General features: G+C 65.9%; 110 protein-coding genes (2 of these 110 cut by a window edge). 48 read left to right on the forward strand and 62 right to left on the reverse strand.

Translation table 11 applies throughout. The annotated features are described in order from the left end of the window. The 3 genes from LQK81_RS19740 to queF all read left to right on the forward strand — a co-directional run. A protein-coding gene (locus LQK81_RS19740; protein ID WP_230808096.1) for an anthranilate synthase crosses the window boundary here: on the forward strand, positions 1-1860 show its 3' portion. It extends 330 nt beyond the left edge of the window; only the last 1860 of its 2190 coding nucleotides appear in the window; its start codon lies off the left edge, out of view; it ends in the stop codon at positions 1858-1860. Between the two features lie 142 nt (positions 1861-2002). Next, the gene (locus LQK81_RS19745; RefSeq protein WP_230808097.1) at positions 2003-2920 is read left to right on the forward strand and encodes a cation diffusion facilitator family transporter; all 918 of its coding nucleotides are present in this window, start codon (positions 2003-2005) and stop codon (positions 2918-2920) included. Next, positions 2917-3381, forward strand: coding sequence for a preQ(1) synthase (gene queF / locus LQK81_RS19750; RefSeq protein WP_230808098.1), 465 nt, complete (start codon positions 2917-2919; stop codon positions 3379-3381). Before LQK81_RS19745 ends, queF begins: the two co-directional genes overlap by 4 nt. Positions 3382-3504: 123 nt before the next feature. Here the strand turns inward: queF and LQK81_RS19755 are convergent, their stop codons facing one another. Both LQK81_RS19755 and LQK81_RS19760 read right to left on the reverse strand, forming a co-directional pair. Next, complete coding sequence (locus tag LQK81_RS19755) at positions 3505-3858, reverse strand: SPW repeat protein (RefSeq protein WP_230808099.1); 354 nt, start codon at positions 3856-3858, stop codon at positions 3505-3507. Positions 3859-4075: 217 nt separating this feature from the next. Continuing rightward, positions 4076-4654, reverse strand: coding sequence for a HupE/UreJ family protein (locus LQK81_RS19760; protein WP_230808100.1), 579 nt, complete (start codon positions 4652-4654; stop codon positions 4076-4078). Between the two features lie 291 nt (positions 4655-4945). Between LQK81_RS19760 and LQK81_RS19765 the strand changes: the two genes are divergently transcribed. Continuing rightward, positions 4946-5551 (forward strand): ATP-dependent Clp protease proteolytic subunit, encoded by a 606-nt coding sequence (locus LQK81_RS19765; RefSeq protein WP_269065060.1) that lies wholly within the window; start codon positions 4946-4948, stop codon positions 5549-5551. Between the two features lie 107 nt (positions 5552-5658). Here the strand turns inward: LQK81_RS19765 and LQK81_RS19770 are convergent, their stop codons facing one another. After that, positions 5659-5859 (reverse strand): hypothetical protein, encoded by a 201-nt coding sequence (locus tag LQK81_RS19770; RefSeq protein ID WP_230808102.1) that lies wholly within the window; start codon positions 5857-5859, stop codon positions 5659-5661. 416 nt (positions 5860-6275) lie between these two features. On the opposite strand from LQK81_RS19770, the gene leuA reads away from it, so the two are divergent. Further along, positions 6276-7985: a 2-isopropylmalate synthase gene (gene leuA / locus LQK81_RS19775; RefSeq protein ID WP_230808103.1), complete on the forward strand. Its 1710-nt coding sequence runs from the start codon at positions 6276-6278 to the stop codon at positions 7983-7985. A gap of 143 nt (positions 7986-8128) precedes the next feature. Here the strand turns inward: leuA and LQK81_RS19780 are convergent, their stop codons facing one another. The 3 genes from LQK81_RS19780 to LQK81_RS19790 all read right to left on the reverse strand — a co-directional run bounded on the left by LQK81_RS19780 (position 8129) and on the right by LQK81_RS19790 (position 10619). Next, the gene (locus LQK81_RS19780) at positions 8129-8971 is read right to left on the reverse strand and encodes an anti-sigma factor family protein (RefSeq protein ID WP_230808104.1); all 843 of its coding nucleotides are present in this window, start codon (positions 8969-8971) and stop codon (positions 8129-8131) included. 3 nt (positions 8972-8974) lie between these two features. Beyond that, entirely contained in the window at positions 8975-9493 is a 519-nt protein-coding gene (locus LQK81_RS19785; RefSeq protein ID WP_230808105.1) for an RNA polymerase sigma factor, read from the reverse strand. Between the two features lie 211 nt (positions 9494-9704). Further along, the gene (locus LQK81_RS19790; RefSeq protein ID WP_230808220.1) at positions 9705-10619 is read right to left on the reverse strand and encodes a metallophosphoesterase family protein; all 915 of its coding nucleotides are present in this window, start codon (positions 10617-10619) and stop codon (positions 9705-9707) included. Between the two features lie 177 nt (positions 10620-10796). On the opposite strand from LQK81_RS19790, the gene LQK81_RS19795 reads away from it, so the two are divergent. Beyond that, positions 10797-11288 carry an NUDIX domain-containing protein gene (locus LQK81_RS19795; protein WP_230808106.1) on the forward strand — a complete coding sequence of 164 codons (492 nt, stop codon included), beginning with the start codon at positions 10797-10799 and terminating at the stop codon, positions 11286-11288. Between the two features lie 24 nt (positions 11289-11312). On the opposite strand, the gene LQK81_RS19800 is transcribed toward LQK81_RS19795, so the two are convergent. Then, positions 11313-12311, reverse strand: a complete 999-nt coding sequence (locus tag LQK81_RS19800) for a glutathione S-transferase family protein (RefSeq protein WP_230808107.1) — start codon at positions 12309-12311, stop codon at positions 11313-11315. A 282-nt stretch (positions 12312-12593) separates the two neighbouring features. Between LQK81_RS19800 and LQK81_RS19805 the strand changes: the two genes are divergently transcribed. Further along, positions 12594-13139 (forward strand): GNAT family N-acetyltransferase, encoded by a 546-nt coding sequence (locus LQK81_RS19805; RefSeq protein ID WP_230808108.1) that lies wholly within the window; start codon positions 12594-12596, stop codon positions 13137-13139. Between the two features lie 117 nt (positions 13140-13256). On the opposite strand, the gene LQK81_RS19810 is transcribed toward LQK81_RS19805, so the two are convergent. The 4 genes from LQK81_RS19810 to LQK81_RS19825 are packed head-to-tail and all read right to left on the reverse strand — an operon-like array spanning position 13257 to position 20084. Continuing rightward, on the reverse strand, positions 13257-15326 hold the full coding sequence (locus LQK81_RS19810) for a hypothetical protein (RefSeq protein WP_230808109.1): 2070 nt from the start codon (positions 15324-15326) through the stop codon (positions 13257-13259). Then, a complete protein-coding gene (locus LQK81_RS19815) occupies positions 15327-18140 on the reverse strand; it encodes a DUF4159 domain-containing protein (RefSeq protein WP_230808110.1) in 2814 nt (937 codons plus the stop codon). After that, on the reverse strand, positions 18137-19057 hold the full coding sequence (locus tag LQK81_RS19820; RefSeq protein ID WP_230808111.1) for a DUF58 domain-containing protein: 921 nt from the start codon (positions 19055-19057) through the stop codon (positions 18137-18139). Before LQK81_RS19820 ends, LQK81_RS19815 begins: the two co-directional genes overlap by 4 nt. Positions 19058-19070: 13 nt before the next feature. Beyond that, a complete protein-coding gene (locus LQK81_RS19825; protein ID WP_230808112.1) occupies positions 19071-20084 on the reverse strand; it encodes an AAA family ATPase in 1014 nt (337 codons plus the stop codon). A gap of 162 nt (positions 20085-20246) precedes the next feature. Here LQK81_RS19825 and LQK81_RS19830 point away from each other — a divergent pair, with 162 nt between their 5' ends. From LQK81_RS19830 to LQK81_RS19840, 3 genes are read left to right on the forward strand one after another with little or no spacing between them, the layout of a single operon-like run. Beyond that, positions 20247-20870 carry a DUF1285 domain-containing protein gene (locus LQK81_RS19830; RefSeq protein WP_230808113.1) on the forward strand — a complete coding sequence of 208 codons (624 nt, stop codon included), beginning with the start codon at positions 20247-20249 and terminating at the stop codon, positions 20868-20870. Beyond that, positions 20867-21499 (forward strand): NUDIX hydrolase, encoded by a 633-nt coding sequence (locus LQK81_RS19835; RefSeq protein ID WP_230808114.1) that lies wholly within the window; start codon positions 20867-20869, stop codon positions 21497-21499. The genes LQK81_RS19830 and LQK81_RS19835 overlap by 4 nt, the downstream gene beginning before the upstream one ends. Next, positions 21496-22758 (forward strand): CCA tRNA nucleotidyltransferase, encoded by a 1263-nt coding sequence (locus tag LQK81_RS19840; RefSeq protein WP_230808115.1) that lies wholly within the window; start codon positions 21496-21498, stop codon positions 22756-22758. The genes LQK81_RS19835 and LQK81_RS19840 overlap by 4 nt, the downstream gene beginning before the upstream one ends. A gap of 131 nt (positions 22759-22889) precedes the next feature. Here LQK81_RS19840 and LQK81_RS19845 read toward each other — a convergent pair whose 3' ends face one another. From LQK81_RS19845 to hemF, 3 genes are all read right to left on the reverse strand, one after another. Further along, positions 22890-23075, reverse strand: a complete 186-nt coding sequence (locus LQK81_RS19845; RefSeq protein ID WP_230808116.1) for a DUF1059 domain-containing protein — start codon at positions 23073-23075, stop codon at positions 22890-22892. A 133-nt stretch (positions 23076-23208) separates the two neighbouring features. Next, positions 23209-23454 carry a hypothetical protein gene (locus LQK81_RS19850; RefSeq protein ID WP_230808117.1) on the reverse strand — a complete coding sequence of 82 codons (246 nt, stop codon included), beginning with the start codon at positions 23452-23454 and terminating at the stop codon, positions 23209-23211. Between the two features lie 169 nt (positions 23455-23623). Beyond that, complete coding sequence (gene hemF, locus LQK81_RS19855; protein ID WP_230808118.1) at positions 23624-24535, reverse strand: oxygen-dependent coproporphyrinogen oxidase; 912 nt, start codon at positions 24533-24535, stop codon at positions 23624-23626. Positions 24536-24713: 178 nt separating this feature from the next. Between hemF and LQK81_RS19860 the strand changes: the two genes are divergently transcribed. The 3 genes from LQK81_RS19860 (at position 24714) to LQK81_RS19870 (ending at position 27643) form a co-directional block, all read left to right on the forward strand. Further along, the gene (locus LQK81_RS19860) at positions 24714-24974 is read left to right on the forward strand and encodes a hypothetical protein (RefSeq protein ID WP_112611839.1); all 261 of its coding nucleotides are present in this window, start codon (positions 24714-24716) and stop codon (positions 24972-24974) included. 120 nt (positions 24975-25094) lie between these two features. Then, positions 25095-26297 (forward strand): MFS transporter, encoded by a 1203-nt coding sequence (locus LQK81_RS19865; protein WP_230808119.1) that lies wholly within the window; start codon positions 25095-25097, stop codon positions 26295-26297. A 62-nt stretch (positions 26298-26359) separates the two neighbouring features. Further along, positions 26360-27643 (forward strand): hemolysin family protein, encoded by a 1284-nt coding sequence (locus tag LQK81_RS19870; protein ID WP_230808120.1) that lies wholly within the window; start codon positions 26360-26362, stop codon positions 27641-27643. Positions 27644-27706: 63 nt separating this feature from the next. Here LQK81_RS19870 and soxR read toward each other — a convergent pair whose 3' ends face one another. Further along, a complete protein-coding gene (gene soxR / locus LQK81_RS19875) occupies positions 27707-28162 on the reverse strand; it encodes a redox-sensitive transcriptional activator SoxR (RefSeq protein WP_230808121.1) in 456 nt (151 codons plus the stop codon). 74 nt (positions 28163-28236) lie between these two features. Between soxR and LQK81_RS19880 the strand changes: the two genes are divergently transcribed. After that, positions 28237-28809: an NADPH-dependent FMN reductase gene (locus LQK81_RS19880; protein WP_230808122.1), complete on the forward strand. Its 573-nt coding sequence runs from the start codon at positions 28237-28239 to the stop codon at positions 28807-28809. A 40-nt stretch (positions 28810-28849) separates the two neighbouring features. Here LQK81_RS19880 and LQK81_RS19885 read toward each other — a convergent pair whose 3' ends face one another. Continuing rightward, positions 28850-29311, reverse strand: a complete 462-nt coding sequence (locus LQK81_RS19885; RefSeq protein ID WP_230808221.1) for a tRNA (cytidine(34)-2'-O)-methyltransferase — start codon at positions 29309-29311, stop codon at positions 28850-28852. A gap of 394 nt (positions 29312-29705) precedes the next feature. Here LQK81_RS19885 and LQK81_RS19890 point away from each other — a divergent pair, with 394 nt between their 5' ends. Both LQK81_RS19890 and LQK81_RS19895 read left to right on the forward strand, forming a co-directional pair. After that, complete coding sequence (locus LQK81_RS19890) at positions 29706-31559, forward strand: ABC transporter ATP-binding protein (RefSeq protein ID WP_230808123.1); 1854 nt, start codon at positions 29706-29708, stop codon at positions 31557-31559. 127 nt (positions 31560-31686) lie between these two features. Then, positions 31687-33555 (forward strand): ABC transporter ATP-binding protein, encoded by a 1869-nt coding sequence (locus tag LQK81_RS19895; protein ID WP_230808124.1) that lies wholly within the window; start codon positions 31687-31689, stop codon positions 33553-33555. A gap of 2 nt (positions 33556-33557) precedes the next feature. Here LQK81_RS19895 and LQK81_RS19900 read toward each other — a convergent pair whose 3' ends face one another. Both LQK81_RS19900 and LQK81_RS19905 read right to left on the reverse strand, forming a co-directional pair. After that, positions 33558-33902, reverse strand: coding sequence for a HepT-like ribonuclease domain-containing protein (locus LQK81_RS19900; protein WP_230808125.1), 345 nt, complete (start codon positions 33900-33902; stop codon positions 33558-33560). Continuing rightward, positions 33902-34198 carry a nucleotidyltransferase family protein gene (locus tag LQK81_RS19905; protein WP_230808126.1) on the reverse strand — a complete coding sequence of 99 codons (297 nt, stop codon included), beginning with the start codon at positions 34196-34198 and terminating at the stop codon, positions 33902-33904. Before LQK81_RS19905 ends, LQK81_RS19900 begins: the two co-directional genes overlap by 1 nt. Positions 34199-34493: 295 nt before the next feature. Between LQK81_RS19905 and petA the strand changes: the two genes are divergently transcribed. From petA to LQK81_RS19925, 4 genes are all read left to right on the forward strand, one after another. Continuing rightward, positions 34494-35072, forward strand: coding sequence for a ubiquinol-cytochrome c reductase iron-sulfur subunit (gene petA, locus LQK81_RS19910; RefSeq protein ID WP_230808127.1), 579 nt, complete (start codon positions 34494-34496; stop codon positions 35070-35072). Between the two features lie 14 nt (positions 35073-35086). Next, positions 35087-36361, forward strand: a complete 1275-nt coding sequence (locus tag LQK81_RS19915) for a cytochrome b (RefSeq protein WP_230808128.1) — start codon at positions 35087-35089, stop codon at positions 36359-36361. A 28-nt stretch (positions 36362-36389) separates the two neighbouring features. Beyond that, positions 36390-37265, forward strand: a complete 876-nt coding sequence (locus LQK81_RS19920; RefSeq protein WP_230808129.1) for a cytochrome c1 — start codon at positions 36390-36392, stop codon at positions 37263-37265. Positions 37266-37395: 130 nt separating this feature from the next. Continuing rightward, positions 37396-37938, forward strand: a complete 543-nt coding sequence (locus LQK81_RS19925) for an adenine phosphoribosyltransferase (RefSeq protein WP_230808130.1) — start codon at positions 37396-37398, stop codon at positions 37936-37938. 69 nt (positions 37939-38007) lie between these two features. On the opposite strand, the gene LQK81_RS19930 is transcribed toward LQK81_RS19925, so the two are convergent. The 3 genes from LQK81_RS19930 to LQK81_RS19940 are packed head-to-tail and all read right to left on the reverse strand — an operon-like array spanning position 38008 to position 39215. Next, positions 38008-38253, reverse strand: coding sequence for a hypothetical protein (locus LQK81_RS19930; protein ID WP_230808131.1), 246 nt, complete (start codon positions 38251-38253; stop codon positions 38008-38010). A 40-nt stretch (positions 38254-38293) separates the two neighbouring features. After that, entirely contained in the window at positions 38294-38761 is a 468-nt protein-coding gene (locus LQK81_RS19935) for a MaoC family dehydratase (RefSeq protein WP_230808132.1), read from the reverse strand. Continuing rightward, positions 38748-39215, reverse strand: coding sequence for a MaoC family dehydratase (locus LQK81_RS19940; RefSeq protein WP_442967161.1), 468 nt, complete (start codon positions 39213-39215; stop codon positions 38748-38750). Before LQK81_RS19940 ends, LQK81_RS19935 begins: the two co-directional genes overlap by 14 nt. A 110-nt stretch (positions 39216-39325) precedes the next feature. On the opposite strand from LQK81_RS19940, the gene LQK81_RS19945 reads away from it, so the two are divergent. Then, positions 39326-40429 carry a hypothetical protein gene (locus LQK81_RS19945; RefSeq protein ID WP_230808134.1) on the forward strand — a complete coding sequence of 368 codons (1104 nt, stop codon included), beginning with the start codon at positions 39326-39328 and terminating at the stop codon, positions 40427-40429. A 52-nt stretch (positions 40430-40481) separates the two neighbouring features. On the opposite strand, the gene ychF is transcribed toward LQK81_RS19945, so the two are convergent. After that, the gene (ychF, locus tag LQK81_RS19950; protein ID WP_230808135.1) at positions 40482-41585 is read right to left on the reverse strand and encodes a redox-regulated ATPase YchF; all 1104 of its coding nucleotides are present in this window, start codon (positions 41583-41585) and stop codon (positions 40482-40484) included. Positions 41586-41938: 353 nt separating this feature from the next. On the opposite strand from ychF, the gene LQK81_RS19955 reads away from it, so the two are divergent. Both LQK81_RS19955 and clpS read left to right on the forward strand, forming a co-directional pair. After that, entirely contained in the window at positions 41939-42325 is a 387-nt protein-coding gene (locus LQK81_RS19955) for a DUF983 domain-containing protein (RefSeq protein ID WP_230808136.1), read from the forward strand. Between the two features lie 170 nt (positions 42326-42495). Further along, entirely contained in the window at positions 42496-42807 is a 312-nt protein-coding gene (gene clpS / locus LQK81_RS19960) for an ATP-dependent Clp protease adapter ClpS (protein WP_230808137.1), read from the forward strand. A 39-nt stretch (positions 42808-42846) separates the two neighbouring features. Here clpS and pth read toward each other — a convergent pair whose 3' ends face one another. From pth to LQK81_RS19990, 6 genes are all read right to left on the reverse strand, one after another. Then, positions 42847-43572 carry an aminoacyl-tRNA hydrolase gene (gene pth, locus LQK81_RS19965; RefSeq protein ID WP_230808138.1) on the reverse strand — a complete coding sequence of 242 codons (726 nt, stop codon included), beginning with the start codon at positions 43570-43572 and terminating at the stop codon, positions 42847-42849. 95 nt (positions 43573-43667) lie between these two features. Continuing rightward, a complete protein-coding gene (locus tag LQK81_RS19970; RefSeq protein ID WP_230808139.1) occupies positions 43668-44423 on the reverse strand; it encodes a substrate-binding periplasmic protein in 756 nt (251 codons plus the stop codon). 19 nt (positions 44424-44442) lie between these two features. Further along, positions 44443-46845, reverse strand: coding sequence for a putative bifunctional diguanylate cyclase/phosphodiesterase (locus LQK81_RS19975; RefSeq protein ID WP_230808140.1), 2403 nt, complete (start codon positions 46843-46845; stop codon positions 44443-44445). Between the two features lie 184 nt (positions 46846-47029). After that, positions 47030-47641: a 50S ribosomal protein L25/general stress protein Ctc gene (locus tag LQK81_RS19980; protein WP_230808141.1), complete on the reverse strand. Its 612-nt coding sequence runs from the start codon at positions 47639-47641 to the stop codon at positions 47030-47032. A gap of 183 nt (positions 47642-47824) precedes the next feature. Further along, a complete protein-coding gene (locus tag LQK81_RS19985) occupies positions 47825-49045 on the reverse strand; it encodes a benzoate/H(+) symporter BenE family transporter (RefSeq protein WP_330166567.1) in 1221 nt (406 codons plus the stop codon). A 137-nt stretch (positions 49046-49182) separates the two neighbouring features. After that, entirely contained in the window at positions 49183-49773 is a 591-nt protein-coding gene (locus LQK81_RS19990) for a Kazal-type serine protease inhibitor domain-containing protein (protein ID WP_230808143.1), read from the reverse strand. Between the two features lie 102 nt (positions 49774-49875). Here LQK81_RS19990 and LQK81_RS19995 point away from each other — a divergent pair, with 102 nt between their 5' ends. Beyond that, on the forward strand, positions 49876-50625 hold the full coding sequence (locus LQK81_RS19995) for a sulfotransferase family protein (RefSeq protein ID WP_230808144.1): 750 nt from the start codon (positions 49876-49878) through the stop codon (positions 50623-50625). A gap of 49 nt (positions 50626-50674) precedes the next feature. Here the strand turns inward: LQK81_RS19995 and LQK81_RS20000 are convergent, their stop codons facing one another. Next, a complete protein-coding gene (locus LQK81_RS20000; protein WP_230808145.1) occupies positions 50675-53824 on the reverse strand; it encodes an Ig-like domain-containing protein in 3150 nt (1049 codons plus the stop codon). Positions 53825-54136: 312 nt separating this feature from the next. After that, positions 54137-55069: a ribose-phosphate pyrophosphokinase gene (locus tag LQK81_RS20005; protein WP_230808146.1), complete on the reverse strand. Its 933-nt coding sequence runs from the start codon at positions 55067-55069 to the stop codon at positions 54137-54139. Positions 55070-55608: 539 nt separating this feature from the next. Here LQK81_RS20005 and LQK81_RS20010 point away from each other — a divergent pair. Then, positions 55609-57162 (forward strand): calcium-binding protein, encoded by a 1554-nt coding sequence (locus tag LQK81_RS20010; protein WP_230808147.1) that lies wholly within the window; start codon positions 55609-55611, stop codon positions 57160-57162. Positions 57163-57213: 51 nt separating this feature from the next. Here LQK81_RS20010 and LQK81_RS20015 read toward each other — a convergent pair whose 3' ends face one another. The 5 genes from LQK81_RS20015 to lgt all read right to left on the reverse strand — a co-directional run bounded on the left by LQK81_RS20015 (position 57214) and on the right by lgt (position 62189). Next, on the reverse strand, positions 57214-58023 hold the full coding sequence (locus LQK81_RS20015) for a hypothetical protein (RefSeq protein WP_230808148.1): 810 nt from the start codon (positions 58021-58023) through the stop codon (positions 57214-57216). A gap of 117 nt (positions 58024-58140) precedes the next feature. Beyond that, on the reverse strand, positions 58141-59292 hold the full coding sequence (locus LQK81_RS20020) for a M24 family metallopeptidase (protein ID WP_230808149.1): 1152 nt from the start codon (positions 59290-59292) through the stop codon (positions 58141-58143). A gap of 48 nt (positions 59293-59340) precedes the next feature. After that, the gene (gene pgeF, locus LQK81_RS20025; protein WP_442967162.1) at positions 59341-60117 is read right to left on the reverse strand and encodes a peptidoglycan editing factor PgeF; all 777 of its coding nucleotides are present in this window, start codon (positions 60115-60117) and stop codon (positions 59341-59343) included. A gap of 119 nt (positions 60118-60236) precedes the next feature. After that, on the reverse strand, positions 60237-61337 hold the full coding sequence (locus tag LQK81_RS20030; protein ID WP_230808151.1) for a class I SAM-dependent methyltransferase: 1101 nt from the start codon (positions 61335-61337) through the stop codon (positions 60237-60239). Positions 61338-61352: 15 nt separating this feature from the next. Continuing rightward, on the reverse strand, positions 61353-62189 hold the full coding sequence (lgt, locus tag LQK81_RS20035) for a prolipoprotein diacylglyceryl transferase (protein ID WP_230808152.1): 837 nt from the start codon (positions 62187-62189) through the stop codon (positions 61353-61355). A gap of 205 nt (positions 62190-62394) precedes the next feature. Here lgt and LQK81_RS20040 point away from each other — a divergent pair, with 205 nt between their 5' ends. The 4 genes from LQK81_RS20040 (at position 62395) to LQK81_RS20055 (ending at position 64910) form a co-directional block, all read left to right on the forward strand. Then, positions 62395-62655 carry an accessory factor UbiK family protein gene (locus tag LQK81_RS20040; protein ID WP_230808153.1) on the forward strand — a complete coding sequence of 87 codons (261 nt, stop codon included), beginning with the start codon at positions 62395-62397 and terminating at the stop codon, positions 62653-62655. Positions 62656-63042: 387 nt separating this feature from the next. After that, positions 63043-63543 (forward strand): YbjN domain-containing protein, encoded by a 501-nt coding sequence (locus LQK81_RS20045; protein ID WP_230808154.1) that lies wholly within the window; start codon positions 63043-63045, stop codon positions 63541-63543. Between the two features lie 3 nt (positions 63544-63546). After that, positions 63547-64365 (forward strand): pyrroline-5-carboxylate reductase, encoded by an 819-nt coding sequence (proC, locus tag LQK81_RS20050; protein WP_230808155.1) that lies wholly within the window; start codon positions 63547-63549, stop codon positions 64363-64365. Positions 64366-64568: 203 nt separating this feature from the next. Further along, complete coding sequence (locus LQK81_RS20055; protein ID WP_230808156.1) at positions 64569-64910, forward strand: tRNA-binding protein; 342 nt, start codon at positions 64569-64571, stop codon at positions 64908-64910. Between the two features lie 10 nt (positions 64911-64920). On the opposite strand, the gene LQK81_RS20060 is transcribed toward LQK81_RS20055, so the two are convergent. From LQK81_RS20060 to LQK81_RS20075, 4 genes are all read right to left on the reverse strand, one after another. Continuing rightward, positions 64921-65262, reverse strand: coding sequence for an HVO_A0114 family putative DNA-binding protein (locus tag LQK81_RS20060; protein ID WP_230808157.1), 342 nt, complete (start codon positions 65260-65262; stop codon positions 64921-64923). A 66-nt stretch (positions 65263-65328) separates the two neighbouring features. Next, on the reverse strand, positions 65329-66714 hold the full coding sequence (locus LQK81_RS20065) for an ATP-binding protein (protein WP_230808158.1): 1386 nt from the start codon (positions 66712-66714) through the stop codon (positions 65329-65331). A 42-nt stretch (positions 66715-66756) separates the two neighbouring features. After that, on the reverse strand, positions 66757-67458 hold the full coding sequence (locus LQK81_RS20070) for a response regulator (RefSeq protein ID WP_230808159.1): 702 nt from the start codon (positions 67456-67458) through the stop codon (positions 66757-66759). Between the two features lie 15 nt (positions 67459-67473). Then, on the reverse strand, positions 67474-67953 hold the full coding sequence (locus LQK81_RS20075) for a MarR family winged helix-turn-helix transcriptional regulator (protein WP_230808222.1): 480 nt from the start codon (positions 67951-67953) through the stop codon (positions 67474-67476). A gap of 269 nt (positions 67954-68222) precedes the next feature. Here LQK81_RS20075 and LQK81_RS20080 point away from each other — a divergent pair, with 269 nt between their 5' ends. After that, the gene (locus LQK81_RS20080) at positions 68223-69113 is read left to right on the forward strand and encodes a branched-chain amino acid aminotransferase (protein WP_230808223.1); all 891 of its coding nucleotides are present in this window, start codon (positions 68223-68225) and stop codon (positions 69111-69113) included. 69 nt (positions 69114-69182) lie between these two features. Here the strand turns inward: LQK81_RS20080 and LQK81_RS20085 are convergent, their stop codons facing one another. Continuing rightward, on the reverse strand, positions 69183-69452 hold the full coding sequence (locus LQK81_RS20085; protein ID WP_230808160.1) for a hypothetical protein: 270 nt from the start codon (positions 69450-69452) through the stop codon (positions 69183-69185). Between the two features lie 278 nt (positions 69453-69730). Further along, positions 69731-70840, reverse strand: coding sequence for a 4-hydroxyphenylpyruvate dioxygenase (hppD, locus tag LQK81_RS20090; RefSeq protein ID WP_230808161.1), 1110 nt, complete (start codon positions 70838-70840; stop codon positions 69731-69733). A gap of 107 nt (positions 70841-70947) precedes the next feature. On the opposite strand from hppD, the gene LQK81_RS20095 reads away from it, so the two are divergent. From LQK81_RS20095 to LQK81_RS20105, 3 genes are all read left to right on the forward strand, one after another. Then, positions 70948-71433 (forward strand): Lrp/AsnC family transcriptional regulator, encoded by a 486-nt coding sequence (locus LQK81_RS20095; RefSeq protein WP_230808162.1) that lies wholly within the window; start codon positions 70948-70950, stop codon positions 71431-71433. A 131-nt stretch (positions 71434-71564) separates the two neighbouring features. Further along, on the forward strand, positions 71565-71732 hold the full coding sequence (locus tag LQK81_RS20100; protein WP_230808163.1) for a hypothetical protein: 168 nt from the start codon (positions 71565-71567) through the stop codon (positions 71730-71732). Between the two features lie 113 nt (positions 71733-71845). Then, a complete protein-coding gene (locus tag LQK81_RS20105) occupies positions 71846-72487 on the forward strand; it encodes an MBL fold metallo-hydrolase (protein WP_230808224.1) in 642 nt (213 codons plus the stop codon). A 76-nt stretch (positions 72488-72563) separates the two neighbouring features. Here the strand turns inward: LQK81_RS20105 and LQK81_RS20110 are convergent, their stop codons facing one another. The 5 genes from LQK81_RS20110 to LQK81_RS20130 form a co-directional block, all read right to left on the reverse strand. Continuing rightward, complete coding sequence (locus LQK81_RS20110; protein ID WP_230808164.1) at positions 72564-72986, reverse strand: BA14K family protein; 423 nt, start codon at positions 72984-72986, stop codon at positions 72564-72566. Positions 72987-73133: 147 nt separating this feature from the next. Next, the gene (locus LQK81_RS20115; protein WP_097142268.1) at positions 73134-73349 is read right to left on the reverse strand and encodes a cold-shock protein; all 216 of its coding nucleotides are present in this window, start codon (positions 73347-73349) and stop codon (positions 73134-73136) included. 670 nt (positions 73350-74019) lie between these two features. Further along, positions 74020-75150: a PQQ-dependent sugar dehydrogenase gene (locus LQK81_RS20120; RefSeq protein ID WP_442967165.1), complete on the reverse strand. Its 1131-nt coding sequence runs from the start codon at positions 75148-75150 to the stop codon at positions 74020-74022. 205 nt (positions 75151-75355) lie between these two features. After that, positions 75356-75808: a hypothetical protein gene (locus tag LQK81_RS20125; protein ID WP_230808166.1), complete on the reverse strand. Its 453-nt coding sequence runs from the start codon at positions 75806-75808 to the stop codon at positions 75356-75358. Positions 75809-76034: 226 nt separating this feature from the next. After that, on the reverse strand, positions 76035-76913 hold the full coding sequence (locus tag LQK81_RS20130) for an EAL domain-containing protein (protein WP_230808167.1): 879 nt from the start codon (positions 76911-76913) through the stop codon (positions 76035-76037). Between the two features lie 337 nt (positions 76914-77250). Here LQK81_RS20130 and LQK81_RS20135 point away from each other — a divergent pair, with 337 nt between their 5' ends. The 3 genes from LQK81_RS20135 (at position 77251) to LQK81_RS20145 (ending at position 79212) form a co-directional block, all read left to right on the forward strand. Then, positions 77251-78453 (forward strand): pyridoxal phosphate-dependent aminotransferase, encoded by a 1203-nt coding sequence (locus LQK81_RS20135; RefSeq protein WP_230808168.1) that lies wholly within the window; start codon positions 77251-77253, stop codon positions 78451-78453. Positions 78454-78562: 109 nt separating this feature from the next. Further along, on the forward strand, positions 78563-78823 hold the full coding sequence (locus LQK81_RS20140; RefSeq protein WP_230808169.1) for a type II toxin-antitoxin system Phd/YefM family antitoxin: 261 nt from the start codon (positions 78563-78565) through the stop codon (positions 78821-78823). Beyond that, positions 78820-79212, forward strand: a complete 393-nt coding sequence (locus tag LQK81_RS20145) for a type II toxin-antitoxin system VapC family toxin (RefSeq protein WP_230808170.1) — start codon at positions 78820-78822, stop codon at positions 79210-79212. Before LQK81_RS20140 ends, LQK81_RS20145 begins: the two co-directional genes overlap by 4 nt. 79 nt (positions 79213-79291) lie before the next feature. On the opposite strand, the gene LQK81_RS20150 is transcribed toward LQK81_RS20145, so the two are convergent. The 6 genes from LQK81_RS20150 to trxB all read right to left on the reverse strand — a co-directional run bounded on the left by LQK81_RS20150 (position 79292) and on the right by trxB (position 85827). Further along, on the reverse strand, positions 79292-80389 hold the full coding sequence (locus LQK81_RS20150) for a calcium:proton antiporter (protein WP_230808171.1): 1098 nt from the start codon (positions 80387-80389) through the stop codon (positions 79292-79294). Positions 80390-80524: 135 nt separating this feature from the next. After that, positions 80525-81478, reverse strand: coding sequence for a lytic transglycosylase domain-containing protein (locus LQK81_RS20155; protein WP_442967163.1), 954 nt, complete (start codon positions 81476-81478; stop codon positions 80525-80527). A 330-nt stretch (positions 81479-81808) separates the two neighbouring features. Continuing rightward, a complete protein-coding gene (locus LQK81_RS20160) occupies positions 81809-82927 on the reverse strand; it encodes an alkene reductase (protein WP_230808172.1) in 1119 nt (372 codons plus the stop codon). A gap of 64 nt (positions 82928-82991) precedes the next feature. Continuing rightward, positions 82992-83285 (reverse strand): ArsR/SmtB family transcription factor, encoded by a 294-nt coding sequence (locus tag LQK81_RS20165; protein ID WP_230808173.1) that lies wholly within the window; start codon positions 83283-83285, stop codon positions 82992-82994. Positions 83286-83840: 555 nt separating this feature from the next. Beyond that, complete coding sequence (locus LQK81_RS20170; protein WP_176951775.1) at positions 83841-84737, reverse strand: LysR family transcriptional regulator VtlR; 897 nt, start codon at positions 84735-84737, stop codon at positions 83841-83843. Positions 84738-84852: 115 nt separating this feature from the next. Beyond that, complete coding sequence (gene trxB / locus LQK81_RS20175) at positions 84853-85827, reverse strand: thioredoxin-disulfide reductase (protein WP_230808174.1); 975 nt, start codon at positions 85825-85827, stop codon at positions 84853-84855. 237 nt (positions 85828-86064) lie between these two features. Here trxB and LQK81_RS20180 point away from each other — a divergent pair, with 237 nt between their 5' ends. Both LQK81_RS20180 and LQK81_RS20185 read left to right on the forward strand, forming a co-directional pair. Further along, positions 86065-86532, forward strand: coding sequence for an Lrp/AsnC family transcriptional regulator (locus LQK81_RS20180; RefSeq protein ID WP_230808175.1), 468 nt, complete (start codon positions 86065-86067; stop codon positions 86530-86532). A 3-nt stretch (positions 86533-86535) separates the two neighbouring features. Next, positions 86536-87429, forward strand: coding sequence for a glycosyl transferase (locus LQK81_RS20185; protein WP_230808176.1), 894 nt, complete (start codon positions 86536-86538; stop codon positions 87427-87429). An 18-nt stretch (positions 87430-87447) separates the two neighbouring features. Here LQK81_RS20185 and LQK81_RS20190 read toward each other — a convergent pair whose 3' ends face one another. From LQK81_RS20190 to LQK81_RS20220, 7 genes are all read right to left on the reverse strand, one after another. Next, positions 87448-88527: a glycosyltransferase family 4 protein gene (locus LQK81_RS20190; protein ID WP_230808177.1), complete on the reverse strand. Its 1080-nt coding sequence runs from the start codon at positions 88525-88527 to the stop codon at positions 87448-87450. A gap of 10 nt (positions 88528-88537) precedes the next feature. Next, positions 88538-89014, reverse strand: coding sequence for a transcription elongation factor GreA (greA, locus tag LQK81_RS20195; protein WP_230808178.1), 477 nt, complete (start codon positions 89012-89014; stop codon positions 88538-88540). A gap of 390 nt (positions 89015-89404) precedes the next feature. Then, on the reverse strand, positions 89405-92890 hold the full coding sequence (carB, locus tag LQK81_RS20200) for a carbamoyl-phosphate synthase large subunit (protein WP_230808179.1): 3486 nt from the start codon (positions 92888-92890) through the stop codon (positions 89405-89407). A gap of 249 nt (positions 92891-93139) precedes the next feature. Further along, positions 93140-93655 carry a DoxX family protein gene (locus LQK81_RS20205; RefSeq protein WP_230808180.1) on the reverse strand — a complete coding sequence of 172 codons (516 nt, stop codon included), beginning with the start codon at positions 93653-93655 and terminating at the stop codon, positions 93140-93142. Next, a complete protein-coding gene (locus LQK81_RS20210) occupies positions 93645-94460 on the reverse strand; it encodes an HvfC/BufC N-terminal domain-containing protein (protein ID WP_442967164.1) in 816 nt (271 codons plus the stop codon). The genes LQK81_RS20205 and LQK81_RS20210 overlap by 11 nt, the downstream gene beginning before the upstream one ends. Beyond that, a complete protein-coding gene (gene bufB, locus LQK81_RS20215) occupies positions 94447-95364 on the reverse strand; it encodes an MNIO family bufferin maturase (protein WP_442967166.1) in 918 nt (305 codons plus the stop codon). Before bufB ends, LQK81_RS20210 begins: the two co-directional genes overlap by 14 nt. A 31-nt stretch (positions 95365-95395) precedes the next feature. Then, the gene (locus tag LQK81_RS20220; RefSeq protein ID WP_230808182.1) at positions 95396-95719 is read right to left on the reverse strand and encodes a BufA1 family periplasmic bufferin-type metallophore; all 324 of its coding nucleotides are present in this window, start codon (positions 95717-95719) and stop codon (positions 95396-95398) included. Between the two features lie 187 nt (positions 95720-95906). Between LQK81_RS20220 and LQK81_RS20225 the strand changes: the two genes are divergently transcribed. The 3 genes from LQK81_RS20225 (at position 95907) to ypfJ (ending at position 98169) form a co-directional block, all read left to right on the forward strand. After that, entirely contained in the window at positions 95907-96440 is a 534-nt protein-coding gene (locus tag LQK81_RS20225; protein WP_230808183.1) for a sigma-70 family RNA polymerase sigma factor, read from the forward strand. Positions 96441-96442: 2 nt separating this feature from the next. Next, positions 96443-97081: an NrsF family protein gene (locus LQK81_RS20230; protein ID WP_230808184.1), complete on the forward strand. Its 639-nt coding sequence runs from the start codon at positions 96443-96445 to the stop codon at positions 97079-97081. Positions 97082-97239: 158 nt separating this feature from the next. Then, a complete protein-coding gene (gene ypfJ / locus LQK81_RS20235) occupies positions 97240-98169 on the forward strand; it encodes a KPN_02809 family neutral zinc metallopeptidase (protein WP_230808185.1) in 930 nt (309 codons plus the stop codon). A 78-nt stretch (positions 98170-98247) separates the two neighbouring features. On the opposite strand, the gene LQK81_RS20240 is transcribed toward ypfJ, so the two are convergent. Further along, a complete protein-coding gene (locus LQK81_RS20240; protein ID WP_230808186.1) occupies positions 98248-98727 on the reverse strand; it encodes a DUF2938 domain-containing protein in 480 nt (159 codons plus the stop codon). A gap of 312 nt (positions 98728-99039) precedes the next feature. Between LQK81_RS20240 and LQK81_RS20245 the strand changes: the two genes are divergently transcribed. Further along, positions 99040-100290 (forward strand): TCR/Tet family MFS transporter, encoded by a 1251-nt coding sequence (locus LQK81_RS20245; protein WP_230808187.1) that lies wholly within the window; start codon positions 99040-99042, stop codon positions 100288-100290. Between the two features lie 208 nt (positions 100291-100498). Continuing rightward, a complete protein-coding gene (locus LQK81_RS20250) occupies positions 100499-101908 on the forward strand; it encodes an MATE family efflux transporter (RefSeq protein ID WP_230808188.1) in 1410 nt (469 codons plus the stop codon). Positions 101909-102025: 117 nt separating this feature from the next. On the opposite strand, the gene carA is transcribed toward LQK81_RS20250, so the two are convergent. Further along, a complete protein-coding gene (carA, locus tag LQK81_RS20255; RefSeq protein WP_330166566.1) occupies positions 102026-103246 on the reverse strand; it encodes a glutamine-hydrolyzing carbamoyl-phosphate synthase small subunit in 1221 nt (406 codons plus the stop codon). Between the two features lie 335 nt (positions 103247-103581). Here carA and LQK81_RS20260 point away from each other — a divergent pair, with 335 nt between their 5' ends. Then, entirely contained in the window at positions 103582-104031 is a 450-nt protein-coding gene (locus LQK81_RS20260) for a GatB/YqeY domain-containing protein (protein WP_230808190.1), read from the forward strand. Positions 104032-104133: 102 nt separating this feature from the next. On the opposite strand, the gene LQK81_RS20265 is transcribed toward LQK81_RS20260, so the two are convergent. Further along, positions 104134-105060 (reverse strand): hypothetical protein, encoded by a 927-nt coding sequence (locus tag LQK81_RS20265; RefSeq protein WP_230808191.1) that lies wholly within the window; start codon positions 105058-105060, stop codon positions 104134-104136. A 179-nt stretch (positions 105061-105239) separates the two neighbouring features. Between LQK81_RS20265 and dnaG the strand changes: the two genes are divergently transcribed. From dnaG to LQK81_RS20285, 4 genes are all read left to right on the forward strand, one after another. Next, complete coding sequence (gene dnaG, locus LQK81_RS20270) at positions 105240-107243, forward strand: DNA primase (protein ID WP_230808192.1); 2004 nt, start codon at positions 105240-105242, stop codon at positions 107241-107243. Between the two features lie 241 nt (positions 107244-107484). Then, complete coding sequence (gene recQ, locus LQK81_RS20275; protein ID WP_230808193.1) at positions 107485-109365, forward strand: DNA helicase RecQ; 1881 nt, start codon at positions 107485-107487, stop codon at positions 109363-109365. Positions 109366-109408: 43 nt separating this feature from the next. Next, positions 109409-109873, forward strand: coding sequence for a GFA family protein (locus LQK81_RS20280; RefSeq protein ID WP_230808194.1), 465 nt, complete (start codon positions 109409-109411; stop codon positions 109871-109873). Positions 109874-110032: 159 nt separating this feature from the next. Further along, positions 110033-110694, forward strand: partial view of a putative bifunctional diguanylate cyclase/phosphodiesterase gene (locus LQK81_RS20285; protein ID WP_230808195.1) — the 5' portion only. 628 nt of this gene lie beyond the right edge of the window; 662 of the gene's 1290 nt are visible here — the first part of the coding sequence; it begins with the start codon at positions 110033-110035; its stop codon lies off the right edge, out of view.

Consider the following 110694-nt stretch of genomic DNA (forward strand, 5'->3'; position numbering starts at 1 on the left):
TCCACGCCCCGCTGGCTCGACCTGAAGGTCAACGAGCCGGATCGGGTCTTCACCGAGGAAGAGCGCTCGAAGATGCCGACCGTGTTCACGGTCCTGCGCGCGGTCACCGACCTGTTCCATTCGGCCGAGGACGCCAATCTCGGCTTCTACGGCGCCTTCGGCTATGACCTCGCCTTCCAGTTCGACGCGATCGACCTGAAGCTGGAGCGTCCCGACGACCAGCGCGATATGGTGCTGTTCATTCCCGACGAGATCCTCGTGGTCGATCACTATGCCGCCAAGGCCTGGATCGACCGCTACGATTTCGCCAAGGGCGGGATCACCACGGAGGGCAGGGACCGGGCGATCGCGCCGGAACCGTTCAAGACCGCCGACATCATTCCCCCGCATGGCGACCACCGGCCCGGCGAATATGCCGAACTCGTCGTCAAGGCCAAGGAAAGTTTCCGCCGCGGCGACCTGTTCGAGGTGGTGCCCGGCCAGAAGTTCTTCGAGCGCTGCGACAGCAGGCCGTCGGAGATCTCGCAGCGGCTGAAGGCGATCAACCCGTCGCCCTATTCCTTCTTCATCAATCTCGGCAACCAGGAATATCTCGTCGGCGCCTCACCGGAGATGTTCGTGCGCGTGTCCGGCCGCCGCATCGAGACCTGCCCGATCTCGGGCACGATCAAGCGCGGCGACGACCCGATCGCCGACTCCGAACAGATCCTCAAGCTGCTCAACTCCAAGAAGGACGAGTCCGAGCTGACGATGTGCTCCGACGTCGACCGCAACGACAAGTCGCGCGTCTGCGAGCCGGGCTCGGTCAAGGTGATCGGCCGCCGGCAGATCGAGATGTATTCGCGGCTGATCCACACCGTGGACCATATCGAAGGCCGGCTGCGCGACGACATGGATGCCTTCGACGGTTTCCTGAGCCACGCCTGGGCCGTCACCGTCACCGGCGCACCAAAACTCTGGGCGATGCGCTTCATCGAGGCGCACGAGAAGAGCCCGCGGCTGTGGTATGGTGGAGCGATCGGCATGGTCGGCTTCAACGGCGACATGAACACCGGCCTGACGCTGCGCACCATCCGCATCAAGGACGGGATCGCCGAGGTGCGGGCGGGCGCGACGCTCTTGAACGATTCCAACCCACAGGAAGAAGAAGCCGAAACCGAACTGAAGGCATCCGCCATGATCGCAGCCATCCGTGACGCCAAGGCCGGCAATGCGGCGAAGTCCCAGCGCGACGTCGCCTCGGTGGGCGCCGGCGTCAACATCCTGCTGGTCGATCACGAGGACAGCTTCGTCCACACGCTGGCGAACTACTTCCGCCAGACCGGCGCCACGGTGACGACGGTGCGCACGCCGGTGGCCGACGAGCTCTTCGACCGGCTGAAGCCCGACCTCGTCGTGCTCTCGCCCGGTCCCGGCACGCCGAAGGACTTCGACTGCAAGGCGACGATCAAGAAGGCACGGGCGCGGGATCTGCCGATCTTCGGCGTCTGCCTCGGCCTGCAGGCACTGGCGGAAGCCTATGGCGGCGATCTCAGACAACTGGCCGTTCCGATGCACGGCAAGCCGTCGCGCATCCGCGTGCTCGAGCCCGGCATCGTCTTTTCCGGGTTGGGCAAGGAGGTGACGGTCGGCCGCTACCACTCGATCTTCGCCGATCCCTCGACGCTGCCGCGCGATTTCATCATCACCGCCGAAAGCGAGGACGGCACGATCATGGGCATCGAGCATGCCAAGGAGCCGGTGGCCGCCGTCCAGTTCCACCCGGAATCGATCATGACGCTCGGCGGCGACGCCGGCATGCGGATGATCGAGAACGTGGTGGCGCATCTGTCCAGAAAGGCGAAGACGAAGGCGGCGTGAGGCCATTCCGCCTTTGACTTTTCGGCCGAACTGGCCGATAGAGACGCCGAAGAGAAAGCCGCCTGCGCGAACCCCGCGCGGGCGGTTTTGCGTTGAAGGGCGCGGTTTCTGCAATTCGTTTGCATCCGCAGGGAAGGCGATCATGGGTACGAACGGGAACGCGACGGTCAACCGGCTGGCACTGATCGGCATTCCGATGGCGATCTTCGTGCTGGGGCTGAAGATGCTGGCCTGGTGGGTGACGGGATCGGTGGCGCTTTTGTCGGATGCGCTGGAATCGATCGTCAACGTGGTCGCCGCCGTCATCGCCTGGGGGGCGATCGGCTATGCCTCGCGGCCGGCCGATGCCGACCACCCCTTCGGCCACCACAAGGCGGAGTACCTGTCCGCGGTCGTCGAGGGCGTGCTGATCGTCGTGGCGGCCATCCTGATCGTGCAGGAGGCGGTGCCGAAGCTCTGGGCGCCGACGTTGATGGAGCAGCCGGCGCTCGGCCTTGGCATCAACTTCGTCGCAGGTTTGATCAACGTCGTCTGGGCGACGATCCTGATCCGGGCCGGCAGGCGGCACCGTTCGCCGGCGCTGCTCGCCGACGGCCACCACATCATGTCGGACGTGATCACCTCTGCCGGCGTGCTCGTCGGCCTGCTGCTCGTGCTGGCCACGGGCTATGCGATCCTCGACCCGGTGATCGCGATCCTCGTTGCCGTCAACATCCTGTTCCAGGGCTGGACGATCATCTCCAGTTCCGTCAGCGGGCTGATGGACCATGCGATCGAAGGAGCCGAGGAGGCGGCGATCAAGCAGGCGATCGCGGAAAACGCGCAGGGCTCGCTCGGCGTGCACGACCTGAAGACCCGCCGGGCCGGGCAGGCGATCTTCGTGGAGTTCCACCTCGTCGTGCCCGCGCGCATGGCCGTCGCCGATGCGCACGAGATCTGCGACAGGCTTGAAGCGGCGATCGAAACGGTCCATCACGGCGCCCAGATCGCGATCCATGTCGAGCCGGAGACGGAGAAGGCGCATGGGATCAGGGTGAAGGTGGAAAGGACCAGGGCATGAGCAAGACCGACGTATCGAGCCTCTCGCAACTCGGCCGCAACGTCGAGCTTCCGGCAAGCCCGGAAGAGGCGGTGCTGGAGAAGGTGCCGAACGGCAACCAGGGCACGGACTACGTGGTGCGCTTCACCGCGCCGGAATTCACCTCGCTCTGCCCGATGACCGGGCAGCCGGATTTTGCCCATATCGTCATCGACTACATTCCCGATGCGTCGCTGGTGGAGTCCAAGTCGCTGAAATTGTTCCTGCATTCGTTCCGCAACCACGGCGCCTTCCACGAGGATTGCTCGATCACCATCGCCAAGCGGCTGGTCGACCTGCTTTCGCCGAAATGGCTGAGGATCGGCGCCTACTGGTATCCGCGCGGCGGCATTCCGATCGACGTGTTCTGGCAGACCGGTGCCGTGCCCGAGGGGGTCTGGCTGCCCGACCAGGGTGTGTCGACCTATCGCGGGCGGGGCTGACGGCAGACGCCGCGGTTATTGGAAGATGCGGAGAGGATCGCGCCGCTCGTCCTTGCCGGGCGGGCGGCGCCGGCATTTCGGCTCAGGGGCGATGAACGGGCGGAGTTTCATCCGCCCGGGCCGTCAGGCATGCGAATGCGGGTGGCGATAGTCCCAGACTGCCCAGGCCGACAGCGCGGCGGTGCAGATACCGAGGATCACATGCGTCCACATCGCGTTCGTATTCGCCATGAAGCCGAGCAGCCAGGGCGAGGCGATCAGCCACAGGCCGACCGCCATGTTCACCCATTCCTCCCATTCCGCGAAGGCCGAGAGCGTCATGACCGCGAAGGCGCCGAGTACGATCGCGGCGATCCAGGCGTTCCAGCTTGGCGTGGTGTCGGCGATGAAACCGACGACCCAGGGGGAGACGAACAGGCAAAAGGCCAGGATCAGAGTGACCATATCCTGACCTCTCCGTCCAGACATGAAGTTCATTGCTGCAACCTCCGTATGTGAGGCATTTCGCGGCCGTGCACTCCTGCGCGGCCTGTGTTTTAGATTACTCTAAAACCAACTGTTTTTCAAAATGTTAGTAAGGTCATCGCGCGCTTGTGATGAGGGGTCCGCACCGTCACCGTGTAGAGCCGCCCGCAACGGAAAACGCGGCGGCCGGAGGGCCGCCGCGTCGTCGGTTCGATCTGTTTGCGACCAGTCAGCCGAAGGCGAGGGCGACGCCGGCAAGGGCGGTGGCGCCGCCGAGGATGCGGGTCAGCGTTGCGCCGCCGGCGATGCGGCCGATGCCGAGGCCAAGCGCGATGCCGACGACATGCAGCAGCGCGGTCGCGATCACGAAGCCCACCGCAAAGGGCAGGGCGCCGGCTGCGCCGAGTTCGCCGCCATGGGCGTGGCCGTGGAACAAGGCGAAGACGGCGACGATCGCAGCCGAGATCGCCGGATCGAGCCGGACGGCCATGGCAACCAGCAGGCCGAGCGCCACCACGGAAGCCAGGATCACCGGCTCGACGAAGGGCAGGGAGACGCCCGCGACCGCAAGGCCGAAGCCGATCGCCATCATCGTCACGAAGGCGGCCGGGACCGCCCAGAGCGCGCGGCCGCCGATCTGCGCCGCCCACAGGCCGACGGCGACCATCACCAGGATGTGGTCCATGCCGAAGAGCGGGTGGGAGAAGCCGGCCATGAAGGAGCCGTGCTCCTCCGGGTTGAGGTGGGCGAAGGCGGGTGCCGTGGATGCGACGGTCAGGCCGATCGCAAGCAGTAAGCGTCTGATCATGGTGTCCCCGATGATGATGGTCCGGCCTGGGAGGCGACCGGGCGTTTCGTCAATACGATCGGCATCCTAGGCATGCGCGATGACGAGTCCATACGCAATGTTACGCAGGTCGGAAGCGGCCTCGCTGTGTGCATCGGGGCGGGGGCTGGGACGGGTTCCCGGGCCGGTTCCGGCGCCTGCGCCCGGCATTTACCCTTTTTGCCGGTGCTGCTCCCGCCCTCTATCGCCGCATGAGCGTTTTGTTGCATTGTCTTGGCCATTGAGTCGCATTATCTGACTGCGGCAAGACCTATGAGACAACAGGCGGAGAGTTGCCCGATGAGCGACGAAGAAGAGAAAAAGACCGAGCTGCCGCTCGGCAAGGAAACCGAGGCGAATCTTTTCAAGTCGCGCTCGATCTTCATCTATGGCGGGATTACCCAGGAGCTGGCGCAGAAGGTCAACTCGCAGCTCGTGGCGCTCGCCGCCGCCAGCGACGAGGATATCCGCATCTTCGTCAACTCGCCGGGCGGCCACGTCGAATCCGGCGACAGCATCCATGACATGGTCAAGTTCATCAAGCCGAAGGTCTGGATGATCGGCACCGGCTGGGTCGCCTCCGCCGGCGCGCTGATCTTCGTCGCCGCGCCGAAGGAGCGCCGCATCTGCCTGCAGAACACGCGCTTCCTGTTGCACCAGCCGTCCGGCGGCACGCGCGGCATGGCCTCCGACATCGAGATCCAGGCCCGCGAGATCATCAAGATGAACGAGCGCCTGAACAAGATCTTCGCCGATGCCACCGGCCAGCCGATCGAGAAGATCGCCAAGGATACCGACCGCGACTACTGGCTCTCGGCCAAGGATGCGATCGAGTACGGCCTCGTCTCGCGCATCGTCACCTCGCAGGCCGATATCTGATCTTCGCATCGAGTGCGACCGTCATCGAAGCCCTCCCGTGGCGACACGGGAGGGCTTCCCCGTTTCGGGGCCTTGCGAGAACGCGAAACCACCGGGTCTCCAAGGCGCTACCAGCCCGGCGTCGCCGGTGTCACTTCCATGCCCATCTGGCGGGCATAGACGCAGGAATCGTAGTTCGTGTTGGCGGGGCCACCGAAACGGAGGGAGCAATAGCGGTTGGCCTCGAGCGTCTTCTGGCTCGGCGGGTTGGATTGGCAGCCGGCTGCCAGCACGGCAAGGGCTGCCAACAGGACGTAACGCAACTTCATCGTAGCATATCCTCAAGATGGCCGCCCGATCGGCGCCGGCGCAAAGACTAATGCCGGCGGGGCCTTTTCACAAATCATCTTGCCGCGACTTGCACGGTCCCTGCTTCGCCGTTATAAGCCGGTCCATGTCCAAGCGCGCAAGCATCATCGCCGATCGCATTTCGCACAGCCGCCAGGCTGTGTCCGATCGTGCGCGCAGCTTCACCTCGCTCCTTCTTCTCGGCCTTACGCGCGGTTGCCGGGTTCTTTGAGGAGCGCCCGGTGGCCGAAAAGCCCACCGGCACCAGTGCTCCTCGCCTCAACCCCTATCGTAAATCCGCCCCGAGGCTCCACGAGAGCAGCATTCGCCGTCGCCAAGCGCAGATCAATCCGCTATGAGGCTGCAGGCGAAAGCCGGGATGAGAAGAGACATTCAGATGAGCGTCAATAGCCAGACCCCCAATCACGGCATGCCGAACGCATCGGCAAAGTACCAGCCCTATCCGCAGGTGAACATTCCGGACCGCACCTGGCCCGGGAAGACTATCACGAAGGCCCCGGTCTGGTGTTCGGTCGACCTGCGCGACGGCAACCAGTCGCTGGTCAACCCGATGGGCCACGACCGCAAGGCCCGTATGTTCCAGCTGCTGCTGGACATGAACTTCAAGGAGATCGAGATCGGCTTTCCGTCCGCCTCGCAGACGGATTTCGATTTCGCCCGCTGGTGCGTCGAGGAGGGCAACGTGCCCGACGACGTCTCGCTGCAGGTGCTCGTCCAGTGCCGGCCGGAGCTGATCACCCGCACCTTTGAGGCGTTGGAGGGCGCAAACCGACCGATCATCCATTTCTACAATTCCACCAGCGAATTGCAGCGCCGCGTGGTGTTTGCGAAGGACGTGCACGGCATCAAGCAGATCGCCACCGACGCTGCCGAAATGATCATGGAAATGGCGGCGAAGGCCGGCGGCGACTACCGGTTCGAATATTCGCCGGAGAGCTTCACCGGCACGGAGCTGGAGGTCGCGCTGGAAATTTGCAACGCGGTGACCGAGATCGTCCGCCCGACGGCCGAGAACAAGCTGATCATCAACCTGCCATCCACCGTCGAAATGGCGACGCCGAACGTCTATGCCGACCAGATCGAATGGATGTGCCGCAACCTCGACAACCGCGAGAACCTGATCATCTCGCTGCATCCGCATAACGACCGCGGCACCGGCATCGCCGCCACAGAACTTGGCCTGATGGCGGGCGCCGACCGTGTCGAAGGCACCCTGTTCGGCAATGGCGAGCGCACCGGCAATGTCGACGTCGTCACGCTGGCGCTGAACATGTACACGCAAGGGGTCGATCCGGAACTCGACTGCTCGGACATCGAGCGCGTCAAGGCGGTCTACGAGTATTCGAACGAGATGGTGATCCCCGAGCGTCATCCCTATGTCGGCGAACTGGTCTACACGGCCTTCTCCGGCTCGCACCAGGATGCGATCAACAAGGGCATGAAGGCGATCAAAACGGCCAACAAGTCGCTCTGGGAGGTGCCCTACCTGCCGATCGACCCGCAGGACGTCGGCCGCAGCTACGAGGCGATCATCCGCATCAACTCGCAATCGGGCAAGGGCGGCATCGCCTATATCCTGCAGCAGGACCACGGCATCAACCTGCCGCGCAACCTGCAGGTGGAGTTCCGCGAGGATATCCAGCGGATCACCGACGAGGAGGGCGTGGAACTGCCCTCGAAGCGCATCTACGAGCGCTTCCTCGAGCGCTACGTGACCCAGCCTGACGCACGCCTGCGTTTCGTCGACCACCACACCTATCCCGATACCGCCCACAAGGGCGTGCGCATCGTCGCAGCCGAGATCACCGACCGCGGCGAGACCAAGCGCATCGAGGGACAGGGCACCGGGCCGATCGACGGCTTCATCCATGCGCTCTCGATCTATACCGGCGTCGAGATGTCGGTGGTGGACTATTCCGAGCATTCGCTGCAGCGCGGATCGAACGCGGCGGCCATCGCCTATGTCGAGATCGCCTATCCGGGCGGAAAGCTGTTCGGCGTCGGCATCAACACCAACATCGTCACCGCTTCGCTCGAAGCGATCGTGTCCGCCGCCAACCGGGTGCTGGAGGAAACGGCAGGCTGAGCCCTGCACGACCTGACGCTTCATCGGGCCGCTCCGCCACACGGGGCGGCCTTGTCGTTTCAGGAGAGGGAAAGAAGGCTGCGGCGCATCCGGTGCCGGCGTCCGGCAAGGATTGCCCGGCCGGGATTGCGGCAGGCAGCCGTTCAGATCGTCTGGGCGATGGTTGCGGCCAGCGCGTCTAGCTCGGGCTCCGAGGACGGGCCGACGAAGGCAAAGGCGGCGTTGCGGTCCTGCCAGGAGACGAGGCCGAGATCGTTGCGAATGGTGACTGCGGGCTCCGTGCGCGCCGCCACGGCATCGCCCCGCTGGAAGCAGACGGCGAAGACATGGCCATCCGCATCGCGGTAGATCAGCTGCCCCGTCGGCTGACCGCCGGCGACGAGAAGGCGGGCGCCCTCGAAGGTGAGGCCGTTGTCGCTGAGATCGGGAATGGTGAAATCGACGCCGACCGCGGTGGTCAGCCACTGGGTGATATGCTGGCTCTCGCGCGCCGGCACCTCGACGAGATGCAGGGACTGGCGGGCGTAGATACGGTGGTGGTCGGCGATATCGTCCAGCCAGTTGCGCGCCGCCGCTGTCTGTGCGGTAGGGGCGGCAGGCGGAGGTTTCCAGATCCCGAGCAGGTAGCCGGCGCCGGCGCCGGCCAGCAGGAGGACCAGTCCCGCTGCCGCCAGGCGGGCGCGGTTGTCGCGTACGGGAGGCTCCTTCGGCGGCAGGCTCCTCAGGGCCGGGCCGCGCTCGTGGCCGATGTCGATCGAGGCCTGCTTGATGCTGCGGACGAGATCGAGGGGGACCGGTTCGTGCAGCATGTCCTCGAATGCCTTGCGGCCGAGATCGCTGCCGAGCTTGAGGCGGTTGAAAAGCGTGCGCGCCTTTTCGTCGCGCGCGAGGATCCCGTCGATCTCCCGCACCTCCGACTGCGTCAACTGGCCGTCCAGGTAGGCGGACAGGCGGACTTCCAGCGGTAGACCCTGCGTGCCTTCCAAAGCTCAGGTCCTTCTTTCTGACTGTTCGGAGATCATGGCGGCGAGGCGTATGCGTGCGGTCGAAAGCCTGCTCATCACCGTGCCGATCGGAATTCCCAGGATATCCGCTGCCTCGCGGTAGCTGTGTCCTTCGACGTTGACGAGAAGGAACACGCTGGAGAGGCCTTCCGGCATGGTCATGATCATTCTGTGCAATTGCTTGGCGTAGACGGCCTTGTCTGCAGACGCCTCGATGTGCAGGTCGTCCTGCTCGGCAAAGTCGACAGTCCCCGATCCCGTGCGGACTTTCCGCTTCCTGACCTCGTCCACCCAGAGGTTGCGGGTCATGGCATAGACCCAGCTTTCGAGCCGTCCTTCCCCGTTCCAGAGATGGCTGCGGGTAATGGCGCGTTCACAGGCCTCCTGGACGAGATCGTCTGCATCGCTGGCGTTTCTTGTCAACGTCATGGCAAAGCGGCGCAATTTCGGCAGAATACCAACCAATTCACGCCGGAATTCATCTGATTCTGCCGACTGACGCATTGCCTTCCCAAGGGGACGTTCGAGATCCGATCAATATTCACGGTAAGCGGGGTGTGTCTTCTGGTATGAAGCATCCACCCTTTGCTGCGCAAGCTGAAACCGGCCCAGAATAGGGAGTTTCTATGCCGGCGTTCAAGCCTGTCCTTTTGGGGAAGGGGGCCGCCCGGGGCCGGCGGGCCGATCTGCAGGCCCTTTATTCCCCTTGTTCCCCTTATTCCCCGGGCTGGAAGCGGGTGGTCTCGGCCAGCAGCAGGTCGTCGCCGTACTGGTCCAGTTCGTAGCGCTCGCGCAGGAGGTTCCAGTGGCCGGGGCCGCCGGAGATGGAGAACATGTTGTAGCCCCCCGGCGGCTTGTGGCCGCCCGGTCCCTGCGAGGCCGAGGCGATCCCGACCACCGGGACGGGCCCGTTCGCGGCCCTGAGCCAATGGACCGTGTTGAGGTGGGTATGGCCGTGCAGCACCAGTTCCGCGCCGCCGGACGAGATGGTGGCGGCGAAGCGGCGGATGCCGATCATCCGCTTGTGGAACGAGGTGGCGCCTTCGATCGGGGGATGGTGGATCATGACGACGCGGAACAGGCCGGCCTCGCCGGCTGCGCGCAATAGGTTGACGGTCTCGCGCGCCTGGCGGCGGCCGAAATATCCGCTGGCCGCGAAAGGGGGCGTGGCCACGGCCGTCGAACAGCCGATGATGGCGACGTTGTCGCGCACGCGCAGATAGGGAAAAACATGGAAGTCCTCGTCCCAGTCGGCCGGGTGGTTGTCGCCGCGCATATAGGCATACCAGCTCTTCGTCGAGCGTTCGTAGGCGCCGGGAACATAGGCATCGTGGTTTCCCGGAACGACGGAGACGTTCTCCGGCTTGCCGATCGTCTCCAGCCATTTCGCGACCGTGTCGATCTCGATCCTGGCGGCAAGGTTGACGAGGTCGCCGGTGATGGCGAGATGGTCCGGATCGCGGCGCTCGATGTCGTTCATCACGATGTCGAGGGTATTGGCGAAGAGATGGCGGCGCCGGTTGCGATGCCAGTTGACGAAACCGGTGATTCTCTTCGATGCCAGTTCCAGAAGGGTGAGGGCGGGCAGGGGGCCCAGATGAATGTCGGAAGCGTGCGCGAGACGGAACATGGCCTTCAATAGACCAAGTTGGATCATGAGGGAAATGCCGGGTGCACGGATTCGTTGTCGGGCGGAAGCCGGGGCCGCGCCTTGCGCGTGGACAAGGAGTGCGGTCCGCCGGCGCGCCTTGATTCCGGCACGGTCGGCGACGAAGCCTGTGTAATGGACCGGACAGAGAGGATCGGCATGCAGAGCGAACGACCGCCGGAGAAGCGGAACCTGTGGGCGCGACTGGTGACGCGCATGGTGCACGGCTATTTCGCCTATGCCCGCGGCATGACGCTCGGGGTGCGGGCGGCGTGCTTCGACGCCGAGGGCCGCGTCTTCCTCGTGCGCCACAGCTACGTGCCCGGCTGGCATCTGCCCGGCGGTGGGGTGGAGCGGCGCGAGACGGCGCTGCAGGCGCTTGCGAAGGAGATGCGGGAGGAGGGCAACCTTGTCACCGGCGATCCGCCGCAGCTGTTCCACGTCTATTTCAACCGCGGCACCAGCAAGCGCGACCATGTGATCTTCTACGTCTGCCGGAACGTGCGCCAGAGCGCGCCGAAGATGGCGGACCGCGAGATCGTGGAGGCGCAGTTCTTCGCACCAGACGCCCTGCCGCCGGGAACGACGCCGGCGACGCGGCGCCGGCTGGAGGAGGTGGCCGGCCGCGCGACGCCGGCCGACCTCTGGTAGGGCTTTTTCCGGCGCTGGCCGGGATCAGGCGGCCAGCAGCCGCTCGCGGTCGTGCGGGGCGGCAAAATCCAGCTCAGGCCCGGCCGGCACGATGCCGGTCGGATTGATGGTCAGGTGGCTGCGGTAGTAGTGGGTCTTGATGTGGTCGATGTTCACCGTCTCCGCCACGCCGGGGACCTGGTAGAGGTCGCGCAGGTAGCCCGACAGGTTGGGATAGTCGGCGATCCGCCGGATGTTGCACTTGAAGTGGCCGACATAGACCGCGTCGAAGCGCACCAGCGTGGTGAACAGGCGCCAGTCGGCCTCGGTGATGCTGTCGCCCGTCAGGTAGCGCCGGCCGGCCAGCCGCTCTTCCAGCGCGTCGAGCGTTTCAAACAGCGCCCAGACGTTTTTCTCGTAGGCCTCCTGGGTGGTGGCGAAGCCGGCCTTGTAGACGCCGTTGTTCACCGTGTCGTAGATCGTCTCGTTCAGGGCGTCGATCTCGGCGCGCAGGGAGGCGGGGTAGTAGTCGTCGCGCGAGCCGGTGATCCCGTCGAAGGCGGAATTGAACATGCGGATGATCTCGGCGGATTCGTTGGACACCATCCGGCTCTCCTTCCTGTCCCAGAGAACGGGCACGGTGACCCGGCCGCTATAGTGCGGATCGGCCTTCAGGTAGACCTTCCACAAGGTCTCGGCGCCGAACAGAGGGTCGACGGTGCCGCCGTCCACCCCTTCGCCCGGGCGCTTGAATTCCCAGCCGTTCGACAGCATCACCGGATCGACGACAGAGACCGGGATCAGGTCCTCGAGTTTCTTCAGCTTGCGGAAGATCAGGGTGCGGTGCGCCCAGGGGCAGGCGAGCGAGACATAGAGGTGGTAGCGCCCGGCCTCCGCCGCGAAACCGCCTTCGCCGGTGGGACCGGGCGCGCCGTCGGGCGTGATCCAGTTGCGGAACTGCGAGGCTGCGCGCTCGAAATGACCGCGGGTGGACTTCGTGTCGTACCAGACGTCATGCCAGACGCCGTCTACCAGCTTTCCCATGCCTGTCTCCTTCGGCGCCATCGCCGCGTTTTCATGATGTCTAGATAGTTGAACGGTCGAGGGGGACTAGGCACTATTTTCTGAACAGTGCGTTTTGGGCTTTGACGGGCGGCGATTTTCTGCTATCCGCGCTGGTCAGGATTTTCATGCCGCCGTGGCATGATCGGAACGACCGGACAGAACGATGTTCTTTGCAGGAAACCCGCGACGACGCTGATGCACGTGACGCCTCCCTAAGAGGCGAAGCCATCTCCTATTGTCTCGCACACGGTTCCTGTCCCCATGCCCAAGCACGACCTCGTCTACCTGACCGAAGACGCGTCCCACGACGCAGCCATCGAACTCATCAACGAAGAAGCCTTCGGCCCCGGCCGGCACGTGCGTGCCGCAGCTCGGATCCGCGAGCAGGGGCCGCACGACCTGTCGCTCTCCTTCATCTGCACGGACGACGGCGAGACGATCGCTTCGGTGCGGATGACGCCGGTGACGGCGGGTTCGGTGAAGGGCCACCTGCTCGGCCCGCTCGCCGTCCGGCCCTCGCACAAGAACCGGGGCATCGGCCGCGAGCTGGTGCGGATCGCGGTGGAGGCGGCCCGGCGGAAGGGTTCTGAGGCCGTCATCCTCGTCGGCGATCCGCCCTATTATGGCCCGCTCGGCTTCGAAAAGGTCGCCTACAACGCGCTGGCCTTCCCCGGCCCGGTGGACCCGAACCGGGTGCTGGTCGTCCCCATCGCCGCCGATACGCACGCGCGGCTGAAGGGGGAGATCGGCTGGCGGCCCTACGATGAGGCTGGGGCCGGTCCGGTCGCGTTCGCACAGGCGAGCTGACGCGGCCTGCTGCGCTCTGGAGTCTGTCAGCTTCATACTGAAGCAGTCAGACTCCCGCTTTCTTTGTTATCGTTTGTCTTTTCGGGAAAACCGGATTCCACTTTTCCCTGACAAATCCTAGCGCCCCTCGCGATACCATGTGGCCGACAGGGCCAGCAGCAGCAGGCCGACGCCGGCGAAGCCGGCGAACAGCGGCAGGCTGTCGATGCCCTTCAGCACCGTCTCGTTGGTCATCCGCAGCGACAGCCGCTGCGGATCGGGTGCGCGCACGGCGCCAGAGACCGGCAGGAGCGGGGGAACGCTGAGGCTGCCCTCGTCGTCGGCCAGCCGGTGGACGATGCCTTTCGTGCTTTCGGCGAGCGGGGCCAGCGTCTCGGTGGTGGAGATCGTCGCCTTGAACTCCGGCGCATCGACGGCGCCGACATGGACGAGTGCAGTCAGGCCCTCGTTCTCGATCTCGTACAGTCCGGTTTCGGTCGTCCTCACCTCGGCCTTGTAGAGGCCGGGGCCGTCCTCGCGCAGGTCGACGGGGCGTGTCTCGCCGGAGGGCAGCTTCATCATCGCCGGCCCGGGCGCGTCCTTGATCGTCTGGCGGGTGATCTCCAGCGTGCGGCCGAAGGCGCGCGCCGTCAGCGCCTCCTCCTCCAGTGCCGGCTCCTGCATCAGCCAGTGGGCGGTGCGCCGGTAGAGCGAGACATGCGGGCCGCCGCCCTCGAAGCCACGCGCCCAGAGCCAGCCCTGGTCGGAGAGCAGCATGGCGACGCGGCCCTTGCCGTAGCGGTTGAGCACCAGCAGCGGATTGCCGTCGGCGCCTTCCATCACGGTGTTGCCCTGCGGGGGCGCGACGTCGACGGTGCGGAACCAGCGGCCCCAGTGCGGCGGCTCGTCGAGCGCGCCTTCCAGGCCGCGGGTGACCGGGTGCTTGCGGCCCTGCTCGGACAGCCGCGGGAAGAAGGCCTTCTCGTTCATCACGCCGGTCGGCGTCGCCGGCAGGACCACGGACAACGGCGTATAGGCGATCGAATCGTTGCCGGCGTGCTCGGGGCCGGCGGCGATCAGGAGCGCGCCGCCGTTTTCGACATACTGGGCGATGTTGTCGTAGTAGAGGATCGGCAGCACGCCGCGGTGCTGGTAGCGGTCGAAGATGATGAGGTCGAATTCGTTGATCTTATCGACGAAGAGTTCGCGCGTCGGAAAGGCGATCAGCGACAGCTCGTTGATCGGCGTGCCATCCTGTTTCTCCGGCGGACGCAGAATGGTGAAGTGGACGAGGTCGATCGCCGTGTCCGACTTCAAAAGATTGCGCCAGGCGCGTTCGCCGGCGTGGGGCTCGCCGGAGACGAGCAGCACGCGCAGGTTCTCGCGGATGCCGTCGATGATATGGACGGCGCGGTTGTTGGCGGTGGTGATCTCGCCCTCGACCGGATCGACCAGGAACTCCAGCACGTTGTTGCCGCCGCGCGGCACGGTGAAGCGGAAGGGCGTCTCGGTGCCCGGGATTGCGGTCTCCGAGGCGATCTCGTTGCCGTTGAGGCGGATCGTCACGCGCGCCGCGGTGCCGGGGCTCACGCCGTCGTCGGTGACGCGGAACTTCAGCTCCTGCGGTTCGCCGACGATGCCGAAGCGGGGCGCGTTGAGGACCTCGATGCGCCGGTCGAATTCGTCCTTCCGCCCGGTGATCAGCGCGTGCACGGGCGCATCGAAGCTCGAGAACGCGGCGGGATCGGGGATATCGTGCACCTGTCCGTCGGTGACGAGGATGGCGCCGCCGACGCGCGAGGGCGGGACGTCGGCAAGGGCCGAGGTCAGCGCGTCGAACAGGCGGGTGGAGGGCGTGTCGGAATCCGGATCGTCTCCGGCCTCGACGATGCGCGGCTCGATGCGCGGATAGCGGGCCAGCCGCTCCTTGAGCGCGGTGAGCGCCTCGTCTGTCATTGCGGTGCGCTCGGGATTGTCCTGGCTCTGGCTGCGGTCGACGATCACGGCGACGACGGTGGACAGCGCATCGCGCTGCTCGTTCATGACGACGGGATTGGCAAGGGCCAGAAGCAGGAGCGCGAAGGCAAGCGCGCGCAGGGGGGCGCCGCGCACGCGCCGCCACAGGGCGAAGACCGCAAGGACGACGGCGATTGCCGCGAGAGCGCCGATCACAGGCCAGGGGAGGAGCGGGGAAAAGGCGATGTTCATCTACTGGCCGAGCCTTTCGAGAAGCGCGGGAACATGGACCTGGTCCGCCTTGTAGTTGCCGGTCAGCATGTACATCATGATGTTGACGCCCGAGCGGAACGCATGCTCGCGCTGGACCTCGTCCGGCGGAACGGTCGGCAGCAGCGCCATGCCGTTGGCGTCGATCGCCCAGGCCCCGGCGAAGTCGTTGCCGGTGATCATGATCGGCGTCACGCCGTCGCCGGAACGGGCGGGGCGGTTCGGGTCCTGCTGCTGGTCGAGTTCGGCCTCGACCCAGAGCGGGCTTCCGTTGAAGCGGCCGGGGAAATTCGTCAAAAGATAGAACGACTTGGTCAGGACGTGTTCCGGCGGAACGGGTTCCAGCGGCGGAATGTCGAGATTGGCCAGGATATCGCGCAGGCGCTGGGTGTTGGGGCTGGTGTCGCCGCTGTCCAGCGAGGAGAACTGGTCGCGCGTGTCGAACAGGACGGTGCCGCCGTTGCGCATATAGGCGTCGATGCGGCTGATCGTGGCCGGGCTCGGCATCTCGGCGGATGCGCTCACCGGCCAGTAGAGCAGCGGAAAGACGGCGAGTTCGTCCTTGGAAATGTCGACGGGCACCGGCGCGCCGGGCTCGAGCGTGGTGCGGTAGGTCAGGAACTCGGTCAGCCCCGCCAGCCCGCGCTCGGAGACGCGGTCCACCTCCGCCTCGCCGGTGACGACATAGGCGAGGTGGGTGGTGTCCATCCGGTCGAGCAGTGCGGCGTCGTCCGGCCGCGTGTCGTCGGCAAATGCCGGGGCCGGCGCCAGCGTGGCGAGCGCCAGGCCGAGGCCGAGGGCGAGCGCAAGGGCGGTGGCGCCGCGCGTGACGGCAGGCCGGAAGCGGCGCGCAAAGGCGCCGCCCATGACGAGCACGATCAGGCAATCGGCGAGCAGCAGCAGCGCCGCGATCAGGAACAGCGTCGGCTTCAGCGACTGCGCGACCTGGCCGATCAGGCTTTCGCGGGCGACGGTGGGGGCGTCGGCCGAGGGCAGCGGCGCGAGGCTTGTTCCCGCCGGAAACAGGTTGTGGGCCAGAAAGCCATCCTGCGAGCCGTAGAGGCCCGGAGGATTGTCGGCGGTGGCTGGGACCGCGCCGGCGGCGGCCGGGTCGAGCGGCTTGGCTTCCCCGGTATCGGTCGAAAGCGTGCCCGTGGCCGTGAGCAGCCGGAAGGGCGGCAGGTGCTGGCCCTGCGTCTCGCCGGTGGCGGCGACGCCGCCACCGCGCGACAGCTGCACGCTGCGGCGGAGCATCTCGACGAAATCGCCTGATAGCGGCAGGTTGGACCAGCCGGTCTCGGCGCTGACGTGGAAGAGCACGATGCGGCCGGCGCCGACCTTGCCGGTGGTCACGAGCGGCGTGCCGTCGGCGAGGCTCGCCCAGGTGCGCTCCGGCAGGTCGGGGGTCGGCTCGGCCAAGACCTGCCGCTTGACGAGGACGTCGCCCGCGCGCGGCATGCCGGCAAAGGGGCTGGTCGGCGGATAGTCGGCGAGCGGCTGCGGCTCGGACCAGGACAGGGCCCCGTCGAGCGCGCGCTCGCCCTTGCGCAGCACCACCGGCACCAGCGGGTCGTCGGCGGGGGCGGCGGCCAGGCGCGGGCCGGCGAAGCGGATCAGCATGCCTCCGGCCTCGAGCCAGCGCTGCAGCGGCGCATAGGTCTCCTCCGGCAGGCGGCCGACATCGGCCATGATCATCACGGAGGGGCGCTGCTCCAGCAGTTCGGGAATGCCGGCGGCAAGGTCGGCGACGTTGGGCCGGACGAGATCGGAGAAGGGCGCCAATGCCTGCTCGATATAGTGCAGCGAGGACAGCAGCGGCTGGCTGGCGTCATGCGTCTCGCCGGTGAGCAGGGCCACGCGGCGGCGGCGGAAGCCGTCGTCCAGCATGTAGGTGCCGCCGGCGGTCGCAAGGCCGTCGATCGTCACCTGGGCGAAGTCGTTGCGCAGTTCGAAGGGGGCGGCGATGCTGCCGGCGCCGGTTGCTTCGCCGGCGGCGAAGGTCAGGGTGCCGTTGGCGATCGCCCGGCCGCGGGTGTCGTGCGCGGTCAGCGCCAGCGTGCGCGCCTCGCCGGCGGCAAGGCGGCTGGCAGTCACGTCCATCGTCTCGGCGTCGTTGTTGGCGTCGGTCAGCGCGACCGTGCTGCGGCCGTCGCCCTCGACGAGGCGCAACTGCGCCGGCTGCAGCTCCTGCAGTGCGGGGACCGTGCCGTCGTCGTCGCTGCCGGCGATGCCGTCGGAGAGGAAGGCGAGCGTGCCGGGCGGGGTGCCGGCCAGCGCCGTCCGCAGCGCGGCGACCGCCTGCTCGCGATGGGCGGGCAGGGGGCGCGGCTGGGCGGCGGCAAGCCGCGTGCGGGCAGTCGCCGCATCGGTGGGTACGGCATCGTGCTGGCGGTCGACGGTGAAGACCACGGAGATCGGCAGGTCGCGCGCCTCGGCGTCGTCGATCATGGCATTTGCCGTGTCGACGCGGCGCTGCCAGTCGCCGGCTGCCGCCCAGCTGTTGTCGATCACCAGCACCAGCGGGCCGGAGGCCACGAGCGTGTTCTCGCGCGGATTGAGCACGGGATCGGCGATCGCGAGGATCACGGCGGCCGCCATCAGCATGCGCAGCAGCGTCAGCCACCAGGGGCTGCGCGCTGGCGTCTCCTCGCGCTTGAGGATCGAGGCGAGGATGCGGAAGGGCGGAAAGGCCTCGACGACGGGCTTCGGCGGCGTCAGCCGCAAGAGCCACCAGATCGCCGGCAGCACGACCAGGGCTGCGAGCACGGCGGGATAGGCGAAGGCAAGGCCGCTCATCGGCGATCTCCGGCCATCTTCGGCGCCGGCATGCCGGAGAGGTACATGTGGACGGCGACCAGGGCCTCCGAGGCGAGATGGTCGGTGCGGTGGGCGACGAAGCTCCAGCCGAGATGGCGCAGGCTGTCGGCAAGTGCGGCCCGGCGGGCCTGGTAGGCGCGGGTGTAGTCCTCCCGCAGCGTCTCGGCGCGGCCTGCCGTCAGCTTCTGGCCGGTCTCGGGGTCGGTGAATTCGGTGCGCCCGGCATAGGGGAAGGTGTCCTCGGCGGGATCGGCGACCTCGACCACATGGCCGCGCAGGCCGCGCCGGGCGAGCGGAGCGAGGCGCTCCATGATCGCATCCGGCGCGTCGAGGAAATCGCCGATCAGGACGATGTCGCTGGAGCCGCGGATCATGTCGGTTCGCGGCAGGCCGTCGGTGAGCGGGCTATGGGCGATGGCGGTCGCGAGCCTTTCTGCGGCATTGCGTGCGGCGATCGGCTCCATCACGCCGGGGCAGCCGATGCGTTCGCCGGAGCGGGCCAGGATCTCCGCCAGCGCCAGCATGACGACGAGCGCACGGCTTTCCTTCGAGACGGCGCCGAGCTGCGACTTGAACATCATCGACGGCGACAGGTCGGCCCAGAGCCAGATCGTGTGGGCTGCCTCCCATTCGCGGTCGCGCACATAGGTGTGGTCGTCGCGGGCAGAGCGGCGCCAGTCGATGCGCGACAGGCTCTCGCCGTCGACATAGGGGCGGAACTGCCAGAAATTCTCGCCGATGCCGCGCTTGCGGCGGCCGTGCCAGCCGGCGATCACGGTGTTGGCGAGGCGACGGGCCTCGACCAGGCAATCGGGGATCAGCGCTGCGCGCGCCTGCGCCCGGGAAAGCACTTCGGCCGACGGTGTACGCTCGACGATGGTTCCGATGGCGGCCATTCAGCGCCTCCCGTCAGCCGCGGGCCTGCCGGACGAGCGAGGCGATCACGTCGCGCACCGATATGCCCTCGGCGCGGGCGGCGAAGGTCAGCGCCATGCGGTGCTGCAGCACCGGCTCGGCGAGCGCCAGAACGTCGTCGACCGAGGGCGCGAGACGGCCCTCGTAGAGGGCGCGGGCGCGGGCGCAGAGCATCAGCGCCTGGCCGGCGCGCGGGCCGGGACCCCAGGCGACCTGCTTGTCGGTTTCGGCATTGCCGTGGCCCGGGCGGGCGGAACGGACGAGCGCGAGGATCGCGTCGAGCACTGTCTCGCCGACCGGCATCTGGCGGATCAGCGTCTGGATCTCCTGCAGGCGGTCGGCGGTCAACGCCTGGCCGGCCTCGGCCTCGGCCAGGCCGGTCGTCTCCAGGAGGATCCGGCGCTCGGCGACGAGGTCGGGATAGTGAACGTCGACCTGCAGCAGGAAGCGGTCGAGCTGCGCTTCGGGCAGGGGATAGGTGCCCTCCTGCTCCAGCGGGTTCTGGGTGGCGAGCACGTGGAAGGGGCGGGGCAGGTCGTTGGCGCGGCCGGCGACGGTCACGTGGTATTCCTGCATCGCCTGCAGCAGCGCCGACTGGGTGCGCGGCGAGGCGCGGTTGATCTCGTCGGCCATCAGGAGTTGGGTGAAGATCGGGCCGGGGACGAAGCGGAAGGAGCGCTTGCCGTTCTCGTCCTGGTCCATCACTTCCGAGCCGAGGATGTCGGACGGCATCAGGTCGGGGGTGAACTGGATGCGGCTGGAATTCAGGCCGAGCACGGTGCCGAGGGTGGAGACCAGCTTGGTCTTGGCAAGGCCCGGCACGCCGACCAGCAGCGCATGGCCGCCGGAGAGAACGGCCAGCATCGTCTGCTCGACGACGCTTTCCTGTCCGAAGATGACCTTGCCGACCTCCTGGCGTACCCTTGCGATGTCGGCCAGGGCGCGCTCGGCGGCTGCGACCACGGCCTTTTCGTCGAGAGCTGCCTCGGAGGATGTCATAACGCCCATGGTCGTCTCCAGAATACCGGGTTACGCCTTCCGTCGGGCCGAAGCTGCTGTCGCTCCAACGGTCGATTGTTGAGCTTATCGGCTCACCTGCTGCTGACAAGCCATGTCGAAATGACTATCTCGTCACAAGTGCTTGAAATAGGAGCCAACCGGGACGGAACAATGGCGAAGGGCGATATTCAGGCCTCGGGCGACGCGGCCGGACTGGCGGCGCTGATTGCGCGCGCGGCCGCCGACAAAGGCGACCAAAACCGCGGCCTGCCGCCCGTGGAGAAGTGGAATCCTCCCGATTGCGGCGACATCGACATGGAGATCAAGGCCGACGGCACGTGGTTCTACATGGGCACGCCGATCGGCAGGGCGCCGCTGGTGCGGCTGTTTTCCACGGTGTTGCGGCGGGAGGAGGACGGCAGGACCTGTCTCGTAACACCTGTGGAAAAGGTCGGCATCCGCGTCATCGATGCGCCGTTCGTCGCCGTCGAGATGGAAGCGGTCGGCGAAGGAGAGACTCAGGTGCTGACGTTTCGCACCAATGTCGGCGACGTCGTGGAGGCCGGAACCGACCATCCGCTGCGGTTCGTCGTCCACGGCGATAACAAAGAATTGAAGCCCTACCTGCATGTCCGCGGCCGGCTGGAAGCGCTCGTTTCGCGGCCGGTCATGTACGACATCGTGGCGCTCGGCGAGACGATCGCGGTCGAGGGGACGGAGATGTTCGCGGTGCGCTCGGGCGGCGTCGTGTTTCCGGTCATGCCGGCGGCGGAGCTGGAAGCGCTGATTCGATGAGTTTCCCCCTCTACAGCGCGACAGAATTCCGCCGCCGCGCCATCGAGCAGTCGCGGACGATCACAGCCGACAGCTGGCGCGAGAGCGGCGACGCCAGGATGAACCCGGGGACGGTCGCCCATGTGCAGGAGATGACGCTGAAGGACGCGGCCGTGCTGGTTGCCGCCGTGGACGAGGGCGACGATGCGCGCCTGATCTTCACGCAGCGCACCGCGACGCTGCGCAAGCATTCCGGCCAGATCGCCTTTCCGGGCGGGGCGGTCGACGAGGACGACCACGACGTCGAGGCGGCCGCCGCGCGCGAGGCGGAAGAGGAGATCGGGCTCGATCGCCGGCTGATAGAGACGGTCGGACGCCTGCCGGACTACATGGCGCTCTCCGGCTTCCGCATCACGCCGGTGCTGGCGGTGGTGCAGCCGGGTTTCTCGCTGACGCTCAACCCGGTCGAGGTCGACGACGTGTTCGAGGTGCCGCTGTCGTTTTTGATGGACCCCGCCAACCACGAGACGGGAAGCGGCGTCTGGCTCGGCGGCGAGCGTCATTATTACCGCATGCCCTATGAGGGGCGGAACATCTGGGGCATCACCGCGGGCATCGTCCGGGTGATCTATGAAAGGCTCTACGCATGACGTCGCTTTCGGATCAGGCCTGGTTCAGGCAACCGGCGCTGCGGCGCGTGCTCGATCTTCTGAACGCCGACGGCGGCGAGGCCCGCATCGCCGGGGGTGCGGTCCGGAACGCGCTGATGGGCGTGCCGGCCGGGGATGTCGATATCGCCACGACGCTCGTGCCGCAGGAGGTGGTCGCGCGGGCAAAGGCCGCCGGGATCAAGGCGGTGCCGACCGGCATCGACCACGGAACCGTGACACTGGTCGCAAGCGGCACGCCCTTCGAGGTGACGACGCTGCGCCGGGACGTCGAGACGGACGGCCGGCGGGCGCAGGTGGCGTTCGGAACGGACTGGCAGGAGGACGCCGAGCGGCGCGACCTCACGATTAACGCGCTCTATGCGACAGCGGAGGGGGAGGTCATCGACCTCGTGGGCGGATTGCCCGACATCGAGACGAGGACCGTGCGCTTCATTGGTGACGCGGCACAGCGGATCGCCGAGGATCACCTGCGGATCCTGCGCTTCTTCCGCTTCTTCGCCTATTACGGCGGCGGCCGTCCGGATGCGGACGGGCTTCGGGCCTGCGCGCGGGCAAAGGACAAGCTCGCATCGCTCTCGGCCGAGCGCGTCTGGTCGGAGACCAAGAAGCTCCTTGCCGCGCCCGATCCGTTCCGCGCGCTGCTCTGGATGCGGCAGTCCGGCGTGCTTTCCGCCATCCTGCCCGAGACCGAAAAATGGGGCATCGACGCCATTCCGGCGCTCATTGCGACCGAACGGGCGCTGAAATGGGATCCAGATCCGCTGCTGCGGCTTTCGGCGATGGTGCCGCCGGATGGCGAGCGGCTCGCGGCCCTGTCGGAGCGGCTGCGGCTGTCGCGCGCCGAAGCGGCCACGCTCACCAGCTGGGCCGCGGCGCCGGAAATCCCGAAGACGCTCGCCGATACGGCCTTCGGTCGGATGCTGTACCGGAACGGCCGCGAGGGCCTGACGACGCGCCTGAAGCTTTCACTCGCCGCGGCACGGTCGAAGGCAGAGGGGGGCGATCCCGCGGCGATGGCGGAGAGCGCCCGCGTCCAGCGCCTGCTGGACCGCGCCACCCGTTGGATACGTCCCGCATTCCCGCTGTCCGGCGCCGACGTGCTCGCCGCCGGCATCGCCGCCGGTCCGGCTGTCGGCAAGATGCTGGAGACGCTGGAGACGGAATGGGTGGAGGGGAACTTCAACCTCGACCGCACGGCGCTGAAGACGCGCCTGCAGGCGCTGGCGAAGGGCGCCTGACGGCAGGTTTCGCCGGCGCGAGGGCAGGTGCTGCCGGGCGGTACCGGACCGTGAGCCCCGGCATGGAAACGCCGCGCAAGTCGGTTGCGCGGCGCCGGTCCGGTGGGGTCGTCGGAAAAGGCGATGGCCGCTCAGGCGCTCACCTTCTCGTCGACGATCCGTGCCTTGATGTTCTCGACCATGTTCTCGCGAATGACGGTTTCGCCATGGGCGGTGCGCAGGTGCTCGACTGTGCGGCGGACGACTTCCGCATCATTGTCGGCGCGCGTATGCCACTCGCATCCGGGGACGAGCGTTCCACATTCAAACAGTCTCATGGCATATCTCCCTGTGTTTGTGCTGTGTTCGTGCCTGGCACTTTCTTGGTCCCCGCCGGTCGTGCGGCCGGACCGGGGCGTGACAAGGGGGCAACGCGGAACGGACGGCGTGGTTCCGCTCCGCAGGCGAAGATCAGCGCCTCGCCCATGCGTCGAAGCAGGCCGACGTCTTCTGGTCCTGGCCCTTGGCGGCTCCGGGGGGTGATTTTCCCGCCGGCTGTTGTCCGGCCAGTTGCTGGCGGGCCTGTTGCAGATAGTATTCCCGCGGCAGGCTGGTGCCGCTTGCGATACGGATGTTTTCAGCGATGCGGTTGATGAGTTCGGCATTCCCGAGAACATTCTCCTCGCTTCTCGGCGTGCCGGCAGCCGTATTCGTCATGATAACCCTCCTCCGATGGAACCATGCAGGACAATCGTAGCATAGGAAACACTAGTCCGGTATGCGCCGGGGACGGTTGACCCAACGCAAATACGCGTGAACGGATTGTGTCCGGGCGGTTCCCGCTTCCGGCCGAGGCTCGGCCGGTCAGCATCCGGTCAGCATCCGGTCAAGGCCAGCGAACCACCGGAGGCATGGAGGAGAGGATGGATTCGACGTTGCCGCCGGTCTTCAGGCCGAAGATCGTGCCGCGGTCGTAGAGCAGATTGAACTCCACGTAGCGGCCGCGGCGCACGAGTTGCTCGTCGCGGTCCTCCTCGGTCCAGCCGTTGTTGAAATTCGAGCGGACGATCTTCGGATAGACGAGGCCGAAGGCGCGGCCGACGTCCTGCGTGAAGGCGAAATCGGCCTCCCAGCCGCCGGCCTCCTTCGGCGAATGCAGCCAGTCGTAGAAGATGCCGCCGACGCCGCGCGGTTCGCCCCGGTGCTTGAGGAAGAAATATTCGTCGCACCAGGCCTTGAACTTCGGATAGTCGGCGACCGGGTGGCGCTTGCAGGTGATCTCCATGGCGCGGTGGAACAGCATCGTGTCGGGGTCGGCCTGGGAGCGCCTGCGGCCGAGCATCGGGGTCAGGTCGGCGCCGCCGCCGAACCAGTGGCTGGTGGTGACGACCATGCGGGTGTTCATGTGCACGGTGGGTACGTTGGGATTGACGGGATGCGCGATCAGCGAGATGCCGGAGGCCCAGAAGCGCGGATCGTCGGCGGCGCCGGGGATCTGGCCGCGGAACTCGGGCGAGAACTCGCCGTGCACGGTGGAGGTGTGGATGCCGACCTTCTCGAAAACGCGGCCCGACATCATCGACATGCGGCCGCCGCCGCCGTCACCGTCCTCGCGCTGCCAGTCACGGCCGACGAACCGCCCCGGCTCGCGATCGCCGAGCGGCCCCTGGAGTTCGTCCTCGAGGGCTTCGAATGCCGCGCAGAGCTGGTCGCGCAAGCTCTCGAACCACGCCCGGGCGCGCGCCTTGCGCTCGGCTATGTCGTCCGGCAGGCCCCTTGGCAGGTCCGGTCGTTCCATCGTCTGTTCCCCAGCGGGGCCGCATCGCGCGGCCGATTCTGCATCCGTGGCCCATTTCCCATTTTTCGCCGTCCTTTGGCAACCGTCGGCCGCGATTCACCTGAACAGGGCGGGACTCGCCAAAGTCGCGCCGGCATCCTATCTTGCAAACATGAATGTGCTGCCGGAGGCTTTCTGAATGGCGCGTATTCCAGGTCCCCCGCCGCTCGACGGCCTGAAGCGGCGGATCGAACAGAGCAGGCAGGCGCGCACCGCGCAGCAAAAGGGCCACTTCGTCCGCGAGACCTACCAGCTCGAGCGCGATGCCGCGCGCCAGAAGGCGCGGGAATGGTTCGAAACCTGGCCGAAGGCCGCTTACTGGACCGAGGTGGAAAGCTGGCGGCCCCTGGAAGGTGACCGGATCGAATTCACCATGCGCCGGCTGCCCAGCGCGGACTGACGGGTCCGATCCCGAAGCGTTCTACGGGGCCCGCGTCGATTTGTCGTCGGTTGTAGCGCGGCAGACACATCGGTTTTTGCGCGCATGCGGTAGGAGGGCGCTCCACCGGATTTTTCCCGCATGTTCCGCGCCGTCGCGATCCTTTCCGTTACCCAGATCATCTCCTGGGCCACCATGTTCATGGCGGTGTCGGTGCTGGGCGATGCGATCGCCACGGATCTCGGCCTGACGGCGGCGGAGGTGTTCCTCGGCCCGTCCGCGATGCTGGTGGCCATGGCGCTCGCGTCGCCGGCGACGGCCTTTCTCTACCGGCGCGTCGATCCGCGCATGGTGCTGGTCGCGGGGAGCCTTGCCGCCCTTCCGGGCTTCGTCCTCCTCGCCACCGCGCAGAGCCCTGCGGTCTACTATGCCGGCTGGGTGGTGCTCGGGATCGCAGGCGCGGGCGCGCTGACGAATGCGGCGCATGTCTACCTGTCGCAGGCGTTTTCTATCGCCGCCCGGCGGGCGATCGGGGCGCAGATGCTCGCCATGGCCCTGGCGCCGACCGTCTCCTGGCCGGCGGCCGCCTTCCTGCAGCAGGCCTTCGGCTGGCGGGCGACCTTCGTCCTCTTCGCGGGCGCCATGCTGCTGGTCGTCGTGCCGCTGACCCTCTTCGGGCTGCGGCCGGTGCGGCCGGCGATTTCGATGCGGGATGTCGATACCGGCCGGCGCAGCGCGACCGGCCGCCGCTACTGGCTGGTCATGGGCCTGATCGTCGGGGCGATCGCGCTGAACGGCTTCGTCACCTGGGGCTTCCAGCTCGTCGTCATCGCGCTGTTTCGCGATCTCTCCGTCCCGACAGCGCTCGCCGTCGGTTTCGCGTCCGCGATCGGCGTAGTGCAGATGTCGGCGCGGCTGATCGATTTTCTCGGCGGAAACCGCTGGGACGGGCTGACGACGGGGCTCGTGGCGGCCGGCCTGATGCCAGTGTCGCTCGCGGTCCTGATCGCAGGTTCCGGCGCCCAGTGGTCGATCGTCGCCTTTCTCGTTCTCTACGGGCTTTCCAGCGGCGCCATGGCGGTCAGCCGGGCGACGATGCCGCTCGTCTTCTTCGAGGGCGCCGATTATGCCACCGCGATCGCCCGCGCCGGCCTGCCGCTCAACCTCGCCTTTGCCGCAGCACCACCCCTCTTCAGCTTCATGATCGACGGCTTCGGCAGCCGGGCGGCGCTGCTGGTCGCGCTTGCCCTTTCGCTCGGTACGCTCGCCTGCCTCGCGGCGCTGAACGCAATTCGCCCGAAGGTAGACAAGGAGTGCATTGACCGGGAACCACGCGCCCCTTAGATTGCGGCCATCTGAAACAGCTGAAAGGTGCCGGTTCGATCAATGCGTCCGGCGAACACCGCTTGTTCGAACTCGCGATTGCATTTCTTCTTATCGTCATCAACGGTCTCTTTGCCCTTTCCGAACTCTCCATCGTCTCGTCGCGCAGGGTCCGGCTGAAAACAATGGCCGCCCAGGGGCGGCGCGGCGCCGAGGCCGCCATCCGGCTGGCCGACAATCCCGGCAGGTTCCTCTCCACGGTCCAGATCGGCATCACGCTGGTCGGCATCCTCGCCGGCGCGGTCTCGGGAGCGGCACTCGGCGGGCGGCTCGGCCAGATCCTGCTCGACGCCGAGGTCCCGGCCTGGCTCGCAGGCCCGCTCGGCTACGGCATCGTCATCACGCTGATCACCTATCTCTCGGTCGTGATCGGCGAACTCGTGCCCAAGCAGATCGCGCTGCGCAATCCGGAGCGCTTCGCCTGCATGGTGGCGCCCGGCATGTCGCTCCTGTCCAAGGTCGGCGGCCCGTTCGTCTGGCTGCTGGACGGCTCGACCAAGGTCATCTTCCGCATCTTCGGCCTGCACGAGGCGCCCGAAAGCGTCGTCACCGACGAGGAGATCAAGGCGGTGATGGCCGAGGCCGAGGCCGCCGGCGTCATCGAGAGCGGCGAGCAGAGCATGATCGCCGGCGTGATGCGCTTCTCCGACCGCGAGGCTCGCGGGCTGATGACGCCGCGCAAGGACGTGGACTGGATCGACCTTTCCGACGATCCGGCCGAGCTCCGCCAGCAGATCTTCACCAGCCAGCACTCGCGCCTTCCGGTCAGCGAGGACGGCATCGAATCGATCATGGGCATCCTGCAGACGCGCGAGCTCCTGCCGGCCATCGCCTCCGGTGCGCCGTTCGACATCCGCAGCTACATCCGCCAGGCGCCGGTCATCCCGGACGGCATGGACGCGATGCGCGTGCTGGAGGCGCTGCGCTCGTCCGACGTGCCGATGCTGCTGGTTCACGACGAATACGGCCACTTCGAGGGCGTGCTGACGCCGGCCGACGTGCTCGAGGCGATCGCCGGCGTGTTCCGCTCCGACATCGGCGAGGGCGAGGAGGACGACTATGCGGTCGAGCGTGCTGACGGTTCGTGGCTGATCTCCGGCTCCATGCCGATCGACGAACTGGCGGACCGCTTCGGCCTCTCCCTGCCGGAAAACCGCAACTACCAGACGGTCGCCGGCCTGATCATCGACGTGCTGCAGCACCTGCCGGTCACCGGCGAGATCGCCCAGACACAGGGCTGGCAGTTCGAGATCGTCGACATGGACGGCCGCCGGATCGACAAGCTGCTGGCCAGCAAGCTTCCCTGACGAAACGGGCAGTTCCCCTCCCCGGAATGACGGTTACCCGTACCGGGACGGTACGGGTGGCGGTCAGGGCTCGATGAGCCGTGCGCCGCTGCCGTCGCGGCCAAGCGCATCATAAGGGTTGCGCAGGGGGCATTCCTGCATCGACAGGCAGCCGCAGCCGATGCAGCCCTCCAACTGATCGCGAAGGGCGGTCAGTCTCGCGATGCGCTCGTCGAGCATCTTGCGCCAGCGCAGCGACAGCGCGTGCCAGTCGGCGCTCGACAGCGGCCGGTCGTGCGGCAGGGCCGACAGCGCATCGGCGATCTCCGAAAGCGGAATCCCGGTTTTCTGGGCGATCTTGATCACCGCCACCCGGCGCAGGATCGAGCGCGGGTAGCGGCGCTGGTTGCCGCGGTTGCGGTTGCTGCGGATCAGCCCCTTGGTCTCGTAGAAATGCAGTGTCGACACGGCGATGCCGCTGCGGGCGGCGACTTCGCCGACGCTCAGTTCGAAGGGGATCTTTTGTTCCGGATTCGGCATGGGCGCTGTTGACCTCAACTATGGTTGAGGTTTTATAGCATCGTCTCCGTAGCCTTTGAAACCGGAGTCACAGCATGAAAGAGCATATCCGCGTCACGATGATCTATGGCAGCGCCCGCGAGGAGCGTTTCTGCGATACGGTGGCCGACTGGCTCAAGGCGGAACTGCGCGAGGTCGGCGGCTGCGCGCTGACGGTCCTCGATCCCGCCGAACTGACCTTTTCCGCCGGCGGGCCGGACGAGCTTTCGGCGGCGATCATCGAGACGAGACTGGAGGCGGCGGATGCCTTCCTGATCGTCGTGCCGGAATACAATCACGGTTATCCGGCCGTATTGAAGGCGCTGATCGACAGCGCCTACCGGCCCTGGCATGCCAAGCCCGTCGCCTTCGTCTCCTATGGCGGCGTTTCCGGCGGCCTGCGCGCCGTCGAGCAGCTCAGGCAGGTGTTCGCCGAACTGCACGCCGTCACCATCCGCGACACCGTGAGCCTGGCGCACGCCTGGTCGCATTTCGATTCGCAGGGCCATCCCTTCCGCCCGGCGCAGATGCGAGGACCGCTGATCGTCATGATGCAGCGGCTGTTCTGGTGGGCGCGGGCGCTCAGGAACGCCCGCGAGGAGAGCGTCTATGACAGCGCGGCCGCCTGAGGTGCAGGCCCGGGGCGAGGGCGGTGGCGGAGCGGGCGGCTCAGGCGAAGCCCGTCTGCCGCAGCGCCTCGCCGGCGATCATCGCGGCCGACATGGCGACGTTGATCGATCGCTGCCCCTCGACCATCGGGATGAGGATGCGGGCGTCCGCCCGCGCGTGGACGTGATCGGGAACGCCGGCGCTCTCGCGGCCGAAGAGCAGCACGTCGTCCGGCCGGTAGGCGACGTCGACATAGGGCGTCGCCGCCTTCGTCGAGGCGAGGACGAGCCTGCGGCCGGACGCCTCCCGCCATTCCTCGAAACGCTCCCAGGTGACGTGGCGGGTCAGCGCGACGGCGGCGAGATAATCCATGCCGGCGCGTTTCAGGCTGCGGTCGGAGATGTCGAAGCCGGCCGGCTCGATCACGTCGACGCCGAGCCCGAGGCAGGCGGCAAGGCGCAGGATCGTTCCGGTGTTGCCGGCGATGTCGGGCTGGTAGAGGGCGATGCGCAGGTCGGACATGCCCTGCCATAGCGCAAAGCGGAGCCTTGCCAAAGGCCCTCTTCGTCGGTCCGGGCGGCAGTTTGTGCCGATCGCGCAACAGGCCGGGGGCGGATGACGCCGGAATTGGCGGAATGCGCTGGCAAAACGACGCAATTCAGGTTAACAAGCGTCATCCTCAACGCGAGAACAGGGAGGCAGCCGGATGGACACAGCTTATCGACCACGCCTCCTTGACGGCCTATTCCGCCGCCTCGCCTAGGCGCTCGACGCTCTTTTCCAACTTCGCCTTTTCAATCGACCGCATCCGGCCCCGTTCGCCGCCATGCGGCCTTCCCGGCCCGAAGTGCCCGCCCGCCCATGGCGCAGGCCGCTTTCGAGAGGGTCCGGGTCAATTTTCGGAGAGTGAACCACCATGTTCGGCTGGTTTGAAAGCAGACTGAATCCCTATCCTGCCGAGGAGCCGACGCTTCCGCCGCAGGGTCTTTTCGCCTTTTGCTGGCACTACACCAGACCCGCGGCGCCGTGGCTCTTCATCATGGCGATCCTGACGGCGCTGATCGCCGTCGGCGAGGTGATGCTGTTCCAGTTCCTCGGCAATATCGTCGACTGGCTGTCGAATGCCGATCGCGCGAGCTTCCTTCAGACGGAGGGGACGCGGCTCTTCTGGATGGGGGCGATCGTGCTGGTCGGCCTGCCGCTGGTGGTGGCGCTCGATTCGCTGATCATGCACCAGGTGCTGCTCGGCAACTATCCGATGATCGCGCGCTGGCAGATGCACCGCTACCTCCTGCGCCAGAGCATGACGTTCTTCGCCAACGAGTTCGCCGGGCGCGTCGCGACCAAGGTGATGCAGACCTCGCTTGCCGTGCGCGAGACGGTGATGAAGATCCTCGACGTCTTCGTCTATGTCGTCACCTATTTCGTCACCATGATCGCGGTGGTGGCGAATGCCGACGTCCGGCTGGTGGCGCCGCTGATCGTCTGGCTGACCATCTACGTGGCGATCGTCTGGTATTACGTGCCGAAGCTGCGCAAGATCTCGTCCGAGCAGGCCGACGCCCGCTCGATGATGACCGGGCGGATCGTCGACAGCTACACCAACATCGCAACGGTGAAGCTGTTCTCGCATGCCGGCCGCGAGGAGGATTATGCCCGCAACGGCATGGACGAGTTCCTGCAGACCGTGCACCGGCAGATGCGCAAGGTGACGATGTTCCACATCCTCGTCTACGTGAACAACTGCGTGGCCCTGTTCGCCATCGGCTCGCTGTCGATCGGCTTCTGGCTGAACGGCGCGATCTCGGTCGGCGCGATCGCGATCGCGATCGGCCTTGCCATGCGCATCAACGGCATGTCGCAGTGGATCATGTGGGAAGTCTCGGCGCTGTTCGAGAACATCGGCACCGTCTATGACGGCATGGGCATGATGACGAAGGCGCACGACATCACCGACCATCCGCAGGCCGAAATCCTGTCTGCGAAGAAGGGTGCGATCGACTTCGAGGGCGTCGGCTTCCACTATGGGCGCAGCAAGGGCGTGATCGGCGACCTGTCGCTTGCCATCGCAGCCGGCGAGAAGATCGGCCTCGTCGGCCGCTCGGGTGCCGGCAAGACGACAATGATGAACCTGCTCCTGCGGTTCTACGACCTGGAGAGAGGGCGTATCACCATCGACGGACAGGACATCGCCAGGGTCACGCAGGACAGCCTGCGCAGCAAGATCGGCGTCGTGACGCAGGACACCTCGCTGTTGCACCGCACGATCCGCGACAACATCGCCTACGGCCGGCCGGATGCGACCGACGCCGAGATCATCGAGGCGGCCCGGCGCGCCAATGCCTGGAGCTTCATCGAGGACCTGGTCGACCTGCACGGCCGCAAGGGCCTGGACGCCCAGGTCGGCGAGCGCGGGGTCAAGCTCTCCGGCGGCCAGCGCCAGCGGATCGCGATTGCCCGCGTGTTCCTCAAGGACGCGCCGATCCTGATCCTCGACGAGGCGACCTCGGCGCTCGATTCTGAAGTCGAGGCGGCGATCCAGGAGAACCTGTTCGCGCTGATGGAGGGCAAGACGGTGATCGCGATCGCCCACCGCCTGTCGACGCTGACGGAAATGGACCGGCTCGTCGTGCTGGACAAGGGACACATCCACGAGATGGGCACCCATGCCGAGCTCGTCGCGAAGGGCGGCATCTATGCCGACCTGTGGACCCGTCAGTCCGGCGGCTTCATCGCCGACGACGAAAAGAGCGAGGCGGCGGCGGAGTAGCGCTGCCGCCGGCAACAGGAAACCGAACGCGGCGCGTCTCTCAGGCGCGCCGCCAGCCTCGTCCGGGCCGGCCTTGCTTGCCGAAGTTTAATTTGCCGCGTCGCGGAATCGGCCTATATCTTCGGCCATGGTCCTGCGCGCGCTCTTCTCCTACTTCGAAAACTGGATCAGGCCGTTCGCGCGGACCGAGGATCTGCGCCCGCCCTCAGGCCTGATCGGCTTCACCGCGTTCTACGTGCGCCAGGCGCCGGGGCCGTTCGTGGCCATGCTGATCCTCGGCGGGCTGACGGCGGCGATCGAGGCGGCGACCTTCTGGTTCGTCGGGCGGGTCGTCGACATCCTGGCGAGCGTGAAGCCGGAGGACGGCTGGGGCGGCCTGATCGCCGGGCACGGCTACGAACTGCTGGCGATGCTGGCGCTGATCGGCATCGTCCGCTTCGCCGTCACCTTCCTGACGGCGCTGTTCGACCAGCAGGTCATCACCCAGGGCTTCTACAACATGGTGCGCTGGCAGTCCTATGCGCATGTTGCCCGCCAGTCGCTCTCCTTCTTCCAGAACGATTTTTCCGGACGGATCGTCACCAAGGTCTGGTCGGCCGGACAGGCGACGGGGGACGTCATCACCTCGTTCATGGAAAGCGTCTGGTTCGTGACGATCTACGCGGCCTCGACGCTGGTGCTGATCGGCGGGCTGGACCTGCGGCTGGCTTTGATCATCTGCGTCTGGATCGGCGTCTTTTCGCTGCTGGCACGCTTCTTCGTGCCGCGCATCCGCTACCATTCGAAGGAATCGGCCGAGGCTGCCTCGATGCTGAACGGCCGCATGGTCGATGCCTATTCCAACATCCAGACGCTCAAGCTGTTCGGCCGCGACGACGTCAACGACCGCTACATGCTGCAGGGCTTCGAGACCTACCAGGAGACGATCCGGCGCTTTGCCCGGTTCCTCACCGGCGTGCGCGCCTCGATGGCGCTGCTGTCGGGCATCATGATCGTTTCGATGGGCGTGCTCTGCATCCACCTCTGGCTCGCCTCCTCGATCACCTCGGGTGCCGTCGCCTTCACTATGGCGCTGGTGCTGCGGCTCAATTTCCTGCTCAACCGGCTGATGACGCAATTGAACAACATCATGCGCAACATCGGCACGATCCAGAATTCGGCCGAGCTGATCTCTCAGCCGATCGGCCTGGTCGACCGGCCGGATGCCCGGCCGCTGGCGGTGAGCCGGCCGGAGATTCGCTTCGAGAACATCCGTTTCCACTACGGCCGCGAATCGGGCGTGATCGAGAACCTGTCGCTGACCATCAAGCCGGGCGAGAAGGTGGGCATCGTCGGCCGCTCGGGCGCCGGAAAGTCGACGCTGGTCAACCTGCTCCTGCGCTTCTACGAGCTGGAGGGCGGGCGCATCCTCGTCGCCGGCCAGGACATCGCGGCGGTGACGCAGGAGAGCCTGCGCGCGAATATCGGCATGGTGAGCCAGGATACCGCGCTGCTGCACCGCTCGATCCGCGACAACATCCTGTTCGGCAAGGCCGATGCCAGCGAGGCGGAAATGATCGAGGCCGCCGCCGAGGCGGAGGCCAACGAGTTCATCCTGCGGCTGGAGGACCAGCGCGGACGCCGCGGCTACGACGCCCATGTCGGCGAGCGCGGGGTGAAGCTCTCCGGCGGCCAGCGCCAGCGGATCGCGATCGCCCGCGTCATGCTGAAGGACGCGCCGATCCTCGTCCTCGACGAGGCGACGTCGGCGCTCGATTCGGAAGTCGAGGCGGCGATCCAGTCCAACCTCTCCCGGCTGATGCACGGCAAGACCGTGCTTGCGATCGCCCACAGGCTCTCCACCATCGCCGCCCTCGACCGCCTGGTGGTGATGGACCGCGGCCACATCGTCGAGCAGGGATCGCATGCCGAACTCGTCGCCAAAGGCGGCATCTACGCCGAGCTGTGGGCACGCCAGTCCGGCGGATTCCTCGCCCAGGATGCCGCGGCGGAGTAGCGCTACCGGTCGGATCGCAGAAGCTGCTCCACCGCCGATCGCAGCAAGGCCAGGTCGCCGCCCGAGCGGATGTTCCAGAGCACTTCGGTATCGATCTGCTGGTAGGCGTGCCGCAGGTGATTGCCGATGTCGGCAATCCGGCGCCAGGGAATGTCGGGGAAAGCCTCCTTCAGGCTGGGCGGAACATGGCGGGACGCCTCGCTCAGAATCTCCAGGAAGCGTTCATAGGCTGCACGCAGGTACCGATCGTCGTTCAGGTCTTCGAGCGTCTTGTCCGCGAGCATTCCTTCGATCTGTTCGATCGCGTCCAGCATGTCCCTGAGCCGGCGTTCCGCCCGGTCGGCCATCAGAAAATCTCGACGATATCGGTCTGAATGGTCTTGCGGAAGTCCTCGTCGAGGCTGCGTCGCAAGACGGCGTTCGAGGTGAGGCCGGTGGCGTCGGCGACGATGTGCTCCACCCCGACGAGGTTCAGGAGCGAAAAGGAACTGCCCGGCGTGACGTCGATCAGGATGTCGATGTCGCTATCCCGGCGGTTGTTTCCCCGCGCGCGCGAGCCGAACAGGGCCAGATGCGTCACGCCCTCCGCTTCGAGGTCCGGCTTGACCTGTTCGATCAGCTTTATGATCTCTTTCCTGTCCATGGATGCAGCCTATCCGATGCGGCGCGGCCTTGCCATAGGGGCATCGCCTGCCGGCGAGCCTGCGCTTGCCTCGCACCATGTCCGGCACCGCGCCCAATGCGTCAATGAAAACACACGTATGGCTTTTCCCGCGACATTGTGCCCACCAAGCCCCGCCAAGGCTGGACATATTTGCCGATCAAGCATAGAACCCGCCCGATTGGCGGGGAATCTATGGCCGCATTGTGTCCGGATTTCCGGGTGCAGAGAGGCAGTTGCGGTTCGCCGCGGAGTTGCTGGAGAGGATGGTCAGGTCGTGAGCGAACACGAAACTACAGGCGGTACAGCGGGCGAGCCCTCGCGTCGCGATTTTCTTTACCTTACGACCGGAATGGCCGGCGTCGTCGGCGCTGCGGCCGTTGCCTGGCCGTTCATCGACCAGATGCGCCCGGACGCCTCGACGCTGGCGCTCGCCTCGATCGAAGTCGACGTCTCGAGCCTGACGCCCGGCATGTCGCTGACGGCGAAATGGCGCGGCAAGCCGATCTTCATCCGCAACCGCACCGACGCGGAAGTCGACGAAGCGAAGTCCGTTCCGATGGCCGAGCTGAAGGATCCGGTCGCGCGCAACGCGAACGTTCCCGCCGATGCCGAGGCGACCGACCTCGATCGTTCCGCCGGCGAGGGCAAGGAAAACTGGATCGTCATGATCGGTTCGTGCACCCATCTCGGCTGCGTGCCGCTCGGCCAGGCCGGGGATTTCGGCGGGTGGTTCTGTCCCTGCCATGGCTCGCACTACGATACTGCGGGCCGTATCCGAAAAGGTCCGGCGCCGGAGAACCTCCACGTGCCGACCTATTCATTCGTGTCAGACACCGTTATCCGGATCGGTTGAGGGGAACACCGAATATGAGTGCTGAGCATTCCACGTACCAGCCGACCACCGGCATCGAGAAATGGGTCGATTCGCGCCTGCCTTTGCCGCGCATGATCCATGACAGCTTCGTCTCCTACCCCGTTCCGCGCAACCTGAACTACGCCTACACGTTCGGCGCCATGCTTTCGGTCATGCTGATCGCCCAGATCCTGACCGGCATCGTGCTGGCCATGCACTATGTGGCCAGCACCGGCGAGGCGTTCAACTCGGTCGAAAAGATCATGCGCGACGTCAACCACGGTTGGCTGCTGCGCTACATGCACGCCAACGGCGCATCCTTCTTCTTCATCGCGGTCTACCTCCACATCGCCCGCGGCCTCTACTACGGCTCCTACAAGGCGCCGCGCGAGATCCTGTGGATCCTCGGCGTCGTCATCTATCTGCTGATGATGGCGACCGGCTTCATGGGCTACGTGCTGCCCTGGGGCCAGATGTCCTTCTGGGGCGCGACCGTCATCACCGGCTTCTTCTCGGCCTTCCCGCTGGTGGGTGAGTGGATCCAGCAGTTCCTGCTCGGCGGCTTCGCCGTCGACCAGCCGACGCTGAACCGCTTCTTCTCGCTGCACTACCTGCTGCCGTTCATGATCGCCGGCGTCGTCGTCCTGCACATCTGGGCGCTGCATGTGGTCGGCCAGACCAACCCGACCGGCGTCGAGGTGAAGTCCAAGACCGACACCGTCGCGTTCACGCCCTATGCGACGCTGAAGGACGCGCTCGGCGTCTCGATCTTCCTGATCGTGTTCGCCTGGTTCATCTTCTACATGCCGAACTATCTCGGCCATCCGGACAACTACATCCCTGCCGATCCGCTGAAGACGCCCGCCCACATCGTTCCGGAATGGTACTACTTGCCGTTCTACGCGATGCTGCGCGCCATCACCTTCAACATCGGCCCGATCGACAGCAAGCTCGGCGGCGTCCTGGTGATGTTCGGCTCGATCATCGTCCTGTTCTTCCTGCCCTGGCTCGACACCTCGAAGGTCCGTTCGGCCGTGTACCGTCCGTGGTACAAGCTGTTCTTCTGGCTGTTCGTCGCCAACGCCATCATGCTCGGCTGGCTCGGCGCCATGCCGGCAGAAGGCATCTACGTCATCCTTTCGCAGCTCGGCACGCTCTACTACTTCGGTTTCTTCCTCGTCATCATGCCGGTCCTCGGCCTGATCGAGACCCCGAAGCGCATTCCGAACTCCATCACGGAAGCGGTTCTGGAAAAGAAGAACGCCACCGCAACGCTGGCCAAGGCCTGATCGCGACGCGACGAAAGGAACCGAAAAAATGAAAAAGCTTGTTGCAAGCATCCTGTCGCTCGCAGTCGCAGCCGGCCTTGGTGTCTCGATCGCGACCGCCCAGGAGGACCATGCCGCCGGCGGTGCGGAAGCCGAACACGCGACCCAGCACTTCCCGATCAATCACCCGCGCGAGCAGGAGTGGTCATTCGCCGGCCCGTTCGGCACGTACGACCGGGGCCAGCTGCAGCGCGGCCTGAAGGTCTACACCGAGGTCTGCGCGGCCTGTCACTCGATGGACCTCGTCGCCTTCCGCACGCTCGGAGACCTCGGCTATTCGGATGCGCAGGTGAAGACGTTCGCCGCGAACTACGAGGTGGAGGACGGCCCGAACGCCGATGGCGAGATGTTCACCCGCCCGGCGATCCCGTCCGACCGCTTCCCGTCGCCGTTCCCGAACCACGAGGCGGCAGCAGCGGCCAACAACGGCGCGGCGCCGCCGGACTTCTCGCTGATCGCGAAAGCCCGCGGCATCACCCGCGGCTTCCCGCAGTTCGTGTTCGACATCTTCACGCAGTATCAGGAAGGCGGGCCGGACTATATCTACTCGCTCCTGACCGGCTACCAGGATCCGCCGGCCGGCGTCGAAGTAGCCGAGGGCACGCACTACAATCCCTACTTCGCCAACGCCGCGGCGCTGGCCATGGCGGCGCCGCTCTCCGACGACCAGGTCACCTATGACGATGGCGCGCCGCAGACGGTCGACCAATATGCCCACGACGTATCCGCCTTCCTGATGTGGGCTGCCGAGCCGCACCTGGAGGCGCGCAAGCGCACCGGCTTCATGGTGATGGTCTTCCTGGTGATCTTCACCGGCCTGATCTACCTGACCAAGAAATCGGTCTACGCGAACAAGGAACACTGAACGGTTCCGGCAGAAACGAAAAAAGGCGGCCCCACCGGCCGCCTTTTTTGATTGTGCAGTGAACTCTGCCCTTGCATTTGCCGGTCGTTGCCCATCTTTTCTTTGCCGACTTGCCATACGGACCTATTTCATGACCACCCTCCAGGACGAACTGATCGCTTCCATCCGCAACATCCCGGACTATCCGAAGCCCGGCATCATGTTCCGCGACATCACCACGCTGCTCGGCAATCCGCGGGCGTTCCGGCGGGCGGTCGATGAGCTGGTCCACCCCTATGCGGGCCTGGGGATCGCCCATGTGGTGGGGATCGAGGCGCGGGGCTTCATCCTTGGCGGCGCGATGGCGCACCAGCTGTCGAGCGGCTTCATCCCGATCCGCAAGAAGGGGAAGCTGCCGCGCGAGACCGTGCGCATCGCCTACAGCCTCGAATACGGCGTCGACGAGATGGAGGTGCACAAGGATGCACTGAAGCCCGGCGACAAGGTGATCCTGGTGGATGATCTGATCGCCACCGGGGGCACGGCGGTGGCGGCGGTGAAGCTGCTGCGCCAGCTCGGAGCCGATATCGTCGCCGCCTGCTTCGTCATCGACCTGCCGGAACTCGGCGGACGGGCGAAGCTGGAGGCGATGGACGTCGAGGTGCGCACGCTGGTGGCCTACGAGGGCCACTGACGCCACTCTTGTTCGGCTTGCGTCAAAGGCTACGCCGACATTGGAAGGTGATGGCGGCCGAGCGGGCCGTCACAGGCGCCCGTCGCGGATAGAGATGAGGATAAGAAGGGCTGCCATGGTGGTGACATTGAGCAAGCCTAGAGCCAGCAGCAGCCTGGCCATGCGTTTTCTTTGGATGAAGAAGAACGACATATAGTTCGGATCGCGCCTCATCAGCGGATAGTCCTTTGAGGCGACATACCAGACAGATCCGATGAAGCTTGCTACGCCAAGCAGCAAGCAAAGGCCAAGAAGATCGACAATCGTTGCGAGCATGCGGTTTCCAACATTGCCTTCGATGAAGACGATCAGGCGATCAGGCGAACTCCATCACCGTGCTTTCGAAGCGGATCACCGGTTCGCCGTTCTGGTTGACGCCCTCGCACAGGATCGTGTCGATCAGCCGGCCGGGGCGGGAGGCCTGCTCGCGCGTTTCGAGCAGCGTCACGGAATAGGTGATCGTGTCGCCGGCGAAGACCGGCCTGAACCAGCGCAGGTCGCGGAAGCCGTGCGCGGGGCCGAGTTCGGGCGGAACCTTGCCCTCCTTCTTCAGCCGGACGTATTCGGCGGTCCAGAAGGCGACGAAGGTCTTCATCCAGCCGGCGCAGGTGTGCCAGCCGGAGGCGCAGAGGCCGCCGAACAGCGAATGCCTGGCCGCTTCCGGATCGACGTGGAAGGGCTGCGGATCGAACTGGCGCGCATAGCGGATGATGTCCTCTGCCGTGAAGAGATGCGATCCGAGGACTGTCTTGCCACCGACCGGATAGAGTTCAGCCATGCGCATCGGCGGCGGCCTCCGTTGCCTTGACGCGGATCATGTTGGCGTAGTCGCAGACGGCGACCGTTTCGCCGCGCTGGTTGGTGACGTCCGCGACGAAGCGCACGATGCCGATCTCGGGCCGGGAGCGCGAGACGCGCGCCTCGACCACGCGGCAATGGCCGGAGAGCGTGTCGCCGGCAAGGACCGGCCGCTTCCATTCCATGCTCTGCACGCCGGGCGAGCCTTCGCCGGCGGTCCTGTCGATGTAGCTCTCGCACAGCATCCGCATCATGACGGCGCAGGTGTGCCAGCCGGAGGCGGCGAGCCCGCCGAGCACGCTGGCCTTGCCGGCCGCCTCGTCGACATGCATCGGCTGCGGGTCGAACTCGGTTGCAAAAGCCACGATCTCTTCGGCCGTCATCACCCGGCTCGGGAAGTCGAACCGCCGGCCGACCGGAAAATCTTCGAAACAGAGCAAGTGCAAACCTCCTTGGCCGGACAGATGCGGCTGGCATTGCATAGCAGAAAACGATACCACCGGTCTTGCAATCAATGAGCGCATCGCGCCGGAAACAGGACGGAAAAGACGTGACGAGGGAACTCGAGGAAACGCTCAGGCAGGCGGCCAGGCAGGGGATCGTCGGCGACGGCCAGGTCGCGGGGCTTGCAGCCTTCCTCGCCGCACACGGCCGCTATATCCCGGCAGCGCCTGCCCCTGCCGCCGCTGAGGGGATCGCCGATCCGCCGCGCGACATCGCCGACACGGAAGCGCCGCGCTTCGTGCGCGGGTTCCATGACGTGCTGATCACCATCGGCATCGTCGTGGCGCTCGTCGGGCTGTCGGGGCTTGCAAGCGTGCTTGCACTTCTTCCGGCCGTCATCCTGCTGAGCGAAGTGCTGGTGCGCCGGCAGAGGCTGGCGCTGCCGGCCGTGGTGCTGACGATCGCCTTCGTGCAAGGGGCGAGCTACCTGATCGGGGCGATGATCGGCTCGGTCGCGGAGGGATGGAACACCGTCACCTACGCCTGCGCGTTCCTGGCAGGCTTTCCAGTCCTGCTCGGCCTCTATTATTGGCGCTACCGGGTGCCGCTGTCGCTGGCGCTGACGCTGATTTCGGCCTTTGCGCTGGCGGTCCTCCTGGTCCTCGCCCTGCCTGGCCGGATTGCCGGCACCGATCAGTTCGTCGCCGAGCACAGCCTCGCTTCGGCACTGGTCTTCCTTCTGGCCGCGCTCGGCCTGTTTGCGGTCGCCATGCGCTACGACCTGTCCGATCCGCAACGGCAGACGCGCCGCTCCGACATCGCCTTCTGGCTGCACCTCGGCGCTGCCCCCTTCCTGCTCTATGCGCTGCTCGCCTTCGTCTTCCTTGACCGCTTCTCGGTGCAATGGCCGGGCGGGCAGGCGTCCCTTGCCCAGGCGGCGGTCGTCATCGCCATCGTTTCGGGCTTCATGCTCGTCGGGCTCGTGATCGACCGGCGCGCCTTCGTGACCTCGGGGCTGGTGTCGCTCGGTGCCGCGATCTGGACGCTGCTGCGCCAGAACGCCTTCGAGGCGTCGAGCTATGTCTATGTGGCGATCCTGGCGGTGGGTGTCGTCGTGCTTGGCGTGGGCATCTTCTGGCCGGCGCTGCGGCGCCTGGTGATGGGCTTCATGCCCGAGGGCATCGCCTCGAGGCTGCACGCCGTTCATTGAACGTGGGCGCAGCCGGCGCGCGATACCCGCGCCGGCATGCCGATGGACGTAATCAGGTGTTGAAGCGGAAATGGATGACGTCGCCGTCCTGGACGACGTATTCCTTGCCTTCGTCGCGGCCCTTGCCGGCTTCCTTGGCGCCGACTTCGCCCTTGTAGGCGAGGTAGTCGTCATAGGAGATGGTGAAGGCGCGGATGAAGCCGCGTTCGAAATCCGTATGGATCACGCCGGCTGCGGCCGGCGCCTTGGTGCCGCGCACGATCGTCCAGGCGCGCGTCTCCTTGGGGCCGACGGTGAAATAGGTGATCAGGTCGAGCAGGTGGTAGCCGGCGCGGATCAGCCGGTCGAGGCCTGCCTCCTCGAGGCCGAGCGCGGACAGGAACTCGCTGGCTTCCTCTTCCGGCAACTGGGCGACTTCGGATTCGATCGCCGCCGAGATGATCACGCATTCGGCGCCCTGTTCCTTCGCCATGGCGGCGACGGCTGCGGTGTGCTCGTTGCCGGTCGAGGCGTCGGCCTCGGCGACGTTGCAGACGTAGAGCACGGGATGCGAGGTCAAGAGGTTGAGGCCCCTGAGGACCTCGATTTCCTCCGGTGCCAGCGTCTTCAGCAGAAGGCGGGCCGGCTTGCCCTCGTTCAGGAGCTTGATCACCGCTTCCATCACCGGCAGCTGTGCGGTCGCTTCCTTGTCCTTGCCGGTGGCGCGCTTGCGCGTCTGCTCGACGCGGCGCTCCAGGCTTTCCAGGTCGGCGAGCATCAGCTCGGTCTCGATCGTATCGGCATCGCCGACCGGATTGATGCGGCCCTCGACATGGGTGATGTCGTCGTCCTCGAAGCAGCGCAGCACGTGCACGACGGCATCGACCTCGCGAATATTGGCGAGGAACTTGTTGCCGAGGCCTTCACCCTTGGAGGCGCCGCGCACGAGGCCGGCGATGTCGACGAAGGAGATGCGCGTCGGGATGATCTCCTTCGATCCGGCGATCGCGGCGAGCTGCTGCATGCGCGGATCGGGAACGGCGACCTCACCGGTATTGGGCTCGATCGTGCAGAAGGGATAGTTGGCGGCCTGCGCGGCGGCCGTCTTGGTCAGCGCGTTGAAGAGGGTGGACTTGCCGACATTCGGCAGCCCGACGATACCGCATTTGAAACCCATGGAAATGGTCCGTCCGTGTCTTAAGGATCCTTGCCCTCGCTATGGGGGAAGGGCCGGGGGAGGTCAAGTCCGCAGCGCCGTGAATACGGGGCAGGGCAGGCTTGCGCGGCGCGAACGTGGCCCGACTGGCCGCGGGGACAGCCTGTCGGCGGCAGCCGAAGGCAAGGCGGGTGGTCGCGGGACTGAATCAATACAATATGCAGTCAATTGCATTCAAGGAAGCCAGAAACGCCCGCAATTCCCTGGAATTCAGGCTGCGTCACTCTGACGTCTCGACAGGAATTGATGGTGATTGTATCTGTATGACTGCATTCAATGACGATATTGAATGGTTGTTCGGAAGGATCCGCATCATGGTCGAGGACTACCCAGCACTGCCGCCGATGGAGACGGGCATCCGGGGACGCTGTCCGCGCTGCGGCCAGGGACATCTGTTCGACGGTTTCCTGACGCTGAAGCCGAAATGCGAGGCCTGCGGGCTCGACTATTCCTTTGCCGATCCTGCCGATGGCCCGGCCTTCTTCGTGATCTGTTTCGCCTGCGTGCCCAGCGTCCTGCTGGCGGTCTGGCTGGAGGTCGCCTTCAGCGCCTCGTTCTGGACGCAGCTCTTCGTCACCGGGCCGTTCCTGCTGGCCACCTGCATCCCGCCGCTCAGGCCATTGAAGGGGTGGCTGGTCGCCAGCCAGTATTTCTACAAGGCCGAGGAAGGAAAGGTCGTCCGCACCCCGCAGCAGGGGTGACGGCGCGGCCGCAGCCTGCCTCCGGTCCGTGACGCGACGGACGCTGCCGGAAGGCTCTCTCCGGGTCGGAAACCGCCCTTGCCCTTGCGACGCCGCGGATGGCGTTGCACAATGGCGAGGTTATAGCCGCCAAAGGCTGCCCCGATCCTCACTCAGGAGACGTCCTTCCGATGAGCAGCAAGGATACGGCGGTCCGGCCGAAGGCCGTCACCAAGCCGAAGCTGGAGCGTCCGAAACTCTACAAGGTGATCCTCGTCAACGACGACTACACGCCGCGCGAGTTCGTCATCCTCGTGCTGCGCGCCGTCTTCCGCATGAGCGAGGATGCGGGCTACCGGGTGATGATGACGGCGCACAAGCTCGGGACCTGCGTGGTCGTGGTCTGCGCCCGCGACATCGCCGAGACCAAGGCGACCGAGGCGACGGACCTTGCCAAGGAGGCCGGTTTTCCGCTGATGTTCCGGACCGAGCCGGAAGAATAGCGCACACGGTCGATCAGGGACGACCTGACGCGAGGGGGCTCAGTCGCCCTTGTTGCCGAGCAGCTTCTTCAGCATCTCCGCCATCGGGCCGGTCGCCGGCAGAATCTTGGGCTGGTTGTGGTTGCGCGCCTGGCGGATATGCGACTGGCCGCCGGCGGGCTTCGGCTGGGCGGCAGGCTTCGGCTTCTCCTCCGGCGTGGCGCCTATGGCAAGCGCGAGCTTGTTCATCAGCTGCGAATCCTCGCCCCGCACCAGCATGTCGGCATTGATCGCCAGTTCGTCGAGCAGGGGATCGAGCCAGGCGTGGTCGGCCTTGGCGAAATCGCCGAGCACGTGGTTGTGCACCAGTTCCTTGACGCCCGGGTGGCCGATGCCGAGCCGCAGGCGGCGATAGTCGCGGCCGCAATGGGCGTCGAGCGATTTCACGCCGTTGTGGCCGCCATGGCCGCCGCCGGTCTTGATGCGCGCCTTGCCGGGCGCAAGGTCGAGCTCGTCATAGATCGCGACGATGTCCTTGGGCGCGAGCTTGTAGAAGCGCATCGCCTCGCCGACGGCTTCACCGGACAGGTTCATGAAGGTCTGCGGCTTGATCAGCAGCACCTTCTCGCCGGCAAGCTCGCCCTCGGCGATCTCACCCTTGAACTTCCTCGACCACGGCGAGAACGGGTTCTTGCGGTGGATGGCGTCCACGGCCATGAAGCCGATATTGTGCCGGTTGCCGGCATATTTGGGGCCAGGATTGCCGAGGCCTGCGATGATCAGCATGGGACGCGCTCGCCTAGTGTCGAAAGGACCGTCTCTCTGCCGCTGTCCCACCGCCAATCGCGGGTGATGTCAACCAAATTCTGAGGCGGAACGATCTATCGCTGCGCCGTGCGGGTATTGGGAGGCAGGCCGTAGCGGGCGAAGATGGCGTCCTGGTCGCCGCTGGTGACAAGCGCGTCGAGCGCCTTCTGCAGGGCATCGATCGTTGTCTTCGGCACGCTCCTGTTGCAGGCGATGCCGTAGACCTGCCCCTCCATGAGCATGGCCCGCTCGATCGGTTCGCCTTCGGCGATCAGCGCGTCGTAGGTTTTCACGGAGGTCGGCATCAGGTCGATCCGGCCGCTCCTGAGCTTGCCGAGCGTGATTGCGATGTCGGTGGCGAGGTCGATGCCGGTGAAGCCCAGTTGCGTCAGGACATCGTAGCCGATGTCGCCGCGCTGCGAGCCGATCCGGAAGGCGCGGGCCTCGTCGAGCGTCGCCGCGTCGACCGGGCTTCCCTTACGCCTGACCATGACCATCTGGTCGCGGAGCAGGGGCTCGACCCAGGTGAACCTCTCGTGCCGCTCGGGGGTGTGGGCGGTGGTGAAGACGCAATGGTCCGCCTCCCGCTTGGCCAGCATCAGGGCGCGCGCCCAGGGCATGATCTCCATGCGGTAGGAGACGCCGGCGGCTTTTGCAATCCTGCGGACCTGTTCGACCGCGATGCCCCGGATGGAGCCGTCTTCGGAATAGTTGAAGGGGGCATATTCCTCCGTCACGAAGGTGATTTCGGCTGCAAGCGCAGGGCGGACGGGGCTTGTGCAGAGCGCCAGAACGGCCAGAGCGGCAAGGACGGTCTTCGTCGGCATCATGCGCGCAATCGCCTCCATTTCAGAGCCGGCTGCCGGCGACCGCGCGGTCATGGCCGTGCGGTCGGGCGGCGATGTGCGACAGCCTCGCCATCAGGCCGGGCAGGGGCAGCGGCTCGCTGAAAAGATAGCCCTGGCCGAAATCCAGCCCGATCTCGGTCAGGACCTGCAACTGGTGCTCCGTCTCGATGCCCTCGGCGACGACGATGCATCCCATCTGGTGCGAGATCATCGTGATGCCTTCGATCAGCGTGCGGCTCTTGCGGCTGATTTCGGCCTCCTGCGTGCCGATGGAGCGGACGAAGGACTGGTCCACCTTGACGATGTCGACCGGGAAGCGGTTGAGATAGCTGAGCGAGGAATAGCCGGTCCCGAAATCGTCCAGCGCGATCCGGCAGCCGAGCTCGCCGAGCGCGTCCAGTACGTGGCGCACGGCGGGACTGTCGAGCATCAGCACGGCCTCGGTGATCTCGATGACGATGCGCGAGGCGGTGACGCCGTGTTCGAGCAGGATGGCGGCGAGCCGGCTCGGCAGGGCGGCGTCGAACTGCAACGGGGAGAAGTTGACCGCGAGGTAGCAGTCGCCCATGCCGCTGATCTGCGAAACCGCGGCAAGGCTGCGGATCGCCTTCTCGAAGATCACGTCGCCGACCTTGCCGATCGTGCCGTTCTCCTCCGCCACGCCGACGATCTCGTCGGGGACGAGAACGCCCTTTTCCGGGTGGCGCAGGCGCATCAGTGCCTCGAAGCCGGCAACGCGACCGGTGCCGAGTTCGACGATCGGCTGCAGATAGGCCTCGAACCAGTCCTCGCGCAGCGCCTGCTCGATGCACTGCTCGATCTCGAGGCGCCTGCGGGCGATGTCGACGATCTCGTCGTCGAACAGCCGCGTGCCGTTCTTGCCGTTGCGCTTGCGGGCATACATGGCCATGTCGGACTTCTGCAGGAGATCGCCGGCGCTTGCGGCATGGTCCGGGTAGACGGCGACGCCGATGCTGGCGCTGACGTTGAGCCGGCTGCCGTTGATCATCACCGGTTCCTTCAGCGCCCGGCACAGTCGGTCGCCGATATCCATCGCCACCTGCACGGCATCCGGCGAGATCAAGAGGATCGCGAACTCGTCGCCACCCAGCCGGGCGACCATGTCGTTGAAGCGCAACTGGTTGCGCAGGCGGACCGCTACCTCGCAGAGGACCTGGTCGCCCACGGCATGGCCGAGATTGTCGTTGATCCACTTGAACCGGTCGAGGTCCAGGAACAGGCAGGCCAGTTGCTGCTTTTCCTCCTCCGCCTTGGCGATGAGTTCGCCCAGTACCGATTCGAAGCCCTGGCGGTTCAGGAGCCCGGTCAGGTGGTCGGTGATGGCCTGGCGGTGGTTGCGGTTTTCCGCTTCCTTCAGGCCGGAGACGTCGGTCATGACCGAAAGCGTCGGCCCGCGCTGCCCGCCGTCTGAATCCATGGCCACTTCGTGGACGAGCACGTCCATCACCGATGCATCGGCCCGATGAAAGCGGACGGTGACCTCGCAGATCCCCTCGCCATTGATGCCCTTTTCGTGGCGATCGCGGTAGATCAGGTGGTCGGCGGCGTCGACGAATTCGGTGAACCCCCTGCCGATCACGGCGTCGCGGCTGTAGCCGGTGGCGACCAGCCAGTAGTCGCTGACGGCTGCGATGCAGTTTTCCGCATCGATCGTGAACAGCATGGCGGGGGTTCTGTTGTAGATCTCGGTGGTGCGGGCATGGGCCAGCTTCAGCTCGTTTTCCTCGCGCTCGAGCCGGCTCTGCATCTCGTTGAAGTTGCGAGCGAGGTAGCCCATCTCGTCGTTCGAGGTCCAGTCGACCTGGTGGCGCGAGCCGAGCCGGCGGGTCGCCTCGATGGCCGCCGTCAGCCGCATCAGCGGCCGGATGATCGTGACGCGGTTGCCGATGATCGCCGCGACGAAGATCGTGCCGACGGCGAAGAGGAAGATGAGGAAGACGGCAGCCTCGTCCCTGGTCAGCCGCGAAATCGGGCCGGCTTCGGCGACCCAGATCTCTGCGCTTCCGACCTTCCGTGTGCCATCGCTCGCCTCGTAGAGGATGTCGGAGACGACGGTCGACTGCACGGCGTCGGGATCCGGCGGGGAGGGGGGCATCCGGATGTCGATCGTGCCGGAGGTGTCGCGGACGCGGACATAGATGACGTTGGCGCCGGACCGAAGGGCTGTGGCGATCGTTGCAGTGCTGTCCGCATCCAGGTCCCACAGCGGCTTGCCCAGCGCCTGCACGTTGGCCTGGAGGAGGATCTCCGCGTCGTTCAGCCTCTCGCGGGTGACGCGTTCGGAAGAGAGGGCGAGGAAGAGGGCAAAGAGCGGGGCGACGAAAAGCAGGAAGGCGCCGAAGACGATCGCGATGAAGCGGCTTTCGACAGAATGGATTTTCATGCCATCCCCCCTGTTCGTGCCGGCACCAGCCGCCGGCCGTCTTTTTCTCGTTTGGTCTCAAACCCGCCTGTGAGTATTTCGTGAATTTCTTAAATGTTATTGAAGTCAAAACCTTCGGGCATAAGAAAACCCGCCTCCGTTTCCGAAGGCGGGTTCGATCGAAATGAAGCAGGCTTGAAGAAGCTTATTCTTCGCTCGTCTCGGCCTCGGCTTCTTCTTCCTTCGCGGCAGCGGTGCCGACGATGGTCGCAACAGTGAAGTCGCGGTCGGTGATGACCGGGCTCGCGTTCTTCGGCAGCTTGGTGTGCGAGATGTGGATGCTGTCGCCGATCTTCAGGCCGTCGAGGTCGAAGGTGATGGCTTCCGGAATGTCGTTTGCCGGGCAGTGCAGCTCGACTTCGTGGCGGACGATGTTCAGCATGCCGCCCATCTTGAGGCCCGGGGACTTCTCTTCGTTAACGAAGTGGACCGGAACCTGGACGGTGACGCGGCTGGAGGCCGAGACGCGCAGGAAGTCGACGTGCATGGTGAAGTCGCGGACGGGGTCGAGCTGGTAGTCCTTCGGCAGGACCGAGATCTTCTCGCCGTTGACGTCGATCGTGGCAACCGTCGTCATGAAGCCGCCGGCGTGGATGCGCTGGGTGACTTCCTTGGTCGACAGGGCGATCGAAAGCGGGGCCTTCTTGTCACCATAGATGACAGCCGGGATAAGACCGTTGCGGCGAAGTTCGCGGGAGGACCCCTTACCAACCCGTTCGCGCGTCTCGGCCTTGAGCTCGTAGGATGAGTGGCTCATAGCATGGACCTTTCAAGTGTTACTGGAGAGCTTCGCCGGGCGCGGCAATGGCCGCGACCGTCCGAAACTTGAGGATTTCGTGAAAGCCTCATCCGCGTTTGCCTCCAAGGGTGTCTGCGCGGACGCCGGTCGCATAGCCGAGAACGCCGGAAAATGCAAGGGCGGCCCGGCTCTTCGGGAAGCTCACGCCTTCCTGGCCTTGCGGTTGGCGGCAAGGCGGCCGAGGCCCATCATCAGGCCGCCGGCGACGAGCCCCCAGAAGGCGCCGGAGATGCCGCCGAAACTGACGCCCGAAGCCGTGGTCAGGAACGTTAGCGCCGCCGCCTCGCGCGTCTCGGTCTCCTTGAAGGCGTTCATGGCGGAGCCGGCGAAGGCACTGATCAGGGCAAGGCCCGCGACCGCCTGGATGAGGATCGGCGGGGCAAGGGTGACGAAGGCGGTGACGGCGCCGGCCAGGAGGCCGAAGATCACGTAGAAGACGCCCGCGACAATCGCCGCCCAGTAGCGGCGGCGCGGATCGGGATGGGCATCCTCGCCGGCGCACATCGCAGCGGTGATGGCGGCGAGGTTGACGGCATGGCCGCCGAAGGGTGCGCTGAGCAGCGAGAACAGGCCGGTGACGGCAAAGAGCGGTCCCGGGTTCGGCTCGTAGTGGTTCACCTTGAGGACCGCGATGCCGGGAATGTTCTGCGAGGCCATCGTGACGATGAACAGCGGCAGCGCAATGCTGACGACGCCGGAGAGATTGAAGACCGGCTCGATGATCTCCAGCCGCGGCAGGAACTGGCCGGCGATGGCCGAGAAGGCGCCTTCCGGGATGTCGATGCCGAAGGCGAGCACCAGCGCAAAGGCGCACAGCGCCGCCGGAACGGCGAAGAGCCGGTTGACCGCGCCGACGAGCCCCCAGGCGCCGACGATCGCAAGGCCCAGCACCGGGGCGAAGGCGATCGCCTTGACCGGTGCGAAGCAGAGGCCGATCAGCACGCCGGCCAGCATGGCATTTGCGAGCGTGGCAGGAATGGCGGCGACCATGCGCCCGAGCGGCTTCCACAGCCCGGCGAGCACGATCAGGGCAGCGCAGATCAGAAAGCCGCCCACAGCCGCGCCGAAGCCGCCTTCTACCGTGCCGGAACTTGCGAGCAGCGCCGCACCGGGGGTCGACCAGGCAATGGAGACCGGAAGCCTGGTCCAGGCGCTGAGCACGATCGCGCAAAGTCCCATGGAGACCGACAGGGCCATCAGCCCCGAGGCGGCCTGCGCCTCGCTGGCGCCCACCCCGGTCAGCCCGTGCAGCACGACGGCAAAGGAGGAGGCGAAACCGACAAAGGCGGTCAGCAGGCCCATGAAGAGCGCTTGTGGGGAGAAGTCGCGGAGCATGCTGGACGATGACCAAGATTGGCGGATGGAGGTTCGTTAGCACAGCTTGCGAAGGATGCGAATGGCCTGCCGACATGCGAGCCATGATTGCATTTCCGTATTTGCGGCACGGCTGATGCCAGCGAACCGCCCGTCGCAGTCATGCCAGCGGCGGGGCGGGACGGTCAGCCGCGGCATTCTCCCGGCCGCAGGACGCGGTAGCCGTCATTGCCGGCCGAGCAGGCGTTCGGGAACGTGCGCAGCCTGCCGCCCCGTTCGGCGCAGACGGGGGCATACTCCATCGTGCACATGCGCTCGGGTTCGCGGTCGGGGCGGCCGGGCCTGTCGGGACGATCAGGCCGCGGGGGTGGCGGCGTCCGGCGGCATTCGCCGCGGGATACGACGCGGAAGCCGTCGCTCTGCGCCAGGCAGGAATTGGAGAAGGTCTGCCGGCGTCCGCCGCGCTCGGCGCAGACCGGGGCGTATTCGCGCGTGCAGATGCGGGCCGCGGGCTCGCCGCGGCATTGGCCGCGATGGGCGATGTCGAAGCCGCGGCTGCGGGCCTCGCAGGCATTGGGGAAGGTCTGGCGGCGTACGCCGCGCTCGCCGCAGACGGGCGCATACTCCATGGTGCAGGCGACAGGCGGCCGCGGCGAAGGTCCGCCTCCATGGCCGGGAGACGTCTCGACCGTGCAGGCGGCGAGGAGCGGAAGGAGGCTCAGGGAGATGCAGAGACGATGCGCGCGGCTGGCGATGAAACCTCGTCTATCCGGCATGCACGACCTCCCAAAGTCCCAAAATGCGCGCCAAAATGTACTCGACGCCGAAGCCCTCCCATGTTACCGGCAGCGGCAAGAGGGTTTCAAGACGGTTTTGCGATGCATGTAGGCCATATCATCATCATCGGTGCCATGAAGGCCGGCACCACGACGCTCCACAATCTCCTTTCACAGCACTCGCAGATCGTCATGTCGCATGTGAACGGTTACAAGAGCATGAAGGAACTCGACTATTTTCTGGAGGACCGTGGTCGAAGCTACGATCGCTTCTTCAGGAAGGGAGCACCCGAAGGGGTCTGGACGCTCGAGGCCTCTCCGAGTTACTCGAAGAACTACCTCGAAAACGGTTGTGCCGAGCGCATTGCTGCCCTGAAGAAGCAGACGAAGCTCGTCTACATCCTGCGGGACCCGATCGACCGCATCGATTCCCACTTATCTCACAATGGGAGCAGGGGGCGGACCCTGCCGGAACCGAGAGCGCTGCGGATCTACAGCGACACGTCCCGCTACTGGAGCCATATCCAGCGGTTCGATGCCGCTGGGTTTTCGGATTCGCTGCTGCTGCTCGATTTCGACGATCTCTGCCAGGACCCCGTGGGCACGGCGCGCAAGGTGCAGGCGTTCGTCGGCCTGGAACTGGAGGATCCTGCGGACGTCCGGATCCATAACTCGCGCCGGACTGCCGGGCGCGTCCTGACCAAGGGGCAGGAGCGGTCCTACTGGGCGCGCGTTCGCCCGGATGTCGAGGCGCTTGCCGCCAGCGGCCGCTTTCCGGCTGCGCAGAAATGGCTCGATACCTGGTCGGCCAAATTCAGTCGACCGTCGCCGCGCCGTCGTCCCGCCGAGTGACGAACCCGGCCGGCCGCATAGCGTGAGGGCAGGCGGCCGACCGGTCGCATCAGAACAGGAAGTCCGACTTGCTCAGGTCGGCGATCTTTACACCCTTGAGGATGACCACGTCGCCGTGGCCTCCGTCGATCCACACGTCCTTGCCATGGACGTGCATGTGGTTCTGCTTGAGGTCGGAAAAGCCCTTGACTGATCGAAGGTCCGAGAGATCGAGTCTGTCCCGGTCGCTGCCGGAAGGGTCGAAATCCCGGATCGTGTCCCGGCCGTAGCCGCTCTTGAAGATAAAGGTATCGGGACCGGCAGCTCCCGTCAGCATGTCCTTGCCGGCGCGGCCGTCGAGGATGTCGTGGCCCTTGGTGCCCTTCAGCTTGTCGGCCTTGACTGTCCCCCGGAAGACGTCGGTGACGTCGGCGGCATCGAACTTGATGGTGTTCGGGCTGGGGTCGATGTTCCGGCCGCCGTTTGCCGTCTTGCCGTCGTCGATCACCTGGAACTTCAGCGCGGCGAAACTCTTGCCGAAATCATCCGCCCGGGGCGTGAATGCGAGCTTGCCGATATCCGCCACGCCGACCACCTGGCCGGCCTTGACCGCCTTGCCGGCGAGCGTCAGCTTGCCGGCAGGAAGGGATGCGATCTTGACGGCGTGGAACGCGTCGCCGTCAACCTTGTCGGAGAAGCCGAAATCGCCGAGCTTGAAGCCGTAGCGTTTGTCCTCGACGATCCTGATCGTCCTGCTGGCACCCGAAGGGGCATCGTTGACCTCGGCAATGTCGAAGCGGAGCCTGTTCGGCGTCGGGTCGATGTTCCTGCCGCCGTTGGCCGTGCCGCCGTTGTCGACGACCTGGAAGGTGAGGGACGCGGTGCCGCTCATGTTGGCGAGCGGCGTGTAGGCAAGTTTCGCGATATCCGTCGCGGCGACCGTCTGCCCCGCCTTCACTGCCTTTCCGGCGAGCGTCAGCGCGCCGGATGAGGGCAGGCCGGCAAACTTGACCGCCTGAAAGGCGTGGCCGTCGGCCCTGTCCGAGAAGCCGAAGTCGGCGGCTTTGAAAGCATGACGGCCGTCTTCCAGCAGGGCAATGTTCTTGTTCGTGCCGGACGGCGCGTCGTTGACGGGGGTGACCCGGAAGCTGATCAAGTTCGGCGTCGGGTCGATGTTCCTGCCGCCGTTGGCCGTACCGCCATTGTCGATGACCTGGAAGGTGAAGGATGCCGTGCCGTTCATGTTGGCGAGCGGCGTGTAGACAAGCTTTGCGAGGTCTGCCGCGGCGACCGTCTGCCCCGCTTTCACCGTCTTGCCGTCGAGGGTCAGCGTGCCGGATGAGGGCATTCCGGCAAACTTGACCGCCTGCAAGGCGTGACCGTCCACCTTGTCCGAGAAGCCGAAATCGGCTGCCTTGAAGACGTGTCGACCGTCTTCCAGCAGGGCAATGCTCCTGTTCGTGCCGGATGGTGCGTCGTTCACGGCGAGGATGTCGAAGCGCACGGTCTTCGGTGCCGCATCGATCCCGCCGCTGTCGTCGATCACCTGAAACGTGAAGCTGGCCGAACCGGTGGCGTTTTCCGGGGGGCTGTAGACGAGGGCGGACAACTGGCCGGCGTCGATTTTCTGGCCGGCCGCGACCGTATTCCCGTCGAGCAGAAGCGTACCGGCCGGAAGGCTCGTTACCTGGAGCATCGCGAAGGCGTCGCCATCGGCATCGTGGAAACCGAAATCGGCGGCCTGGAATTTGTGCGCACCGTCCTCGAGGATCGCGATCGTCCGGTTCTTGCCCGAGGGCGCATCACCCGTGGCGGCGACGTCGAAGGTGATGACGTTCGGCAGGGCGGCGACGTTGCGCGATCCGCCGGCGCCCCCGGCGCCGCTGTCGATCACACGAAAGCCCAGGGCGGCATAGGCGGTTCCGTTGCCGTCGGGAGCGGGCCGATAGACGAGGCCGGCGAGATCGGCCGCCTCGATGCGCATGCCGACGGTAACCGCCACTCCTTCGAGGTCGAGTGTTCCGCGATCCGGCAGGCTCGTGATCTCGATGGCCGTCAGATCGTCGTTGTTGGCGTCCAGAAGCGCGAAGTCGCCGCTGCCAAATCGATAGGCGCCATCCTCGGTGAGGGCCACGGTCCGGTCCACGCCCTCAGGCGCGTCACTTGCATAGTTCACCTCGATGTGGTGGACGGTGGTGACGCCACCCTCGCTCGCATGGACGGTGACGAAGAAATCTCCGCCTGCCACCGCTGTGATGGTGGCGGGCTGGTGTTCGACGATGCCGGGGCGGCTGTCGATCTCGAATATCCCTCCATCGAGGGTCCCATCGGCATTGATGCGCAGGCCCGCGAGCACCGGCGGTTCCCCGTCTGCGCCCCGCTGCGTCCATGTCGCGACGAAGTCGCCATCCGACATTTGCGCCAGCGCGAGCGAACTGTAGATCGCCGACGAGGACATTTCGAACGTCACGGTGCCGGTCTCTTCCAGCGCCAGTGCATCAATGAAGACGATGCCGAGGCGGCCGTCGGAGATCCAGCCGGCGATCATTCCGCCGTCGGGTAGGGTCGCCATCGCCGGAGGCGCAGGCGTAACTGTGATCTCCGTCAACTCCTGATAGCGGAGTTCGGGGTCGAACCGCAGCCCGAGGATCGAATTGCTGCTGTAGCCGCCATACATGATTCCAATGAGGCTGAAGCCGCCTTCCGCGTCCGGGACGATGCAAGGCTCGTAGAAATAGTCGGGATAGATCGTCCGTTCGCCGGACGGTGCGCCCTGTGCGTCGTAGGCCTGCACGTTGAAGCCCCGCCAGTCCATCCACGCCACGACGCTCCCGCCGTCTGCGAGCGTTCCGACGGCCACAGTCTCGATATTGGCCCACTCTTCCCAGGCGAGGATCTCGGGTTCGTCGCCGATCGGTGCGCCGTTCGCGTCGAGAAACTGCCGGTGGAGGGTGGGGTTCATCAAGCCTTGCCAGACCAGAATGAAACCCGCTTCCGGGTCGTCCGAGCGCGGCACCAGCCAGAGCTGCATGACGCCAATGCCGGCGTCGAGCGTGAAGGTCTGGGCTTGCCCGTCGGCGGTGTAGCTGTGGATTGCGATGGTTGCGCCGTCGTCCGGATGGACGATGATGTAGCGTCCATGGCCGTCACCGGCCGTTGCCGCCCTCCTCGGCGGCACAGATTGATCGAGGTGTATTATCGTTCCGGTTGCATGGCTCATGGCTCAATCCCCTATGAGGGGCGAGTTGCAGCCATGCGAAATCCCCCGCGCCTGCCTGACGGCATGCGCGTTCGGCCGTTCGCCTCACTGATGGCCTTGTACTCTCGTCCCCGGCCGGCAAACTAGGCCACAATTCAACGTTGCGCAATCGGGGCGCGCAATTTTTATGCTTGCAAGTTGCAAAAATGGCTGTCCCGGCTGATTCGCAGCCGGGGCCGGCAGCCGTCGTTCATCGACCGCGTCGTGTTCGGCGCGCGCCGGCAGGGGGCTTCGGGATTTGCGGAGATGACCGGCTTCGGGCGCCGATGGCCGTCAATCGAACAGGCTGGATACGGATTCTTCGGCGGCGGTGCGGTTGATCGCTTCGCCCAGCAGGCCGGCGGTCGTGATCACGCGGATGTTGTGCGCCGACTGGACGGCCGTCGTCGGCTGGATCGAGTCGGTGATCACCAATTCCTTCAGCTTCGACGAGGTGACGCGAGCCACGGCGCCGCCGGAAAGAACGCCGTGGGTGATGTAGGCAGTGACGCTGGTGGCGCCGTTCTTCAAGAGCGCCTCGGCGGCGTTGCAGAGCGTTCCGCCGGAATCGACGATGTCGTCGATCAGCAGGCAATCCTTGCCGGCCACTTCACCGATGACGTTCATGACCTCGGATTCGCCCGGCCTGTCGCGGCGCTTGTCGACGATGGCCAGCAGACAGTCCAGCCGCTTGGCGAGCGCGCGGGCGCGCACCACGCCGCCGACGTCGGGCGAGACGACCATGACGTTCTTCAGGTCGTAGTTTTCCTTCACGTCGCGGGCCAGGATCGGGATGGCGTAGAGGTTGTCGGTCGGGATGTCGAAGAAGCCCTGAATCTGGCCGGCATGCAGGTCCAGCGTCAGGACGCGGTCGGCGCCGGCATGGGTGATCAGGTTGGCGACGAGCTTGGCGGAGATCGGCGTGCGCGGGCCGGGTTTGCGGTCCTGGCGGGCATAGCCGAAATAGGGAAGGACTGCGGTGATGCGGCGGGCGGAGGAGCGCCGCATCGCATCGATCATGATCAGGAGTTCCATCAGGTGGTCGTTCGTCGGAAACGAGGTCGACTGGACGACGAAGACGTCCTCGCCGCGCACGTTCTCCTGGATTTCGACGAAGATCTCCTGGTCTGCGAAGCGGCGCACGCTGGCGCGGCCTAGGGGGACATTGAGATAGTTGCAGATCGCTTCGGCCAGCAGCCGGTTCGAGTTGCCCGCGAAAACCTTCATCTATGGTCCGCCTGTCTGATGGCCTAGGAGAATGCTGATGGGCTGCCTTTTAGCGTTCCCCGGCGTGAATGCAAGTCCCGTGCCGATGGGATTTCCGCACTTTCCCTCGCCGAATGCGCGCGAGGGTGGTCCTGGCGGCTCGCGCGCCCCGCCAGACGTGCAGACAGAAGGCGGCGTCCGCGCGGGGGCGTACCGGGTTTTGCGCAGGATGACGGCAACCGCCGGCACGAAGCGTCTATGTCCGCTCTCTCCCGCATCCGAAGCATGCAGGGTGTATTCCCCCATGCCGCGTCACGTCCGATTGCAGGTCGAAGAGGCGGTGCCCGTACCCGCGATGATCCGCAAGGCCCAGGGGTAAGTCTTTCGGGGGAATGTTTCGAAAGCCGCCTGCATGAATTTGTCTACGTGGACAAACGGCACATCCCAGAACACGATAGTCCATCCTGGAACATTCCTGAGTTGTTTTGCTGGTCCAAGCAACGTCAGTGCATGGCCATGACAATTCCTTGGAAGTACTTGCCGATTGGCGGGAGGCGAAGATGGCGAATGTAAATCTGGCCGCGTTCAAGTGGCTCGCACGCATCAATCCCATCAACAGCACGATCGTCGGCACGCGATACGCCGACGTCCTCGCTGCGGCAGCCGAGCGGGACGCCGTCTTCGGGATGGACGGCAACGACGCGCTCAGCACCGGCTTCAACCGCACCGGGCTTGTCGGCGGCAAGGGCCATGACCGGCTCACCACGGACATTCTGGTCCTGGCGTCGTCCAGTGATCCCCTGGAAGGGCTCGCCATCCAGTACGGCGGTAAGGGCAGGGACAAGCTGGATTCGACGGTCACGCTGCAGAGCGACGGCCCGCCGGATTCGAGCCAGCAGTTCAGTGCGGAGAACCTTCTTTCCGGCGGCAGCGATGCCGACACGATCAAGGCCGTGGCCAATGTCGCCGCCACCATTTTCGGCAACGTCACCCTGAAGAACCATGTTCTCGGCGGAAGCGGCAACGACACGATCGACGTTCTGGCCGATGCGCGCGGCGCGATAAGGGACAATCTCGTCAAGAATTGCGTCGATGGCGGCAGCGGCAAGGACGAGATCACCGCCAGGGCCGAGACCGAGCACCACGCAATGGTCGCAACCGCGATCAACGTGCTCAAGGGCGGCTCCGGCGACGATATCCTGGACGCCTCGGCGATCGGGCGCGCGAACGGAACCGAGCTGGTGCGGAATTCGCTGAGCGGCGAGGAGGGCAACGACACCCTGCGCGCCTTCGGCTACACCAATTCGAACTCGTCGTCGCCGGTCGGCCTCAACGAGCTCTGGGGCGGCAGCGGCAACGACACGCTGGACGTCCGGCATGAAGACAACGGCAACTGGTTCGTCGACATCACCAGCCGCCTCTATGGTGGGAGCGGAGGCGACGAGCTGAAGGCGGAGATGATTTCGACCTCGGTCGGGAGCACGGCTACGGCCTTGCAGCATCTCGACGGCGGCGACGGCTGGGACATGCTGGAAGCCCGGATGAACGTGCATGCGCGCGGGGGCTCCGGCCTGTTCGACATCGCCAACGTGCTGAAGGGCGGAGACGGCAACGATCGCCTCGAGGCCTATCTCGAAGTCTCTCTCGACAATGCGGCGGAGAACGCCAGCTCGCTTGCGCAGAGCCGCCTCGATGGCGGCGCGCGTGACGACACGCTCATTGCTACCGTCGCTGCCGGGTCGGTCGGGGCGAGCATCCTGACGGGCGGCTCGGGCAACGACAGGCTCATCGTGCTCGGCGGGACCGGCAACGAACTCTACGGAGGGATCGGCAGGGACACGCTGACCAGCGGCGCCGGCAGCGATCACATGGACGGCGGCGCGGATGCCGACCGCTTCGTGTTCGCCCCGCAGAACGGCCACGACACGGTCGTGTTCGAAAAGGGCGCCGACAGGATCGACCTCAAGGGATATGCGGGAAGCGGGATCCATAGCTTCGTCGATCTCGACATCGATCTCGTGGGCGACGACAGCGTCATCCGCTTCGACGCCGACAACGACATCACGGTTGCCGGCGTGGCGAATCTGGCCGCCGACGACTTCCTGTTCGCCTGATCCGCCGGGATAGCTCTGCGGCCGGCGACAGCCGGCCGTCTTCGTGTCGCCTCAGCCGCCGCTCTGCTGCTTCCAGCTCATGTATTCCTGGATCGTGCGGCTGGCGATCGCCTCCATCGTGCCGGCGGGCACGGCCGCCCAGGGATCCTTTGCCGTCGCCTGTACGCTGTCTTCGCCCTGGATGCGGTGCAGGCGCGCGCCGGAGCTGTCGAGCACGTCCCAGACATAGGTGACGGTGGTGCCGTTGCCGTTGGCCATGGCCGAGAAATAGCCCTTGAGGATATGCCGGCTGGAGTTGTCGGAAGAGCTCTTGATCGTCAGGCCGCGCGCCCGCGCCTGCGCGCCGAGCTGGCGCGAGAGCGGCGTCACCGCTTCCACCGGCGCGCCGATGATCGGCAGGAAGCGGATGCTCTCGCCGGCGGCGGGGTTTGCGGCCGCCGTCTGGCTCTGCGGCGCGGCGGGCTGCTGCGCTTGTGTTGCGGCTTGCTGTGGCTGGGGTTCTGCGGGCTGGCGGGGCGGCTGGCCGGTCGCCGGCGCGGCGTTGCCGGGCGAGGGGTCGTCGATGACGGTGCCGCCTTCGCCGCTCGCCACCGGATTGGCATTGCCGTTCGAGAGGGCTGCTGCCTGCGATTCGAGGCTGTCGGACGAGGCCTGCTGAGGCGGCGCGCCCATCGCGCGCGCCTGCGCGTTGCCGACGGGGCGGCTGTCGGCGCTCATCTGGTCGAGGTCGCGCTGGGTCACCGGCGGCGACTGGGCGGCCGCGCCGCCCACGTCCATGGGGGGCGTCAGCGCATCCGTGCTGTTGCAGCCTCCCAGGAAAAGAAGACCGATCAGGGCCAGCCGTTGCCTCAGTTCGCGCATCCGTCTCACGTCCGCTGTCCGGAAAGTCGCATCATCCCTCCATTCACGGGGGGATTTATGCGGTGCCGCGTCGCCGCGTGTCAATTCCCGGATTTTCCAGCGGGCCGGCCGGCGGGATCAGACCTCGATGAAATCCAGGCCGTAGCGCGACAATGCCTTCGGTTCGTCGGTCGTCGTCAGGTAGGTCTGGCCCAGCGTCATCGCGGTTCCGGTGTCGGAGTCCATAATGATCATGTGGATGAACAGCGACATATCGGGGAGGATTTCCTGTGGATTGCCGATGTGGAACATCTGCTGCTCCATCCAGGAGGGCGAAAATCGCGCGCCGAGCGAATAGCCGCAGGCGTTCAGCCGGTGCCGCGCCAGGCCGCGCTCGTCCATGATCCGCGCGTGGGTGTCGAACACCGTGCCGAAGGTGTTGCCCGGCCGCAGGACCATCTCGATCGCCTGCATGGTCTCGCGGCAGGCGCTGTAGAGTTCGCGGTGGCGGTCGGTCGGGGTGCCGATGACGATGGTGCGCATCATTGCGGCGTGATAGTGCGCGCTGACGCCCGCCCATTCGAGCGTGAGCTGGTCCTGCGCATCCAGGCGGCGCCGGCCGGACTTGTAGCGGCAGAGGAGCGCGTCCTCGCCGGAGCCGATGATGAACTCGTTGGCCGGATAGTCGCCGCCGCCGGCCAGGACCGCCCCCTGCATGGCAGCGAGGATCGCCGCCTCGTCGCCGCCGGGGCCGATCAGCGGCAGGGCCGCGTCCAGCGCGTCGTCGGCAAGGGCTGCCGCCCGCTCGACATGGGTGATCTCGGCGGCGCTCTTGATCAGCCGCAGGCGGCCGACGAGATGCGAGGCGTCGACGAGTTCGCCGAAGCTCTGGAGCTGGTTGTCGAGCAGCTTGGCGTTCTTGCCGGTCAGGCCGTGGGTGTCGTATTCGACGCCGATGCGGCAGCCGAGCAGGTCCATCTCCGACAGCAGGTTCTTCAGGTCCATCGCCGGATCGGCGTTCGCCCGGTCGACCCAGATCTCGATCTTCTCGATCGTCGAGGTCCGGCGCGCCTGGCGCAGGTCCGCGGAGCGCGTCAGAAGCACCATCTCGCCGTCGGCCCGCACCACCAGCGTCTGGAAGAAGCAGTAGCCGAAGGTGTCGTAGCCGGTCAGCCAGTACATGCTCTCCTGGGCGAAGAGCAGCATGGCGTCGAGCTTCTCTTCGCGCATCTTCGACGTCAGCCGCCGCAGCCGGTTGGCATACTCCTCGGTTTCGAAATGAAGGGCCATGCCTCGCTCCCTTGTTGCTTCTTGTCGGTGTCGTTTCTTGTCTGTTCGTCAGCCGCTGATCATGATCGCCGAGATCTGGCGTCCGTAGTCCGGCTCCTTGCGGTGGACCGAACGGCGGTAGGAAAAGCAGTTCGCGTCCTGTGGATAGGTGCAGATGTCGAGGTTCTCTGCCTCGATGCCGGCCTCCGCCAGCCGCTTCAGGGTCAGCGCCGGCAGGTCGAACATGGCGTGGCCGGGCCGCTCCGACGGGGAGAAGAACGCGCCGTAGGACGGATCCGTTCCGACGAAGCGCTCGACGAATTCGGGGCCGACCTCGTAGTTGCGCCGGCTGATCGAGGGGCCGAGGCAGGCGACGATGTCCTTCCGAGCGGCGCCGAGCGTCTCCATGGCGGCAATGGTGTTTTCCAGAACGCCCGTCAGCGCGCCCTTCCAGCCGGCATGGGCGGCGCCGACGACGGCGGCCTTCGGATCGGCGAACAGGATCGGCCCGCAATCGGCGCTCAGCACGCCGAGCACGAGGCCCGGCGTGGCGGTGACGAGCGCATCGGCCTGCGGGCGCTGCCCGTCATAGCCGTCGTCGACGGTCGTGACGTCGGGGGAATGGACCTGGTGGACGGTCGCCAGGCGCCCGGGGTCGACGGCGAACCAGTTGCAGACGCGGGCGCGGTTCTCCACCACCCGGTCGCGCTCGTCGTTCGAGCCGAGGCCGACGTTGAGGCCGGCATAGATGCCTTCGGAGACGCCACCAGCGCGGGTGAAATAGCCGTGGCGGACGGCATTTCCGGCAGCGCGCGAAACCAGCGGGGACTGAACAGGGGAAAGCACGGGCATCATCCTTTGTCGCTTCGTTGCGGCGCCCGGAGACCGGAAACCGTGGCGGGCATGCGGACGATGCGGCGTCCGATTCAAAACGGGGGCGATGTTGATCGCCGGTGGTCGGGCTGTCAATCCGCGGGGCGGAACGGCGCGAGCGTCACCTCGCCGCGGGACACGGCCAGCACCTTGAACAGGTCGCCCATGTTTCCGGCGCCGGAACCCGCCAGCCGTTCGACGTCGGCCACGATCTGGCGCTGCAGGTCCTCGTCGCGGCCGCGGCCGAGTGCTGCGGCCCGGTCGGCGAGCCCGAGCCCCATCAGGAAGTCGCCCTGGTGCAGCGGGCCATGCGTGCGCAGCCCGCAGTCGCGGGCGACGGTTGCAAGCCGTTCGAAATCGACGTGGCTTGTAAGGTCGGCCTCGCCCGGATGGGCGAGCGGCGGATCGAAGGCGTGGCGCAGAACCGCCTGCAGCGTGTCGCCGAAGCCGGTGACGACATGGCCGTAGTCGATCACGAGCGCCGTCCCGCTGCTCCGCCGCAACCGCTCGCAGATCGCCGCCATCACCGCCTCGCGGGCCGGGGCGATCTCGAAGATCGCGCCGTTCGGCTGGGACCTGTGCCCCTCCGGCAGAAGGTCGGGATCGATGCCGGCGACGCCTGCGGCAAAGGTCAGTTCGCCCTCGGCATCAAGGCCGACCATGCGCTCGCGAAAGCCGGTCGGGGTGCGGACGAACTGCCGGATCGGGATCGCGTCGAAGAGCTCGTTGGCGGCCAGCAGCGTGAAGCCGTCCGGCACCTCGTCGAAGCTGTCGTGCCAGGTGACCCGCGCAGCGTGCGCGCCGAGCGTCTGCCGCTGGACGTCCTTCAGCCGCGGGCTCGTTTCCACGAGATGGAAGGTCGCGCCGTCATGGAGCTGCGGGGCCAGCCGGGCGACGACGCGCATCATGTCGGCCATCATGGTGCCGCGGCCCGGGCCGATCTCGACGAAGCGGACGGTGGCCGGGGCGCCGTGCTTTTGCCAGGCGTTGACCATGAAGACGCCGAGCATCTCGCCGAACAACTGGCTGATCTCGGGGGCGGTGACGAAGTCGCCTTCGGTTCCGAAGGGTTCGCGGGTCTTGTAGTAGCCGTGCTCGGGATCGGCGAGGCAGAGCGAGAAATAGTCGGTGACGCTGATCGGGCCGTTGGTGCGGATCAGGGCACCGATCTTGCTGGCAAGGGGTGTCGACATGGCAGCCTCGGTCTCTCAGACGGCGGCAGGCCGGGCACGCAGCATCGCCCAGATGCCGAGCGCCAGCATCGGCAGCGACAGCAGCATGCCCATCGTCAGCCATCCGCCGAAGAGATAGCCGAGCTGGGCGTCGGGCTCGCGGAAGAACTCCACGAAGATGCGGCAGAGCGCATAGCCGGCCACGAACATGCCGGTGACGAGGCCCGGCCGTTTCAGCGCCTTGAAGGCGTAGATCGCGATCGCCAGCAGAGCGAGCAGGACGATGCCCTCCAGGGCCGCCTCGTAGAGCTGGCTCGGATGGCGGGCGAAGGGGCCGGCATTGGGGAAGACAAAGGCCCAGGGCGTGCCGGAGAGCTTGCCCCACAGCTCGCCGTTGACGAAGTTGGCGATGCGGCCGAAGAACAGGCCAATCGGCACGACGGCGGCGACGATGTCGAACAGGCTCCAGATGCGGATGCCGTGCCGGCGGGCAAAGAGGATCATGGCGATGGTGGTGCCGGTGAAGCCGCCATGGAACGACATGCCGCCGTTCCAGATCTGGAAGGCGCGCAGCGGATCGTCGACGATCGCGGCGAAGTCGTAGAACAGGATGTAGCCGATCCGTCCGCCGAGGATGACGCCGAGGGCCGCCCAGACGAGGAAATCGTCGAGTTGCGCCAGCGTCATCGGCGGCGTGTCCTTCGGCCAGAGATCGGCACGGGAGACCAGCCTGCGGGCGTAGAACCAGCCGAGCATGATGCCGACGACATAGGCGAGGCCGTACCAGTGGACGGCGACGGGGCCGATCGAGAACGCCACCGGGTCGATGTTCGGGAAGGCGATGACGGCGAAAAGTTCTGCTGCTGGGATCAAGGGCTCTCTGGTCCGGTTGGTTCGGGCGGAAGATGGCGTCCGGCCATGGGATGGTCAAGCGGATACTGCCGGGTCGATCGGTCGCACGGGGCCTCCGGCCGGCTCGTCCCCAAGCGATTCCGCTTGCATCGCCCGGTGGCACATCCTACCTCAGGAAAGGAGGCGGCGCTGGGCCGCGACACGTTTAACGCCGAGGAGGCCGACCATGACCACCGGAACCAGTCGAATTCTCGATGACTTCGCCAAGCTGATGACCGACGCCGCCGGCGCGGCACAGGGCGTGCGCAAGGAAATGGAAACGGTCTTCCGCGCGCAGGCCGACCGTTTCCTGAACGGCATGGACCTCGTCAAGCGCGAGGAATTCGAGGCTGTGCGGGAGATGGCGGCGAAGGCGCGCGAGGAAAACGACGCGCTGCAGCAGCGCATCGAAGCGCTCGAGGCGAAGATCGCGACGGCGAAAAAATAGCCGGGCGGAGCCTCTGGCTCACGTTAGGGAAGGCCGGCCGCGGGGACCTCGCGCCGGCCTTCTTCTTTTTGAAGAAATTTTGGCCCTGTGGACAGCGTTAAAAAATCCTTATCGCAGAGTCACTTGAGGTGCCGGGCTGAATCTCTTTGGCAGCCACTGTCCACAACGGCGACGACAAAAAGGGGCATGGGGGCTGGTCTCGGGACTCTGCCGTTATACACTGATTTTAAATGATGATTCGAGACGGCAACGCCAGCTTGGGGCAGGGTTAGTAAGTCAGACTCTGGCAGCGCAGCGAAATCATTCGGTTTTCTTCCGGAGTGGGTATCCGCGTTCTTGTAGTGCGTGGTCGCGACAGCGCATGCCTTCCGGTCAAAAGGGTGACGCATGAGCCTGATGGAATTGGAATTCGTACGGGAGCAGAATCCGGTCGACATGATCGAATTCGTCGCTGCAAACAACGACTGGTCGTTCGAGCGTTCCGGCGAAGACGAGATCGCGATGACGGTCGAGGGCAAGTGGAGCGACTACCACGTTTCCTTTTCCTGGATGGAAGAGTTCGAGGCGCTGCACCTTGCCTGCGCCTTCGACATCAAGGTGCCCGAAAGCCGTGTTAACGAGGTCATCAGGCTGCTGTCGCACATCAACGGCCAGGTGCTGATGGGCCATTTCGACCTGTGGCGGCACGAGGACGTGGTGATCTTCCGCCAGTCGCTGCTGCTTGCCGGCGGGGCCGAGCCGACGAACCGCCAGGTCGAGGTGCTGCTGTCCAGCGCGCTGGAGACCTGTGAGGCCTATTTCCAGGCCTTCCAGTTCGTCGTCTGGTCGGGAATGGAAGCGCAGGCCGCAGTCGATGCGGTGATGTTCGAGACGGTCGGGGTGGCTTAGGAAATGAGCGGTCAGGCAGCGGGTCCAATCGTTCTTGTCGGTGCCGGCAACATGGGCGGTGCCATGCTCGCGGGCTGGCTCAAGAGCGGCGTGCCCGGCGCCTCGGTGCTGGTGATCGATCCCGGTCCGGCGCCGGCCATGCAGAAGCTGATTGCCGACAACGGCGTGCGCCACGAGACGGCGGCACCGGCCGGCGTGGTGGCGGGCGTCCTCTTCGTCGCGGTCAAGCCGCAGGTCGTGGACATCGTGCTGCCGCCGCTGAAGGGGCTGGTCGGGCCGGAAACGGTGGTGGTTTCGGTCGCCGCCGGAAAGACCCTCGGCAATCTCGAAGCCCATCTCGGACAGGCGGCCATGGTCCGGGCGATGCCGAACACGCCGGCGATGATCGGCCGGGGCGTTACCGGCGCCTTTGCGAACGGCCGCGTCAGCGCGGACCAGCGCGAACAGGTCCATGCCCTGCTCAAGGTCAGCGGCCCGGTCGAATGGGTCGACGGCGAAACCGACATCGATGCGGTCACCGCCCTTTCGGGGAGCGGTCCGGCCTATGTCTTCTATCTCGTGGAGTGCATGGCGGAGGCAGGCCGCAAAGCCGGCCTGCAGGCGGACCTCGCCATGCGTCTCGCGCGGGAAACCGTCTCGGGGGCTGGCGAACTTCTTCACCAGTCCCCCGACGACGCCTCGAAACTGCGCCAGAACGTCACCTCACCGGGCGGCACCACGGCAGCCGCACTCGCCGTCCTGATGGACAAGGATGGCATGCAACCGCTGTTCGACCGGGCGATCGCAGCCGCCCGCAAGCGCGCCGAGGACCTTGCCGGCTGACGGCTGCGCGGGCGGGCGGGGCTACCGCCCGGTTTCCGTGCGCAAAAGCCGGTCGCGCTTCAGCCCTTTCATTTTGCACATGTCGTCGTCGCAAAACCGCTTCGCACTTTTGTGCGACATGCGCTAACCCTTCACGACAAGCTCGTGGCTGTCCCAGCCGGGACAGCCCTGGCGTCTTGCCTCTTGCATTCACGGAGCATCCCATGTCCGAGACGATTTCCTTTGCCGATTTCGAACGGGTCGACATTCGCGTCGGCACGATCGTCGAGGCCGCCGAGTTTCCGGAGGCCCGCAAGCCGGCCTACAAGCTGACGATCGATTTCGGACCGGAGATCGGGCTGAAGAAGTCCTCGGCGCAGATCACCGTCCACTACGCGCCGGAGAGCCTGGTCGGGCGGCAGGTGCTGGGTGTCGTCAACTTCCCGCCGCGGCAGATCGGCCCGGTCCGCTCGGAAGTGCTGACGCTGGGCTTTGCCGACGAGGCCGGCGCCATCGTGCTGGCCGCTGCCGAGCGTCCGGTGCCGAACGGGGCAAGGCTCTGCTGAACGGGATCGCTCAGGCGGCCGCCTCGATGTCGAATTCGACGTGGATGCGGTCGTAGGGAAAGCGGACGCCGCCTTCGTTCTTGTCGATGATGCCGGCTTCCAGCAGGCTTGCGACATCGGTGTGAACGCCTTTGAAATCCCGGTCGAGACGCCGGGACAGCTCCCGGATGCTCAGGCTATCCTGTCCACAAAGCGCACGCAGGATTTCCAGCCGCTTCGGCGCCAGCAGGCGGTGCATCAATTCCCACGAGGAAAAGCCGATGGTCGTGCCGCCGGTGTCCCGCTTTCCGCTGCGCCAGGAATCGGCGAATGCGCCGAGCGCATGGTCCATATTTTCGATCCTGAGCGTCATGGTTCTCATCCAATCACCCGATCAAATCGTTCCTCAAGCCGGTCGCCGCCTCAGGTACGCGGAACCCTAAGCCGGGATCCGCACCGTCGCCCTGAGGCCGCCCAGCGGGCTGTCGGAGAGGGTGACGTTGCCGCCGTGGCTGCGGGCGATGTCGCGGGCGATCGCAAGGCCCAGGCCGGTGCCGGAGGAATCGAGGTTGCGGGCCTCGTCGAGGCGGAAGAACGGCTTGAACACGTCGTCGCGCGAACGCTCGGGGATGCCGGGGCCGTCGTCGTCGACGACGATCGTCAGCCACTTGGCGCTGTGGCGGGCCTGGATCTGCACCTTGCCGGCATAGCGCAGCGCGTTGGAGACGATGTTGCCGATGAGCCGTGAAAACGCGTTCGGCCGCACCATGATCTCGTCCTCGCCTTCGATCGTGCTGGTCAGTTCCTTGTTGTGGAGCTCCGCCTCCATCTCGAACTTGTCGAAGAGGTTGGAGAGGCGAAGATGGCCGACGTCCTCCTCGGCCTCGCCGCGGGCGAAGGACAGGTAGCCCTCCAGCATGCTCTGCATGTCCTCGACGTCCTTGTTCAGCCCATCGAGGTCGGGGTTCTTGCCGGCGAGCGCCAGTTGCAGCTTGAAGCGGGTGAGGATCGTGCGCAGGTCGTGGCTGACGCCGGTCAGCATCGCCGTGCGCTGCTCCATCTGCCGCTCGATGCGCTCGCGCATCAGCATGAAGGCGAGGCCGGCGCGGCGCACTTCGTCGGCCCCGCGCGGCGCGAAGTCCTCGGGCATCTTCTGCCCCTTGCCGAAGCTCTCGGCCGCGTGCGCCAGCGACAGGATCGGGCGGATCTGGCCGCGCAGGAACAGGATCGAGATCGTCAGCAGCACGAGCGAGGCGCCGACCATCCAGACGAGGAAGATGTGGGTGTTGGAGGCGTAGGTGTGGTTGCGGCGGGCATAGACGCGCAGCGTCTTGTCCTGGTCGACGAGGATGCGGATCTCGACCAGGTCACTGTCGCCGAGCGTGTCGATCCAGAAGGGCAGCCTGATCTGCTTGGTGATCTGGGCGCTGAGGATATGGTCGAGGATATTGAAGAACGGCTTCGGCTGCGGCGGGGGCAGTTCGTTGCCCTTCTCGATGGCGATGTTGAGGTTCATCCGGTCGCGGGCGATGCGGACGATCTCGGCATTGGCGCTGCCGTCGGGGAAGGTGTCGATCAGGTCGATGATCGCGGCGATGTCGCGCGTGACCGCCATCGACAGCCGCTCCGTGACGAGCTGCCAGTGGCGCTCCATGAAGACGAAGGCGACGACCGACTGCAGCAGCACCATCGGGATGATGATGATGAGCAGCGAACGCGTGTAGAGCCCGGTCGGCAACCGCCTGCGCAGCCACTTCACGAAGCTGCGCCAGCCTGCCAGCGGTGTCCGCTCGATTTCGCGTCTGAAGGTTTCGAAGGCTGTCATGTCGCGGTTCGCCGTTTCAATTTCCTGGCCGGCCTGTGCCGGCTACTCGATGCTCAGCCGGTAGCCGATGCCGCGCACCGTCTGCAGCCAGACGGGATTGGTCGGGTCGTCCTCGATCTTTCGCCGCAGGCGGTTGATCTGGACGTCGATCGTCCGCTCGCCGACGTCTGTCTCTTCGCCGATCAATTCGTGGCGCGGGATGGTCTCGCCGGCGCGCAGCGAAAAGAGCAGCATGATCTCCTGCTCGCGATCGGTCAGCCGGATCGGATCGCCGCCGCGCTTCAGCTCCTTGCGCACGATAGAGAAGGTGTATGGCCCGAACATGACCTGCTCGATCTTCGGGGCTGCGGGCTGGGCGTTGCGCTTGAGGATGTTGTTGACGCGCAGCACCAGTTCGCGCGGCTCGAAGGGCTTGGCGAGGTAGTCGTCAGCGCCGGCCTCCAGTCCCTCGATGCGCGCCGTCGTTTCCGTCAGCGCGGTCAGCATGATGATCGGTATGTTGCGGATCGCGCGCAGGCTCTCCGTCAGTTGCAGGCCGGTCTCACCCGGCATCATCACGTCCATCACGATCAGGTCGAAATCGAGGCCTTCCAGCCGCCGGCGGGCCTCGTCGGCATCACCGGCGACGGTGACGCGAAAGCCTTCGCCCGCCAGATAGCGGCTGAGGAGTTCGCGGATGCGCTTGTCGTCGTCGACGATCAGGAGGTGGGCGGCGTCGTCGGAGGGCCTGTCTTGCATCGTCATTTCCGTCTGTCCCGGTTACTCTTGGCGCGCGTTCTGCATCCCGGCGAGGAAACGCGTCACGGCCTTGCGGTCTTCCGCGCTCATGCCCTCGAAGGCGCGCTCGATGCGCACCTGCTGCGGCTGCGCCAGCGCCAGCGCCAGGTCGCGGCCGGATCGCGTCGGATACAGCTTGCGCTGCCTGCGGTCCTCCGGGCCGGCCATCTGGCGAATATAGCCCGAATCGATCAGTTGTTTCAAAACCCGCGCAAGGCTCTGCTTGGTGATCTTGAGCGTTTCGAGCAGGTCGGCCACCGTCAGCCCCGGCTCGCGGTTGACGAAGTGGACGACGCGATGGTGGGCGCGCCCGAAGCCGCTGCTCTCCAGGATGGCGTCGGGATCGGAGATGAAGTCCCGATAGGCGAAGAAGAAGCCCTCGATGATCTCGAAGTCGATGCCGCCTTCGTCGGTCAAAGGCTGGTCGCAGAACTCGGTCGTCGCCTTGCGTTCCGAAGTCATTCGTCCCACGCGGTCATTTCCTTTCCTCGCAGCAGCACTTCGCGCAACTTCCGTAAAAATATGTCAGCGTTGTTGACATATTTTTACACTCTTGGTAGGCGTTGTCCACAACTTGCGACGGCCCCTCGCATCCGTCGCGCCGAAGGCGTTCTTCCGTTCTCACCGGCGCTTCCGGCACCTTGGCAAGGCGGTATCATGCCTGTTTCTGGTTAGACCGTATCGGGCAGCAAAATCAACATCAAGAACGGCTCTTCGGGCCGGGAGGAAGCATCATGGCGGTCCCCTTCGATCAAATGGAAGGCCAGATCTGGTTCAACGGCGAATTCGTCGCATGGGCGGACGCGAAGATCCACGTGCTGACGCACGGGCTGCACTATGCCAGTGCCGTGTTCGAGGGCGAGCGCGCCTATGGCGGGCGCATCTTCAAGCTGACGGAGCACAACCGGCGCCTGCACCGGTCCGCCGAGGTCCTGGGCTTCAAGATTCCCTATTCGGTCGAGGAACTGGATGCGGCAAGCGTCGAGCTTCTCAAGCGGCAGGGCTTCTCTGAGGCCTATGTGCGGCCGATCGCCTGGCGGGGATCGGAGATGATGGGCGTTTCGGCGCAAGCGAACCGGATCAACGTCGCCATCGCCATCTGGCAGTGGGGCAGCTACTTCAACCCGGCCGAGAAGCTGAAGGGCATCCGCCTCGACATCGCCGAGTACCGCAGGCCCGATCCGAGGACGGCGCCGTGCGAATCCAAGGCCGCCGGCCTCTACATGATCTGCACCATCTCCAAGCACGCCGCCGAGGCCAAGGGCTATGCGGATGCGATGATGCTCGACTATCGCGGCCAGGTGGCCGAGGCGACCGGGGCGAACATCTTCTTCGTCAAGGACGGCGTCATCCACACGCCGACGCCGGATTGCTTCCTGAACGGCATCACCCGCCAGACGGTCATCGAGCTCGCCGGGCGCCGCGGCTACCAGGTGGTCGAGCGGGCGATCCTGCCGGAGGAACTTTCGGGCTTCAGCGAATGCTTCCTGACCGGCTCGGCCGCCGAAGTGACGCCGGTATCGGAGATCGGCCCCTACCGCTTCACGCCCGGCACGATCTGCGAGACGCTGATGAACGACTATATGGCCGAGGTCCATCCGGTCGCAGCAGCAGCGGAATAGGGCGGATTGAAAAGGCGGCACGTTCCAGCCGCCTTTTCACGGGTCTGATGTGTTCGGTCGATCCCGGCCTCAGGCCTGCTTGCGGCCGAACAGGCTGCCTGCGATCGCCTGCAGCACGCCGCCGCCGATCAGGCCGCCCAACGCGTTGGCGACGAGCACGGACAGGCCGGCCTCGCCGCCCACCGCCTGCAGCAGCAGGCCGCCGCCGACACCGCCGATCGCACCCACGATCGTGCGCACGATGACGCTGGTCGCCTGCTGTTTCAGCATGGCGCCAACGGCGTTGCCGCCGACCGCGCCGCTGATGAGCTGTGTGATAAGTGGCATCAATGCTTCCATGTGCAGTCCCCCCGTTCGGGTCGTGCCGGAAGCGCGTCGAGACCTTCCGGCAACGAACACGTGAAGCTGGCAGGCGCCCTCCCGGGCGGCCGAATCGCCAGTGCCGATACCCTCGGCGCGCGTATGGTGGTTGCGAAATTGCAAGCTGTCAATTTTTCAGTGTTTTTCGGCACGGCGGCCAGCTTGCAAGCGCCCTGGCGCAAGGCGGCGGAAGACGTCGCGCAGATGCCCGGGGCAGGCCCGGGCATGGCGGTGGAAGGGAGGCTGGGGCCGCGCCTCTATTCGGCGGCGTCGTTGAAGACGCCGCGGCGGATCTGGTCCTCCTCGATCGATTCGAACAGGGCCTTGAAGTTGCCCTCGCCGAAACCCTCGTCACCCTTGCGCTGGATGAACTCGAAGAAGATCGGTCCGATGACGGTCTTCGAAAAGATCTGCAGCAGGATCTTCGTCGTTCCGCCGTCGACCACGCCTTCGCCGTCGATCAGAATGCCATGCTTCTTCAACCGGTGCAGCGGTTCGTCGTGGTCGTGGACGCGTTCCTGCGACTTCTCGTAGTAGGTCTCCGGCGGGCCGGGCATGAACTTCAGGCCGTTCCCCGCCAGCCGGTCGGTGGCATCGTAGATCTCGTCGGTGCCGACGGCGATGTGCTGGATGCCTTCGCCGTTATACTTGCGCAGATATTCCTCGATCTGGCTGCGGTCGTCGGTCGATTCGTTCAGCGGGATGCGGATCTTGCCGCAGGGCGAGGTGATCGCCCGCGAAACCAGCCCGCTCATCTCGCCGGCGATGTCGAAGAAGTGGATCTGCCGGAAATTGAACAGTTCGCGGTAGAACGCCCACCACTTGTCCATGTTGCCGCGGAAGACGTTGTGGGTCAGGTGGTCGAGATAGTAGAAGCCGACGCCGGAAGGCTTCGGGTCGGGCTCGCCGGTCCAGTCGAACTCGGCGTCGTAGGCCGATCCCTTCTCGCCGTAGCGGTCGATGAAATAGAGCAGCGATCCACCGATGCCGACGATCGCCGGTGCGTCGATGCACTTGTCGGTGCCGGTATATTCCTCCGCCCCCATCGACACGGCGTGCTTCAGGGCATGGCCGGCATCGACGACGCGCCAGGCCATCGAAGGCGCGCAGGGGCCGTGCTTTTCAACGAAGCGCTCGGCAAACGAGCCCTTCTCGGCATTCAGCACGTAGTTGATGTCGCCCTGGCGCCAGACGGAAATGTCCTTCGTCCGGTGCCGCGCCACTTCCGCATAGCCCATGCGGGCGAAGAGTTCGCGCAGCTTCTCCGGCTCGGAATGGGCGAATTCCACGAATTCGAAGCCATCGGTTCCGGCCGGGTTCTCGGCGCTGATCACAGCCGGCGGTGCGTCGTGCGGGAACGGTCCCATGGCATTCTCCTCCTCGAATTCCCTGATGAAACGCAAGTATGCGCCGACCGCGGCGCATGATGTTTGCAAAGTCGGTGGTCAATCGAGCCGATGTGACGTATTCTTGCATGATATGTGAAGATGGAGACGAAATCTTGCATCTGGACGCGTTCGACCGAAAATTGCTGGCGCTTCTGCAACGGGATGCGCGCCTGACCAACAACGAAATCTCCGAGCGTATCAACCTGTCGCCGTCGCAATGTTCGCGGCGGCGGGCGCGGCTGGAGGATGAGGGCATCATCCGGGCCTACCGGGCCGAACTCGACCGCGAGAAGCTCGACCTCGGCATCGTCATCATCGTGACGGTGACGCTCGCCACCCACAATCGCGACAACGCCCAGCGCTTCGCCCGGCTCATTTCCAGCCTCCCGGAGGTGCTGGAGGCGTTTTCGCTGACGGGCGAGATGGACTACATCATCAAGGTGGTGGTGCCGAATCTGAAGGCGCTTTCAGCTTTCGTGAACGACGTGCTCCTGCCGCACGAATCCGTCTCGCACGTGAAGACGGCGATCGTGCTCGACACGCTGAAGGAGACGACGGCGCTTCCCGTCTGAGCGCACCGAATAGATTGTCGCGCCTGTCCGTGTTTCCAGCGGAACAGAATGGCCCGGATCGTCGTTGTAGGTTGCAATCAAACAATCAGGCACCGTCATCGGGTCGAAGGAACAGGGTAATGGAAAATCAGATGCCTGCAGATGGCGGTGCCGTCGCGGTCCGGCTGCGTGCCGTGGTCTATGCCTACGCTCTCGCCAACATCGCCGTCGCGGCCCTGCTGCTGTCGACGGTGACGCCCGCGCCGACCGTCGTTGCCGACCAGGATGCGCCGGTCCAGCAGGTCGCCAGCGCGCGCTGAATTCACTTCCCACGCCCGGTCCCGTGTGCGGTCTTGCCATCGACCGTGGCATCCCGGGCCGGGAGCGGCTATATGCGGGGTCGGCACCAATTCCCAGCGAGGACCCCATGGGCATGCTTCAGGCGGGCATCATCCCCGTCACCCCCTTCCAGCAGAATTGCACGATCCTGTTCGACATGGACACAAAGGAAGGCGTGATCGTCGATCCGGGCGGCGACGTCGAGGCGATCGTCGAGGTGGTGCAGAAGAACGGGATCGCGCTGAAGGCCATCTGGCTGACGCACGGCCATCTCGATCACGCCGGCGGGGCGAAGGAGCTCAAGGAAGCGCTCGGCCTCGACATCATCGGCCCGCACAGGGACGACCTGCCGCTGCTGGAACGCATGGAGACGCAGGCCGAGAAATTCGGCGTCGCGATGAAGGTGCAGAACGTTGTTCCCGACCGCTGGCTTGAAGATGGCGACCGCGTCTCCTTCGGCGAACACGAGTTCGAGGTCTACCACACGCCCGGCCATGCGCCGGGTCACGTCATCTTCTTCAACCGCAAGCAGAATTTCGCCCATCTCGGCGACGTGCTGTTCCGCGGCTCGGTCGGGCGCACCGACCTGCCGGGCGGCGACGAAGAGGTGCTGCTTGCCTCGATCCGCGACAAGGTGCTGCCGCTCGGCGACGACGTCGGCTTCATCTGCGGCCATGGCCCGGGCGGCAAGATCGGCGAGGAGCGGCTGACCAATCTCTTCCTGCGCGGTCTCTGAGCACCGCCGCAAGGTGCAAAATTAAAAGGCGGATGGTTTCCCATCCGCCTTTTTCCTGCGTGCTGCCGTGCCTGCCTCAGCCGGCGACGCAGAAGTGCTCCCGCCCGTCATAGCCGACGAAGGTGCCGGAGCGGGGATTGAACGAGCGGTAGGTGCTTTCGCAGTAGTCGTACCAGGCCGGGCTCCAGGGCTCGAGGGTGCCGACGACGACCCGTTCGCGGTAGACGCGGCGAACCGGGCGGTATTCCGGCTCGACATAGACGCGGCGCGGGGGCGCGCGGTAGTAGCCGTCGTCGTAGCGCGGGGTGTTGGCGATCGCGCTGCCGACGATCACGCCGGTGACGAGGCCGGCGGCGCCGGCCGCCCAGGCGGCATCGTTGTTGTGGTGGCGGCCGTGGCGCCAGTGGCCGCGGTCGCCTGCCTCGGCGGCTCCGAAGGAGGAGAGCGTCGTCGCTGCCACTGCAAATGCCAGAACGGCCGACTTCAGGTATCTGTTCATCTCATTCGTCCCTGGTTCCGGTCGCGAACCTGCGACCATCCGATAGCGGCGATCCTAGGGAGATCCGAATGAACGGGCGCTGAACGGCGCCGGGCAAAAAAAACCCGGCAGGATGCCGGGTCGCAATGGTCTTGGTTGAAGATCGCCTCAGCCGGCGATCTGCAGATTCACCGCCTTGGGGCCTTTGCCGCGGCGGTCGGGTTCCGTCTCGAAGCTTACCTTCTGGTTCTCGGAGAGTCCGTTCAGGCCGGAAGCCTGTACGGCAGAGATGTGTACGAAGATATCCGCACCACCATTGTCGGGCTTGATGAAACCGAAGCCCTTTTCGGTGTTGAAGAATTTTACAGTGCCAGTTTCGGCCATGCGTCAGGTCCTTTTCTCTCTGCCCGGTAGTTTGGCGGCGGGCAGCATTTCGGTTTGCCCCCGAAGGGGCGTGAGGCAGGCAGTTCCGATGTGAGGAAAGGGTCCTGTTTTACCGCAGCCAGCCAAGCGCTGTTCCTCATGGAACTTATCAGCACGGCTGCCCGGATTTTTATCGCGTCTCCGGCGCGCTATTATTGAAGGTCTTCCCATGTCCGCAAATTGCCCGAACAGGGCAAGAGTGCTGTGTTTATCATTAATTGGCAAGCAAAAGTTTCGAACACTTCATGAACCGCTCCGGTTCGGCGTCTTTCCGGCGGTTGGGGCAATAGACTTGCAGCATTCCGGAACAGTTTCGCAGGCATCGTAGCAACTATATTGAGCATGCCGCCCAATAACCCGGCCGGGGGACAGCAAAGCGCAGAGAGGCCTGGTTCACATGTTCAAGAAGGGGGCGAACTATGCCGCTTTGCCCCGCTTTTCCTTGGTCTTCTCCAGTTCCGGCACAGGTCCGATCGCAAGCATCGCGGCGAAAAAGATCGTGCGGTCAGCCGATCCGGCGCCGCGATGCTGTCGCTGATCGGAAATACATCGAACCGGGCGGCAGACAGGACCGCTCCCGCCGGGACGAACCGAGGCGGTTCTCGATAGACGTCGGGGTGGGGGCGTGTCGCTATTGCGAGGAGGGGAGCCTGGAGACGCGCAGCAGGGCGCCGTCGTCCTCGTCCGTCAGCAGCAGGATCGCGCCGTCGGGGGTGACCTTGACGTCGCGCAGCCGGCCGAAGGCGCCGTCCAGCATGCGCTCCTCGCTGTGGATGGCGCCGGCCTCGTCGCGTTCCAGCCGGACGAGCGTCTGGTATTTCAGCGCCGCCACGAGCAGGTCGCCGTCCCATTCGGGGAACATCGGGCCGCGATAGACGGCAACGGCGCCGGGCGCGATGGAGGGATCCCAGTAGTAGGCCGGCTGCTCGTAGCCGTCCCTTGCCGTGCCCTTGCCGATCTCGGCGCCGGAATAGTCCTTGCCGTAGCTGATGACCGGCCAGCCGTAGTTGCGGCCCGGCTGCGGCAGGTTGATCTCGTCGCCGCCGCGCGCCCCGTGTTCGGCGGTCACGAGCGTTCCGTCCTTCGGATCGATGGCGATGCCCTGCGGATTGCGGTGGCCCTTCGACCAGATCTCCGGCAGTCCGCCCGCGTGCCCCGCATGGGGATTGCTGGCGGGGATGCCGCCGTCGGCGGCAACGTGCAGGATCGCGCCGGCGTGGTCGCGCGGATCCTGCGCCCGATCGGGCTCGCCGCGGTCGCCGGTGCCGAAGAACAGGCTGCCGTCGGCGGCGATCGCGATGCGCGCGCCGAAATTCTCGCCGTTCGGCGTCGCCCTGTTCATCGTGAAGATGCGCCGCACGTCCTCCAGGCTCTTCTCGTCGGCTGAAAGCCGGGCGCGCGTGACCGCCGTGCCCGTACCGTCCTGCCCGGGGGCGCTGTGGGTGAGGAAGAGGATGCGGCTCGTCGCAAAATCGGGCGCGAGGGCCACGTCGAGCAATCCGCCCTGGTCCTGCGCCACCACCTGCGGGACGCCGAGGATCGGGGCGGAAAGCTGCCCGTTGCGGACGATGCGCAGGCTGCCCTCGCGCTCGGTGACGATGTAGGCGCCGTCCGGCAGGACCTCGACCGCCCAGGGATGCTTCAGGCCCGTTGCAATCGGCTCGACGGCAAGGGGCACCTTGCTGGTGGGAAACTCCTGCGGCGCGGCCGACACTGTGGCGCCGAGACCGGCTGCCAGCAACAGCGTTGCCGAGAGCTGCATCGCCAGGCGCGCAGGGCCGAGCGGCCGGCCTGCGGTCGCAGGGAACTCTGTACGGTCAGGCGGGTGCATCGGCGATCTATCCTCCATCCGCCACACAACTGAAGCCGTCGTCATGCGTTTTCAAGAGGGCGGCGGACGTGGGAACCGCCGAGGTGCAGGGGTGCCCCGGGGGCCTGCGTCCGCCGACTGGAGGAAGAGGCAATCGTCAGGCCTCGCTGCTGCGGCGTGTGTCGCCGGCGGGCAGGGTTTCGGTGGCCCGTCCGGCCAGCTGGCCGACGCCGGCAACGACGATCAGCGCGCCGAGGCCGAGTGCGGTTGCGAGACGCCGGTCGAGCGAGGCCGGATCGTCGTCCTTCGCGCCGGTCGTCGCAGCCGTGGTGATCCTGTCGAGCCCGTCCGGCAGGGCCGGGCCGGAGATCGTGATCCGTCCGGCGTGGCCGACTGTCCCGGTGGTGGCGAAGTCGAGCGAGGGATGCGTATCGCCCAGCATGCCGACGACGAGGCTGCGTTCGTCGCCGAGGGCTGCGGCGTTGGCGACGTTCATCAGGCCGACGAACATCAGGACGCAGGCCGCGAGCGCCGTCAGCGTGATGTAGAGGACCGCCCGGCCTTCGCGCCGGCGATGGTTGCGGATCGTCTTCTCGTCGTCGATGAACATATCCCACCCCTTTGTCTTTCGCTGCCGGGCTTGTCGCCCTGTTGGCTGCAAGAAGGCACGCCGAAGTCGGCGTCAGGGGGACTGAAATGCGGCGCCGCCCGACAGTTGTTGTGGTGAAAACGTGGCGGTTGCGGAAAGGTTGGCCCACGCACGGCGCGGGACGAACAGACGGTCCCGACGGGACGTCCTTGGCAACTGCTGCGGGGCCGGAGCGGCCCGCCGCCGGTCAGCCCGTGCGGCGGCCGAAGCGGGGTGCCGCCCTATGAGCGCGCGCCTCGTGCGCGGCAGGCGACGGCGAGGCCGGCTGTTCCTCGGGAAAGTCCCGCTCGAAGGAAGTGGGCGCGACCTGCGGCCGGGCGAGCAGGTAGCCCTGCATCAGCGGCATGCCGATCTCGCGGCAGAATTCCGCCTGCCAGGGCTCCTCGATGTTGGTGACGATCGGGCGGATGCCCTCGCGCTCGAGGCGGGCGACCACCACCCGCATGAGGCCCGAGCCTGTGGAGCCCTCGGCAAAGCGCTTCACCCAGATCGGATCGAACTTCAGAAGGTCCGGCGACAGACGGGCAAGGCGGGCGCTGTCCTCGTCGGTCGCCGCATATTCGTCGATGGCGACGAGGAAGTTCGCGTCGTGGAGCTGTCTGGCGAACTGGGCGAGCGTGTCCGGGTTGTCGTCCGGCCATTCGCGGATCTCGCAGGCGATCCTGGCCGGCGCCATGCCGGCCTCGTGGGCGGCAAGGCGCATGCGGTCGACTTCCTGGCGGATCGCATGCGGCGACTGGAACAGGCCCGGCTGGGAGTTGACGAGCAGCGTCACGTCCTTGCGGGCGAGTTGGCCGGTATTGAGGATGTGCAGGCTGCGGCAGAGGCTGTCGACCATCGGCCGGTCCTCTTCCGGGATCAGCGCGAAGAAGTCCGCCGGCGGCACCAGCGCGCCGTCGCAACTGGCGCGCACCAATCCCTCGACCGCCTCGAGTTCAAGCCGGCCATCGAAGGTTTCGCGCAGGATGGGCTGCAGTGCCGACTGGAGGATGTAGTGGCCGTAGCGTGCCGTCGTGGTTCCGTCGGCGTCCCTGTCTATGTTTGCAAATATGCTGCGTTCGATCATGAGTGTCTTCCGGCACGCCGAAATGCCGGGCGGCCTTCCCGAAACTACCGCCGCAGGCCTTAACCCGCGCTTAAGGTTTCCGCTAAAATGCCGGGGTTGTGCAATCATTCGTTGCATATCGGATCAAGATCGCCCCAGGAGCCGACCCATCGGTCTGCCTTATGGCGTCCATGAAACTTATTCATCCGGGGGGCGGATCCGGCCTGCCGGCGTGTTTTTGCCTTGTCGCGTCTTGCCAGAGCGTTGCAGTTTGGCCATAGACCTATCCGCCTGGGGGCCGCTTTTGCGCGGCCCGTGGCCCTACGCTGTCTTTGAACCCTAAAACGGACAATCGACCATGGCCTTTCTTGCCGACGCCCTTTCCCGTGTGAAGCCTTCCGCCACCATCGCCGTCTCGCAGAAAGCGCGCGAACTGAAAGCCAAGGGCCGCGACGTGATCGGCCTGGGCGCCGGCGAGCCGGACTTCGACACGCCCGACAACATCAAGCAGGCGGCGATCGAGGCGATCAATCGCGGCGAGACGAAGTACACGCCCGTCTCGGGCATTCCCGAGCTGCGCGAGGCGATCGTCAGGAAGTTCAAGCGCGAGAACAACCTCGACTACACCTCCGCCCAGACGATCGTCGGTACCGGCGGAAAGCAGATTCTTTTCAACGCCTTCATGGCGACGCTGAATGCGGGCGATGAAGTCGTCATCCCCACCCCCTACTGGGTCTCCTATCCGGAAATGGTGGCGCTGTGCGGCGGCACGCCCGTCTTCGTCGCCACCACGCAGGAGAACAAGTTCAAGCTGACGCCTGCCGATCTCGACCGCGCGATCACGCCGAAGACCAAGTGGTTCATCTTCAACTCGCCCTCCAACCCGTCGGGTGCCGCCTATTCGCACGACGAGTTGAAGGCGCTGACCGACGTGCTCCTGAAGCATCCGCAGGTCTGGATCCTGACGGACGACATGTACGAGCACCTGACCTATGGCGACTTCAAGTTCGCCACCCCGGTCGAGGTCGAGCCGAAGCTCTACGACCGCACGCTGACGATGAACGGCGTCTCCAAGGCGTATGCGATGACCGGCTGGCGCATCGGCTATGCCGCAGGCCCGCTCGCGCTGATCAAGGCGATGGACATGATCCAGGGCCAGCAGACTTCGGGCGCCTGCTCGATCGCGCAATGGGCTGCCGTCGAGGCGCTGAACGGCACGCAGGATTTCATCCCCGAGAACAAGAAGATCTTCGAAGGGCGCCGCGACCTCGTCGTCTCCATGCTCAACCAGGCCAAGGGCATCGAGTGCCCTTCGCCGGAAGGCGCCTTCTACGTCTATCCCTCGTGCAAGGGGCTGATCGGCAAGACGGCGCCGTCGGGCAAGGTGATCGAGACCGACGAGGACTTCGTTTCCGAGCTTCTGGAAGCCGAAGGCGTCGCCGTCGTGCACGGCTCGGCCTTCGGCCTTGGCCCGAACTTCCGCATCTCCTATGCGACCTCCGAGGCGCTGCTGGAAGAAGCCTGCAAGCGCATCCAGCGCTTCTGCGCGGCCTGCAAGTAAGCGGCTCTCAGCCGGCTCAGGCATCTGCAAAACCCGCCGGCGATGGCGGGTTTTGTCGTTCAGCGCCCGGGCGTTGACGCCCTCATGCCCACACCGTACATTTTCGACCATGAAGACGGTGTCCATAAAGGAAGCACGGGATCATTTCGGCGAGCTTGCTCGGCAGGTCGAGCAGGGCGAAACCGTTACCGTGACCAGGGACGGCAAGCCCGTGCTGGATATCGTGCCACATGAGCAGCCGACGGGCATTGATCTGGAGGCCGGCCGGGCGTACTTGCGCGCGCGCGGTATCGCCATCCCCGTTCCCTACATCGCCGACGATTTCGACGATCCCTTGCCAGAGGACTTTCTGCTCAGGCCGATGCAATGAGCGTCCGGTGTCTGCTCGATACACATGTCGTGCTTTCGGTGTTGCGCAACGATGTCGAGCAGCGCTTTCCGCTTGTCGCCCGCCTGCTGCTGGCAGAGGGCGCCATGGCATTTGCCAGTGTGGCGAGCCTTTGGGAAATTGCCATCAAGTCGAGACTCGGCAAGCTTGATCCGGGAATGGAGCTCAAGGATCTCGCCGGGTTTCTTCTGGCCTCGGGCTTTCGGATTCTTCCAATAGACGTGCTGAATGTGGTGGATGTGGCTGAGCCTGTGCCCGCGACGAACGACCCTTTCGACAGGCTCTTGCTCGCTCAATGTCACGTGGAGGGATTGCAGCTTGTGACGGCGGACCGAATGCTGGTCGACCATCCCTTGTCCTGGAAGCCTTAGAAGCCGCTTGTTGCCGCGGCGTGCGAGGTTTCTCGCGCCCTGATTCCGGCGATGGCTTCAAGGCATTGAAAACGCTGCCCTATAGCCCGATCACCGTCAGCATGACGAAGGTCGCGAAGAGGATGAAGTGGGTCATCCCCTCGATGGCGTTGGTCATGCCGTCGTTGAGGTTGATGGCGGCGACGATCAGGGTGATCGCGACCATGACGGTTTGCACCGGCGTCATCGCCATGATGAAGGGCTGGCCGGTGTAGAGCGCGATCGCCTCCATGACCGGCACGGTGAGGATGACGGTCGACAGCGAGGCGCCCATGGCGATGTTGACGACCGACTGCATGCGGTTGGCGAGCGCTGCGCGCATGGCGGTGAGGATCTCGGGCGCAGCCGAGATCGCCGCGACGATGACCGCCATCAGCGCCACGGGTGCGCCGGTTCCTTCGAGCCCCACGTTCAGCGTGGCCGCCATCAGTTCGGCGAGCGCGCCGATGACGACCACGCCGGCGAGGATGACGAGAATCGAGGGCAGGGCGGGCTGATCGGCCTCGGGATGCCGGGCATGCCCGTCGCCGCGGGCGGCGCGCGGATAGGCATAGCTGAAGAAGTAGCTGTGCTGGCCGACCTGCATGCGCAGGAACAGCGCATAGAGGGCGATCATCGCGCAGATCGTGAACACCGAATAGGCCTGCCAGCTTGCGCGCGGCACGAATTCCGGAACGATCATGGAGATGCCCATGGCGGTCAGGATCATCACGCTGTAGGTGCGGCTGGAATCATCGTTGTAGGGCTGCTCGCCGTGGCGGAGGCCGCCGAGCAGGGCGGCAAGGCCGATGATGCCGTTGATGTCCAGCATCACGGCGGCGTAGATCGTGTCGCGCACCAGCGTCGGCGACGTCTCTCCCCGCATCATGATGGCGAGCACCACGACCTCGACCAGCACCGCCGAAAGCGTCAGGATCATCGTGCCGTAGGGATCGCCGACCTTGACGGCCAGCACCTCGGCGTGATGGGCGACGCGGGTGGAGGCGAGGATGATGGTGGCGACGATGGCGAAGGCGGCGGTCAGGGTCAACGCGCGGCCGGCCGAAAGGATCGCGTGTTCGCCGGCAAAGGCTGCGACGGCCACCAAAAGGGCGATGATGAGGAAGAATTCCCGTCTGAAGAGGCCTGGCTTGGTCAAGGAGGTCGTCCGCGGCTTGAGAAGGTGATTCCGGAGCGACGGGCAACCATCGGGAATGATTGGAGAACGCCGCTCCCTGCAGGAGATAGTCCGCGTTTTCGACTTGGCAACTATCGGCTCGCCGGCAGGCCGGCGTCAGTTCTTGAAGACGATGCAGGCGCCGCCGGCCTTGCGGATCTCGTCGCACAGGTCGTCTGCCTCCGCCCGCGACTGGCGGCCGATGCGGGCGGTGTAGCGCGGCCGCGCGCCGAAGCGGGCATGGCGTTCGCGCTGGATCAGGGGTTTCTCCGCGCTGATCGGCGCCGGCAGGCGCGCCACCGCCATCATGAACAGCCGATGGGCCGCGGGCTTGCTGAAATGGGCGGCGAGTTGCACGCCCCACGGCGCCCAGACGCCCTCGTCGGGAAACACGATCTCCCGCATCCGCCGGCTTTCGGCAAGCGCCACGCAGGCCTCCTGGAAGGGCTTGTCCTTTTCGAGCGAGAGATCGAGCGTCTCCGGCGGCGCATCCTTCCACTGCTCGGCCGTGTTGGCGGTGATCGCCATCACGTAGGCGCGCGTCTCGAAGGGCAGCCGGCCGGTGGCGAGAAAGGTCTCGAGCCCTGCCTCGCCGGCATTGTAGGCGGCGGCGGCAAGGCCGAGATTGCCGTATCGGTCGCGCAGGTCGGCGAGATATTCGGCCGACTTGTCGAGCGCGTGCAGCGCATGGAAGCTGTTTTCCAGCCCGCGCAGCCTAGCCGTCCCGGGCATGAACTGGGCGATCCCTTCCGCGCCCTTGGGGCTGACGGCGTCGGGACGGAACAGGCTCTCGCGCCAGATCAGCCTGGCGAAGTAGTCCGCCGGCAATGCGTTGAGGCGGGCATAGCTCTCCATCGCCACGCAGATGTCGCGATTATAGGTGTCGGTGCGGACGCAGAGGCGGCTGCCGTCGGAAAGCGTGGAGGCGAAGAGGCAGGGCGGCGGCGCGCGCCATTCGGACTGGGCTATAGCCGGCTGCGGCAGGCCGAGGGTCACGGCAAGCGAGAGCGCCCACGCCATCACGGCGCCGCCATGGCGCACAGGACCGGATCGCCATCTCGCTCCGAACATCGCCAAGATCCCCCGCGCTGCCAGCATGCCCGCCTTGATATCATCGTTCAGGAGCCGGCGGCAACGCCGCGTGGGGACGGGGCGGGATAGCCGGGAGTGTCTCTGCTGCCCCTCATCCGCCTGCCGGCACCTTCTCCCCTCAAGCGGGGAGAAGGGAAGGTGCTGCGGCCATATCGCCAGACAATCAATGCCGATCGGAGCGGGACAAAGCCGGCGCAGGGCATGTTCCCTCTCCCCGCCTGCGGGGAGAGGGTTAGGGTGAGGGGCAGGCCAGATCAGGGGCGGGAGCCCATGTTCGCGCCTGCCCCATCGTCGCTGCCGTGGCGGATATCAGGCGGCCTTTTCCTTGGCCGGGTAGTCGGTATAGCCTCTGGCGCCGCCGCCGTAGAAGGTGGCCTGGTCGGGGGCGTTGAGCGGGGCGTTGTCGCGCAGGCGTCCCACCAGGTCGGGATTGGCGATGAACAGCTTGCCGAAGGCAACGAGGTCGGCATAGCCGCTTTCGACCGCCCTGGTCGCCAGTTCGCGATCATAGCCGTTGTTGACCATCCAGGCGGCCTTGCCGCCCTTGTTGCGGTAGGCGGCCTTCAGCGCGGCATAGTCGAAGGGCACTTCGCCCTGCAGGAAGTTTCGGTCACCGCCGGTGGCGCCCTCGATGACGTGGATATAGGCGAGGTCGTCCGGCAGGCCGGCCACGACATGCTCGAACAGCGGCTGCGGGTCCGGATCGGCGATGTCGTTTGCGGGCGTGACCGGCGAGATGCGGATCGCGGTGCGGCCGGCGCCGATCTCGGCTGTGACGGCAGCCACGACCTCGAACAGGAAGCGCGCGCGGTTCTCGATCGAGCCGCCATAGGCGTCGGTGCGCTGGTTGGCGCCCGAGCGCAGGAACTGGTCGAGCAGGTAGCCGTTGGCTGCGTGGATCTCGACGCCGTCGAAGCCGGCGTCGATCGCCGCGCGGGCGGCCTTGCGGTAGTCCTCGACGATGCCGGCGATCTCGGAGACTTCAAGTGCGCGCGGCTCGGAGGTGGGGGCGAAGGCGCCGGTGCCGTCCTCGTTGATGATGTAGGTCTTGGACTTGGCGGTGATGGCGGAAGGCGCGACCGGCTGGCCGCCGTTCGGCTGCAGGCTCGTGTGCGAGACGCGGCCGACATGCCAGATCTGGGTGACGATCTTGCCGCCGGCGCGGTGCACGGCCTCGGTGACGTGCTTCCAGCCCTCCAGCGCCTCCGGCTTGTAGAGGCCGGGCACGTCGGCGTAGCCCTGGCCCTGCTGGGTGATGGCGGTGCCCTCGGTGATCAGCAGGCCGGCGGTGGCGCGCTGCTCGTAATAGGTGGCGTTCAGCGTGTTGGGGACGGCGCCCGGGGAGCGGTTGCGCGTCAGCGGCGCCATGACGATGCGGTTGGCAAGCTTGAGGTCGCCGGCTTCCAGGGAATCGAACAGGCTGGTCATGGTGGTTCCTTTTCGTTGGGAGGATCGGCCGCGGTCCTTCGAGGGCTCCGCGGCATTGGGTTGGTCAGAGAGAACTGTCGAGGTGCTTCAGGAAGGCTGCGATCGTTTCCTCGTCGCGCTTGTAGAAGACCCACTGTCCGACGCGCTTTGTCGTGACGAGGCCGGCGCGCTGGAGGGTGGCGAGATGGGCCGAGACTGTCGATTGCGACAGGCTGCAGCGCTCGAACTGGCCCGCGCAGACACCCATTTCGAGCGGATGCTCCTGGGTGGTGAAGTGCTTTTCGGGCTCCCGCAGCCAGTTCAGGATCTGCAGGCGTACCGGATGCGCCAGTGCCTTGAGGATTTCGACCGTGTCCATCTTCGTCTCTTTTCGCTATATCGCGATCGAACGATACGTGGATCGTCAATTTCCGATATTCAAGGGTGGCGAGGAGGAAAAGTTCGCGAGCGCAAAAAAAAGGGGCCACAAGCGAAGCCTGGGCCCTGTAGGTGTGAAGGTCTGAACCTCCAGAGGGGAACAGCCAATGCGGCGGTACTGGGAGGAAATAGACCGCCAGTCGCATCGGCTGATTTGGATATGGGGCAGTCTGGCTGCGCTTTCAAGGGAAAGGCTTGTCGCGCCATCGGGCAAACAGGGAATATAATTGCGAATGCGCAAGAGCAGCCGGCGCGCGGGCAAAAAAAGAGGGCCGCAAGATGAACTTGGGCCCTTTATAGTTTTGAAGGTAAAAACCTCCAGAGGGGAACAGCTGCTGCGGGTGGCACTGGGAGGAAAACCACCGGATGTGCATCAGCTGGATGCTGTATGATGGTTTTTTGAGCAGGCGGCAATCTTTTTGTGTGCATGTCAGCCATGCGATGGGCGCAGGCCTTTGTTTCGAGACGGCTATCCCGCGACAACAGCGCCGCTGCCTCAGAAGTTCCAGTTGCGCGCCTTGGAGACGATGAAGTCGCGGAAGACCTTGAGCTTGGCCGCGTTCTTCATCTCGTGCGGATAGCAGAAATAGGTGTCAAAGGAGGGCACGTCCGCATTGGTGACGAGCTGCAGCAGGCCCGGGTCGCGACCGACGATATAGTCCGGCAGCATGGCGATGCCGATGCCGAGCAGGCAGGCGCGCTTGATCGAGGTCAGGCTGTTGATCTGCAGCACCGACGGGCGCGGATTGTCGGAATCGCGGCCGGCGATCTGCAGCCAGTTGACGTCGAGCAGGTAGTTGGGCGCCGGCTCGCCGAAGGTGATGATCTTGTGGTGGTCGAGATCGTCGATCGATTGCGGCTCGCCGTAGCGGTTGATGTAGGAGGGTGCCGCATAGACATGCATGTGCACGGTGAAAAGCTTGCGCTGGATCAGGTCGGACTGCTGCGGCTCTCGCAGGCGGATGGCGCAGTCGGCGTGGCGCATGTTGACGTCGAGTTCCTCGTTGTCGAGGATCAGCTGAACCTGCATGTCGGGATAGAGCGCCAGGAATTCCTGCACCTTGTCGGTCAGCCAGCCCTGGCCGAGGCCGACGGTGGTGGTGATCCTGAGCTTGCCGCTCGGCTTCTCGGTCGTCTCCGTCAGCTGGACGCGGACGCTCTCGAGCTTCATCAAGACGTCGTGGGCGGTGCGATAGAGGATCTCGCCCTGCTCGGTGAGGATCAGGCCGCGGGCATGGCGGTGGAACAGCTTGATGCCGACGTCCTGTTCGAGCGCGCTAACCTGGCGGCTGATGGCGGACTGCGACAGGTGCAGCTTGTCGGCTGCGTGCGTGAACGAACCGGCCTCCGCCGCGGCGTGGAATATCCGCAGCTTGTCCCAGTCGAGCGCCATTCTTTCCCCCATATGTCTTCAAGGCGGGGAACGCTGTCCGTTTCCCGCCGTTGCTGATGAACTGTTCCCACTCCCGCGTGTGCGGGAGGTTCCCGCCTCGCGTTATAGGCGGCTTCTACTCGGCCGCAATTGCGACAGGCATATGACCCGCGAGATACTTTTCCGTCTCGAGCGCGGCCATGCAGCCCATGCCGGCGGCCGTGACCGCCTGGCGATAGATATCGTCGGTGACGTCGCCTGCGGCAAAAACGCCCGGTACGTCGGTGGCGGTCGAATCGGGCGCCGTCCACAGGTAGCCGTTCGGCTTCTGCTTCAGCTTGCCCTCGAAGAGCTCGACGGCCGGCGCATGGCCGATGGCGACGAACACGCCGTCGATCGCCATGTCGCTGACCGCACCCGTCCTGGTGTTTTTCAGCCGCACGCCGTTGACCGATGCCGGCATCGGCGGCTTGGCCTCGGTGCCGAGATACTCGATCACCTCGTGATCCCAGATCACCTTGACGTTTTCCTTGGCGAACAGGCGCTCCTGCAGGATCTTCTCGGCGCGGAACGAATCGCGGCGGTGGATTACCGTCACCGTCTTTGCCAGGTTGGAGAGGTAGAGCGCCTCCTCGACGGCGGAATTGCCGCCGCCGACAACGATCACGTCCTTGTTGCGGTAGAAGAAGCCGTCGCAGGTGGCGCAGGCGGACACGCCGAAGCCCTGGAACTTGTGCTCGGTCTCGATGCCCAGCCACTTCGCCTTGGCGCCGGTGGCGATGATCAGCGCATCGGCGGTCCAGACGTTGCCGCTGTCGGTCGAAACGCGGAACGGGCGCACGTCGAGGTCGACCTCGGTGACGAGGTCGTTGACGATCTCGGCGCCGACATGCTGGGCCTGCTTGAGCATCTGCTCCATCATCCACGGGCCCTGCACCGGATCGGCATAGCCCGGGTAGTTCTCGACGTCGGTGGTGATCATCAGCTGGCCACCCTGTTCCATCCCGGCAATCAGCACCGGCTCGAGCATGGCGCGGGCGGTGTAGATGGCGGCGGTGTAGCCGGCCGGGCCGGAGCCGATGATCAGGACCTTGACGTGACGGGCAGACATGGCTGCGCTCCTTGGCAATTCTCGCGCCCGCGTCGCGGCTGAGGCGCGCTTGCGGGCTTGGTAGGGAAATCGTCGTTCATTTATGAGTGCGGCCCCCCATTATTCAAGGGCAAGGCCGTATTTGCCAACAGACTTGGCGACGGGGCGTGACATTTTTGTGCCTGCACCTGCAATTATCTTACGCCAGCGAATGGTTTCTGGTAATGCGCGTGCAAAACAGACAGGGGAAGCTCATCCGTGTTTCGCGCCGAACTCGATGCCATCGACATCAAGATCCTCAAGGAACTCCAGGCCGACGGCCGCATGACCAATGTGGAACTGGCCGCCAAGGCCGGCATATCGGCGCCGCCCTGCCTCAGGCGCGTGCGCAAGCTGGAGGAGGCCGGCATCATCGAGGGCTATCATGCGATGCTGAACGCGCCGGCGCTCGGCTTCGACCTTGTCGCCTTCTGCATGGTCGGGCTCAAGCACCAGTCCGAAGCCAACCTCAAGGCCTTTGCGGCGGTCACCGCCGAATGGCCGCTGGTGCGGCAGGCCTGGATGGTGTCGGGCGACAGCGATTTCCTGCTGCACTGCGTCGCCGAGAACCTCACGCGGTTCCAGGATTTCGTCATCGAGGTGCTGACGGCAAACGAGCACGTGGACACGGTGCGCACCATGCTGACGATCCGCCAGGTCAAGAAGCTCGGGCTGGTGGAGATCTGAGCCTTGGCCGGATCCGACCGCCCGTTCACCCGCTCGCTCGTCAAGCTCGGCACGCGGCTGCTGCTCGGCCGCAACCTTGCCCATGTGCAGGACTGGTTTCCGGGGCTTTCGATCGACGAGCGGCGGATGCTGCACTATCGCCGCCAGCCGGTGGCCACGCTGCGGGACATCGGCATCCTCATCGACGGTCAGCGCGAGTGGGTCCATATCGTCGGCTCGGGGCCGTCGGTGGCCGGCGCCGACCTCTCCCGGCTCGCGCCGGCCAGCGCGATCCTTCTCAACGGCGCGATCCATCTCGCCTGCGGCCCGGTCGCAGCGCCGCTTGCGGTTGCCGTCGAGGACGAGCGCTTCGTCTACCGCCATTTCGACCTGATGCGGGACAAGATCGCTGCGGGCCAGGCCTGCCTGTTTTCCGTCGCGGTCTTGCGGGCGATCTGCGAGCACGATCGCGGCTGGCTGTCGGACAAGGGCGTGATCCTCGTCAACGATATCCGCAAGCCCTATGGGCTGCCGCGCCGCACGCTCGCGCAGATCAGGGCGCTCGATTTCGTGCGGCTGGATCCGTCGGGAGATTGCGGCTTCTCGCTCCAGCCCGGGCGGGGCGTGTTCCAGGGCGGATCGGTGGTGGTCTCGGCGCTGCAGTTCGCCGTCGCACTGCGCCCGGAAAAAGTCGGCTTCGCCGGCATCGACATCCGCAACGCGACCGAGCCGCGCTTCTACGAGGAGAGGGGGCGGGCCGCCTTCTCCGGCATTGCCGGAGCGGAGGCGCGCATTCTCGGACATGTCGCGCTGGCAAGGGACGTCGCAGGCGAGCAGGGCATCTCCTTCGTCAACTTCTCGCCCGTCTCCGCCCTTGCGGATATCGGGATCGCCTTCGACGACCGGCTGGTGCGCTGACGCCGAGGAAAGGGAAAGCTACCGGGCCAGCAGGCGGCGGTAGACTTCGCCGATGGCCGTCGCTTCCCTTTCGAGGGCGAAGTTCGCGCGAACGTGGTCGAGCGCCCTGCGTCCCGCCTCGATCGTCCTTTCCGGATCTGTCATGAAGCGGCCGATCGCGTTCGTCAGCGCCGCGCCGTCGCCGGCGGGGACGACGGAGCCGGTCTCGCCTTCGATCGTCATCTCCGCATAGGCGCCGGCGTCGGAGGTCACCACGGCCGTCTGCGAGGCCATGGCCTCCAGCGGCGTGAGGCCGAAGCCTTCGTTCCGCGATGGGGCGACGTAGAGCGAAAGGCGCCGGTACCAGGGCTTGATGTCGTCGACCTCGCCGAGGAAGACGATGCGGCCGGACAGGCCGGCTGCGGCAATCTCCGCCTTCAGGGTGTCGGCGAAGGCCTTGTGCTCGGGCGTGATCCTGCCGGAGATCACGGCGGTCCATTCGGGATGGCGCGGCAGGAGCGCGATCATTGCGCGCACGAAGAGGTCGGTGCCCTTCTGGTGGCGCACGCGGCCGAAGCAGCCGACGAGGTATCGTCCCGGCAGGCCTGCCGCCGCGATCGTGTCGTCCGGGCCCGCCGGCGGGTGGAACCGCTCGAGGTCGACGCCGTGCCGGATGACGGTGTGCGGGACCTCGAGGAAGGAACCGGAACGGCCGCTGGTGGCGATGACGGCATCCATGTGGCGGATCAGGAGTTTCGTGTAGCGGCTGTGACGGCGCTGGGCGGCCGAGGTGAAGAGCAGCTTCAGCGGCATGCGCAGCAGCGTCCGCATCACGATGCCGGGCAGCATCTCGGTGTTGCGGCGCGCATGCCAGACGCGGTGGCTGCGGCCGGCCGGCGGGCGCCAGAAGAAGAGGAGATCGCGGAAGCGCAGATGCGGCAGGTCGTCCGGCAGCCCCGGCCCGAGCGTCGCCACCCGCTGGCCGAGGGCCCTCTGCATCGGCACCAGCTGGACGATGGTCGAGGTGACGCCGGAGAGGCGACGCTTGAAGTTCGGCGCGACGACGTCGACATCGGCGATGTCGACGCGTGCGGCGTCCTTTTTGCGGGAGCCGGTCATGCCTGGCGCATCAGCCCCAGGTGATGGAGAGGATCTCGTAGGCCTTGGAACCGCCGGGAGCGTTGACCTCGATCGATTCACCGACTTCCTTGCCGATCAGCGCGCGCGCGATCGGGGACGAGATGGAGATCCGGCCTTCCTTCACGTCGGCTTCCTGGTCGCCGACGATCTGGTAGGTCTTCTCTTCCTCGGTGTCCTCGTCGACGAGCTTGACGCGGGCGCCGAACTTGACGGTGTCGCCGGACATCTTGGAGAGGTCGATTACCTCGGCGCGGGCCGTCAGGTCCTCAAGCTCGGTGATCCGGCCCTCGTTGTGGCTCTGCGCTTCCTTGGCGGCATGGTATTCGGCATTTTCCGAAAGGTCGCCATGCGCGCGCGCCTCGGAAATTGCGTCGATGATTCGCGGGCGCTCCTCCTGCTGGCGCCAGCGCAGTTCTTCCTGCAGCTTGACGAAACCGCCCTGAGTCATCGGTACCTTGTCGACCATTTTCCTTTGTCCTTCCCGTCGCGGCGTCCCGCCTTCCGCAGGCACGCACGCAAAATAAAACGGTTTCCGGGGCGTTAACCCCGGAACCCGCGGAACTGTTTGAACGGCGCTTATAGCAGAAAGCTGCCAGCAAAAGCCAGTTTAATTGCTGCGTCCTTAAGTCCTGCCAAGGACAATCGGCACTCACTTCTGCAACCGGACAGTTCCGTTTCCAGGGAGGCGACAGTCAAGCCGGGATTTTTTCGGCCAGATCGCGCGTGACGAGGCCGGGACGACGGTCAGGCGACCACCTATAGCAGCTCCCGCTCCGGCCTGCCGGCCCTCTCCCCGCAAGGGGAGAAGACCTGCGGCACCGGCCTGCCGGAAGGGCTTTCCGGCGGAGCGGCTGAGTTAAGCGAAGTAGCTCTGCAGCGGATGGACCTCGAGTTGGCCTTCCTTCAGCGCCTTGATGGCTTCCGCCGCCGCGGCGGCACCGGCCATCGTCGTGTAGTAGGGCACCTTCTGCATCAAAGCGGCGCGGCGCAGCGACTTGCTGTCCGAGATCGCCTTGCTGCCATCCGTCGTGTTGATGACGAGCTGGACCTGGCGGTTGCGGATCGCGTCTTCGATGTGCGGGCGTCCTTCCTGGACCTTGTTGATCTTGACGGCCTCGATGCCGTGCTCGCCGAGGAAGCGGGCGGTGCCCGAGGTGGCCATGACCTTGAAGCCGACGCCGACCAGGGTGCGGATCGCCGGCAGGACCCGGTCCTTGTCCTCGTCGCGGATCGAGACGAAGACCGTGCCGTCGCGCGGCAGGTCGACGCTGGCGCCGAGCTGCGACTTGGCGAAGGCGAGCGCGAAGTTCCGGTCCAGCCCCATGACCTCGCCGGTCGAGCGCATTTCCGGGCCGAGCAGCGTGTCGACGCCGGGGAAGCGGGCAAACGGGAACACGGCTTCCTTCACGGCGATGTGCTTGAGGTTGCGCGGATCGGGCTTCTCGCCATAGGCTGAAATCGCCGCGTCCAGCTTCTCGCCGGCCATGACGCGGGCGGCGATCTTGGCAATCGGCGCGCCGATGGTCTTGGCGACGAAGGGCACGGTGCGCGAGGCGCGCGGATTGACCTCCAGCACGTAGATCGTGCCGTCCTTGATGGCGTACTGCACGTTCATCAGGCCGCCGACGTTCAGCGCCTTGGCCAGCGCCTTGGTCTGGCGTTCCAGTTCGTCGACGATCTCGGGCGAAAGCGTACGGACCGGCAGCGAGCAGGCACTGTCGCCCGAATGGATGCCGGCTTCCTCGATGTGCTCCATGATGCCGGAGACGAAGACGCTCTCGCCGTCGCAGAGCGCATCGACGTCCACTTCCACCGCGTTGGTCAGGTAGCTATCGAACAGGAGCGGGTTCTTGCCGAGCAGGGTGTTGATCTGGCCGGTCTTGTCGTTCGGGTAGCGCTGCTTGATGTCCTCGGGGACGAGGCCGGGGACGGTGTCGAGCAGGTAGGTCTGCAGCATCGATTCCGAATGGATGATCTGCATGGCGCGGCCGCCGAGCACGTAGGACGGGCGCACGACCAGCGGGAAGCCGATCTCGGCGGCGACGAGGCGCGCCTGCTCGACCGAATAGGCGATGCCGTTGTTCGGCTGGGCGAGGTCCAGCTTCTGCAGGAGCTTCTGGAACCGGTCGCGGTCTTCGGCGAGGTCGATCATGTCCGGGGCGGTGCCGAGGATCGGGATGCCGTTCTTCTCCAGCGCTTCGGCGAGCTTCAGCGGGGTCTGGCCACCGAACTGGACGATGACGCCGACGAGCGTGCCGTTGGTCTGCTCGGCCTTCAGGATCTCGATCACGTCCTCTGCGGTCAGCGGCTCGAAATAGAGGCGGTCGGAGGTGTCGTAGTCGGTCGACACGGTCTCCGGGTTGCAGTTGACCATGATCGCTTCATAGCCCGCATCCTTCAGCGCGAAGGCGGCATGGCAGCAGCAATAGTCGAACTCGATGCCCTGGCCGATGCGGTTCGGGCCGCCGCCGAGGATGACGACTTTCTTCTTGTCGGAAATGCCCGCTTCCGAGCGCGTGGCGCCGGCAAAGGGCTGCTCGTAGGTGGAGTACATGTAGGCGGTCGGCGAGGCGAACTCGGCGGCGCAGGTGTCGATCCGCTTGAACACCGGACGGACGTCGAGCGCATTGCGCAGCTCGGCGACTTCCTTCGGCCGCTTGCCGGAGAGCGTGGCGAGGCGGGCGTCGGAGAAGCCCATCGCCTTCAGCATGCGCAGGTTCTGCGCATCCTCGGGCAGGCCGTGCTCGCGGACGCGGGCCTCCATCTCGACGATCGCGCGGAACTGGGCGATGAACCACGGATCGATCTTCGAGCCTTCGTGCACCTCTTCGTCGGTGAAGCCGAGGCGCAGCGCCTGGGCGACCATGCGCAGCCGGTCGGGCGTCGGCGTGGAGATGGCCGAGCGGATGGCGTTCTTGCCGTCACCCTCGTCGAAGCCGGGGATCTCGATCTCGTCGAGGCCGGTCAGCCCCGTTTCCAGGCCGCGCAGTGCTTTCTGCAGCGATTCGGCGAAGGTGCGGCCGATCGCCATGACCTCGCCGACCGACTTCATCGCCGTCGTCAGCGTCGGCTCGGCGCCGGGGAACTTCTCGAAGGCGAAGCGCGGGATCTTCGTCACCACGTAGTCGATCGACGGCTCGAAGGACGCCGGCGTCGCGCCGCCGGTGATGTCGTTCTCCAGTTCGTCCAGCGTGTAGCCTATCGCGAGCTTGGCGGCGATCTTGGCGATCGGGAAGCCGGTGGCCTTCGACGCCAGCGCCGACGAGCGCGACACGCGCGGGTTCATCTCGATGACGACGAGGCGGCCATTGGCAGGATTGACGGCGAATTGGACGTTCGAGCCGCCGGTCTCGACCCCGATCTCGCGCAGCACCGCGATCGAGGCGTTGCGCATGATCTGGTATTCCTTGTCCGTCAGCGTCAGCGCCGGGGCGACGGTGATGCTGTCGCCGGTGTGCACGCCCATCGGGTCGATGTTCTCGATCGAGCAGATGATGATGCAGTTGTCCGCGGTGTCGCGGACGACTTCCATCTCGTATTCCTTCCAGCCGAGCACCGATTCCTCGATGAGGACTTCCGTCGTCGGCGAGGCGTCGAGGCCGCCCGACACGATGTCGAAGAATTCCGAGCGGTTGTAGGCGATGCCGCCGCCGGTGCCGCCGAGCGTGAAGGAGGGGCGGATGATGGCGGGCAGGCCGATCTCGTCCAGTGCGGTCGCTGCGATCGCCATGGCATGGCTCATGTAGCGCTGCTTGCGGTCGGTCTCGCCAAGGTTCCACTGGTTTTCCAGTGCATCCAGCGCCTTGTCCAGTGCATCGCCGGCGAGTTCGCCCTTCAGCTTGGTGCGCTCGGCCTCGTGCTTCTTGCGGTCGGCGTCCTTGATCTCGGTGGCGTTGGCGAGCAGCGAGCGCGGCGTCTCCAGCCCGATCTTGGCCATTGCCTCGCGGAACAGCGCGCGGTCCTCGGCCTTGTCGATCGCCTCCGGCTTGGCGCCGATCATCTCGACGTTGTAGCGCTCCAGCACGCCCATGCGCTTGAGGGAAAGGGCCGTGTTCAGCGCCGTCTGGCCGCCCATGGTCGGAAGCAGCGCGTCCGGCCGTTCCTTGGCGATGATCTTGGCGACGACCTCGGGCGTGATCGGCTCGATGTAGGTCGCGTCCGCCAGGCCCGGATCGGTCATGATCGTCGCCGGGTTGGAGTTGACCAGGATCACCCGGTAGCCCTCTTCCTTCAGCGCCTTGCAGGCCTGGGTGCCGGAATAGTCGAATTCGCAGGCCTGGCCGATGACGATCGGCCCCGCGCCGATGATGAGGATCGATTTGATGTCTTGGCGCTTGGGCATGGCTCTATCCGTTTTCTTGCCTGCGCGAAAAACCGGCCAGGGTGGGAGGGTCACCGGCCGGGGCGCTCAAGGCATCGTCTTAAAAGGCTAGAAGCGGCTTATAGGCAAATGCCGGGCCAAGCGGAACCCCGAAAATGGCCGATCAAACAGAAAACCTGGGGGCAATGGTGCGCCGGCATCGGGCCGCCGCACCGGCCACGCTTCCGGGAGCCGATCCCGGTTGCTTTCCGGCCGTGAGATTGGCTGGCGTCAGCGCGCGTGCCGGCAGGTGAGACGGTCTATGCCGGCCAGTTGGTCGATCGACCAGCGCCCGGGCCCCCACGCCATGATCGCGAGCGCCATCGCAGCCCATGTCACGTGGAGCGGCCATCCATCCGGCACGGTCAGCTGGATGATGATCGTCATGACCAATAGCGCGAGGGCCGCAGCACGGGAGGCCAGACCCAGAACCAGCAGAACCGGAAGGACGATTTCCGCCATGCCGGACGCGAAGGCGACGGTCGCGGGAAACGGGTAGGCATAGGGGCCTCCCGGCAGATGCAGCCGGAACTCCGATGAAAAGAGCAGAACCGCCACTTCGTTCAGCTGCAGGAAACCGTCCCACTTGTTGACCCCCGAGCGCCAGAACGGCACCGCCAGCGCGAACCGGAGGGCGAACTGCGCCAGGGATGGCGGGGCAAGATGGCCGATACTCGCATAGGCCTGCCTGAGGAGCCCGGTCAGGCCCGTGTATGGCGACTGCCTTGCCGTCGTTTCATGTTTCATCGTGCACTCCGTTCGTTGATATTCCACAGAAGGCGCCGGCTTCGATGATGAACGCGATCGCGGCTGAAAGGTCGAAATCGGGATATGCGGCCAATGTGTCGCCAGCGGTCCGCCCGAGCGGAACGCCCTCCATCAGGCCTGCGATCATCATCGCCACGTCGGGCGAAATCTTTCGAACCTCGACATCGAGGTGCGGACGGGTCAGGAGCGTCCGTTCCGGCTCCGTCGCCGTGATCCGCCCGACCGGGGCGTCCCGGCGGTTGGCGGAGAAGATGCTGAATGCCGGATGGTCCGAGGCGAGCAGGCGGGTCGCCGGATGCACGACGAGCCGGATCGCTCCCAAGCCTTCCGGCGATACGGCAGCCAAGGCTTCCATGGCAAGAATGGCCTCATCGGCCGCATGATAGGAATCCAGCCAGGCCCGCTCTATCCGGGCGACATCGGCAAGCCACGGCATGGATCGGGCGTGCGGGTACTGCTCGATGAACGCCGGAAAATCGTGGCCGTACTCGAAAAGCAACGGCGAGGTCGGCGGCGTGGTGCGAACGTGGAAACGGGCCATGGCCCGGAAGAAGTCCGGCCCGGTGATCCGCCGGGTTGCCGGAAAGACGGCCGCAAGCGCCTCGATCAGGCTGACGGTGACATTGTTGCGATAGATGCCGAACCGTTGTTCCGCCGCCTGGCCGGCGGGGCCAGTCACATCAGGCGGGGCCGGCTTATCCGGATCGAGCAGGCGTCCGGCGAAATGGGCCGCGTAAGGCGCAGCCTCACATCGTGCGGCAATCTTCAGGTCAGATGGCCGCACGGCGCGTCCTCCTGTGGTCTGGAAGGATGCAGCGATCCAGGATGGCCTGTGCGGCTGCGGCCTCGCGCGTCAGTGTCGGCCAGTCCGGTATCGCGCTGTCCCATTCGACAAGCGTGGCGATCGGGCCAGTTCCGGACAGGACCGCCTCGTACAGATCCCAGACCGCATCGCAGACCGGTCCGTCGTGGCTGTCGATCAGGAGAGGCTCGCCATTGTCGTCACTCTGGACCGCGTGCCCGGCAAGGTGGATCTCCTGGACGACGTCGAGCGGGTAGTCTGCGAGATAGTCGAGGGCCGAGGTCCTGAGATTGGTGGCGGAGACGAAGACATTGTTGACGTCGAGCAGGAGACCGCAGCCGGTGCGCCGCGCCAGTTCGCGGATGAATGCGGTCTCGGTCATCGTCGATTCCGTGAAGGTCAGGTAGCTGGACGGGTTTTCCAGCAGGATCTGCCGGCCGATCGTTTCCTGTACCTCGTCGATATGATCGGCCACGTGCTGCAACGTGTCCGCAGTGTAGGGCAGGGGCAGCAGGTCGTTGAAATAGGTGGTTTCGTGCGTCGACCAGGCCAGGTGCTCGGACACGAGCGCCGGTTCGTAGCGTTCGATCAGCGCCCTGAAGCGCGCGAGGTGTCGCCTGTCGAGGGGTTGCGGGCCGCCGATCGACATGCAGACCCCGTGGATGGAGACGGGGTAATCCTGACGGATGCGCGTCAGGGCGCGATGTGGCATGCCCCCGTCGCCCATGTAGTTTTCTGCATGGACCTCGAAGAAGCCGTGCCGGCGATCCTCCTCAAGGATCGCCGTGAGATGCTCGTGCTTGAAGCTCGTTCCTGCCATGCCGTCGATCCGGTGGCGGGGAAAGCGAAGGGCGCGATACCCGGTCGCAATGCTGTTCGGTTCCATCATCGTTCCCTCCGCTTCCACACGCGTTCGATCAGGCCGGAACGTCGCGGTCGAGGGGCTCCATCGAGCCCTTGCGGCCATCAGGCAATTGCATGGTCGCGCAGGTTCCGCCGTCGACGAACTTCCAGGCATTGCCCTGGTAGTCGACGGTCGAGGTGCCCTGGCAGGTCGTGCCGGGACCTGCCGCGCAGTCGTTCTGCCCCTTCAGCGAGACGCCGAAGCACTTCTCCTTGCCGGCATCCATGGCCGACTTGACGTCGGCTTCCGACAGGGGGCTCGCGAGGGCCAGCGACGAAAGAGCCGATGCGACGGCGCCTGCCAGAACCGCGGTGCTTACTGCTGAACGTGTTGTCATGTCGTAGTCTCCAGAACGTTTTGCTTTCGATGCGCCACATGACGCACATCGGCTTTTTCGTCGGAGGCGGCCATGCGTTACACTGTCGGCGAACACGACTTCGTGATCACCGCCGCTTGCAATGGCAAATACCGTGCGCAACCTGTAACGGACCGAACCTCCCGCGCGAACAGACAGGAGAAGCAGCTTGGACAAAGCCGATGAGCGCAGTCTCGAGCGAATGCTCGTTGCGGCGATCGAGGGCGACGAGCGTGCCTACTTCGCGTTCCTCGAGGCGGTGGCGAAGCTGGTGCGGACGTGGCTGAGGCGGAAGGTGACGTATGGCAGCCTGGACGTGGAAGACGTCGTCCAGGAAACGCTGCTTGCGATCCACCTGAAACGGCATACCTGGCGCAGTGACGAGCCGGTCAGGCCCTGGATCTTCGCCATAGCCAACCACAAGCTGATCGACGCTTTCCGCCGCCACGGCCGTCAGCCGCTCGCCGACAGTCCGGCCCTGGAAGAGGTCGAGGCGGAAGAGCCGGAGGTGCTGCAGAGCTGGGAGATCGACCGCGCCCTGCAAGTGTTGACGCCCGGGCAGCGCTCGGTGGTGACGGCAGTCTCGATCGAGGGCAGCTCGATCCAGGAGACGGCACGGGACCTGGGCATGAAGGAGACGGCGGTGCGGGTCGCGCTGCACCGTGGGCTGGCGGCGATCGCCAGGCGGTTCGGAAGGACATGAGGATGGAAACGAATGACCTGATCAAGGCACTTGCCACCGATACGCGGCGCCAGGGGCTACCGCTGGGGCGGGCGTGGATCGCGGCGCTGGTGGTCGCCGTGCTCGTGGCGGCGGTCGTATTCTTCGCGCTGCTCGGGCCCCGTCCTGATGCCGGGGCTGCGCTGTCCACCGTGCGCTTCGTCTTCAAGTTCATCGTCACTGTTGCGCTGGCCGTCGCGGCCTACCGGCTTGCCGTCGCGGTCTCGCGGCCGGGCGGCAACTGGCGGGCTGCCCTTTCCGGCCTGCTGGTGGCGCCGCTGCTTCTTGTCCTTTCAGTCCTGCTGGAGCTGGTCGCAGTGCCGTCGACGAGCTGGGCTGCCCGGCTGATCGGGACCAACAGCATGGTATGCCTGACCTTCGTTCCCCTCATCGGCGTCATTCCCCTCGTCGTCCTGCTGCTGGCCATGCGGCACGGTGCGCCGGTCAACGCGACCGCCGCCGGTGCGGTGTCGGGGCTTCTGGCGGGGGGGATTGCCGCCGCCTTCTATGCCGCCCATTGCCCTGACGATTCGCCGCTGTTCGTTGCCGTCTGGTACCCGCTTGCCATTGCCATCCTGGTGAGCCTTGGAGCGCTGCTCGGACGGTTCTTCCTGCGGTGGTGAGGGCCGCGGAGATGACAATCGGGGGCGAAGGCCGTGGGCCGGACATCGCCAGTGACGCTGCTCAATCCGATTGCAACGCGGGCTCTCCGCCCTATAACTAAATTGCAGGAACGAAACCGCCATCCGGCCGTTCCGACCGTGCAACAGAGGGAACGATCATGGAATGGAAAGGCCGGCGGCAATCCAGCAATGTCGAGGACCAGCGCGGGGCTGGCGGGCCCGGCGGTTTCGGCCGCGGCGGCGGCTTCCGCATTCCGATGGGCGGCGGGCCGCGCCGGGCCGGCGGCGGCCTGAGCGTCGGCACCATCATCTTCCTCGTCGTGATCTATTTCGTGCTGAAGATGATGGGCATCGATCTGCTGCAGGTGCTCGGCCAGGGCGGCGGTGGGCAGGTGAACCTGCCGGGCTTCGAGCAGACCGAGAGCGCAAGCCGCGCGAACTCGCCGCGGCAGGAGGAGACCAAGCAGTTCATGGCGACCGTGCTCGCCGAGACCGAAGACGTCTGGAACGGCATCTTCCAGGCGAGCGGCGTGCAGTACGAGGAGCCGAAGCTGGTGCTCTTCTCCAATTCGATCCAGTCGGCCTGCGGCTTTGCATCCGCCGCGTCCGGCCCGTTCTATTGCCCGGGTGACAGCAAGGTCTATCTCGACATGAGCTTCTTCGACGAGCTCGCCGACAAGTTCGACGCCGCCGGCGATTTCGCCCAGGCCTATGTCGTCGCCCACGAGGTCGGCCATCACGTCCAGAACCTCACCGGCGTGCTGCCGAAATTCAACCGTGCCCGCCAGTCGATGAGCGAGGCGGAGGCCAACCAGATGTCGATCCGCGTCGAGCTGCAGGCCGACTGCTATGCCGGCATCTGGGGCAAGTACACCGAGCAGAAGGGCCTGTTGAGCGCCGGCGACCTGGAGGAGGCGCTGAACGCGGCGGTGCAGATCGGCGACGACACGATCCAGAAGCGCATGCAGGGCTATGTCGTGCCCGAGAGCTTCAACCACGGCACCTCCGAGCAGCGCATGCGCTGGTTCAAGCGCGGCTTCGACAGCGGCCGGGTTCAGGATTGCGACACGTTCTCGAACGACGTGTGAGGACGCCTAAACGCCCGGCCGGCATCGCCCGGTCGGGTGCGCCAGAAAGCGGGCGCCGTCCGGCGCCCGGGCTTGTGTCTAGCGAACGAGGAAGGCCGTGCCGTAGAGGCCCAGCGCGAAGGCGGTGTGGGCGAGAAGGCCCATCAGGCGGACCTTGTTCGGTTCTGCGGTCTTCGACGCGGCCCAGCCGAGGCCCATGCCGGGCTGCATCAGGAACCAGCCGGCGGCGATGGTGACGATGCCGAAGATCCAGGCGGGCAGGAAGCTCGGCGCGGCGAACCAGTCCATCCCGACGATCAGCGCGAAAACGATGCCGTACAGGATGCCGACGACGTAGTGGCCGGTCCAGCCCAGGACGTTCTCGTGGCGATAGGGCTCCGCATCCGCGATCGCCTCATGAAACACCTTGCCGTCGGCCAGATGCCGGAACCACCGTCCGCCGGGCGCCCAGTTCGGCTTCGGCTGTCCGAAGGCGACGTGCAGCAGCACGGCCCAGAGATCCATCATGACGGTTGCGCCGACGCCGATCAGTGCGCCACGCCAGATTAGCTCGCTCATTCCCTAGCCCCCTTGATCCTCGCAGCCGGCGATCGGCCGCGTCTCCGCGGGTTTCGAAACCTGCGAATCGTCGTCGCCCGCGATCGTAGCGGATGCGATAGGGCAACCCAAGGTGCGCCGGAAACGGCTGGCCGGCCTTTCGTGGCGGGGGCGAGGCGAGCGGCGCGGGGGCGGACGAACGGTCGGAAGGATCAAATTTTGCGATCCTGGCATCAGGAATTTTGCGATGTTCACGTATTGTTTCGCGCGCCGTTCCGGATTATGACGCTTCGGATCGAGAAAATCGCGATTTCCGCGCCGGGATGCCATCCGATGATCGAAGAAAAACACGTCCGCCGGGGGCTGGCCCTCGTCTTCATGATCATGTTTCTCGACGTGATCGGCATTGCCATCATCATGCCGGTGCTGCCGAGCTTCCTGGAGGAACTGACGGGCGCCGACATCGGCACGGCGGCCATCGACGGCGGGTGGCTGCTGATAGTCTATTCGGCCATGCAGTTCCTGTTCGCGCCGCTCATCGGCAACCTGTCGGACCGGTTCGGGCGACGGCCGGTGCTGCTCGTCTCGGTCTTCACCTTCGCGATCGACAACCTGATCTGTGCGCTCGCGACCAGCTTCTGGATGCTGTTCGTCGGCCGGGTGCTGGCCGGGGTCAGCGGCGCCAGCTTCGGCACGGCCGCCGCCTATATCGCCGACGTCAGCACCGACGAGACGCGGGCGAAGAACTTCGGGCTGATGGGGATCGCCTTCGGCACCGGCTTTGCGCTCGGTCCGGTGATCGGCGGATTCCTCGGCGAATTCGGCCCGCGCGTTCCCTTCTTCGGCGCAGCACTGCTCGCCTTCGTCAATTTTGCCGCCGCCTGGGCATTCCTGCCGGAGAGCCTGGAGGCGCGGCATCGCCGGCCTTTCGAGCTTTCCCGCTCCAATCCGCTCGGCGCGTTGCAGCAGATGCGCCACTATCCCGGCATCCTCTGGGTCCTGCTGGTCTTCTTCTGCTACTGGCTCGCCCATTCGGTCTATCCGGCCGTCTGGGCCTTCGTCTCCGCCTATCGCTACGGCTGGTCGGAGGGACAGATCGGGCTGTCGCTCGGCATGTTCGGCATCTGCGCGGCACTGGTGATGGCGTTTGCGCTGCCGCGCATCGTTCCCGTCCTCGGCGAATGGCGCACGGCGGTGCTCGGCCTCTCATTCGCCTCGCTCGGGCTTGCCGGCTACGCCGCCTCCTGGCAGGGCTGGATGATCTATGCCGTTATCCTGCTGACGGCGATCGAGAACGTCGCCGACCCCGCGCTCAGATCGATCGCGTCGGCAAAGGTTCCCCCGTCCGCACAAGGCGAGTTGCAGGGGGCGCTCTCCAGCCTCGCGAGCGTGACGACGATCGTCGGGCCGCTGATCTTCACGCAGATGTTCGGCCTGTTCACCGGCCCGTCCGCGGCCGTCTCCTTTGCCGGGGCGCCCTATGCGCTCGCGGCCGCAATCCTGCTTGCGGGCGTCGTCCTCTTCGTTCTCAAGGTCCGCGGCGGCGCAAGTCCGGTCGCCGGTGCCGCCCAAGTGGCGGGCTAGGTCGGATTTTCAGGGAGTTCGGCAGTTTTCGCCGATTTTGCGGGAAAAGGCGGTCGGATCTGCGTTTTCTCGCCCGTTTTCGAGCTTCCGGCGCCGAAATCCCACGATTTTGGCACGAACGGGCGCATTTTTGATGGATGGATCAATTCTATTGGATTGATCGCCCTGCGCCGATGTGATCGGAAGCGAGCCGAAAGGTGGCAGCAACATGCACATGATCGCACCGCGGCACGACAACAGCTGGGCGTCCCATTTCCGGGCGACCTTCACTCTCGGCATTCCGCTGATCGGTGCGCAGCTGGCCCAGCTCGGAATCCATACGACCGACGTCGTCATCCTCGGCCGGCTCGGGGCGGCGCATCTGGCGGCGATCGTGCTGGCGAGCCAGTTCTTCTTCATCATCTTCATCTTCGGCTCGGGCTTTGCGACGGCGGTGATTCCGATGGTGGCCCAGGCCTTCGGGCGCGGCGACACCGTCTCGGTGCGCCGCTCCGTGCGCATGGGCATGTGGGTGGTGCTGCTCTATTCGCTGCTGACGGCGCCGGTCTTCTCCTATGCCGAGCAGATCCTGCTCCATGCCGGCCAGAAGCCGGAGGTGGCGGCCCTTGCCGGCGACTATCTCGCGATCGCCCATTGGGGCATGCCGCCGGCGCTCTTGTTCATGGCGCTTCGCGGGCTTGCGAGCGCGGTGGGCAAGGCCGGCATCATCCTGAAGATCACGATCACGATCCTCATCCTCAACGCGATCTTCGCCTACGGCCTCGTGCTCGGGCATTTCGGCCTGCCGGCGCTCGGCATCGAGGGGGCCGCCTATGTCTCCTTCGGCGTGAACCTCCTGTCGTTCGTGCTGATGGTGGCCTATGTGCAGAGCCGTCCGGAGATGCGGCGCTACGAGCTTTTCGTCCGCTTCTGGCGGCCCGACTGGTCGGCCTTCCGCGAGGTGGTGTATCTCGGCCTGCCGATCAGCTTCACCATCATCGCCGAGGTCAGCCTGTTCACGGCCGCCTCGCTCCTGATGGGCTCGATCGGCACGATCGAACTCGCCGCGCACGGCATCGCCCTGCAGTTCGCCTCGATCGCCTTCATGTTTCCCTACGGGCTGGCGCAGGCGGCGACCGTGCGGGTCGGGGTCGCGCACGGGCGCGGCGATCACATGGGGATGGTCCGGGCGGCGATCGCCTGCATGATCGTGGCGACCGGCATCGCCATGGCCGGTACCGCCCTGTTTGCGGCGATCCCGACGCAGCTTGCCGGCATCTTCCTCGATCGCCAGTCCGCTGAAGCTGCGCAGGTGCTTGCCTATGCCGGCCCGCTGATCGTGATTGCCGGCGTGTTCCAGCTCGTCGACGGCCTGCAGGCGATCGCCGCCGGCCTCCTGCGCGGCCTGAAGGACACGCGGGTGCCGATGCTGCTGGCGATCCTGTCCTACTGGCCGATCGGCTTCGGCTGCGCCTGGCTGTTCGCCTTCCCGCTCGGTCTGGGCGGCATCGGCGTCTGGCTCGGCTTCCTCTGCGGGCTCACGGCGGCCGCGATCCTGCTGTGCTGGCGCTTCTACGTGCGGATGTCGGCGGAAGGGCGGAGCCGGGCGCTGCCGGAGGCGCAGAGCCGGGCGGCGTAAGGCCGGGCGCGATCGGCAATGCCAGGGAATGGCGCACGGATCTGTGCGATCCGTCAGGGATCGGCCCGGCCTCCTCGTTGGTGAGGCCGGGACTTCGATCTCCCGCTCAGGGCAGGGTCAGGCGCGCTCGGCGAGGGCTTCCTCGCCCTTCTTCTGCCGCACCAGGTTGATGAAGCGGCGGAAGAGGTAGTGGCTGTCCTGCGGGCCGGGCGAGGCCTCGGGGTGATGCTGCACCGAAAACACCGGCTTGCCGGTGAGGCGCAGGCCGCAGTTGGAGCCGTCGAACAGCGATACGTGGGTTTCCTCGACGCCTTCCGGCAGGCTGTCGGAGGAGACGGCGAAGCCGTGGTTCATCGACACGATCTCGACCTTGCCGGTGGTGTAGTCCTTGACCGGATGGTTGGCGCCGTGGTGGCCCTGGTGCATCTTCTCCGTCTTCGCGCCGACGGCGAGGCCCAGCATCTGGTGGCCGAGGCAGATGCCGAACATCGGGATCTCGGACTGGATGAGGTCGCGGATCACCGGAACGGCATATTCGCCGGTCGCGGCCGGGTCGCCCGGGCCGTTGGAGAGGAAGATGCCGTCCGGCTTCTGCGCCAGGACTTCCTCGGTGCTGGAGGTCGCCGGCATGACGGTGACCTTGCAGCCGAGACCGGCGAAGAGCCGCAGGATGTTGCGCTTCACTCCGAAGTCGAGGGCGACGATGTTGTACTTCGCATCCGTTTCCGAAAGGTCCTCGAAGCCCTCGTTCCAGACCCAGGGCTCCTGGATCCAGCGCGAGGACTGGCCGGACGAGGCGACCTTGGCGAGGTCGAGGCCCTCGAGCCCGCTCCAGGCGTTCGCTTCGGTCTTCAACGTCTCGATGTCGAAGACGCCGGAGGGATCATGGGCGATCACCGCGTTCGGGGCGCCATGCTCGCGGATCCAGGCGGTCAGGGCGCGGGTGTCGATGCCGCAGAGCCCGATGATGCCGCGGGCCTTCAGCCAGGCGTCGAGGTGTTTGGCGGCGCGGTAATTGGAGGGATCGGTGATGTCGGCCTTGAAGATGACGCCGACCGCGCCGTGGCGGGCCGCCGGCGTCAGGTCCTCGATATCCTCGTCGTTGGTGCCGACGTTGCCGATGTGGGGGAAGGTGAAGGTGACGATCTGGCCGAGATAGGAGGGATCGGTCAGGATTTCCTCGTAGCCGGTGAGCGCGGTGTTGAAGCAGACTTCCGCCTGGACCTTGCCGGTCGCGCCGACGCCCTTGCCCTCGATCACGGTGCCGTCGGCGAGAACGAGCAGTGCCGTGGGCTTGTCGGCGGTCCAGGGGGCGGTCGAAGGGGCAGTCGAGGTCATGGTCATCCCTTTTCCGGCGCGAACCGGCCCGCCTTGAAAGGCGAGGGTGCAGGCGCCATTTAATGTCGCAGACGTGGGCACGCGGAAAATCCGCGCCAAGGCCACTACATGCAAATTTCGTGCAGGTGCCGGAAAATAGACAAAGCACGCCGCCGGGTCAACCTTCCGGCTGTGGATTGCTTCTAATTTTCGCTATTCAGAATCAATGGCTTAAGCAATCAATTTGATTGCCGAGGCCTTGCTGGTCTATGAGAGCGCACGAACTGACGCACAACATCGAGAAAATGCGGACCCGTCGCGCCCGGCAGCGGCAGGCGGTCCAGCGGAGATAGACAATGCGCGAGCAACTCGCAGAATGCCTCAAGGACGCCCTGAAGAGCAAGGACACGCGCCGGACTTCGACCGTGCGGCTGATCCAGGCTGCGATCAAGGACCGGGACATCGCCAATCGCGGCGCCGGCAAGGATCCCGTCGATGACGACGGCATCCGCCAGATCCTGGCCAAGATGATCAAGCAGCGCGAGGAATCGGCCCGCATCTATGCCGAGAACGGCCGCCCCGAGCTTGCCCAGCACGAGCGCGAGGAAATCGCCGTCATCAACGGGTTCCTGCCCGAGCAGCTCTCGGAGGACGCGGTCAAGGTGCTCTGCGCCGACGTGGTCCGGGATACCGGGGCGCATGGCCTTCGCGACATGGGCAAGTGCATGAACGCGCTGAAGGAGCGCTATCCCGGCCAGATGGACTTCGCCAAGGCCTCGGGCGTGGTGAAGGACCTGCTGAAATAGGCAGCCGGCAGGGACCTGCCGGCAAACAAGGAAAACAAGACGCCGCGGCAGGTCCGCGGCGTTCTGCTGTTTGCGGCACATATCCGCAGGACCCGGCCGGCCTCAGGTCGTCCGCGCCGCCCGGGAGCCTGTGACCTGGGCGAAGGCCTCGTCCACCAGTGCGTGCTTGGCCGCCTGGTACTGCCAGTACTGCCGCAGCAGCCTGCGGGAGATCCACACGTCGCTCTCGCCGCGCCTGCCGCTCCAGCCGATATCGCCCATTTCCGCCGCCTTGCCGAACAGGCGGACGACATGGGTGCGCGAGATGGTGAAGCGGCGCGCGGTCTCGGTCAGGGACAGCGTGCCGGCGGGAAGGCGGTCGGCGGGAGGTCCGGCGTCGGTCGCGCCGGCATCCACCCCGGCGATCAGGAGATCCAGGATGAGGCCGCCGAAATTGGCCCAGGTGAAGAGATCGAAGGCCGGTCCCTGGCTGCGGACCGAACCTGCGACCAGGATGCGCTCGGCGATCTTCGGCTGCAGGCGGTATTGCAGCGTCGGGTCGGCCCGGTAGATTTCGGCGCGGTTGCCGCCGTCGATCCCGTCGAGGCCGGCCAGGTGCAGTTCGAGCCATTGCGACATCGCCCGGTCGGGCACGTCCGTCGCCTGCAGCGGCTTCCTCCGGCGGTCCTCGTGGCCGCTGACGACCCGCACGAAACCGTTGGCCACGATCTCCTGGATGAAATCGGCGGCGGTGTTCTTGCTCGCCACGTTCTTTTCGAGGACGAGCGCGATGAAGCGCGCCGTGTAGAGGCCGCTTGCGGGATCTGCGGGGTCGCGCGAGCAGGCCAGCGCGAAGGCAGCGTGGCTCATCAGCCAGCGTTGCTGCGAGGAGAACAGCCTCCCCAGCGGCGGATCGGCGTCGTAGATGTCCAGAAGCAGCCGGGCGCCCTGCCGGAAGGCGTAGAAGAAGCGGAGATCGGCTTCGAGGGCCGCGGCGGCAATCGGCATGTCGTTCAGTCCGGTATCGGCCGGTATCGGCCGGCTTGTCATCGCCCTTCTCTTCGCCACCAAGTTGAGCATCTGTCAATTTCGACCTTTAGCTAATTTTTACGAACAGGCGTCCTGTCGCGCATTGCCTGTTGACAGCCGGACACTTGTAGCGCTCGTCGGCAGCAATCATTATAAGGGCCGGGTCGCCCGGACGGCGGCGACGGAGATCACGTTCAAAGATGCGCTTTTCCCCTTCGTTCCTCGACGAGATTCGCGATCGCGTGCCGATTTCGGCCGTGGTCGGCCGCCGCGTGAGCTGGGACAAGAAGAAGACCAACGTTTCGCGCGGCGACTACTGGGCCTGCTGCCCGTTCCATGGCGAGAAATCGCCGAGTTTCCACTGCGAGGACCGCAAGGGCCGCTATCACTGCTTCGGCTGCGGCGTTTCAGGGGACCATTTCCGCTTCCTCACCGAACTCGACGGGATGAGCTTTCCCGAAGCCGTGCAGCAGATGGCCGACATGGCCGGCGTGCCGATGCCGCAGCCGGACGCGCAGGCCGAGCGCCGCGAGAAGGAGCGCACTTCGCTGCTCGATGTCATGGAGATGGCGACGGCCTTCTTTCAGGAGCAGTTGCAGTCGGCTGCCGGCGCGCGTGCCCGCGCCTATCTGCGCGACCGCGGCCTGACGGGGCGGACGATCGAGACCTTCCGGCTCGGCTATGCCCCGGAAGGCCGCAATGCGCTGAAGGAGCATCTGGCCGGCAAGGGCGTGCCGAAGGAGCAGATCGAGGCTTGCGGCCTGGTGGTGTACGGGCCGGAGATCCCCGTCTCCTACGACCGCTTCCGCGACCGCATCATGTTTCCGATCCTGTCGTCGCGCGAAAAGGTGATCGCCTTCGGCGGCCGCGCCATGTCGCCGGACGCGCCGGCGAAGTACCTGAACTCGAACGAGACCGAACTCTTCCACAAGGGAAGCGTGCTCTACAATTTCGCCCGTGCCCGCAAGGCGGCGCAGGGGGCCGGCCGCGGGGCGCAGGACGACCGGGGTGCCGGCACGATCATCGCCGTCGAGGGCTACATGGACGTCATCGCCCTGCACCAGGCGGGCGTCGAGAATGCCGTCGCGCCGCTCGGCACGGCATTGACGGAGAACCAGCTCGACCTGCTCTGGAAGATGACGCCGCAGCCGGTCCTGTGCTTCGACGGCGACGGGGCCGGCATCCGCGCCGCCAACCGCGCCGCCGAGCTGGCGTTGCCGCATATCCGGCCGGGCCGCACCGTCCGCTTCGCGCTCCTGCCCGATGGCAAGGACCCCGACGACCTCGTTCGCCACGAGGGGCGCAAGCCGTTCGACAAGGTGCTGGCCGGCGCGCGGCCGCTCGCCGAGATGATCTGGACCCGGGAAGCCGGCGGCGGCACCTACGAGACGCCGGAAAGCCGGGCGGAGCTGGAGGCGCGGCTGCGCCAGCTCGTCTCGGTCATCGTCGACGAGAACGTGCGCCGGCACTACCAGCAGGACATGCGCGACCGGCTGAACGCCTTCTTCCAGCCCGCCTCCCGACAGGGCGGCGAGCGGCGCGGCTTCGGCGGGCGGCAGGGGCAGGGACGCCAGCAGGGCGGCCGCAACGGCGGCGGCGGCCCGTCATCGACGCCGTCGGCGATCTCCGACCGGCTCGCCCGCTCGACGCTGGTGCGCGGCGCGCAGGAATTGCCGGCCTTGCGCGAAAGCGTGCTGGCGCTGACGATCGTCAACCAGCCGCAACTGCTGTTCGAGGAATACGACGAGGTTTCGGCGATCGAATTCGACAATCGCGACCTGCAGCGCTTCTGGTCGGCCGTGCTCGGCATCGCCGCCGGCATGGGCGAGCGGCTGTCGCGCGAGCGACTGGTGGAGGAACTGGAGGCTTCCGGCTTCGAGCCGACACTGAAGGCGCTCGACCAGCAGATCCGCAATTCGCGGCTGTGGACGGCGACGGAGGAGGCGGCCCCCAGCGACGCCCGGGAGGGCTACCTGCAGGCTATGGCGCTGCACAAGCGCACGCGGGCGCTCCTGTGGCAGCGGCGCGAGCTCGAGCGCGAACTGGCGGAGGCGACCGAGGACGGCGACGGCGATCGCGTTCCGCAGATCCTGCGGGCGCTGCAGGAAGTGCAGATGGAAACCAAGCGGATGGAGAACCAGGAGGCGATCATCGACGGCTTCGGCGTGATGTCCGGCCGCGTCAAGGGACCCGCCAAGGGATAGCGACGCGGGGCTCTTCTCCCCGTCGGGGAGAAGGTGGCGCGTAGCGCCGGATGAGGGGCGGTGGGCGCGGCGTTTCCGGCGAAGCCCCCCTCATCGCCGCGCTTCGCTCGGCACGTCCCCCCGCCGGGGAGAAGAGGGAGGATTGCACCTCCTGCCACGCTCCGCGCTTTCGTCCTCCGGAGCCCCTTGCATCGCTCCGCCGGCTGGCGATGATGCCACGACGATTCCCGGAAGAGGCCCGATGCCGCCATTTGAAAGACAGGAGCCGCCGTATTCGACCGGGCGGCCGCTCGCCGCAAACGCCAGTCCGCTGGAGGTGCTGAAGCGCGTCTACGGCTACGATGCCTTCCGCGGCAAGCAGCAGGCGGTGGTAGAGCATGTGACGGCGGGCGGAGACGCGGTGGTGCTGTTTCCGACGGGGGCGGGCAAGTCGCTCTGCTTCCAGATCCCGGCGCTCTGCCGCGACGGCGTCGGCATCGTCGTCTCGCCGCTGATCGCGCTGATGCGCGACCAGGTGGAGGCGCTGAAGCAGCTCGGCGTGCGGGCGGCGGCGCTGAATTCCGCCCTGTCGCGCGAGGAAGCCGGCGCCGTCATGCGGGCGGTGCGGGCCGGCGAGCTCGACCTTCTCTACGTCACGCCCGAGCGGACCGTTACCGACGGTTTCGCGGAGCTGATCGGCAATGCCCGGATCGCGCTCTTTGCCATCGACGAGGCGCATTGCGTCTCCCAGTGGGGGCACGATTTCCGGCCCGAATACCGCGCGCTCGACCGGCTCGCCGAGCGCTATCCCGGCGTGCCGCGGATCGCGCTGACGGCGACCGCCGATCCGCATACCCGCGAGGACATCATCGAGCGCCTGTCGCTCACGAACGCGCAGGTGTTCACCACCTCCTTCGACCGGCCGAACATCGCCTATGACATCGTCGAGCGTGACCAGCCGCGCCAGCAACTCCTGCGCTTTTTGTCGCGCCACAAGGATGCGAGCGGCATCGTCTACTGCCTGTCGCGCGCCAAGGTGGAGGATACCGCAGCCTGGCTCGACGCGCAGGGCATCCGCGCGCTGCCCTATCATGCCGGGCTCGACCGCTCCGTCCGCGATGCCAACCAGGATGCCTTCCTGAAGGAGGAGAACCTCTGCCTCGTGGCGACCGTCGCCTTCGGCATGGGCATCGACAAGCCGGACGTGCGCTATGTCGCCCATCTCGACCTGCCGGGCTCCGTCGAGGCCTATTATCAGGAGACGGGCCGGGCCGGGCGCGACGGATTGCCTTCCGAGGTGTGGATGGCCTACGGCATGGCAGACGTGATGCAGCGCCGGCGGATGATCGACGAGGGGGACGCGGCCGAAGACATCAAGCGCGTCGAGCGCGCCAAGCTGAATGCGCTGCTTGCAATCTGCGAGACCGTGTCCTGCCGCAGGCAGGCGATCCTCGCCCATTTCGGTGAGGCGCATCCCGGCGGCTGCGGCAATTGCGACACCTGCCGCAACCCGGTCGAGACCTGGGACGGGACGGAGGCCGCGATCACAGCACTTGCCGCCGTCTACCGCACCGGAGAACGTTTCGGCACCGGGCATGTCATCGATGTCCTGATGGGCGTCGAAAACGAGAAGACGGAGCGCTTCGGCCACACCGGCATGCCGGTGTTCGGGGCGGGCAAGGACATTCCGGCGCGGACCTGGCAATCGGTGTTCCGCCAGCTGCTCGCCGCCGGCCTGATCCGTATCGACCATGCGGCCTTCGGGGCGATGAAGCTGGAAGCGGAGGCGCGGGCGGTGTTCCGGCGCGAACGGGAGGTCCGGTTCCGCAAGGACCGGCCGGCGCCGGCGCGGGCTTCGCGCGGCGGGGCGAAGCCGTCTTCGGCGGCGCGCGAGCGGGCCGACCTTGCAGGCTCCGATCGCGAGCTGTTTGAAAAGCTGCGCGCCGAGCGCCTGTCGATCGCCAAGGACCTGGACGTGCCGCCCTATGTCGTCTTCCCCGACGCGACGCTGATCGCGCTGGCGAAGGAGAGGCCGGGAGACTGGGACGAACTGCTCGACATTCCCGGCATCGGCCAGAGCAAACGCGAACGGTTCGGCAAGGCGTTCCTGGCTGTGATCGAGGACTACGTCGAGGGCGCGTGAGATGCGGCGGCCGCGGTCGCCGTGAAAGATGGGAGAAGAGCCGATGACCGAATGGAACCTGCCCTGGGATGGGGCCTGCCGCTGCGGACGTGTGCGGCTGAAGATCAGCGCACCACCGCTTCTGACGATGGCGTGCCACTGCACCGGCTGCCAGCGCATGTCGGGCAGCGCCTATTCGCTCAGCGCCGCCATTCCGGCCGAAGGGTTCGCCGTGGTCGAGGGCGAGTCGGTCGTCGCCGGCGCCAACGCCGAGGCCGGCCACCATTTCTGCCCGCACTGCATGACGTGGATGTTCACGCGGCCGAAGGGGATCGATTTCTTCGTCAACCTTCGCCCGACCATGCTGGAGGATACGGGCTGGTTCGTTCCCTTCATCGAGACCTATACGAGCGAGAAGCTGCCGTGGGTCGAGACGCCGGCCGCCCACAGTTTCGATCGGTTTCCGCCGTTCGAGGCCTATGAGGGGCTCGTCGGCGCATATGCCGCACGCCGATCGCCCGGCGATTAACCCTCCGTTAATGATCGTTGGATGCGCCAGACACGTCTGTAGGAGGGTGTGATATCGAGCGCCCGTCAAACAGATCCATTGCCAATGAACATTAACATATTCAAAAATATTAGAAATCGCCTCTCGACCGATCCCGCCTCGCGGCATTCGCAACATCTGATGCTTGTCTGCCAGGCGGCGTTGCCGGTCGGCGTCGTCGTCACCGCGCTGTGGATGCCGATCTTCGCCTTCGTCGGCGACTGGTTCCTCGTCCTCCTCGTCGGCTTCCTGTTGCTGGTAATGGCCGCCTGCTGGGAGGCGGCACGGCGGGGATATTTCTCGGCCGGCTACATCGCCGCACAGTTCGCATCCGGGATTTTCGTCGTTTACTTCTCGCTGCTCTACGACGTGCCGAGCGAAGCGGTGCCGCGCGTGTGCCACCTCTATTTCCTCGTCATCGCGCTGGCCGGCTATGCCAATTTCGGGCGGGATCGCGGCGTGCTGCAACTGGTGGTGATCCTGCTGTGTCTCTTCGGCTTCGTCGTCTTTGCCAGTTCGCCGATGGCCTTTTCGTTCGCCGTGCCCATGCCGGAGGCGGTGCGCGCCGTCACCGCCTGGATCAACGTCGCCTCCGTCGCCATCCTGCTTGCCGGCGGGGTCGTGCTGCTCCAGCGCGAGTTCACGCTGGACGGCAACACGGCCAGGGAACTGCGCTCAGCACTTGCCGACAGCCAGTTCGAGCTGTTCTACCAGCCGCAGGTGGACCAGGCGGGAACGGTGATCGGGGCGGAAGCACTGCTGCGCTGGAAGCATCCGAAACGGGGCTACGTGCCGCCGGACGA

Source organism: Rhizobium sp. GN54 (assembly GCF_021026345.1).
Taxonomy (GTDB): Bacteria; Pseudomonadota; Alphaproteobacteria; order Rhizobiales; family Rhizobiaceae; genus Mycoplana.

Bases quoted from the DNA above. Each gene is read 5' to 3' on its own strand.
- hppD (WP_230808161.1), bottom strand. From the start codon at position 70,840: ATGGGACCGTTCCCGCACGACGCACCGCCGGCTGTGATCAGCGCCGAG.
- LQK81_RS19930 (WP_230808131.1), bottom strand. From the start codon at position 38,253: ATGCTCGCAACGATTGTCGATCTTCTTGGCCTTTGCTTGCTGCTTGGC.
- LQK81_RS19955 (WP_230808136.1), top strand. From the start codon at position 41,939: ATGGTCGAGGACTACCCAGCACTGCCGCCGATGGAGACGGGCATCCGG.
- LQK81_RS19765 (WP_269065060.1), top strand. From the start codon at position 4,946: ATGAGACAACAGGCGGAGAGTTGCCCGATGAGCGACGAAGAAGAGAAA.
- LQK81_RS19800 (WP_230808107.1), bottom strand. From the start codon at position 12,311: ATGGGAAAGCTGGTAGACGGCGTCTGGCATGACGTCTGGTACGACACG.
- LQK81_RS19845 (WP_230808116.1), bottom strand. From the start codon at position 23,075: ATGAGACTGTTTGAATGTGGAACGCTCGTCCCCGGATGCGAGTGGCAT.
- LQK81_RS19850 (WP_230808117.1), bottom strand. From the start codon at position 23,454: ATGACGAATACGGCTGCCGGCACGCCGAGAAGCGAGGAGAATGTTCTC.
- recQ (WP_230808193.1), top strand. From the start codon at position 107,485: ATGCCGCCATTTGAAAGACAGGAGCCGCCGTATTCGACCGGGCGGCCG.
- soxR (WP_230808121.1), bottom strand. From the start codon at position 28,162: ATGCCGAATCCGGAACAAAAGATCCCCTTCGAACTGAGCGTCGGCGAA.
- LQK81_RS19920 (WP_230808129.1), top strand. From the start codon at position 36,390: ATGAAAAAGCTTGTTGCAAGCATCCTGTCGCTCGCAGTCGCAGCCGGC.
- LQK81_RS20060 (WP_230808157.1), bottom strand. From the start codon at position 65,262: ATGACGCTCAGGATCGAAAATATGGACCATGCGCTCGGCGCATTCGCC.
- pth (WP_230808138.1), bottom strand. From the start codon at position 43,572: ATGCTGATCATCGCAGGCCTCGGCAATCCTGGCCCCAAATATGCCGGC.
- LQK81_RS20105 (WP_230808224.1), top strand. From the start codon at position 71,846: ATGCTTCAGGCGGGCATCATCCCCGTCACCCCCTTCCAGCAGAATTGC.
- LQK81_RS20075 (WP_230808222.1), bottom strand. From the start codon at position 67,953: ATGACTTCGGAACGCAAGGCGACGACCGAGTTCTGCGACCAGCCTTTG.
- carB (WP_230808179.1), bottom strand. From the start codon at position 92,890: ATGCCCAAGCGCCAAGACATCAAATCGATCCTCATCATCGGCGCGGGG.
- LQK81_RS20190 (WP_230808177.1), bottom strand. From the start codon at position 88,527: ATGACCGGCTCCCGCAAAAAGGACGCCGCACGCGTCGACATCGCCGAT.
- LQK81_RS20245 (WP_230808187.1), top strand. From the start codon at position 99,040: ATGATCGAAGAAAAACACGTCCGCCGGGGGCTGGCCCTCGTCTTCATG.
- greA (WP_230808178.1), bottom strand. From the start codon at position 89,014: ATGGTCGACAAGGTACCGATGACTCAGGGCGGTTTCGTCAAGCTGCAG.
- LQK81_RS19995 (WP_230808144.1), top strand. From the start codon at position 49,876: ATGCATGTAGGCCATATCATCATCATCGGTGCCATGAAGGCCGGCACC.
- LQK81_RS19915 (WP_230808128.1), top strand. From the start codon at position 35,087: ATGAGTGCTGAGCATTCCACGTACCAGCCGACCACCGGCATCGAGAAA.
- bufB (WP_442967166.1), bottom strand. From the start codon at position 95,364: ATGGAACCGAACAGCATTGCGACCGGGTATCGCGCCCTTCGCTTTCCC.
- LQK81_RS19795 (WP_230808106.1), top strand. From the start codon at position 10,797: ATGCAGAGCGAACGACCGCCGGAGAAGCGGAACCTGTGGGCGCGACTG.
- LQK81_RS20120 (WP_442967165.1), bottom strand. From the start codon at position 75,150: ATGCAGCTCTCGGCAACGCTGTTGCTGGCAGCCGGTCTCGGCGCCACA.
- LQK81_RS19815 (WP_230808110.1), bottom strand. From the start codon at position 18,140: ATGAGCGGCCTTGCCTTCGCCTATCCCGCCGTGCTCGCAGCCCTGGTC.
- clpS (WP_230808137.1), top strand. From the start codon at position 42,496: ATGAGCAGCAAGGATACGGCGGTCCGGCCGAAGGCCGTCACCAAGCCG.
- LQK81_RS19895 (WP_230808124.1), top strand. From the start codon at position 31,687: ATGGTCCTGCGCGCGCTCTTCTCCTACTTCGAAAACTGGATCAGGCCG.
- LQK81_RS19840 (WP_230808115.1), top strand. From the start codon at position 21,496: ATGACGTCGCTTTCGGATCAGGCCTGGTTCAGGCAACCGGCGCTGCGG.
- LQK81_RS20110 (WP_230808164.1), bottom strand. From the start codon at position 72,986: ATGAACAGATACCTGAAGTCGGCCGTTCTGGCATTTGCAGTGGCAGCG.
- LQK81_RS19900 (WP_230808125.1), bottom strand. From the start codon at position 33,902: ATGGCCGACCGGGCGGAACGCCGGCTCAGGGACATGCTGGACGCGATC.
- LQK81_RS20265 (WP_230808191.1), bottom strand. From the start codon at position 105,060: ATGACAAGCCGGCCGATACCGGCCGATACCGGACTGAACGACATGCCG.
- LQK81_RS20010 (WP_230808147.1), top strand. From the start codon at position 55,609: ATGGCGAATGTAAATCTGGCCGCGTTCAAGTGGCTCGCACGCATCAAT.
- LQK81_RS20230 (WP_230808184.1), top strand. From the start codon at position 96,443: ATGGAAACGAATGACCTGATCAAGGCACTTGCCACCGATACGCGGCGC.
- LQK81_RS20085 (WP_230808160.1), bottom strand. From the start codon at position 69,452: ATGGAAGCATTGATGCCACTTATCACACAGCTCATCAGCGGCGCGGTC.
- LQK81_RS19980 (WP_230808141.1), bottom strand. From the start codon at position 47,641: ATGAGCCACTCATCCTACGAGCTCAAGGCCGAGACGCGCGAACGGGTT.
- LQK81_RS20045 (WP_230808154.1), top strand. From the start codon at position 63,043: ATGAGCCTGATGGAATTGGAATTCGTACGGGAGCAGAATCCGGTCGAC.
- LQK81_RS19790 (WP_230808220.1), bottom strand. From the start codon at position 10,619: ATGTTCCGTCTCGCGCACGCTTCCGACATTCATCTGGGCCCCCTGCCC.
- LQK81_RS19830 (WP_230808113.1), top strand. From the start codon at position 20,247: ATGGCGAAGGGCGATATTCAGGCCTCGGGCGACGCGGCCGGACTGGCG.
- LQK81_RS19885 (WP_230808221.1), bottom strand. From the start codon at position 29,311: ATGTCCGACCTGCGCATCGCCCTCTACCAGCCCGACATCGCCGGCAAC.
- LQK81_RS19785 (WP_230808105.1), bottom strand. From the start codon at position 9,493: ATGCGTCAGTCGGCAGAATCAGATGAATTCCGGCGTGAATTGGTTGGT.
- LQK81_RS19755 (WP_230808099.1), bottom strand. From the start codon at position 3,858: ATGAACTTCATGTCTGGACGGAGAGGTCAGGATATGGTCACTCTGATC.
- LQK81_RS19860 (WP_112611839.1), top strand. From the start codon at position 24,714: ATGGCGCGTATTCCAGGTCCCCCGCCGCTCGACGGCCTGAAGCGGCGG.
- LQK81_RS19760 (WP_230808100.1), bottom strand. From the start codon at position 4,654: ATGATCAGACGCTTACTGCTTGCGATCGGCCTGACCGTCGCATCCACG.
- LQK81_RS20015 (WP_230808148.1), bottom strand. From the start codon at position 58,023: ATGCGCGAACTGAGGCAACGGCTGGCCCTGATCGGTCTTCTTTTCCTG.
- LQK81_RS20160 (WP_230808172.1), bottom strand. From the start codon at position 82,927: ATGACCAGCCTGTTCGATTCCCTGGAAGCCGGCGACCTCAAGCTTGCC.
- carA (WP_330166566.1), bottom strand. From the start codon at position 103,246: ATGACCTCGACTGCCCCTTCGACCGCCCCCTGGACCGCCGACAAGCCC.
- hemF (WP_230808118.1), bottom strand. From the start codon at position 24,535: ATGGAACGACCGGACCTGCCAAGGGGCCTGCCGGACGACATAGCCGAG.
- queF (WP_230808098.1), top strand. From the start codon at position 2,917: ATGAGCAAGACCGACGTATCGAGCCTCTCGCAACTCGGCCGCAACGTC.
- LQK81_RS20205 (WP_230808180.1), bottom strand. From the start codon at position 93,655: ATGAAACATGAAACGACGGCAAGGCAGTCGCCATACACGGGCCTGACC.
- LQK81_RS19770 (WP_230808102.1), bottom strand. From the start codon at position 5,859: ATGAAGTTGCGTTACGTCCTGTTGGCAGCCCTTGCCGTGCTGGCAGCC.
- LQK81_RS20100 (WP_230808163.1), top strand. From the start codon at position 71,565: ATGCCTGCAGATGGCGGTGCCGTCGCGGTCCGGCTGCGTGCCGTGGTC.
- LQK81_RS20095 (WP_230808162.1), top strand. From the start codon at position 70,948: ATGATATGTGAAGATGGAGACGAAATCTTGCATCTGGACGCGTTCGAC.
- LQK81_RS19865 (WP_230808119.1), top strand. From the start codon at position 25,095: ATGTTCCGCGCCGTCGCGATCCTTTCCGTTACCCAGATCATCTCCTGG.
- LQK81_RS19890 (WP_230808123.1), top strand. From the start codon at position 29,706: ATGTTCGGCTGGTTTGAAAGCAGACTGAATCCCTATCCTGCCGAGGAG.
- LQK81_RS20005 (WP_230808146.1), bottom strand. From the start codon at position 55,069: ATGAAGGTTTTCGCGGGCAACTCGAACCGGCTGCTGGCCGAAGCGATC.
- LQK81_RS20040 (WP_230808153.1), top strand. From the start codon at position 62,395: ATGACCACCGGAACCAGTCGAATTCTCGATGACTTCGCCAAGCTGATG.
- leuA (WP_230808103.1), top strand. From the start codon at position 6,276: ATGAGCGTCAATAGCCAGACCCCCAATCACGGCATGCCGAACGCATCG.
- LQK81_RS20000 (WP_230808145.1), bottom strand. From the start codon at position 53,824: ATGAGCCATGCAACCGGAACGATAATACACCTCGATCAATCTGTGCCG.
- LQK81_RS20250 (WP_230808188.1), top strand. From the start codon at position 100,499: ATGCACATGATCGCACCGCGGCACGACAACAGCTGGGCGTCCCATTTC.
- dnaG (WP_230808192.1), top strand. From the start codon at position 105,240: ATGCGCTTTTCCCCTTCGTTCCTCGACGAGATTCGCGATCGCGTGCCG.
- LQK81_RS20155 (WP_442967163.1), bottom strand. From the start codon at position 81,478: ATGTTCGGAGCGAGATGGCGATCCGGTCCTGTGCGCCATGGCGGCGCC.
- LQK81_RS19820 (WP_230808111.1), bottom strand. From the start codon at position 19,057: ATGGCCGCCATCGGAACCATCGTCGAGCGTACACCGTCGGCCGAAGTG.
- ychF (WP_230808135.1), bottom strand. From the start codon at position 41,585: ATGGGTTTCAAATGCGGTATCGTCGGGCTGCCGAATGTCGGCAAGTCC.
- LQK81_RS20070 (WP_230808159.1), bottom strand. From the start codon at position 67,458: ATGACGATGCAAGACAGGCCCTCCGACGACGCCGCCCACCTCCTGATC.
- LQK81_RS20115 (WP_097142268.1), bottom strand. From the start codon at position 73,349: ATGGCCGAAACTGGCACTGTAAAATTCTTCAACACCGAAAAGGGCTTC.
- LQK81_RS20030 (WP_230808151.1), bottom strand. From the start codon at position 61,337: ATGTCGACACCCCTTGCCAGCAAGATCGGTGCCCTGATCCGCACCAAC.
- LQK81_RS20065 (WP_230808158.1), bottom strand. From the start codon at position 66,714: ATGACAGCCTTCGAAACCTTCAGACGCGAAATCGAGCGGACACCGCTG.
- proC (WP_230808155.1), top strand. From the start codon at position 63,547: ATGAGCGGTCAGGCAGCGGGTCCAATCGTTCTTGTCGGTGCCGGCAAC.
- LQK81_RS19805 (WP_230808108.1), top strand. From the start codon at position 12,594: ATGCCCAAGCACGACCTCGTCTACCTGACCGAAGACGCGTCCCACGAC.
- LQK81_RS19745 (WP_230808097.1), top strand. From the start codon at position 2,003: ATGGGTACGAACGGGAACGCGACGGTCAACCGGCTGGCACTGATCGGC.
- LQK81_RS20125 (WP_230808166.1), bottom strand. From the start codon at position 75,808: ATGTTCATCGACGACGAGAAGACGATCCGCAACCATCGCCGGCGCGAA.
- LQK81_RS19825 (WP_230808112.1), bottom strand. From the start codon at position 20,084: ATGGGCGTTATGACATCCTCCGAGGCAGCTCTCGACGAAAAGGCCGTG.
- LQK81_RS19880 (WP_230808122.1), top strand. From the start codon at position 28,237: ATGAAAGAGCATATCCGCGTCACGATGATCTATGGCAGCGCCCGCGAG.
- LQK81_RS20280 (WP_230808194.1), top strand. From the start codon at position 109,409: ATGACCGAATGGAACCTGCCCTGGGATGGGGCCTGCCGCTGCGGACGT.
- LQK81_RS19810 (WP_230808109.1), bottom strand. From the start codon at position 15,326: ATGAACATCGCCTTTTCCCCGCTCCTCCCCTGGCCTGTGATCGGCGCT.
- LQK81_RS20260 (WP_230808190.1), top strand. From the start codon at position 103,582: ATGCGCGAGCAACTCGCAGAATGCCTCAAGGACGCCCTGAAGAGCAAG.
- LQK81_RS20240 (WP_230808186.1), bottom strand. From the start codon at position 98,727: ATGAGCGAGCTAATCTGGCGTGGCGCACTGATCGGCGTCGGCGCAACC.
- LQK81_RS20135 (WP_230808168.1), top strand. From the start codon at position 77,251: ATGGCCTTTCTTGCCGACGCCCTTTCCCGTGTGAAGCCTTCCGCCACC.
- LQK81_RS19935 (WP_230808132.1), bottom strand. From the start codon at position 38,761: ATGCGCATGGCTGAACTCTATCCGGTCGGTGGCAAGACAGTCCTCGGA.
- LQK81_RS19990 (WP_230808143.1), bottom strand. From the start codon at position 49,773: ATGCCGGATAGACGAGGTTTCATCGCCAGCCGCGCGCATCGTCTCTGC.
- LQK81_RS20165 (WP_230808173.1), bottom strand. From the start codon at position 83,285: ATGGACACGGTCGAAATCCTCAAGGCACTGGCGCATCCGGTACGCCTG.
- LQK81_RS19835 (WP_230808114.1), top strand. From the start codon at position 20,867: ATGAGTTTCCCCCTCTACAGCGCGACAGAATTCCGCCGCCGCGCCATC.
- LQK81_RS19970 (WP_230808139.1), bottom strand. From the start codon at position 44,423: ATGATGCCGACGAAGACCGTCCTTGCCGCTCTGGCCGTTCTGGCGCTC.
- LQK81_RS20055 (WP_230808156.1), top strand. From the start codon at position 64,569: ATGTCCGAGACGATTTCCTTTGCCGATTTCGAACGGGTCGACATTCGC.
- ypfJ (WP_230808185.1), top strand. From the start codon at position 97,240: ATGGAATGGAAAGGCCGGCGGCAATCCAGCAATGTCGAGGACCAGCGC.
- LQK81_RS19905 (WP_230808126.1), bottom strand. From the start codon at position 34,198: ATGGACAGGAAAGAGATCATAAAGCTGATCGAACAGGTCAAGCCGGAC.
- LQK81_RS20020 (WP_230808149.1), bottom strand. From the start codon at position 59,292: ATGGCCCTTCATTTCGAAACCGAGGAGTATGCCAACCGGCTGCGGCGG.
- LQK81_RS20145 (WP_230808170.1), top strand. From the start codon at position 78,820: ATGAGCGTCCGGTGTCTGCTCGATACACATGTCGTGCTTTCGGTGTTG.
- LQK81_RS20130 (WP_230808167.1), bottom strand. From the start codon at position 76,913: ATGATCGAACGCAGCATATTTGCAAACATAGACAGGGACGCCGACGGA.
- LQK81_RS19975 (WP_230808140.1), bottom strand. From the start codon at position 46,845: ATGAAAATCCATTCTGTCGAAAGCCGCTTCATCGCGATCGTCTTCGGC.
- LQK81_RS19925 (WP_230808130.1), top strand. From the start codon at position 37,396: ATGACCACCCTCCAGGACGAACTGATCGCTTCCATCCGCAACATCCCG.
- trxB (WP_230808174.1), bottom strand. From the start codon at position 85,827: ATGTCTGCCCGTCACGTCAAGGTCCTGATCATCGGCTCCGGCCCGGCC.
- LQK81_RS20220 (WP_230808182.1), bottom strand. From the start codon at position 95,719: ATGACAACACGTTCAGCAGTAAGCACCGCGGTTCTGGCAGGCGCCGTC.
- LQK81_RS20140 (WP_230808169.1), top strand. From the start codon at position 78,563: ATGAAGACGGTGTCCATAAAGGAAGCACGGGATCATTTCGGCGAGCTT.
- LQK81_RS20170 (WP_176951775.1), bottom strand. From the start codon at position 84,737: ATGGCGCTCGACTGGGACAAGCTGCGGATATTCCACGCCGCGGCGGAG.